Below are 112,070 nucleotides of genomic sequence, written 5' to 3'. Positions count from 1 at the left end.
AGCGCGCGGTTGGCCTCGTCTGGCTGCAACGGATCGGATGTCCCGACCAGGTCGCGGGCCACCTCGCTGATGTCGCGCCCCGCCAGCGCGTGCGCTGTCACGGCCGCGCCCCGGGCGCCGGCCTGTTCGTCTGTGGTGCGGGCGACCGGCAACCCGGTGACGTCCGCGATCATCTGGCGCCACAGCGGGCCCGCCGAGCCACCCCCGGTGAGCCGCAGCTCCGTGGGTTGCGCGGTGCTGGCGACCAGGCAGTCCCGGATGACTTCGCTGATCACCTCGGTGCAGATCGTGGAGCCGAGGATGGTGCAGGCCTGCCCCGGTTCGGTCATGCCCGCGCCGATCGCGGTGGAGATCACGTCGTAGGAACCCACCGGCGAGGCCCGGGCGTCGTTGCAGAGCAGCGCGGGGCGGGTCGGGTGCCCGGCGGCATCGACGAGCCAGCAGCCGTCGCCCTGGGCGGTGACTGTCAGCGCCGCGACGTCGGTGCCGAGACCTGCGACGAGCTCGGCGACGGTGTCCGCGACGGCCGACCAGACCTCGGGCATGTTCTGCCCGGCACAGCCGGGCCGGGGGTGCTCGACCCTGGTCGGACGGCGGGTGACGGCGAGCTCGGTGCCGTCCGCGGAGTAGGCGACGCTGCTCACCACCGAGGTGCCGGCGTCGATACCGATGGTGGTCACGGGGGTTCCCCGCGGATCCCGCCTACCTGGTCGGCCTGGTCGGCTCGACCCGAAAACATCACAGTATTAAGTGTTAAAAATTTCAAAGTTGGTGTTATTTTTGCGACGGGATGTGACACCAAGGTCCCGGTTGCGGACCACGACCGGAAGGACGCGACGTGCCGCATCAACCCCGTTCCGAATCGGGAGCCGACCGCATCGACCTCGTGCTCCTCGACGTCGGCGGCCCCATCTACGACGACAAGGCATACCGTGACGCGTTGCTGCGTGCCGCGCGCGAATTGGCGGCCGAAGACGGCCGGAGCATCGACGAAGCCGAGTTCCAGCAGGTCTACGACGAGCGCCGCCAAGCCCAGGGCGGGTCCTTGCGCACCGCGGTCGCCGAGCGGTTCCTCACCGCGCAGGACCGGCAGCGATTGTCCGACCGCGTCGAGCGCTACTGGGAGTACCCGCCATCGGCGCTGTACCCCGACGTGCTCCCGACGCTGCGGCAGCTCGCCGGGCGTTACAAAATCGCGGTCGTGGCCAACCAGCGGGCGGTCGTCGTGGACGCGTTGCGCCGGGATGGCGTGGCCGACTTCATCGACATTTGGGCGGTTTCGGAGGTCGTCGGCGCGGAGAAGCCGGACCCGCGGATCTTCCAGCACGCCCTGCAGGAAGCCGGCGTCGAGCCGAAGAACGCGGTGCACGTCGGCAACCGCCTCGACACGGATGTGCGCGGCGCGCACCACGTCGGGCTGCGCACGGTGTGGGTGGTGCGCGGCGAAGCTCCGCCGGAACCGACGCCGGAGCAGTTCGCCGAACCCGATGTGGCGGTGTACTCGCTTACCGAGCTGCCCGATGCGTTGGAGAGGTTGCGGGAGGGCACGATGAGCGAACGGATTTCGCCCGCGAGGCCCGCAGGACGGATGGCGCCCTAGTGACCGAACTAGTCGTGGGCGTCGACGTCGCGACCGCCAACGTCCGGGTGCAGGTCCACGATCCGGCGGGCGCGGTGGTGGCCTCGGCGTCCCGGCCGCTGCCGCAGCCGGTGCGGTCGCCCAGTGGACGCTCCGAACAGGACGCGACCACTTGGTGGCCTGCGGTCCGCGACTGCCTCGCCGAATGCACGACGGCATTGGGAGCGCATCGCACCGAGATCCGCTCACTTTCGATCTCGGCGACCTCGGGCACGGTCGTCCCGGTCGATGGCGACGGCCACCCGCTCACCGCTGCGTTGATGTACGACGACCGGCGCGCCGAAGCGGAAGCGCGGATCGCCGCCGAGGCCGGCGCGGACCGCTGGCGGCGCACCGGGATCACCCCGTCGGCGGGCTCCGGGCTGGCCCGGATCGGCTGGCTGGCGCGGCACCTCCCGGACGGCACAGCGCTGGTTTGCCACACCCCGGACCTCATCGCCTGGAAGCTGGTCGGGCACCCCGTCGCCACCGACTCCAGCCACGCGCTGAAGAGCGGCTACGACGCCGTGGCAGGCGAGTGGGCGATCGAGGTCTTCGAGGCATTGAGCGTGCCGGACCTCCTGCTGCCGGAGGTCGTGCGCCCGACGACGGTGCTTGGCGCCGTCGACGCGAGGGGAGCGGCGCAGACCGGCCTGCCCGCCGGCTGCGAGGTGCGCGCCGGGATGACCGACGGCTGCGCCGGTCAGCTGGCGTGCGGAGCGGTCGACGTCGGGCAGTTCGTGACGGTCCTCGGGACAACTTTGGTGCTGAAGGGAGTTGCCGAGGAACTCGTGCACGACCCGGCTGGTGCGGTGTACAGCCACCTGCACCCGGACGGGATGTGGCTGCCCGGCGGCGCGGCGAACATCGGCGGCTCCGCGCTGTCCGATGTGGACACCGCTGAGCTGCCGGGCCTGGACACGGCGGCGACCGAGCGGGGACCGGCCAGCGTGGTCAACTACCCGCTGCGCGGCGAGGGGGAGCGGTTCCCGTTCCTCGCCGCGCACGCCACTCGGTTCGTGCTGGGTGCGCCGGAGGACCGGATCGACGAGTACCGATCCCGCCTCGAAGGCGTCGCCTTCTGCGAGCGGCTCGCCCTGGAGCGGCTGGCCCAGCTCGGTGCCCCCTCGGAAGGCGCCGTGCGCACCGCGGGCGGCGGCGCCCGCAGCATCGCCTGGTGCCGGATCAGGGCGTCGGTCCTGGACGCCCCGGTGCTGCGCGTCCGAGGCGCGGGAACCGCGCTGGGTGCGGCGCTGCTGGCGGCCAGCGGTTCGGTCTACCCGGACCTGAGCACGGCGGCAGCCGCGATGGTGCCCGGGGGCGAACTCGTCGAGCCGGTGCCGGCGGAGGTGTCCCAACTGGACGACAGCTACCGGCGCTTCCTCGACGAGCTCCGCACCCGGGGCTGGATCTCCGCGACCTGATCAGGATTCGGGATTCGGCGAGGGCTTCGGCGCCGGTGAGGCTGTCCTCGTAGACGGCGTAACGCGTGATCAGGCCGTCCTCGACGGTCAGGTGCAGCGCGCATAGTGCGGTGTACGGCCTACCGGTGGCCTCAACCGTTTTGCGGATGTCGTTGAGCACGACCGCCTCGTTGCCGTCCACCAGGATCCGGGGTGTCGATCCGGCCGTCTCCCCGGGCATGTGGAACTCGGCGATCGTACGGAAGTGGTCGGCGACACTGGCCCGGGTCGAGCGGGGCCCAATCCCAGGCACCGCCGGATGACCGCAGGCTGGCCAGTCCAGGACCAGTCGACCCTGCTCGGCGACCTGCTCGGCGACCTGCTCGGCGATCTGGTCCGGATCTCCCGGATCGTCGACCTGCACGTCCTCGACGAGCGCTTCACCCAGCCGCCCGGGTTCGACCTGACCACCCACTGGCAGGCGGGCTTGGCGCAGTTCAACGCGCGACGCCATCGGAGCGAGGCGACCATCAGGGTCTCCCGCGCGTCCTCGACCGGTTGCCCCGCCTGATGGAGCCGATCGTGGCGCAGGCGGCACAGCGAACTGCGGAAGCCCCGACTCCGATGGTTGGACCCGGATGACGATTCCGATCGAGTCCGCCGACCAAGCCCTCACCCAGCTCCTCAAGCTCGGTGCAGACGCCGCAATCCTCGCCCCCGCTGAACTTCGCGAACGGTTCATCGCCACGCTCAACGCCCTGACCGCATCGACGGGACGGCGGGCTGAACGCGGACGGTCAGCCCTCGGCGACCTCCAGCGCCACGCCCGCGGCCCGCAGTTCGTCGCGCACCGGTTTCGGGGTTCCCAGGTCGACCACGACGACGTCGAACTCGTTCAACGGCGCCAACTCGTGTACGGCGCGCCGGTCGAACTTGGAGTGGTCCAGCTGCAGCACCCGCTTGCCGGTGGTCTCCATCAGCGCGCGCTTGACCTGGATCGTCTCCTGCGAGCGGTGCAGGCAATGCCCGTCGACCACCGCGGTGGTCGACATGAACAGCACGTCGGAGCGCATCGTGCGGGCCATGCTGGCGGTGTGCAGCGGAGGAACGCATCGTAGGACGGCTGGTAGTCGCCGCCGAGTCCGATCAGGTGCAGGCCGGGTTCGCCGCTGAGCAGGTTGATCACGGACAGGAAGTTCGTCACGACGGTGAGCGGCCCCAGCGGGGCAAGGCGTTCGGCGACCCCCAGCGCACTGGTGCTGTAGTCGAGCGCAATTACCTGACCAGGCGAAACGAGTCGCACCGCGTGCTTGGCGAGGCGAGCCTTCTCGTCGGCCGCGTCGCCGATCCGGGCCCGAACCGAGCTCTCCAGCAGCGCGGTCGGCGTCGATGTCGCGCCGCCGCGCACCTTGCGCAGCCAACCTTGCTGTTCGAGGACGCCCAGGTCGCGGTGGACGGTCATGCCGCTGACGCCGTGCTTGGCGGCCAGCCCCTCGATGCGGACGAACCCGCTGGCCAGCACTTCCTGGCGGATTTGCGCGCCGGTCCTGCTGGTTGACCGGCAAGCCGCCGTCCTTGGCCACGGCCCCCTCACCGCGCGTGTGCAACCGGAATGATCATCACACGTGAGACGTGATATTCGGGGTGGATGTCACGCGGCGTTCATGGGCCGACGTTGTGGCACGGCCGTTTGCGCAGCTTCTCGACGTAGTCCTCGGGAGCCCCGGCCGCTTCGGCGGCATCGGCCATCACGCCGAGATAACGCGCCGACGGCAGCCCGCCCTCGTAGGCGTCCAGCACGTACAGCCAGGCCAGCACCGATCCGTCCAGCGTCTGCACCCGCAGCCGCAGCTTCTTGTGCATGCCGAGCTCGGCACCCTCCCAGTTGTCGAGCTGCTGCTCGTCCTCCGGGCTGACGTCGTAGAGCACCGTGAAAACCTGGGAGCCCGGCTGCTCGACGATCGTGGCGAGGGCTCCTTCCCAGCCGTAGTCCTCGCCGCCGAAAGTCAGCCGCCAGTCCACCAGCCAGCCCGTTCCCGCCATCGGGGAGTGCGGGGCGCGCTTCATCATCTGGGCCGGATCCATGTTGGACCCGTACGCGGCGTACAGAGGCACGCCCAACAGGGTAGCGATCGACAGCCCGTGCGGCGGAGCGGATTACGTCACGAATGTGGGTAACTGTGATGTCCGGGCCGATCACGTCCTCCCCGCGGGATGACCGCGAGTGGTCTGCGCCACGATGGTCAACTCGGTCGGCACCACCCGAAATGACTGGACTCGTCGCAGCGTACGGTGAGTTCGGCGCCCACAAGGCAGGCGGACCGAGGAGGAGCGCGAAGTGACCCGCATCGTGATCATGGGAGGCGGCCCCGCGGGCTACGAGGCGGCGCTGGTCGCGGCTTCGAACGGGGCGGACGTCACGCTGGTCGAGCCGGAGGGCCTCGGCGGGGCGTGCGTGCTCTACGACTGCGTGCCGTCGAAGACCTTCATCGCGTCCGCAGGCGCCCGCTCCGCGTTCCGGGACGCGCGCGAGCTCGGCATCCGCACCAAGAGCGAGGACCGCGACGTCGACGTCGCGGTCGTGCATGGCCGGGTCAAGGGCCTGGCGCTCGCGCAGTCCGCCGACATCCGCTCCCGGGTCCGCCGCGAGGGCGTGAAGATCCTGCCCGGCCGCGCGCGGTTCACCAACCCCACCAAGGGCATGGCCGTCCACCACATCGGCGTCGACCTCGCCGACGGCGGCTTCGAGGAGCTGGCCGCGGACGTCGTCCTGATCGCCACCGGCGCCACGCCCCGCATCCTCAATGGCGCCGAGCCCGACGGGGAGCGGATCCTGACCTGGCGGCAGCTCTACGACCTGCCCGAACTGCCCGAGCACCTGGCCGTGATCGGCTCCGGTGTGACCGGTGTGGAGTTCGCCTCCGCGTACACCGAGATGGGCGTCAAGGTCACCATGATCTCCAGCCGCGACCGGGTGCTGCCGCACGAGGACGCGGACGCCGCTGCGGTGCTGGAAGAGGTGTTCGCCGAGCGCGGCACCGAGGTCGTCAAGCACGCCCGGGCGCAGAAGGTGGAGCGCACCGACTCGGGGGTGCTGATCCACCTCGCAGACGGGCGGCAGGTCGAGGCCAGCCACGCGCTGATGACGGTCGGCTCGGTGCCGAACACCACCGACATCGGCCTGGAGCGGGTGGGCATTGAGCCCGACCGCGGCGGCTACATCCCCGTCGACCGCGTGTCGCGGACCAACGTGCCCGGCGTCTACGCGGCAGGCGACTGCACCGGTCTGCTGTTGCTGGCTTCGGTGGCCGGCATGCAGGGCCGCATCGCGATGTGGCACTCGCTCGGCGAAGGCGTCACGCCGATCAAGCTAAAAACCGTCGCGGCCAACGTCTTCACGCACCCGGAGATCGCCACGGTCGGGATCAGCCAGCAGGCGATCGACTGCGGGGACGTGCCCGCGCGGACCGTGATGATGCCGCTGGCCACCAACCCGCGGGCGAAGATGGAAGGCCTGCGGCGCGGTTTCCTGAAGGTTTTCTGCCGCCCGCAAACCGGCGTGGTCGTCGGTGGCGTCGTGGTGGCGCCGAACGCCAGCGAGCTGATCCTGCCGATCGCGCTCGCGGTGCAGAACCAGGTGACGGTGGACAACCTGGCGAACACGTTCTCGGTGTACCCGTCGCTGTCCGGCTCGCTGACCGAGGCCGGTCGCTTGCTGATGCGCCACGACGACCTGGACTGAGTGCCTACCGGTCGGCTGAGACTCCCCGGCCGATCGGGTTGATCCGGCGGACTCGCGCTCCGAACGCTAGCGTTGCGCAGCGGAGCTCCGGGCAGCCACGGGTTTTGCTCGACGGGACTCCCGCTTCACCTGGGTGATCACCACTCTGATGCTGCTCGGCAACGCATACCCGCTGTGCTGGAGTCGGCATCGTTTGCGACCGTTGTTGGTGGGGCACCCGCCGCGCCTGGCGGGCCCGGTGGAAAGGGACGCGCGGGGCCATGAGCGAGCTGCCGGTGTTGATCTACGACGGCGACTGCGGGTTCTGCACGCGTAGCGTGCGGCTCGCGGAGCGATTGCCGGTGCGCATGCACATCCAAGCCTGGCAGGAGGCAGATCTCGCGGCGATGCGGACAACCGCGGACCGAGCCCGGCACGAGGTGCTGTGGGTGGCCACGTCCGGTCGGGTGTTCGGCGGGGCGGCGGCGGTCGCGGAACTGCTCAAGGCGTGCCGCGTGCCGTGGCCGGTGCTCGGTTGGGGCATGTCCGCCCCGGTGCTGCGGATGCTGGCCGATCGGGCGTACCGGTGGGTCGCGGCGAACCGCTTCCGGTTGCCCGGTGCCACCCCGGCCTGCCAGCTGCCACCCGACGAACGTCCCGGCCATTCGGATCGTTGCTAACCGACGTCGATCTCGGCCAAAAGTACTAGGAGCGGACGCTTCTTTCCTGGCCGATCGGTTGATCTCCGCTGCCAATTCGGCTGAGCCGCCGGACCCCCGCCGAGCCATAACCTCGATGTCGTTCGGGGGTACGAATAGGCCCGTGCCCTCCGCTCCAGGGGACCGGCGGAGGGCACGGCCGCAATCCAGACTCGGTGCGTCTTGAGCACCAGAGCGGCAGGAATGGCGAGGTGGCTTGAGATGTACGGGAAGGCGTTCGCACCGGAGTACCAGGGGCAGCTCCGGGACATGTCGGTCAACACGGCCTACGAGAACGTGCTGGCGGCGGCGTTGGAACGCGAATCGCAGGCGGTGGACGAGGGTTCCGGGCTGGAGCTCGCGCAGGCGCGGCTGGCGGTTGCGGAGGCGTACCGGCGCCTCGGCCAGCTCGATGAGGCGGACGCGGCCTGGCGCGCGAGCTACCGGGCGGCCCGCGACGCGGGCGAGCAGGGCGCGATGGCGTGGGCGCTGTGGAGCGGCGGCACCCTGGCCCGGCAGCGCGGGCAGATGACCGCCGCGGTGCGCTGGCTCAGCTCCGCGCGGGATCTGGCCAAGCAGGCCGGCGAGCTGATCGCGTACGGCTATTCGGTCGCCGGGATCGCCGAAACGCTGCGGATCCGGGGGGATTACGCGGAGGCCCGCGTGCTCCACGAGGAGCTGCTGGCGGAGGCCCGTCGGCGGGGCGAGTGCCGGCATACGGTGTGGGCGTTGGAAGGCCTGGCGCAGCTCGACCGCAACGCGGGCGACCTGGACTCCGCTTGGCGGCGGTTCGAGGAGGCCGCCGAGATCGCTGAAGCGGGCGGGGATGAGCGGGGCCTCGCCTGGGCGTTGCGGGGGCTGGCGGACGTCATGTCGTTGCGCGGGGAGCACGACGAGGCGCTGCGCCGGCTGTCGCGGGCCGAGCAAATCTGCCGCCGGATGGACCTGACCAGCGCCCTGGCCTACAACCGCAAGATGCGCGGCAATGTCCTCTTCCGCGCTTGCTGGTACGGGGAGGCCGCACGCACCTACCGGGGTGCGCAGAAGATGTTCCGGTCCATCAACGAACCGCGCGGTGCCGCGCTGGCCGAACTGGGCTTGTTGAAGAGCCACGACAAGCTGGGCCGACCACGATCGGCCACTGAAAGGGATCTGCGCGCCCTGCGGGACGCGTTGGACAGCCGGGAACTGCGGCACACCAGGCGAATGGTGGAGGAGGCGATCAGCGAAATGGCAGAGATCGCAGCCTGAGCGCTTTGCCTCGTGCGCGCGAAACACTGGTCTAAGACTGGGCATTCTCCGCTTCTGGCCGCGGGGTTTGGGAACGGAAGCTGTGCCCCAATTCCGGGCCTAGGCCGAAGTAGTGGCGGAAGTTGTAGATCAGTGGGCTCCACTTTGCTGGATCGACGTGGTGGGTGCCGGGAATTACGAGGTGCGGGTCGCAGTGCACCCGCAGCACCGCTGCCTCGATGATGCGGAAGTTCTCCGCGGGCTGAACCGCGCACTCGGCGACGCGGGGCGGGCGCACCAGGTCGGAGGGCTCCGGTCGAAGTCCGGCGGCGCCGAACTTGTCCGGCTCGAAGAGGAACACGCCGCGCTTTTGGTCCGGAACCGGGTTCCGGCCGGTCAGGGGCGCCAGCCGCTCAACGGCGGACCACTGCTCGGGCGTTGGAAAGTTGATCACCAGCTCGGGCCGTGCTTCGAGGTTGGCGGCTGTGTGCGAAGTGCCGCCCAGCCCGAGGACCATCACGTCGCCGAGTGCCCAGGCAGACGACATGGGCGCGAGGTTGGCGGTGCCGTCCGAGTTCTCGGTGGACAACAGCACGACCGGCGTCCCGAAGTACAGAATGCTCGGCGCGATGGTCACGTGGCCGATCGCGGCACTGCCGTTGGTTCGGGTGTCGTTGCCGGGCGACATCGTGTCCATTCCTGCAACTGTAGGGAGGTGTTGTTTCGGTGAAGACCGAACTGTTGTGGGCTACGTCGTGAGTTGTCGCGCCACTGCGGGGAGTTCCGCACCGGCATTGCTGCTGATCGGTGCCCCGTGGCCGAAGCACGCGACCTCGGTGTCGAGTTCGGCGAGGCGGTGGAACGACTCGATTGGTCCGCGCGCGATCCACGTTGAACGTGCCGAGCATCAGCTGGCCGACGTTGGCGATCGTGTCCCCGGTGAAGAGAATTCGGCTCTTTGACAAATAAACAGCGATGCTCCCATCGGTGTGCCCCGGAATGGAAAGCACCCGCGCGCCGCCCGCGAAGTCCAGCACGTCCCCGTCGTCGAGTTCGTGGTCGACCGGGCAGGGCGGCGCAGGCAGGACGTTAGGGTTGAGGCTCTCGAACAGGGGGCGTTCCCAATCCAGCAGCACGGGTTCGGCCTTCTGCCGCTCGCCCCGGACGACCGGCGCGTCGGCCCCGTGGGCCAGCACCGGTGCGCCGGTAGCGCCGCTGAGTTCGGCGGCGGAACCGACGTGGTCCTCGTGCCCGTGGGTGAGGACGATCCGCGCCAGCTCGATGCCCAGTTCGGTCAGCAGCCCGGCGATGGCCGAACCGGAACCGGCGATCCCGGTGTCGATGAGGGTCGCGGAACTGCCGTCGTGCCAGAGGTAGGCCTGTCCGAATTCGAGCCGCAGCAGGTGGAGGTTCGGCACGACCTTGATCACGTCCACGCCAAACGTAACTCGGCGCTCGGCCGGTGCTCGTCGTTTTCGTTGCGGGTGAACGTGTTCGCTGCGTGACCGGCCGCACGGCACGCGCGCTCCGGCGAAATGGACGCGACATCGGGAGGGCTGTCCGTTAGGCTCGAATCATGGCCCAATGGCAGCAGTTCTACCACTGATCAAGCCACCACGAACGCGGCGATATTCAGGCGACTCCACCGTCTGATCCACGGCGCTTCGACGCGCATCCCGTTCCCCGGTCAGGGGATTCGTGCACTCGTGAATTCCCGCGCGCTGACTGCTGGTCTCCGGCTGTCCGCGTGCCGATGTTCGGTGACGAGTGGCTGATGCGCTCGTGCGCTGCGATCCCTGCTACCTTCCGCGCTCCTCGCTGGCCGAGGGCGTTTCTGATCAGGAGTAGAACCAGATGGCCAAGACGGCTCAGAACAGCTTCCGCACCAGGCCCGCGCACATCGCGTTCATGTCCATCCCGGCGCATGGACACGTCAACCCCGGGCTGGGGTTGGTCACCGAACTGGTGGAGCGTGGGCACCGCGTCACGTACGCCACGACCGACGACTTCGCGGCACAGATCGAGGAGGCCGGCGCGACGCCGGTCCGCTACACCTCAACGTTGCCAAGGCCGTCGGCCGCTACGCAGGAGTGGCCGGAAGGGGAGGTCGCGGCCCTGACGATGTTCCTCGACGAGAGCATGGCAGTGGTACCGCAGCTCGAACGTGCGTACGCGGCGGACCGTCCGGATCTCATCGTGTACGACATCGCGGCGTTCCCCGCCCTCGTACTGGCCGAGAAGTGGCAGGTGCCCTGCATCCAGCTATCTCCGACCCACGTCTACTTCGAGGGCATCGAGGAGACCTTCGGCATCGAACCGTCGCCCGAGTCCTCCGCGGTGCACGCCAGGTACGACGAGTACTTCGCCCAGCAGGGTGTTGCGGTGACCTTCCAGGACATGGGGAAGCCGCGCCGCGGCATCGTGACCATTCCCCGGACGTTCCAGTACGGGGAACGGGTTTCAGACTCGTTCGACTTCGTCGGCCCGATGCTCACCGACCGAGCGTTCCAGGGGGCTTGGCAGGCCCCTGATTCCCGTCCGGTGCTGGTGATCTCGCTGGGCTCGGCCTACAACCACCAGTTGGAGTTCTACCGCAAATGCCTGCGGGCGTTCGCCGACCTCGACTGGCACGTGGTGATGTCTGTCGGGCGGTCCACGGACCCGGCGGAACTCGGTGAGCTCCCGCCGAATTTCGAGGTGCGGCAATGGATTCCGCAGCTCCGGGTGCTGTCGCAGGCGAGCGCGTTCGTCACGCACGCGGGCATGGGCGGCACTATGGAGGGCCTGTCCCACGGGGTGCCGCTGATCGCGGTTCCGCAGGCGACCGACCAGTTCATGAACGCGGCCCGGATCGAGGAACTCAACCTGGGCACCCGACTGGACTGCGAAACGGTCACCCCGGAGCAGCTCCGGGCGGCCTTGAAGCAGGTCACCACGAGTGACGTGGTTAGGCTGCGGTTGAAGGAAATGCGGCAGGAGATCCAGGAAGCCGGTGGCTTGCGGCGGGCCGTCAAAATCCTCGAATCCATGCTGTGACGACCGATGTCGAGGTGGGCTGCCGGGCAACCCTGGTGGCCCACCGTTCGGCAACGCGAAGCAACCACGGCTAGCCGAGATGTCCGCTGGCGGCCGCAGCGAGCCGTCCGGCCCGTGCCACGTCCCCGATCAGCCTGCCGTGGCGCTTGGCCACCCGGCCGGCGAGCAGCACCGTGTCGACGTTGCCAGGGTGTGCCGCGAGCACGAACGCCTCGGCGGATGCGGTGACCGGCGAAAGGTTCACGCCATCGGTACTCAGCAGCACGACGTCGGCTTCCTCGCCCGGCGTCAGCGAGCCGGTGCGGTGTGCCACGCCGCAGGCAGCTGCACCATGAGAGGTTGCCCAGCGCAGAACCTCCCTTGTGGACAGTTGCGGTCCTGCGGACGAGCGGTGCGCCGCGAACGTCATCCGCATCGGCATGGGCAGGGGTGTTCTGCATGTGGGCACAGTCCACGAGGGGCGTCACGCCGCTGTCGAGTCCCGTCATGGCTCCGAGCAAGGTGCCCGCGTACATGTCCGCCGGTCGCTTCCGAGGCCGGTGCGGTGGAAGATCTCCCGAAGTAGTCCCGGAACCCCAATCCGCGCCCCGATGCCACACCACGGTCTGCCAAGTGTGGCGACGGATGTCCACGAACCCGGGCAGTGCGAGCATGCCGGTCGCGTCGATGGTCTCCGCGCCGACCGCCGGCATGTCGGGACCGATTTCGGCGATCCTGCCGTGCGCGATGAGCAGGTCGATCGGGCGGTCGGCTGCCCGCCGCTCGGCGGGGACCGACCGGTCGAGGTCGACGACCAGGCCGCCGCGGATCAAAGTCCGTTCGGTCATCGCCCGCTCCGCTGGTGCCAGCTCCGCGAAGACGTCCAGCTTCTCAGCCATGAGGCTGGGCACGCGTCGATCGCGGTCCTCGGCCGGGCAGCCGGGCCTGGTGCTCGAGCAGGACTTCCCGGCGCCGGTCGATGGTGTGCTCGCCGGCCCGCATCAGGTCCAGGTACTCGCGCAGCGTGCGGATGGTCCTCCCGGTCTGCCGCTTCCGGATCACGAACACCACCTGGGCGATTGCCGGTCCGTCGTAGCGCCGCCCCGGCGGCGTCCCGCTCGACGGGGCTGAGCAATCCCACGCGCTCGTAGTAGCGCAACGCGTTCGCCCTCCCGCCGCAATGCTCGGCGGGCCTCGCTCACCTGCACGAAGTCCGCGCCGTCACGGTAGGAGTTCGCGCGCGGGCGAAGTCAACGATCCGTGCCGCCAGGCCGAACCGCACGCGGTGCCCGGAGAACGAGAGATCTTGGAATTCGCGGCGGCGGTAGCTATACCTGAGGGGCACACCCGTTGCCGGGAGGAGCTGACGTGCCTGAAGCGAGGTGGACGTGATGCCAGTGACGATCACCGGCCTGCGGACCTACGACATCCGGTTCCCCACCTCCCGCGAGCTGGACGGCTCGGACGCGATGAACCCGGACCCGGACTACTCGGCGTCCTACGTCGTGATCGGCACCGACGCGACCGACAGCCTGGAGGGGCACGGCTTCGCCTTCACCATCGGCCGCGGAAACGACGTGCAGACCGCCGCGATCAGGGCTCTGGAGCCCGCACTGGTCGGTCGCGCCGTAGCGGAAACCCTGGATGACCTCGGCGGAATGTGGCGGGCGCTGGTGCACGACTCACAGCTGCGCTGGCTGGGGCCGGAAAAGGGCGTGGTGCACATGGCGATCGCGGCCGTGGTCAACGCCCTTTGGGACCTGAAGGCCAAGCGGGCTGGCAAGCCGCTGTGGCAGCTGCTCGCCGAGTTGCCACCGGAGCAGTTGGTGGAGCTTGTCGACTTCCGATACCTCAGCGATGCCCTGACACCGGGCGAGGCATTGGAGATCCTGCAGCGGGCCGAACCGGGGCGGGCGGAGCGCGCGGCGCAGCTCCGGGACGGCGGCTACCCGGCGTACGCCACGAGCCCGGGCTGGCTCGGATATTCCGACGAGAAGTTGCGGCGTCTCTGCCGGGATGCGGTCGGGCAGGGGTTCCGGCAGGTGAAGCTAAAGGTGGGCGTGGACCTGGCGGACGACATCCGGCGGCTGCGGATCGCCCGCGATGCGGTCGGGCCGGACATCCGCATCGCGGTCGACGCCAACCAGCGCTGGGACGTGGGGGCCGCGATCGACTGGATCCGGGAACTCGCCCCGTTCGACCCGTGGTGGGTGGAGGAACCGACCAGCCCGGACGACGTGCTGGGCCACGCCGCCATCGCGCGAGCGATCGCGCCGGTCCGGGTCGCCACCGGCGAGCACGTGGCGAACCGGGTCGTGTTCAAGCAGCTGTTGCAGGCGAACGCCCTGTCCTACCTGCAACTGGACGCCGCGCGGGTGGCCGGGGTCAACGAGAACGTCGCGATCCTGCTGCTCGCCGCGAAGTTCGGGGTGCCCGTGTGCCCGCACGCGGGCGGGGTCGGCCTGTGCGAGCTGGTGCAGCACCTGGCCATGTTCGACTTCGTCGCGGTGTCGGGATCGATGGACGACCGGGTCATCGAGTACGTCGACCACCTGCACGAGCACTTCGTCGATCCGGTGAGGCTCAGCGGCGGCAACTACCTGGCCCCGAACCGCCCCGGGTTCTCCGCGCAGCTGCGACCGGAGGCGATGGTCGACTACGCATACCCCGACGGCCCGGTGTGGAAGCCGATCGCCGGGTGGACGGGCGCATGAGTTTCCTAAGTCAACCCATTCACTTTGTTGATCTTGTTGGTTCCGTGCGGTGCCGGGGCGTAGCGGGTTTTGGTGCGCCAGCAGGCCCAGATCACGCGCAGCCAGGCGGGGGCGAGGATGCGCACCGCGTGGGGGTGGCGTTTGCCGTGGGCTCGGGTGTCGTTGTAGATCACCGTGGCCCACTCGCTGCCGTGACGGCTGGTGTCGGCGACGGTCATCAGGGCTTGCCGAGCATGTCGGTTGACCGCGTGCCGGAAGGTGACCGTGCGGTGTTTGCCGGATTCCGTGGTGACCGGTGCGGCGCAGGTCTCGACGGCCAACTGCACGCGACTGGTGGCGTGTTCGAGCATGGGGCCGATCTCGCCGACGGCCTAGCCGAGGTTGACGGTGCCGATCCGGGGCAGCCCGGCTATCGGCTCGGCCCGGGGGCGGCCTTTGGCGGACTCGGCGATGGCAGCATCCAGCTGTCGGATGGTGGCGCGCTGGGACCGCACCAGCTGAGCCTGGCCGCTGACCAACCACGCGACCGCCTGCTTGCCCAGCCGGGAGGCAGTGGTCGGGGCGGCGCGCAGTCGTTCGATCAGCACGCTGCCGGGGCGTTTTCCGGAGTAGCCCTGGCGTGTGTGGAACGTTTCCAGCCCTGTGGCGGTCAACCCGGCCGCGTCCTGCGGCGTGGGGTATTGAATCGGCCCTCGACCAGGTCGGGGCATGCTCCTAAGGCCGGTCAAGCGGCCTCGGCCCGGTGGGGCTGCCAATACTCATGCCTGCCGTCCAGCGGCTCGCGAATCAGGCCATGCCACCAGCGGGACCGAGTGGTCCTAACCCTATCCGTTCGGGCTGCAACAGGGGTGGTGGCCTAATGAGCGAATTCGCTGGTCGGGCCGCTGTCGCCACCGGAGGTGGTTCGGGCATCGGCTTGGCGGTGGTCACCGAGCTCGCCGTGCGCGGAGCCGCGGTCGCCGCCCTCGACCTCGACCCGTCCGGCGTACCGGCGGACGTGCTTGGACTGCGCTGCGACGTGGTCGACGAGGAGTCGGTGTCCGCGGCGGTCGAGCAGGTCCCGCCAGCCCACCGGGCGGCTCGTGTCGGCGGCCGAAGTCGCCGCGGTCGTCGCCTACCTGGCCGGTCCGGCGGCCGGGTCCACCACCGGCACGGCGCACGCGGTGGACGCCGGGATCCAGGGCCTGCGCCTGCGGAAGAACTGAAGGGAACCTGAGATGCAGCGAATCGCCTTGCACACCAAGCTCAAGCCCGGCAAGGAAGCCGAGTACGAGCGGGTGCACGCGGTAATTCCAGCCGAACTCGACGCAGCGCTGCGAGCTGCGGGCGTGCACAGCTGGCGGATCTGGCGCGACGGCCAAGATCTTTTCCACGTGGTGGAGGTCGAGGACTACCAGGCGATGCGGCGTGCCTTGCGCGACCACCCCGTGAACGTCGCCTGGCAGGCCACGATGTCCGTGCTCCTGGCCGTCGAGGATGACTACTCGGGCACGGACACCGGGTTGAAGCAGGTGTGGGAGTTACCCGGAAGCCACGGCGCATGAAGTCGGCTCGGCTGGGTGGGTCCGAGGTTTCGGTCTCGGCGCTGGGGTTCGGGGGCTCCGTGATCGGCAACCTGTACCGCGCGGTGGACGAGGACACCGCGCTCGGTGCGGTAGATGCGGCGTGGGACGCAGGTATCCGGTACTTCGACAGCGCTCCGCACTACGGGCTGGGACTGGCCGAGCGTCGGCTCGGCCGAGCTCTCGCCGGGCGCGCGCGGGACGAGTTCGCCGTGTCCACCAAGGTCGGCAGGCTGCTGGTGCCCGATCCGCTAGGTGCGGGGCTGCAGGACGACGCGGGTTTCGAGGTTCCCGCCGATCACCGGAGGGTGTGGGACTTCAGTGCCGACGGGGTGCGGCGCTCGTTGGATGACAGCCTGCGGCGGCTCGGCCTGGACCGCATCGACTTGGTGCTGATCCACGACCCGGACGACCACTGGGCGCAGGCTGTCGGCGAGGCGTATCCGGTCTTGCACGAACTGCGGTCGCAGGGCGTGATCGGCGCGATCGGGGTCGGCATGAACCAGTGGCAGATGCTGGAGCGGTTCGCGGCGGAAACCGATGTGGACGCGGTGCTGCTCGCGGGCCGGTACACCTTGCTCGAACAGTCCGCAGTGGACAGCATGTTGCCGACGTGCCTCCGGCGCAATGTGTCGGTCCTCGCCGCCGGTGTCTTCAACGGCGGTGTTCTGGCCACTGACGAGCTGGGGCCAGAAGCCATGTACGACTACGCCCCGGCCGCGCCGGAACTGCGAGCGCGCGTGGCCCGCATGGCGGAGATGATCCACCGCCACGGCGCGAGCGTCCCGCAGGTTGCGATGGCCTTCGCCGCAGAACATCCTGCGGTCGCGAGTGTCGTGGTGGGGGCCCGGTCGGCCGAGGAGGTCCGGGGCAACGCCGAACTGTTCGATCAACCGGTGCCGGCGGAGTTGTGGGGCGACCTGATCGCAGCAGGACTGCTCCGGCCAGGCCTGCCACTACCCACCGGATATCGGACTCGAAGCCGACATCGGGGACGCTCGCTCGATTGACTTCGAGTGCGCTGGAGGTCCTAGCGTGGATGTGATCATCCAGTGAGCTGAGGAGATTCTCCATGACCGTGTTGGTGAGCGGCGCGACCGGGAACGTAGGGCGTTGTGTGGTCGATCGTCTGCTGGCGGCCGGAGCGCCGGTGCGGGCGCTGACCAGGCGGCCGGAAACGGCCGAGCTGCCCGGCGGTGTCGAGGTCGTCGGTGGCGGCCTCACCGAGCCGGATGTGCTGGCGACGGCGCTCGCCGGGGTCGACCGTGTCTTCCTGTTCCCGGTGCCCGAAGGCGTCGGGACGTTCGTCGAGCAGGCGAAAGCGGCCGGCGTCCGACGTATCGTGCTGCTGTCCTCGAAGTCGGTAGAGTTCACCGACAGCAACCCGATCGGCGAGCGACACCGCGTGCTCGAAGAGGCGGTGGCGGCGGGCGGCTTCGAGTGGACCTACCTCCGGCCCGGCCCGTTCTCGACGAACACCTTGGCCTGGGCCGAATCGATCCGCGCCGAAGGCGTCGTCCGAGAGCCGTACTCCGAAGCGCGGCAGACGCCGATCCACGAGGACGACATCGCGGCAGTGGCGGTGACCGCCCTGCTGGAGGAGGGACACGCCGGGGTGGCCTACCCGCTGAACGGGCCGGAATCCATCACGGTGGGCGAGCAGGTGCAGGCGATCGGCGCCGCGATCGGCCGGGAGATCAAGCTTGCGGAGGAGGCTCCTGAGCAAACCCGTGCCCGTTGGGTCGCCGACGGCGTTCCGGCGGGCATCGCAGACTCGCTGCTCTCCTACCGGCAGCGGAGCTTGCAGAACCCGGACGTGCCGGTGCGGACGGTCGAGCAGGTGACCGGGCGTCCCGCGCGCACCTTCACCCAGTGGGCCGTCGACCACGCCGACGACTTCCGTTGATACTGCCCGGAAAACCGGTCGCCGATGTTACCCGAGACCCCTTAATCTCGGGCCATGTCGATTCTTTCGGTGCCTTACCACGTCGATGAGCGACTGCCGGAGCCCGGTCTTCCGCTGCCGCCCGACGGCGACGTGTGGCAGCGCCTCGGCGTCCTGTACCCCGGCGTCGCGGACGAGGTAGCTCGTGCCGTCGACCGAGGTGAGGTTCCGACCGTGGTGTCCGGGGACTGCATGGTTCCTCGCCGTTCTTGCCGGGCTGCAAGCGGATGGGAACCGATGCGTTGATCGTCTGGTTCGACGCGCACGGCGACGTGCAGACCCTGAAGACCACGGAATCCGGTTACGTGGGCGGAATGCCGTTGCGGATCGCGGTCGGCTACCGCCCCGAGCTGATCGCGGACCGGCTCGGGCTCCGCCCGCTGCCGGGAGGCCGGGCACTGCTGGTGGACGCCCGGGACCTCGAACAGTCCGAGGCCGAGTACCTGGCGACCGCTGAGATCGACGCTGATCGTCCGGTGCGAGGTGGCCAGCTCTCCGAGGCGATCCTCCGGGACGGGCCGCTCGTCCTGCACCTAGACCTGGACGTGATCAACGCCGCCGACCTGCCCGGCATGAGCTTCCCGGTCGCGGGAGGGCCGAGCTACTCGGCGGTGCTCGACGCAGTCCGTCGAATCCTGGCCACCGGGAGAGTCCGGGCATTCGACATCGCGTGCACCTGGCACCCCGGTGAGGACAACGGCGAAGCCAGATCACGAGTGCTGGCTGACCTGCTGGCGGTAGCAACGCTCCGCGCTAGTCGAGCTGCCAGGACAGCATCGATTTCGTCCGGCGCGACCGGCGGTGCCCCGCCAAGTCCGGTGATCCTGGAGAACGACCGCCGGACTTCCCGAAGCCGGAAATGCCACACCGCCATGCCGCGACGAGTCGCCCCTCGGCCGGCGCGCGGCGGTGCCATGAGCCGGGTGGTGCGATTCGGCAGGCACCACCCGGCCACAACGTCAAGCCGAGGTACTCGGCCGCTCAGCACTCCTAAATGACGACCGCGAGATGAGTGGTGTCATGGCCGGAATCCAGCGCGAAAACGCTGACCCCGCCGACCACCGTGTCCGGGATCCGGTTGCCCACGGGCAGCGGCTTACTGCTCTGCATGGTGACCGCGACCGGGGTCGACGGGTCCTCGTCGCTGTCGCCGTCGGCCCAGCCGTAGGCGACGCCGCCGTCTCCGCCGGAGACCAGCGGCTGCAGGCCGGGTACCCAGGTGGGCTGGTATTCCCAGCCATCAGTGATATCGGAAGCATGCGGAGCCTCGATCTTCGACTCCGTGGCGATGGCCGCGGGCCCTTCCGCTGGATCGCCTGAGCCGCATGCGGAGACTCCGCCCACGAGGGTTCCCGACAACAACAGCGCAGCAGCCGCTTTCCCGGTCCTCATCCCACTCGCTTTCCACGCGTGCCGATCCGGGCGGAACCCGAACAAGCCGACCCCGCCTCGAATCGGACAAATCATCGGAATCCGGAAGGTTGAAGCAGTCATCCGTAGAAACGGGCCCGAGTTGATCAATCCGAAGGCGCCCTGCCTGCTTTGATCGACGAAAAGTGGCGGCGTTCCCTTCCGTCGATTCGAGAACGGTTTGAGCCAGGGTGCCCGTGGGGGAGCGAACGCGGTTCGGTCACTTCGGGTGCGCGGCCGTGTACTGTGCGAATCCCGCCGTGCGAGTGCTGGGAGTGGCGTTGGTCACTCAATGTCGATTCGATGTTTTTCCCCAGTGCATAAAGGCAACCGAGAGAAACCGCATGTTCCCCCTGGGCTGCCCGCTCGGGCGTGGCGCGACCCGTTCGCGGATCGGGCGCTACATCGGCGTGTGGCATCGCCGGGGATGCAAAGCGATGCGTGAAGGCATGAGGAGAAGATGGGCATCAGGAAAGCGTCGGCGCTCACCGTGGCGGCCCTGGTCGCAGGCGGTGTGCTCGCAAGCGGAGTTGTCACCGCGCAGGCCACGGGTGGCAGTCCGAGTCCGTGCCGGGCGAGAGCCAAGGCGTGCGTGAGCCTGTCGACCAAGCAGGCCTGGCTCCAGGGCAACGGGACCACCAGCTATGGCCCGGTCCCGATCACCAGCGGCAAGCCGGGATCGGAGACCCCGGCCGGTGTCTTCCGGGTGCAGTGGAAGGACGCCGACCACCGCAGCAGCGAGTTCAACAATGCGCCGATGCCGAATTCGGTGTTCTTCACCAACACCGGCGTCGCCTTCCACGAGGGCAGCCTGCGAGCCCAGTCCAACGGCTGCGTGCACCTGTCCACGACGGCGGCGAAGCGGTTCTTCGACACCCTGAACCCAGGCGACGAGGTCCAGGTCGTCCCCTGACGCCGAATGGAACAAGGCGTATCGACGGCGCGAGTCGTGGGGTAGTTCGGGCCAGTTCGTCCGTGCCGCGGGAGTAGCCGGTCGATGACGCGTGGTGGTCGATGCCTTCATTCGCTCGAAGGGGTGGCATAGGCCAAACGGCATTTGGCTGAAACGCAGTCGTGTTTAGAGTGGACGCACGCGAGTGACGTTCGCGTCCCGAAACCCAGTCGCCGATTTCGCAGGTCGATGGCTGGTCCGTGGGCTGCGGCGTTTGGTCAGCACCCCTAGGTTGGCCAGCCGCCGCAGCTCTCCGGGTGCCGAACTCGTCAACGTCGCGCAGTTCGCGGGTGTGGTCTTCGAGGCGCGGGCTGGTCGGCGGGTGCCGCTGGTCTGCCGCAAGAGCACCGACGGTGAAAGGCGGCGCAACCCCTCGAGAATGGTCTGAGACGCGGGTTGCGCCGCCTGCCGGTCGATATCCATGTCCAGTGTGGACGGATGTTTCACTCGACCCGTCGAACGACTGAGTTTCCGAAGGTCCCCCAGCGCCCACCCGGCAGGTGTTGTCGGGCGGGCGCTCGATACGTTCGGAAATGGTCGTCAGACGGAGCGCGACGTGACGTCTTGCTCGATGCGCTCGAAGATGTCGGAGTCAACATCGCGCGTTCTCGGCTGGCAGGTGTGGCTGATCCGCCGCAAGAACGGCGACGGCGAAAGGTGGCGCAGCCCCGCGAGAATGGTTCCAAGATCCGGGTTGCGCCGCCCGCCAGTAGCTCCTGCTGTCCAGTGTGGACGGATACCCTCACTCGACCCAGTCGAAGGTCTTCGTAACGGCTTTCTGCCACTGGTGGTACTGCTTTTCGCGGAGCTCCGTCGGCATCTGCGGATCCCACTGCTTGTCCTTGGCCCAGTTCGAGCGGATGTCCTCCTCACTGGCCCAGAAGCCGACCGCGAGGCCCGCCGCGTAGGCCGCGCCGAGCGCGGTGGTCTCGGCGACCACCGGGCGGATCACTGGGACGCCGAGGATGTCCGCCTGGAACTGCATCAGCAGCTCGTTGACCACCATGCCGCCGTCCACCTTCAGCGACTTCAACGGCACGCCGGAGTCGGCGTTCATGGCCTCGATCACCTCGCGGGTCTGGAACGCCGTGGCCTCCAGCACCGCGCGGGCCAGGTGGCCGCGGTTGACGTACCGGGTCAGGCCGACGATCGCGCCGCGTGCGTCGGAGCGCCAGTGCGGGGCGAACAACCCGGAGAAAGCGGGCACGAAGTACGCGCCACCGTTGTCGTCGACGCTGCGGGCGAGCTGTTCGATCTCCGGGGCGGTGGCGATGATGCCGAGGTTGTCCCGCAGCCACTGCACCAGCGACCCGGTGACCGCGATGGAACCCTCCAGGCAGTACACCGTGTCGTTGCTGCCGATCTTGTAGCCGACCGTGGTCAGCAGCCCGTTCTCACTGATCACCCGCTCGGTCCCGGTGTTGAGCAGCACGAAGTTGCCGGTGCCGTAGGTGTTCTTGGCCTCACCGGGCGACAGGCAGGCCTGCCCGAAGGTGGCGGCCTGCTGGTCGCCGAGGATGCCGGCGATCGGGATTCCCGCGAACACACCGCGTTCCCGGACCTTCCCGTACACCTCCGACGAGGACCGGATCTCCGGCAGCATCGCCGTTGGCACCCCGATCTCGGCGCAGATGCCGGCGTCCCATTCGAGCCGCTCCAGGTCCATCAGCAACGTTCGGGAGGCGTTCGTCGGGTCGGTGATGTGCAGGCCGCCGTCCGGGCCACCGGTGCTGTTCCACAGCACCCAGGTGTCCATGTTGCCGAACAGCAGATCGCCCTTCTCGGCGCGCTCCCGGGCACCGTCCACATTGTCCAGGATCCACTTCACCTTGGGGCCGGAGAAGTAGGTCGCCAGCGGAAGGCCGGTCTTTCTCTGGTACCGGTTCTGGCCGCCTTCGCCCGCCAGCGAGTTGACGATCTCGTCGGTGCGGGTGTCCTGCCAGACGATCGCGTTGTAGACCGGCTTGCCTGTGGCCTTCTCCCAAACCACGGTGGTTTCCCGCTGGTTGGTGATGCCGCAGGCTGCGATGTCCGAGGACGCCAGGTCGGCCTTGGCCAGCGCGCCCGCGCAGACCTGCCGGGTGTTCTGCCAGATCTCGTTCGGATCGTGCTCGACCCAGCCGGCTTTGGGGAAGATCTGCCGGTGCTCCATCTGATCGACGGTCACGACTCGGCCGGAGTGGTCGAAGATCATGCACCGCGTCGACGTGGTGCCCTGATCGATGGCGGCGACGTACGAGGCCATTTTCGTCCTGCCTTCCTGAGTGTGATGTTGGGTCAGTTGATGGGCAGTGCCAGCGCCAGCAGGCCGGCCAGCACGCCACCGATGATCGGGCCGGCGATCGGAATCCAGGAGTAGCCCCAGTCGGCGGAGCCCTTGCCGCGGATCGGCAGGATGGCGTATGCGATGCGCGGCCCGAGGTCGCGTGCGGGGTTGATGGCGTACCCGGTCGGTCCGCCGAGCGAGTTTCCGATGCCGATCACGATGAAGGCGACTGCGGCGTAACCGAGCGCCGCGTTGCCGAACGACGGCACGCCGGGCGTTTCGCCGACACCAGCCTGTGGGCTGAGGATGATCCAGAAGACCAGCAGGAACGTGCCGATGATCTCGGTGATCAGGTTCCACGGCGCGTTCGGCACAGTCGGGCTGGTGGCGAAAACGCCGAGGGTGTTCGCCGGGGCGTCGTGGGTGTCGAACTGGAGCTTGTAGGCGGCCCAGCAGAGAATCGCGCCCAGCGTGCCACCGACGAGCTGCGCGATGATGTAGACGGGAACTTCCGACCACGGGACTTGGCCGTTGACCGCGAGCCCGAGTGTCACCGCCGGGTTGATGTGTGCGTTGGACGGCGCCGCAACGCTCGCGCCCGCGAAAACCGCGAAACCCCAACCGAAGTTGACGAGCAGGAAACCGCCTTCGTAGCCGCGGTTCTTGCGCAGCACGGTGTTCGCTACGACGCCGCAACCTAACAGGGTAAGTATTGCCGTCCCCATCATCTCCCAGAGGAAGACCTCACCAAGACTCATTCTGCCGTTCCCCTCTTGATGCCGCCGTTGGCACAGGCGGGTTTCATGGCTGTCCGAGATGGAGTGAGTCGGGACGGTACTGCCGCATAGCAACACGTGTCCATGCATGCCGCCACTCGTAGGCAACAGGTTGGTCTGTACCGCCTAGTCGCGCGTATCGGCTGGTAGTAGCGGGGCCCGGACCGTGATCGGTGATCTCGATTGGCGGGTGGCGCGGGCCTGGCGAGCAGCCTGCGGTGCGGGCGTACCCCAGGCATCGTTGCGCACGGCAGGGCACACTAAAATTGTGAAAACAAACGTTGCGTGACGATCCTGATGGTGTTTCTATCAGATTAGGTGATGATAACGGGGTGGCTTCGGGCCGCGCCGAACCGTGCGGGAGCCCTCCCAGGCGCGATGACCAGGGATTTGAGGTGGACGACGATGTCCGGTCGACGCCCGTCGGGGAAGCAGCAGGACCGGCGGTGCAAGATCACCGAGCTGGTAATGGCGGAAGGCAACATGCGGATCGACGATCTCGTCGAGACCGTCGGGGCCAGCGCGATGACGGTGTACCGGGATCTCGCCGACCTCGAATCGCAGGGCCTGGTGCACCGCAACCGAGGCTTTGTTTCGGCGGCTTCTTCGCTGCTTTACGAGGCCGCGTCGGAATACCGCTTGCAGCGCAACACCGGGGAGAAGGAAGAAATCGCCCGGGCTGCGGCGGAACTGATCGAGCCGGGGCAGGCGCTGGTGCTCGACGATTCGACGACCGGCGTGTACCTGGCCCGGCTGCTGCCGGAACGCGCGCCGTTGACAGTCGTCACCAACCACCGCGGGGTGTTCGGCGAACTGGCCGGGGTTGCGGGCATCAGCCTGATCTGCGTGGGCGGCGACTACCTGCCGTGGGCCGACGCGTTCGTCGGCGGGATGGCCCTGGACGCGTTGCGGAACCTGCGTGTAGACCTGGCGATCATGTCGGTCTCCGCCGTGACCGACGGAATCTGCTGCTACCCGCAGCAGGAAATGGTGCAGATCAAGAAGGCCATGCTGGCCTCGGCGCGGCGGCGGGTGCTCTACGTCGACCACACCAAGTTCCGCAGGCGAGCGCTGCACGCGGTCGCTCCGGTCGAGGAATTCGACGTCGTGATCGTGGATTCGCAGACGACGCGCGCCGATATCGAGGTCCTGCGCGACCGCGGCGCGCAGGTCGAGCAGGCAGGAAATGCGCTGAGTGCCGAACTGAGCACGAAGGGTGCAGGTCGGGCATGATGTCCACCGCAGTCCGGACTGGCGCCGAGTCCGGGTTCCGCGTCGGCGGGGTGGTCAACGGTGGGACGCGATTCGAGCGAGGAGGACGCCTGGTGTCCAGGGACAAAATCGAAACCGGGAACCGGTTGAAGGGCACGTTGGGGCCTGCCGAGCGGGCGGAGAACTGGCGGCGGCTCGGTTCGGACGAGTTCGACGTCGTGGTGATCGGTGGCGGCGTTGTCGGTGCGGGTGCGGCGCTGGACGCGGCCACCCGGGGGCTGCGGGTGGCGCTGGTGGAGGCCCGTGACCTGGCGGCAGGTACTTCCAGCCGCTCCAGCAAGCTGTTCCACGGCGGACTCCGCTACCTGGAGCAGTTGGAGCTCTCGCTGGTCCGGGAGGCCCTCCGGGAACGCGAGCTGATGCTTACCCGGATCGCCCCGCACCTCGTGAAGCCGGTCCCGTTCCTGTACCCGCTGACCCACCGGTTCTGGGAGCGCCCCTACACCGCCGCGGGCCTGTTCCTCTACGACACGATGGGCGGCGCCCGGTCCGTGCCGGGGCAGAAGCACCTCACGCGCGCTGGCGCGCTGCGGATGGTGCCGGCGCTGAAGCGCAACTCGATGATCGGCGGCATCCGTTACTACGACGCCCAGGCCGACGACGCGCGGCACACCATGATGGTGGGCCGCACCGCCGCCCGCTACGGCGCCGTGATCACGACGTCCACCCAGGTCACCGGTTTCCTGCGGGAGGCCGACCGGATCGCCGGGGTCCGGGTGCGCGACGTGGAGTCCGGCGAAGAGGTCGAGGTCCGCGCGCAGGCCGTGATCAACGCGACCGGGGTGTGGACCGACGAGCTGCAGAAGCTCTCCGGCGGGCGCGGGCGCTTCCGGGTCCGGTCCAGCAAGGGCGTGCACATCGTGGTGCCCCGCGACCGCATCGTGGCCGAGTCGGGCATGATCCTGCGCACCGAGAAGTCGGTGCTGTTCGTCATCCCGTGGGGCAACCACTGGATCGTCGGCACCACCGACACCGACTGGCACCTCGACCTGGCGCATCCGGCGGCCACCAAGAAGGACATCGACTACCTGCTGGAGCACGTCAACTCTGTGTTGGCGACGCCGCTGACCCACAACGACATCGAAGGCGTTTACGCGGGGCTGCGGCCGCTGCTGGCCGGGGAGAGCGAGGAAACCTCGAAGCTGTCCCGGGAACACGCGGTCGCGCGGGTCGCGCCCGGGTTGGTGGCGATCGCTGGCGGCAAGTACACGACGTACCGGGTCATGGCGGCCGATGCCGTGGACGCCGTCGCGCCGGACATCACCGGGCGGATGGCGTCGTCGATCACCGACCGGGTGCCGCTGCTCGGCGCCGACGGGTATCACGCGCTGATCAACCAGGCCGACCAGTTGGCCGCCGCGCACGGGTTGCACCCGTACCGCATCCGGCACCTGCTGGACCGCTACGGCTCGGAGATCCACGACGTGCTCGCCCTCGGCGAGGAGCGGCCCGACCTGCTCAAGCCGATCCCGGCTGCGCCGAACTACCTGCAGGCCGAGGTTGTCTACGCGTGCAGCCACGAAGGCGCGCTGCACCTGGAGGACGTGCTGACCCGGCGCACCCGGATTTCGATCGAGTACGCGCACCGCGGCGTGGAATGCGCCGAACCGGTCGCGCGGTTGATGGCCGAGGTGCTCGGCTGGGACGACGCGCGCGTGGCCCGCGAGGTCGAGGTGTACGCCAAGCGGGTCGAGGCGGAGCGGGATTCGCAGACGCAGCCCGACGACCAGGCGGCCGACGCGAAGCGCTCGGCGGCCCCGGAGGCGCGGGAGCGCATCGTCGAACCGGTCGTGTAGGCATCTTCGGCTCTGCGGCGCGGTCGGTGGCCCCAACAGGCACCGGCCGCGCTTTTGCTTGCGGCGAAAGGCAAAGCAGGCCGTGGGTCACGGCTCCGGGGTCACCTCGGCCAGCAGCTCCTCGAGGTGCCCGATCAGGCGGCGGGTGTTGACCGGTGCGACGGTGCTCCACACGTCGCCGGATGGCGACTCCCGCCGCAGCTGGGCGTACCGGCCGTGCGCGGTGTCGAAGAAGCCGATGACCCGATCGGCGCGGACGCGGCGACCGAACCGGTCGCGGGCGGCGGTGCCGAACTGCCCGCACGCGTCGACTCCGGCGGCCATGTTCATCAGGATCTCGGCGTCGTCCGGGCGGATTCCCCGGCGCTGCAACGCACTTTGCAGCTGCTCGACGTTGTCGCCCGCATCCGCGGCGGCGCCGTCGAGATCGCCGCTGCGCACCGACACCGAACGGCCGGGGCCAGGCGGGCGCGTCGGCAGCACCGAAACCGCTTCTCGCGGCAGCCCGCTCGCCGCTGCTGGCCGCAGGCCGAAGGTGTCCCCGTCCTTCACGACCAGCACCGCGTGTTCGGATTCGGCATCGGAGGCCGCGAGCACCCGAACGCTGCGCCGCAACCAGATCCGCCCGTCGACTTCGCGGGCGGGGCGGGCCAACAGCCGCAGCATCCATTCGAGTTCCGGATCGAGCCAGGTCGGACGGCCGAGTTCGCGGGCGCCCAGCGAGCGCCACGCCGATTCCACCAGCTTCGCGCGTTCGCTGTGGGTGCGTCCGGGTGACGGGACCTTGAGCACCAGCGGCATGGTCTCGAATCCGAGGTGCTCGATGAGGACGTCGAACTCCAGCGCCGAAAGGTGGAGTTGGCCGCCGGTGTCGGTGACCGTCATTGTCCGGGCTCGCCGCCGATCACCGGGCGGGACAACGTCTGCGGCTCGTCGAAGAACCCGCCTTGGCGGCCGACCTTTTCGGTCACCTTCTGGTCCACTACGTCGTCGCGGTCTTTGCGCGCCCACTTGTCCGAAGAGCGGCCGTCACCGCCGCGCGTCGATCCGCCGGCACCCGGCCGTCTCGGTCGCTGCTCCGGGACTCGCGCGGAAAACGTCGTCGGCGTCGAGGGAACTCGCGCCGCGGGCACCGAGGTGGCGCCCCAGCTGATAGTCACGTTCTGCTGCCTGGCGGAGACGCCGGAGCCGCCGCTGATCGGGGCGTCGACCACCACCTGCGGTGGCTGGGTGAACGACGCCAGCGACGTGGTGTTGTCCTGCGTCGAAGCCTCGTACGTGCGCATCACGTCGAAGGCCCGCTGTTCGGCGGCGTGCTGCTTGGCTTCCTGCAGCTCGTAGTCGGTCTGCCCGCCGAAGAGGTGCGTGAGCAGCGTTTCCGCGCTGTTCGGTTCCTCGGTGGTGATCTGCACCGGAGGGGGCATGTCGTGGCGGGCCTTGCTGATGAACTCCGCCTGCTGTTCGGCCCGTTCCCGCATTACGGCGCTGGCCTGCTGGGCCTGGGCCGCCCAGCCGCCCAGCGGGCGCAGCCCGTCGTGGGCGCTGTCCGCGGCGATGCCCTGCCAACCGGCCATCGCCGACGACACGGCAGCGGCCAGCCCGGCGTCGATATCGCTCAGCGCGCGGGTGAGTTCGCCCCACCGCCGGACGCTGTCGATCGAGCCGTCCGGCCCGGGGCCCTCGTTGATCTGCGCGTACAGCTCGGGGTGGCGGTATCCCTGCCAACGGTGATCGCTCATCGGGATCAGCAACCTCCGCCGATGCCCGCAGCGCTGTCGCCGTCTATCCGTTCGTACTGCCGGCTGGCGAGCCGCAGCGACTCGGCGGCCGCTTGCAGTTGGTCGCGGTAACCGCACAGCGCGGTCAGCGCGTTGTCGTCGCCGCCGACGGAGCGCCGGTTGAACTCCTCGGCCGCGTCAGCGCTGATCGGATCGCCGGCCCAGGGCCGGATGCGCAGTTCGGTGATGGCGTGCTCGATCTGCAGGCCGACCGCATCCAGCGATTCCTGCAGCGCGTTCACCAGCCTCGGAATGGAGGCGGGCTCGACTTGCACCGAGCCCCCCGACGTTCCGGGCAGGGCTTCGGTCGAGCTGTCGCCCCACGGAGCAGTGAGCGGCACGTTTTCCCCTCCCACAGGTAAGGGCCCAGGTGACGGGTGCGGGCCCTTGTGCCTGAACGCCCGGGTGGTGCAGGACAGCGTGGCCCTGGCCGGGTGTTCGCGGGCACCCGGCGAATGCGGGGACCCGAGCGCTCAAGCTACTAAACGTACGCCGAACACTGTAGTCAGCAATCATCACGCTGGGGAGTGCTCCATACGCGGTGAGTATCACTCTGGTGGTTGCTCAGCGTGAACGTCAGAGGTCCGGAGCGGCGTCCAGTGTCACTCCGTGGAGTCAATTGCGGCGAAATTATTGGTCCGAGCGGGTCATGGTGTCGTGTGTTACTGCGGCTTGGTGGGCCGGGGTGTGGACGGTTTCGTCGAGGACGGTTCCGGTGCGGCTAGGCTCGCCAGGGCGTCTTCGGCGACCCGCTGGGCCCCGGCGCACAGCTGATTGACCGGCGGTGGCGGCTGGCCCCCGTCGTCGCGGTAGAGGACGTCGAGGTGCTGGCCTTCGGCGACGTCCACCGCGACGTTGCAGGACAGGTCCAGTCCCGGCGTCTTGATCACCAGCGCCGGGAAGTCGCCGATCACCACGGGCGAGGCCTCCACCTGCGCGGTGTCGTCGGTCCACACCCCCATACTCTCGGTGGTGATCAACGCCAACCTGGCACCCACCTTCGCCGTGGTGTTGCGGTAGCTGCAGGTGGCCGCGTCGCTGAAGCCCACCTCGGCGCCAGGCAGCGGCGCCCGGTCGAAACCGAGCTGGCTGCGCTGGTCGGCGGTGAGCAACCCGCACGGGTCCACCCCGTCGAGGGCGAGCTCGAACGGCCGCGGCGGCAGCGGCGGGGGAGCGCTCGTCGTGGGCGGCGGCAGCGGGGCCGCGGTGTCCGATGTGCGCGCCGCCTGCCACAGGCCACACCCGGTGAGGGTGAGCGTGCCGACGGCGAGCAGTGCGCTCAGCCGTCCCGCCCCGGTGATCCGCGAGCTGTGCATGGCCTCACCGTAACGAAACGTGGTCGATCGCGACGGTCGGCGCCGATCAACGGCGCCAGTAGAGCCAGAGGACGGCGATCAGCGGGATCAGCAGGATCGGGGCCAATTGCCGGGCGACCACGACCAGGAAGATGACCATGACCGTGGCGCAGATGGCCAGGACGATCTTCCCGGCGGCCGGGGGCATCGCCGTTCTGGCGGCGGGCGTCTGCTGTGACGGGGCGTTCGGCTGCGGCTCGGGCAGGTCCTCGAACAGCGCGTTCAGTTCAGAGCGGAACCGGGCGGTCGCGACCTGCTGGCAGCGCTCGTCGTACTCGTGGACGTCGAGGCGTCCGGCGGAGAAGTGTTCGCCGAGCAGCCGCATCGCGCTCTCCCGCTCGGGATCGCCGATCCGGAGGTCCTTGCCCCGTCGACCGTTTTCCACACCCCCATCCTACGGTCGGAGGACCTCCGATCGGGGCCCTCGGCACTAGGTTCCGGGGTTCGTGAACCGTCCGCCAATAATGCGAGAACCTGGTGTTCAACGCCGTTGAACACCGGCAGCGTGGGGTTGGGCCTAGACGTCACATTGGATCACGCCTCGAAGGGCTAACCCATGAACATGGCTTACCCGCCGCAGGCGCACTACGTCCCGGCCCGCAGCGGTGCCGGCAGGTAACCGCCTGGGTGAGATCTGCGCGATTCGCGACGAGCGTCGACCAATGCTCGGCAGCCGGCCGGCGCGATCACCTGCCGGGTGGTCGACGTCGACCGCATGGCGGTTCTGATGGTGAGCGTCGGTGCATGGCCGTGCGGTGATGTTCCTGCGGAATCACAGTACGACGAATGCGCCCCGCGCCCGGCGAAACCCGGACATGCGGCCAGATATCGAACCTGCTGGGTAGAGGTGCCGGTTCTAGAGCCGGGTCGTCAGGCGGTGTGCTGCCCTTTGTTGGTGTTGTCGGTCGGATAGCTCGGCGGGGTGTTGCTGCCGTGCAGAACGCGAGTCAGCATCGGCGGCAAATGCGGATCGGCACAATGCAGTAGGGCGTAGACCGTGGCGAGCACGAACGGCACGACGATCTGGCCGGACATTTTTCTTAGACCCTGTACCGGTCACATTGGATCACGCCTCGAAGGGCTAACCCCAGCGGAAATGGAGAGCGCCCGCCCGGTACCAGTTCACTACCGGGCGGGCGCTTTGTTGTGTTCGTCAGCTGCCGAACTGGTCGGGGAGCCTCGCCACCTAATCGGGTTTCTCGCTACGCTCAACATCACCTCTTCGCCGAGGTTGAAGCCCCTGGAGTAGCTCCCCAGGGGCGCGGCGAAGAGAACAACTCGGCGAAGTAGGTCCCATGATTGATGCACTCGGGAAGACACTCCGCGAGATCCGCAAAGCTCGCGGTAAATCCCTCGCAGTGATCGCGGGGTTGGCGGGAATCTCGTCCTCGTACCTCTCGCGCCTCGAATCTGGCGAACGTGCGCTTGACCGGCGTTCGTTGATCGTGGCGCTCGCCCACGCGCTGGAAGTCGCGCCAAGCGGGATCACTGGATCAGCACTGCCGATCCCCCGCGAACCCGATGACAACCGAGCATTGACAGAGATCCGGTTGACGCTGCTTGCTGTGAGCATCGACGAGCCGCGTGGCGCGGTACAGCCGATTGAGCACCTGCAGGCACGTGTCCAGAGTGTTCTGGGGGCGCAAAACGACGCTGCCAACGATGTGGTCGGCGCGGCTTTGCCGTCGCTGATTCGAGATCTGCACACGACGGCGAATGCGCACCGCCACGAGCCGGACGTGCTGCGGTTGCTGACGCTTGCCCATATGCAAGGCACGGAAGCATGGTTGGCGACGATCGGTGCCCCGATGGATCTGTCATGGCAGGCGGCAATGCTGGCTCGGCAAGCCGCCGAGCGACTTGCCGAGCCGGTTTCGCTGGCTGTGGGTGCGTACGGAACGGCGCTCGGACTGCTGTCCGCCGGTGAATTCGACCTCGCCTCGCAGACTCTCGACACGGTTGAATTCCCGCTGATCAGCGTTGAGGACATGCAGCTAGCCGGGTCGCTTGCCCTGGCCTCATCGCTGGTGTCAGCGGCGAGGAAGGATCAAGCGGAACGATTCGCGGCGCTCGAATATGCGGCAGAGTTGGCAGAGCGAACCGGCGAGACGAACATGCTCGGTTTCGGCTTTGGTCCGTCCAATGTGGCCGTGTGGCGAATGCAGGGCGCGTTAGAAGTCGGCGAGCATGCCGAGGCGGCAGCAATCGCCGAGACGGTCAACCCTGCCGCTCTGACTGTGCGGGCGCGACAGGCGGTCTACTGGCGTGAGCGCGGCCGGGCGCTGGCGCGTCTACCGAAGAAGAACGACAACGCGGTAATGATGCTGCGGCGGGCCGAATGCATCTCGCCTGAGCATGTTCATCGGCACCCGTTCACCCGCTCAACGGTCGCTGAGCTGGTCACCAAGGCCAAGCGTGATGCTGTTGGCCGCGAGTTGCGCGGCCTGGCTTATCGGGCAGGAATGCACGTGTAGCCCATACGGGTGTTTGCCACGTAGGCAAAATCTCGCCCGATTCTCGGGCGATCTTGTTGGCATGCCGCAACCGCTGTTGATCCTCGCCGCCGTACTCGTCTGGGCCGTCCTATTCGGCAGCGGCTTCTACCTGTGGTGGCGCGTCAGGAAACCGCGAGTGGCTACCCGATCGGCGTGCCGCGCAATCCCGACACCTGGCGTGGTGCCCGGCACGGCGGGGCCGGTGTCGTGGTGACCTCGGATTTCCGGCAGCTCGGGCAGATGACGCGGGGCGTGATCACCGCGCTGGGCCTTGCCGTCTACGACTTGGAGGCGGGCAGGTACGAGGCCGCCGACCGTGAGCGCCTGGCCGGCTACTTGGACAACCTCGCCGCAGCACTGCGCGCCGACGGCAACCAATGTCGGTTTCATTCTTTACCCCGCGAGTACGCCGAGTTCTGCCACCGGGTCGCTGGGCGGTTCATTCACCACGTGCCCAACGACGCCCCGAACGCGCTACCTGGCAGGGGCACATCCGTCGAAGCTCGCGCCCGTACGGTGAAGGCGATCCAGCGCGCCGGGTTCCCGGTCGATGGCGAGCTGTGGACGGACGCGGCCGCCAAGTGCTCGCCTGGCGACGCCGAGGATGGCTGTTGTGCGGCATCAGGCGTCGACGGCAACGAGAACACCGGGAACCAGACACCGCCGCCAGTTAGGTAAGGAGACGGGCCAACGTGACCACCTGGCATGAACTACCCGAGCACGTACGGGACGCCGTACAGTGGCGCGTTGGCCCCGTCTCGGGGGTCACCGACATCACCGGGGGCCGCAACAGTGACCTCGCTGCGGTGCTGGACACCAGCACCGGGCGGATGTTCGTCAAGGGCGTCGAGGGTGTCAGCCGCCGCATGCGGTTCCTGCGCAACGAAATCACCGCCGGGCAACTGGCGGTCGGGCTCGCGCCCGCGGTGGTGTTCGCCGAGGACATCGGCGAATGGTTGGTGGTCGGATTCGAGTACGTGCCCGGCCGACCGGCCGACCTTTCCCCTGGATCGCCGGACCTCCCGATCGTCGCCAAGGCAGTCGACCGGATTGGCGACTGCCCCGCGACGGGGCTGAGGTCGCTGCTGGACCGGTGGGGCACCACCGACTGGTGGGGATGTCTCGGCGAGCAAGCGCCCGACATGGTGCGCGGATGGGACGTCGCCGACATGCAGCGGTGGGCGGCGCAGCTGTCCGAGCTCGCCCACGGCGACAGGCTCGCGCATACCGACTTGCACGGCGACCAATTCCGCATCGGCACGGACGGCTTAGTGCACGTGATCGACTGGGGCTTTCCTGGCGCCGCTGCCCCGTGGATCGACGGCGCGTATCTGGTGCTGCGGCTGGTCGAAGCGGGTCACCAACCGGGCGCGGCGGAAGCCTGGGCCGCCGACAACCTGGCGGCGTTCGCCGACGTCACCGGCAAGCACCTGACGGCGTTCGCCGCGTACCTGGCGGGGATGTGGTCGCATTGGGCCGTCACGAAGAACGGACCTGGGATGCAGCACCGGGCACGGCTCGCGCGGGACTATGCATCATGGCGTCTGCAACATACGGTCCCCGCAACCCGCTGAGGACGCCCCGAAACGGCAAACGCGCCCCGCACCCGGTGAAGGGTGCAGGGCGCGTCGCTACTGGGTCGGGTACGTGGGTGGCGTGTTGGAGCCGAGCAGAACGCGGGTCGCCCACGGCGGTAGGTGCGGCTCCGCCTTGCGCAGCAGCGCGTAGACCGCGGCGAGCACGACCGGCACGACGAGCGTGTTTCCGGCGTCGCCGAGCGGGTCGGTGAGCCAGTCGGGAGCGCCGACGGTGATCAGCCAGGCGATCAGTGCGGACCAGGCGGCGGGAACCTTGGTGCGCAGCCACGCGGTGAGCTGGTCGGACATCAGGCAGCGTCCTTCCCAGCGATGCGCTGCGCCAGTTCGGTGACGATCGCCTCGGCCTGCTCGGCGTTGTCCTCGCCGAGCGCGGCCCGCACGGACTCAGCCACGACCGACACTGAGGAAACTTGACCCCCGCGACGTTGGTGGAAGTGCGAGCCATGTCCATGATCGGGTCCACCGCGTAGGCGATGGCGATGCCGGTGGCCACCACCTCGGGCGGGAAGCCCAGCGCGGCGACCGTCAGCGTCAGCATGGTGAACCAGCCGGTGACGCCGGCCGTGGCGATCGAGCCGAACACCGGGACGGCGATGATCATCAGGTACTGCACCGGGCCGAGCTGGATGCCGAAGAGGTTCGCGATGAACATCGAGCCGACGGCCGGGTAGATCGCGGCGCAGCCGTCCATCTTGGTGGTGCTGGCCAGCGGCACCGCGAAGTTCGCGTTAGACGGCGGCACGCCGAGGTCCTGGGCGGTCTGCCGGCTCAGCGGGAGGCTGGCGCCGGAGGACCGGGAGACGAACGCGAACTGCAGCGCGTTTCCAGGATTTGGCGGAGAACCGGATCGGGCTGACCTTGGCCACGAGCGCCAGCAGTAGCGGGTACACCGCGAACAGCACCAGCGCGCAGGCCACGTAGGTGGAGCCGATCAGCTTCAGCAGCGGTACGAAGAACTCGTTGCCGTAGCTGGCGACCGCGTTGCCGATCAGGCCGAGGGTGCCCAGCGGGGCGAGCCGGATGATCCAGCCCAGCACGCGCTGGATGACCTCGAAGGCGGCCCTGTGGAAGTAGACGAACGGGGCGGCCTTGTCGCCCAGGCTGTAGGCGGCGGTGCCGATGATCAGCGCGACGAACACCACCTGCAGCGTCTCGCCCTCGGAGAAGGCGCTGATCAGGTTGCTCGGCACCAGGCCGGTGATCAGGTCCAGCCAGGAGCCGCTCGTCTTCTTGCCGATGGACGCGAGCTTGTCCGGTCGGGCTCGATGACCAGGCCGCGGCCGGGCTGGAACAGCCAGCCGATCACCAGGCCGATCACCACGGCGATCCGGCGAAGAGCTTGGGGTTGAAACGCAGGCGTGATCTGCCAGCGGTGGTGGACACAGGGATCTCCCGAGGTGTCGGAGGAAGGTTCGAGGAGGAAGGGTTTCCAGGCTCGTTCTGCGCAGCGGTGCTGGTCGCGGACTCGGACGTGTGGTGCGAGTTGTGCGCGTGGTGAATGGGGGAGCGGATTCGCCGCTCGCCGGGGGGCTGGGGGCAGCCGCTAGCGCGGGGCCGAACGCCCGATCACAGACAGACGGAGCTGGCCTGCAGTCGCAGATCGACGTGCAGGCTCGAAGTCAGGTACAGCCGTCGGAGGGTTCCCATCGCGAATATCTGTAACCACGTGCGCGGGAAAACCCATCCAGGGGTAACTGAATTGTGTTCGTCTTCACTTGGGTGGCGGGAACCGGTGTCACTCGGTGTGCGGTGCGCTCCACAGCGTCACGACGCTGACGCCGACCTCGGCGAGCAGTTTGCGGGTCAGCGGCAGGCTGATCCCGAGCACGCTGGACGGGTCGCCGTCCACGCCTTCGATGAACCAGCCGCCGAAGCCTTCGAGCGTGAAACCGCCTGCCACGTGCAGCGGTTCGCCGGTCTCCAGGTAGGCGTCGAGCTCGGCCTCGGTCGGCTCGCCGAACCGCACGGTGGTGCTCAGGTGTCCCTGGGCTCGCGCGCTGATCTCGCCGTCCCGGAGTCGGACGATGGCGTGTCCGGTCAGCAGTTCCCCGCTGCTCCCGGCGTTCTGCGCCCATCGTTTCGCGGCGGCCTCGCGGGTGCCCGGCTTGCCGACGATCTCCCCGTGCGCCATGAGCAGCATCGAGTCGCAGCCGACGATCACCGCGTTCGGTTCGGCTGCGGCGATGTCGGCGACCACGGCCTCTGCTTTCGCCTGCGCGAGCGCGCTGACCAGCTCGGCCGGGCTGGGATCGGGCAAGGCCGCTGCCACTGCGTCCTCGTCGACGCCGGAGACCTGGACCAGCGGCTCGATCCCGGCGGAGCGCAGCACGGAAAGGCGGGCGGACGAGGCGGAAGCAAGCACGAAGCGCACACCGCCGATGCTAGTGCTTGCTGTTGCCGATGCGGCTGCGGTTCCGCCCCGGAGGCGGAGTCCGCCGAAGGCGAGGGGTGAGCCAGGGTCGAGGCGCCAGCTCACGACCTCTTCTATTTCGGCGGGCTCGTCGTCGCGGTGACCGACAGCGGCGCGGCGGAGGCCGTGCGCGATTCCGGCGCCGACGTCGTGGTGGTGGCCAACGACGAGCGGGAGGTGGTAGCCGCGAACTCCACATTGGACGGCATGGAGGCGTCCGCGCCGCGCCGTCACCGGGGGTAAGTGGACGTGCGGGAGAACGAGGTCGTCGTGCCGGTCGACCGCACGCAGCGCGACGCCGCCACCGAGGACGTCCCGGCGTGGGCACTCGCGACCAGCGATTCGGTGCGGGTGCAATAGGTCTCCGAGTCGCCGCGAACCTGCTGCGACCTGGTCGGCGGGGACGCCTACTACGTGGGCGGCCGCTGCTCGGTGGGCTTCTCGGTGCGCACCGCTTCGGGCACCAGCGGGATGGTTACCGCCGGGCACTTCGGTGCCGCAGGCGCCTCGGGTCGCGCACTCACGACCGTGGCAGGTCCCGGTTGAGGCGGACGTCCGGGCGCGGCGGGAAGCGGTCCGGCCGGACCGTCGGCTTACCGGCCCAGGCCGCCGCCACGGCGGGCAGTCCGCCGACGACCGGCAAGGTCGCCGAGGTCTGCGCCAGGTCCAACCCGATCTGGCCGGGTTGCCGGGGCGAGACGATGAACGCGCTGTCCGTGCCGCCGATGATCAGCGCCAACTGGTGTCCGGCGGGGACGACGTGATCGGTGGTGGCCAGGCGGAACGTCATCGTGTACGGCTTGCCCGGTTCGAGCGGCTTCTCCGCCGTCAGCGACTCGTGGTTGCCCAGGTCTGCCCAGCCGCGGGCGATGATCTCGAAGTCCACGTCGGCGGTGGTGGCCTCGGTGTCCTTGTAGCAGGCGTCGTCGCCCGGACGGCTTTCTCCCCAGCACGATTCCGTTTGCAGCGTGCGGATTCCTTCGCCCTGCTCGAGGTAGTCGCGGATGGTGGCAGGCCCGTAGTCGACGAGCATCGCGGACAGGTGCGCCGTCGGCGTGCTCGGCACCGCCGTCACGGTGACCGACCCCGTCCCGGCCAGGCGCAGGTCGCGGCTCAACGGGGCGGTGCTGAACAGCGCGCGGGCGGGCGACGGCTGGTCGGGCTGGGCGGCCCAGTCGTACTCGTCGAGCGAAGGATCGTCGGTGAAGGACGCGGTCCCGCCGGGTGCGGGCTGCGGGCCGAGTCCGTCCTCGCGCGGGTGCAGGGCCGTGGGTTCCGCCTGTTCACCGGACCAGTCCGGCTCGTCGGCCCAGGTGTCGGGCGCGCGTTCGATGCTGGCGGCCGGTTCCTCGGTGATCCCGTTGTCAACCCCGAGCAGCCAGTGGTCGAACCAGCGGTGCAGGGTATCGACCCACTCGGCGCGGCGGAAGTCGAACGGGTCAACGTGCCCGGTCTGGCTCAGCCACAGCTTGCGCGGCACGTCCCGTGCGGCCAGCGCGTCCCACCACTGCCCGAACTGGATGGTCTTGACGTTCAGGTCTCCCAGGCCGTGCACGGCGAACACGCTCGCGGTCACCCGGTCGGCGTTCGGCACGTAGTCCCGATCGGTCCACAGTGGAGTCACGTCGCCGTTGGCCGGGGCATCGTCGGTCAGATCCTGCTTGACCGGGCCGCAATCCGGGCGGCCACCATCCTCGACGTGCTGGGCCAGGCCGACCGGGTCGAACCCGAACGACACCCCGTCGGAGCGGTAGTAGTCGTACCAGGAGCTGATCGCGCCGATCGGGACGATGGTGCGCAGGCCCTCGACGCCGGTGGCGGCGACGCCGTTGGCGATCGTGCCGTCGTAGGACTTGCCGATCATGCCGACGTCCCCGGTGGACCAGCTGGCGTAGACCGCGTTCCCGCCGGTCGGCGCGTCGAACCCGGAAGCGTGGCCGTGCAGCCAGTCGATGACGGCCTTCGCCGAGGTGATGTCCGACGGGCCGCCGACGTCCACGCAGCCCTCGGAGCGGTTGGTGCCCGCCAGGTCTACGAGCATGGTCGCGTACCCGCGCGGCACGAAGTAGTTGTCGTAGAACAGCGGGAAGCCGAGCGGTCGCCCCTGGTCGTCGTAGGTCTTGAGCTCGCTCTCGTTGCCGCGCCCGCAGCACGAGTAATACGGGCTGGCGTCCATGATCACCGGAACGGGATGGTCGGTGCCCGCCGGTCGGGCGATGTCGGTGGCGACCCGGTCGATTACCCCGTCGCGGTCACCGTCCAGCCCGGTCTCCACCCAAACGGTCTCCCGGACCGGTTCGGCGCCGAAGACCGGCTGGCTCCGCCCGTCCCGCACCTGATCCGCAGCGGCGACCGGGGCCGCACCGGCCAGTACCAGCGCCGCGCACGGCAACGCCCACCAGCGACTTCTCCCCACAGCGCCCACCTCCGAGAAGTTCTCGGAGGTGGAGCCTATGGCCCAAGATCAACGCTGTGCACAGCCGAAAGTGTGCCGAGATCGAAGTACCCGTGGGCGATGCGATTGCGCATGGCGATCATTTGGCGCCATGACACTTGCCGGTGTGCACGCTGGATATCCCGGTCCACGCCACTCGCGGCCTCGCCGAGGTTCTCTATCCAGCGCAGGTCGTTTGGAGAACTACATCAATCATGGTCATTGGCACCGCCTCGGCAAGCAGTTCGTCACGGATGGTGGTTTCAGACCGTTCGGCGTTGCGAATTGGGTGAAGACGCCGAGCAGGTCCTCGTTGTCCGGTGCGAAGCCGGACATGTCCCACAAGGCTGACGCGACGGTGCGGGGCGCGATGACCGAGGTCATGGCGGCTCCTTCCAGCGGTCCGTCGTCCCAGCTGACTGTCCGCCGGCATCCAAGTTCGATGCAGGAGCGGATCAGTCGCGGCATAGGCTGGGGTGGTGGGTGTTCCGGTTTTGCTGAATGGCGAGCGGTTGCGTGCTCGATTGGTCGACAACGGTCCTTTTGCGGTGCTCGACGTGGTGGCCACCACCGGGTCGACGAACACCGATCTGGTGGCCGCCGCCGGGCGGGGTGCCGCCGACCGGACCGTGCTGATCGCCGAGGAGCAGCAGGCCGGGCGCGGGCGGATGCAGCGGCAGTGGGCGTCGCCGCGCGGACACGGCTTGTTCCTGAGCGTGTTGCTGCGGCCGAAGGTGCCGCAGGCCGCGATCGCCTGGTTGCCGCTGATCGCCGGGGTCGCGCTGGCTGAGACCGTCGACCGCGTGACCGGGATCCCCGCCACGCTGAAGTGGCCCAACGATCTGCTGCTCGGCGACGGCGGCGAGTGGTCGAAGGGTGCCGGGATCCTCGCCGAGGCGGTGGCCGGTCCGGACGGCATGGCGATCGTGCTCGGCATGGGGATCAACGTGTTCCAGCAGCGCGAGGACCTGCCGCGAGGCGCCGGCGGCCTGCCCGCGACGTCGTTGGCGGCCGAGGGCGCCGAGGTCGACCGCGAGGAGTTCGCGGTGGCGTTGCTCACGTCGTTCGCCGAGGTCGACGACCGGTGGCGGGGCGCGGCCGGGGACGTAGTGGCCAGCGGTCTGCTGGACCGCTACCGGCGGCTGTGCAGCACCCTCGGGCAGCAGGTGCGCGTCGAACTCGGCGCGGATGACCAGCTGCGCGGCGTCGCGACCGACATCGACGAGACCGGTCGGCTCCTCATCCGCTCCGCCGACGGCGACACCAACGCGGTGTCCGCGGGAGACGTGGTGCACCTGCGACGGGCTTGACCGATGTCCGCGTGATCGGATGAGCCCAGCCGGTAACGTGATCGGTAACCGGCGAAGAGGCTGAGGAGGGATCCGGTGGCCTACCCAGACGGCCTGCTCGGCGCGGACGAGCACGTGGTCGTGCACAAGCACCCGCACTGGAAGATGCTGATCGGTCCGGTGCTGGTGCTGTTCGTGGTCGTCGGCGGCGGGTCCTACCTGGCGGCGCTGGCCGCGCCCACCTCCTGGTACCTGCCCGCCTGGATCGGCCTGGCGGTCGTCGGCGCGGTTCTGATCATCTGGTTCACGCTCGCCCCGCTGGTGCGCTGGCGCACCACGCACTTCGTGGTGACCACGCACCGGCTGATGGTGCGCGAGGGCGTGTTCACCCGCACCGGTATCGACATCCCGATGTCCCGCATCAACTCCGTGCGGTTCCGGCACGGGCTGCTGGACCGCATACTCGGCTGCGGCACCCTGGTCGTCGAATCCGCCTCGGACGAGCCGCTGGAGTTCGACGACATCCCGCAGGTGGAGCGGGTGCACACCTTGCTGTACCGCGAGGTCAACGACGACCCGCGGGACGACTGGGACTACCGCGCCAGGGAGGACGACTGATGGGGCCGCGTGAACTTGGACTGCCGATGCAGGTGGCCTCGCCGGAGCCGGGCGAGCTCCCGACCGAGGTGACGATCTGGGAGGTCGGGGCCCGCGACGGGCTGCAGAACGAGAAGGAAGTCGTCCCGGTCGAGGTCAAGCTGGAGTTCCTGCAGCGGATGGCCGACGCCGGGCTGGGCGTGCTGGAGGCGACCAGCTTCGTCCGCCCGGAGTGGGTGCCGCAGCTGGCGGACGCCGCCGAGCTGCTGGCGGGGCTGGAGCGGGCGCCGGGGGTGCGCTACCCCGTGCTGGTGCCGAACGCGCGGGGCCTGGACCGGGCGCTGGAATCGGGTGTTCGCGACATCGCGATCTTCGCCGCGGCGACCGAGACGTTCACCCAGCGCAACCTCAACCGCAGCCTGGACGAGCAGTTCGTGATGTTCGACCCGGTGGTGCAGCGCGCGGTCGGCGAAGGGCTGGCCGTGCGCGGCTACGTCTCGATGTGCTTCGGCGACCCGTGGGAGGGCGCCGTGCCGGTCGAGCAGGTCGTTTCGGTGGGTAAGCGGCTGCTGGAGATGGGTTGCTGGCAGCTGTCGCTCGGCGACACCATCGGCGTCGCGACTCCCGGGCATGTCGAGGCCCTGGTTCGCGCGTTCGTCGCGGCCGGGGTCGGGGTGGACCGGCTGGCGGTGCACTTCCACGACACCTACGGGCAGGCGCTCGCCAACACCTACGCGGCGGTCCGACTCGGTGTATCCACAGTGGACTCTTCGGCGGGTGGGCTCGGCGGCTGCCCGTACGCGAAGTCGGCCACCGGCAACCTGGCCACCGAGGACCTGGTGTGGATGCTCGACGGGCTGGGGCTCAAGCACGGCGTCGACCTCGGGAAGCTCGTGGAGACCAGCGTGTGGATGGCCGAGCGGCTCGGCCGGCCTAGCCCGTCCCGCGTGGTCAAGGCCCTCGGAACCGCTGAGGCTTCGGGTTCGTGAGCGCGCCGACCGCGGCGCTGCACACGCTGCACGGTCGGCCGCTGCTGGCCTGGCGCTGCGCCCGGCCTGGGCTGGCGATCTCGTCGGCCATCCACGGCGGCGGGATCGGCCCGCGGTCGTGGGTGCTGAACGCCACGGTGGTGACCGACTACGACCATCCCGATCCGGCGGCCCACGTCGCCGAAATGGCCGATGAGCTCGGGATGTCCGGCGACGGCGTCGGGCTGCTCACCGCGGTCGACGTGCGCCACGAGGTGACCTCGGTCGACGGCGGTGTGCAGGCGAGCGTGACAACCGGCGTCAGCCACCCCGTCTGGGCCGCGGCGCGCGAACCGGCGGCGCAGGCCTGGACGCCGGGCACGATCAACGCGGTGTGCTGGTCCCCGGTACGACTCAGCGAGGCCGCGCTGGTGAACGCGGTCGCGACGGTCGCCGAGGCCAAGGCGCAAGCCCTGGTGGAGTCGGGTGTCGCGGGCACCGGCACGGTCACGGACGCGACGGTGGTCCTCTGCCCGCTGGACGGCGAAGCCGAGCCCTACTGCGGCCCCCGCTCCCGCATCGGCGCCGGGCTCGCACGCGCGGTGCACGCGGCGGTCACCGCAGGTCTGCGTGTCCAGCACCCGCGCCACCGCGAAGATCCGGACCGGTAACCACCCGGGAGTCCTGCGGGCGCTGTAGAACCTGTGCGAGAACACCTTGTGCCGCCGAGGCGCACCGGGCGTCACCAGTGTGGAGCGAACGGACTGTTCACGTCGATAGGTGGCGTGAATGGTCCGTTCGCTTCATTCGCTTGGTGCTGGTGGTTCGGTTGTTGGTGTGGAGCGAACGGACTGTTCGGGTCGGTAGGTGGCGTGAATGGTCCGTTCGCTCACACACATCACGGGCTTTGCCCCGGATAGTTCGGGGTGCCTCGGGCCCGCGAGGGCGTGTGAAGACCTTCGGCGCTTCAGGGACACGACAGCCTCAATGGCGCTCCAAAGTGTTCGCGCCTCATGAACAGCTGAAACGCTCAGGGCTGCTCTCGGGTGCCGAACAGCGCGACGAAGGTGAAGCGCATGACTCGTTCTTCGCCGCGATCTGCCGTTCCGGTGATCTCCACCAGCCCGAGGTTCGGCTTGCTCTGCGACCGCCGCTGACTGTTGACCTCCATCTTCAGCTGCAGCACGTCGCCCGGGAACACCGGCGCGAGCCAGGCCAGCTCGTTGCCGCCGGGGGAGCCTTGCGAAGTCGAGTCGGCCACCACGTGGTCGACGTAGCCGCGCATCCACAGCGATGCGGTGAACCAGCCGGAGGCGCAGAGTCCGCCGAGCACCGAGTTCCGGCCCGCCTCCTCGTCGAGGTGGAACGGCTGCGGGTCGAAGCGCTCGGCGAACGCCAGCATCTCCGCCCGGTCGACCTCCACGTCGCCGAGGTCGAAAACCCGCCCCGGCGTGAGGTCTTCGTACGCGATCATGCCCATCGCCTCATCGTCGCAGCGGTTTTCCCGGCCCGCGCTGAGAGGGTGCTCACAGGCTGTGATCGGTGATTTCGGGGCGGATCGGACAATCCGGTTCGGCTGGTCGGCCGGGCGAAAAATCCCCTGACCGGCATGGAACCATCAGCGCAGCGCCGTGCGTCCAAGTCGCGACGTGCAGTCTGCGGTCACCGGCCGCGGACGACCGCTTTGCCGTTGCCGACCGGATGTCGGGCACCGCGCGCCCGCGACGGAGCCGCCAGCGAACAGGGAGGGGAGCGGCCGTGCCGACCGACCACCGTGCCCAGGTAGCGGAGCTGATGGCGGACTACCGGCGAAGTCGGGAACGACTCGCCGAGACGCACCACGACTTGTCCTCGATCGCCGAGACCGCTCGCTCCAAGGACGGCAGCGTGCAGGTCGTGGTCGGGCCGCAGGGTGTGCTGCGCGAGGTGGTCCTCTCCGACGACGTCTACGAGCGGCAGCGCCCGGCGCAGCTCGCCGCGACCATCGTGCAGCTGACAGCGGCGGCGGCGCAGGCGGCGTCCCGCCGGGCAGCCGACGTGCTCGCCGAGGTGCTGCCCGCGGGGACTGATCCGGAGCTGCTGCTGGGCGGACACGCCGAAGGCGCGTCGGATTCGGCACCGCGCAACGAATCGCGGCGCTTCGACGACAATGTCGATGACGATGACTTCTCGGATGCGAGCTGGTTGCGGCAGGGCCCGGCGGGACGGGAGTGGTGACGATGAGCGGCTTCCGAAGTGATCTCGGGCAGCTGACCAAGCACGCCGGGGAACTCGGTGGCCTCGCCGGGCAGGCACAGCGGATCGCCGACACCCTCCGCGAGGCGCTGAACGCCGCTGGTGACTGCTGGGGCGGCGACGAAATCGGCGCGAACTTCGCCCGCACCCATTGCGGGCGCGCCGACCAGGCGCTGGACGATCTCGGTGCGATGTCCGGGCGGCTGCGCGACATGGGCGAGAAGCTCGCCGCGACCGCTGCCACGACCGGGCAGGCCGACGCCGGCAACGCCGACGTGCTCGGCCGACTAGCCGGGCGGGGGTGACCGGCGCATGGGCATCGAACTTCCCGCCGAACTCCAGGATGTCGCGGCGCGGACTGGCGCGAAGTGGCCGGAAGCCGACGAGGACAAGATGCGGGAGTCGGCGTCGGCGTGGCGGGATGCGGCGAAGTCGATCGAGGCGCTCACCAGTGCCGCCGACGGCACTGCGCAGGGCGCGCTCGGTGCGTTCGACGGCGAAGCCGCCCAGGCGGCGCGTCGGGACTGGGACAAGTTAGCCGCTGACGACGGGGTGCTGCCGTCATCGGCCAAGCAGTGCCGAGCCGCTGCGGACCGCCTGGACCACGCGGCCGAGCAGGTCGGCGCGGCGAAAGTGCAGCTGGTGCGGGAACTGGTGACGTTGGCGAAGCAGACAGACGCGGCCGAACAGGCGGCTGCCGCCGGGCATCCGCAGGCGCTGGCCGCGCTGGACTCGGCGTTGAACGGCGCGGCGGCGAACGTGGCGCAGGTCCACAACACGCTGACGTCGGCGGTGGACCGGGACAGCGGCGTGCTGGTGGAACCGCACGGCTCGCAAGGCCCGTTGTCCGCCGCTGGCGGTGCCCTGAGCGCAGCATCGTCCACAGTGGATGCGGCTGTGACCCACGGGGCCGGTGCTGTGTCCGGGGCAGCCGGTGCTGTTGACGAGACTGCGCATGGAGCTGCCGACGGCGTTGGCCGCGTCGCCAACGAGACTGCTGACGGTTTCGGGCGGGTCGCTGACGAGACCGTTGGTGGTGTTGCGGAAGGCGTTGGCCGAGCCGCGCATGACACCGTTGGGGACGTCGGGGGCGCGGTCGAAGGTGTCGGTCGATCTGCGCACGAAACAGTTGGGGGTGTGGCAGCAGGTGCGCACGGCGCTGCCGAAGAAGTTGCACGGACCGCACAGCCCTGGCAGGGCGATGCCGAGCACACCGGCCCGGTCAAGGTCGATCCAGGCGGCTGGGCCCCAGGCCTCGCCGATGCCAGCACCGGCCCGATCCCGATGATCGGCGACTCCGCCCGCTCGGGCTGGACGCCCGAGGGCGGCGACCCCGCCTCCAGCACAGCGCCGCACGCGGTGCACTCCGCCTGGGCTTCGCCGCAGGCTCCGCAGCCGCCGCTGCCGGGCGCGGCTGCGCCGCCGCAGGGCTTCGCTCCGGCGGCTCCGGGCGGCCACTTCGTGGCGCAGCCCGGTGTGCCGGGGGCTCCGTCGGTGTCGGCTGCTCCGCCTCCGGCGGCCGCAGCGCGCCCACCGATGCCGTCGGTCGCTCCGCGCGGCCCGATCGCCTTCGGCTCTCCTGGCCCGCAGGGACCTCAAGCGCCACAACCTCAAGCGCCACAGCCTCAAGCGCACAAGCCTCAAGCGCACAAGCTCCAGGCGCCACAGCCTCAGGCTCACCAGCGGATGCAGCGCGCTCCGCTGCGTCCGCTTCCGGCTCCGTCGCAGCCGCTCGCTCCGGTGGTGCCGGACGCGCCGCAGCGCCCGTTGCGGCAGGGCAGCCGTAACGCGGATGTCGTCGCGTTCGTGCTGCACCAGTTCCCGATCGGCTACATGCCCGTCGCGGCGAGCAAGGCGAGCAGGCAGCTGCCGGTGCCGGAGGCGGTCGAGGAGGACCGGTCCGGGTTGAGCTTCCCGCCGCAGGACCACCCGCAGTCGCACCTGGTGGACGACAGCGATGCGCTGGAGCGCACGCGGTCGGCCGAGGTTTATGCGGCAGCGCAGCGCGATCGGGCCGAGCGGAGCGAGCCCGAGCAGCTGCCTGCGGAGCTCACCGAGGGCCACGAGCCGCTCGGCGAACTCAGTGAGCCGGAGTGGGAGCGCCGGTTCTTGGCGCGCGCCGGCGAGCGGAGCGAGTACGCGTGGCCACCGGCGGCTGAGTTCCCGGAGGGCGGCGTGGAACCGGCGGAGCCGGTGGTGTTGGCGCCGGACGTGGTGCTCGACTGCCTGGGCAGCGGCGACGGCCGCATCTTGTTCGCCGCTGCAACGCCTTTCGCGCAGCGGTCGTTGCCCGCCGCGTATGACGAGCGCGACTACCGGCGGTATCGGGTCATGCGTCCGCTGCCGGTGTGGCAGGCCGTTGCCGCGCCGTGGTTCGCGCAGCCCGGCGGCGGCATGCGCTACCGCGCGACCTATTCGCTGATCGATCTCGTCGGGCTCGGTTACCTGGTGGAACTGACCAAGGCGCGGGAGGTCGCCGAGGCGGCAACCCTGCGCATCGCCCGCGAGGATGTGTCAGACGGAATCGCCGGGTCGGTGGCTTCGGCCGTTCGGCTCACGCGCGATGAGGCCGAGGCGGCGACCTCGGACGAGGATCGGAAGACCGGGAACCCCGCCGTGGCTTCGACCGAGCGGCTCACCAGGGAAGATGTCGAGGTCAAGGCCGCCGAGGCCGGGGTGGCGTCGGCGCTGCGGATCGCGCGCGATGAAGCGGACGGCGGTCCGGCGACAACTGATGGCGGGACGGCGCAGGAGGCCGCGAAGTGAACACCGAATCCGTGCTCGGCTGGCTCGTCGCGATGGGCGTCCCGGAGGACCTGGTGTCCGTGGGGGCCGAGGCCGACGACGCCTGGTGCCTGGTGCGCGATGAGGTCGACGGTGCCCCGGCCTGGGAGGTCTTCTGGCGTGAGCAGGGGAATCGCTACGACTGGGCGCGGTTCACCAGCGAGCAGGTGGCGTGCTTTTACTTGTTCGGCAGGCTCACCTGGACGCAGGCGTTGCGCGGGGCCGTCGGCCCGGTCGACGTCACCAGCACGCCGGTGAAGGGCACCCCCGCGCAGCGCGCGTGAACGAGCGGATTCGCGCGCTCCAGTCCCACGACCAGCGTCGGCGCGCATCCGTACCAACCTGTGATCGCATCTGAGTAGTGCTACCGATGCTCGTGCGCCTGAGCGCGCGCAGACTTCGGGACCATGTCTCAACCACAGCCCGGCGAAGCACTGCAACTGGTCGCAGGTGAGTTGCACGCCATCGGCCAGCGGCTGACGTATCTAGGCAGCATGGTGCAGGCGCAGCTGCAGGCGCCGCATCAGCTCCCGTATCAGCAACAGGTCGCAACGCAGCAGTATCCGGTTCCGCAGCCGCATCAAGCCACGTCCGAGCAGCAATCTGACGTTGCGGAGCATCATCAGGCTCCAGCACCAGAGCATCCGGCGGGATCCGAGCAAGAACCTGCTGCGGCTGAGACTCATACTGCGGCGCAACAACCGGCTGCGTCGCAGCACTATCCGGTTGGCCCTGCGCAGCAAACCGCTGCTACACAGCACTATCAGGCTTATGCGCAACAACCGGCCGCCATGCAGTATCCGGCGGCACCGCGGCCGTATCCGGGGTTGTCGCAGGTCCCAGCTGGGGATGTGCGTCAGCGGTTCGGCGCGGACCTGGAACCGAGCCGCGTCCTGGCCTGGGTCGGTGCCGGGGTGACCTTGCTGGGCGTCGTGTTGTGCAGCAGGAATGGTTGGGGCCGGGCGCGCGGGTCGCTGGTGGCGCGGTGCTCGCCGCGCTGCTGGTCGCGGCCGGGTGGTGGATGCATCGCCGGTCCGCGGCCGACGAGTCGGGCGGGGCGGGTCGAATCGCCGGATTTGCCCTTGCCACAACGGGTTTCGGCGCGTTGTTCCTGGACGTGGTGGCGGCCACCGCACTTTACGGCTACCTGCCGGTGCCAACCGGGCTCGGGGTTGGCCTCGCGGTCAGCGTCGCCGGCCTGGCGCTCGCGGATCGGTGGCGGGCGCAGCCGTTGGCCCTCGGCGTGGTGCTCAGCTCGGCGATTTGTGCGCCGCTGATCACGCAGACGGCGGATTCGCTGCTCGTCGGCTTCGTAGTGCTGTTGCAGGTCGCGGCGACCCCGGTGCAGGTGCGAAGGGGTTGGGCTGGCCTCGCGGTGGCGGCCGGAGTTCCCACCGTGCTGGCTGCGCTGGCAGCGAGCGTGCGGGGGATCTGGATTTACGACACCGCGCTCGTGGTCGCGGTCTTCGCCGCCGCGGTGCTCGGCGTGGCGGTCGCGGCGATCACCGCAGGTGCCCGGCCGGATGCGGATGGGACGGCCATCGGTCTGCTCATCGCCGCACCGACGCCGGCCTTCCTGGCCGGGCCGCTGATGCTGGAGCGTCCGGCGGCGGGCGCGATCGGCACCGCAATGGTCGTGCTGCTGGTGGGAATCTGGGCGGCCGGGCGGTTCACGCCCGCGTTCCGGAACCGGTTGTCGGGAAGGTTCGTCGCTGCGGTCGGTGGGATGGCGGCGGTTGCCGCAGTGCAGGCGACCCTGAGCTTCCTGGACTCGTCGAGTTGGGGAACGGCGCTGCTGTGTGAGGCGCTGCTGCTCGGCGTCGGCGGATTCCTGTTGCGCAGCCGGGGAGTGCTGCTCGGGGCGACGTGCTACGCGACCTTCGGGTTCTTGCTGGCGTTCTTCAACGAGCTGCCGATCACCGCGCTCCTCTGGCACGACGGCGGCACCGGGCTCCGCGGCCTGCTGGCCGGACTGCTGGTCGCGCTGGTGGCGGTGGCCCTGCCGGTCGCGGCGACTCGGATCGGGAAGCTGGCGGAACTGCCGGGGGCGCTGCCGCTGTGGGCGGCATCGGGACTGGCGCTGCTGTACGGAACGGCGAGCGCGACGATGGCGGCGTGCCTGTTGGTGAGCGACGCACGGGCGAGCTTCCTAACCGGCCACATCCTGATCACCCTGAGTTGGGTGGTGGCGGCGATTGCGTTGCTGCTGCGGGGAGTCCGGGTGATGCATCTACGGATCGCGGGCCTAGTGCTGATCGCCGTGTCCCTGGCGAAGCTGCTGCTGTTCGACCTGGCAACCCTGGACGGCTTTGCCCGGGTGATCGCCTTCCTCTGCGCGGGCCTGATCCTCCTGGCGGCAGGCTCCGCCTACGCCCGCCTCCTAACCCGGGCCGCGACGCCGCAGCCACCCGAAACCCAGGAGGCGTGACGGACGCCAGGCTGAGTTGAGGTTCGTGAGTGGTTTGGGGAGCTGTAGAGGCTGTTTGTGAACTCGTTCTGCCTTGAGGTTCCCGTGGCAGCCCCAACGGGAGTGGTCTGGTTCCGCCTCGCCAAGCGGTGTGGAGCGAACGGCCTGTTCGCGTCGATAGGCGGCACGATCGGTCCGTTCACTTCATTCGTCTGACGTAGGCCCCGGGCTGCTGCGAACGGCCTGTTCGCCTCGATAGGCGGCACGATCGGTCCGTTCGCTTCACGCCAGCACCTTCCAAGCCAGCTCCTATGGCGACCCAAAGCACTCGCGAGCCCTGACCCCGCCGAACGCGGTGCCTCATCGGTAGTGGTCGGCCTTGATGGCGGATAAGAAGCTGTGCCAGCGCCGGATATTGAAGGCGAGGATGCCGCCGTCGGGGTCTTTGGAGTCCCGCACGGCCGTCGTCTCCGGCGTCATCGCCACCTCGACGCAGTTGTACTTCTCGGTGTACGTGCTCTTGCGCCAATTGAGTTCATTCATCGTTCAGGGTCTCCGCGATCTTCCGGATCAGCGCAGTGGAGGCGGTCTCATCCAGCGCGCAGTCGTCCAACGATCGACAGGCTGTCACAAAGGAAGCCACTTCAGTAGGCTCCGTGACGAAAAGGCCGAGGCCGCGAACCTCGACGAAGACGTATGGGCTGCCGTTCGCGAGCTCATATAGCGAGAACGAGGTTCCGATCGCTGGCCTCGGTGTCGCCTCGAAGTCGATGACGCGAACACCCACGTTGTCCCGACGTTGCAGGACCAGCAGGTGCTCCAACTGGTCCCGCAGCACGCGTCGACTTCCCAGCGTTCGGTGCAGAGCCCCTTCGTCTATGAGCAGACGCACTTTCGGAGCCCTCGGCCTGCTCAAAATTGCTTGTCGGCCGAGCCTGGTCGCCACCTGGTTCTCCAGATCGATCCCCGGAGCCGTTTCGTCGCCGAGGATCAGCCGGGCGTAGTCCGCGGTGTGTGCGAGGCCTGGGATCAGGGAGATCTGGACGTCGATGATCGCGACCGCTTCGCGTTCGAGGACCATCAGGCTCGCCAACTGGTCGGGAACCCCGTTCGCCAGCCACGCGGCGGTTTCCGCGCTGTCCCCGACCTTTTCGAGGAGCGCTTCCTTGTCTTCTCCAACCACGCCGTAAAGCGCGCAGAGAGCGCTCACCTCTTCTTTGCTCGGTGCGCGGAGGCCGAGTTCGTTGCGGTTGACCGAAGATGGGGACAGTCCGAGGGCTTTCGCCACCGAACGGGTGGACATTCGCGCGTCTTCGCGCAACTTCCGCAGTTGCACGCCCAACCCCAGTTGACGCAGTTTCTCGGACTGCCGCACGGGCCGACCTCCCGTTTCGCCGCTGATCGTGTGTCAGGCGATGACGCAGATGACCCAGCGCTAGCGCTTCTACCTGCGATGTCTCAGATTCGCCGACACTAACGGTATCGATCTAGCTTCTTGCTGTCAGCGCTTTGACCAGCGATTAAGCCAAAGGTGGGGCCATGTTGGCAAATCCGTACCGCAGCGATTTCCAAGAGGTCTACTGGATCGTGGGGATCGGGTTGGATCGGCGACATGCGACGCCGGTTCGGCCGGGGGCTCAGTGCGGCGGCGGGTGGGTTCCTTCGCTGTGCGAGGTGTGGATGCGGGTTCCGTTCGCCACGCTCGCGGGCCGCACTCCCCGCTCTGCGGCCGTGACCGAGCGGTGTCCACAGTGTACCGATGCGGTTGGCGAACGCGGCTTTTCCAGCCGGAACTGGGACTTCTGAGGGGGCACGATGATCGATGACCTCACCTGGACCGCTGTGCAGCACGCCATCGCCGTCGGCGCGGGCACGCTGCTGCTGATCCTCTGCCACATCGTCGCGGGATATGTGCGGAACTGCTCCGGGCAGCACACGGGTGCCGGTGACGGTGCTACGACGGTCTGGCAGATCCAGGATTCGCTTGCCGCAGAGGCGAAACGGCTAGCCACTGCCGAATACGTGGGACGGCACAGGTTGCTGCACCCCCGTTGAGGCCCCTGACCGGATCGGCGCGTTGCCTTCCCCGACTGAGCGCCGGTCCCTCCGGCGGTCGGGCGTTCCTCCCCCCGGCCCGGCCGCCGGAACCCTACTTCTGCAGCAGGTTGAGGGTTTCCGAGTGCAGGTGGCCGTTGGTGGAGAGGGCGCTTCCGCCGTCGTAGCGGGGATTCCCCGACAGGTCGGTGAAGGTGCCGCCCGCTTCCTCCACCAGGACCTGGGCCGCCGCCACGTCCCACGGGTTGACGATCGGCTCCGCGGCGATGTCGATCACGCCCTCCGCGACCAGGCAGTGGTGCCAGAAGTCGCCGAACGCCCGGTTCTCCCAGCAGGCGTCGACCAGCCGTAGGTAGGACTCCCGCGAGTGGTACTCCACCCAGGTGCCCAAGTGGGTCGTCGACACGTACGCGTCGGCGAGGTCCCGCACCGCCGACACCCCGATCCGCTCCGGCTCCGCGTCACCGGTGCGGCACCAAGCACCCGACCCGGCCGCCGCCCACCAGCGCTTGCCGAGCGCCGGGGCGCTGACCACGCCGACGACCGGCCGGCCGCCGTCGACCAGCGCGATGAGCGTCGCCCACACCGGGATGCCGCGCAGGAAGTTCTTCGTGCCGTCGATCGGGTCGAGCACCCACGCCCGGCCCGCCCCGGCGGTGCCGCCGCGCTCCTCGCCCGCCACCACGTCGTCAGGGCGCTGCGCGCCGAGCACCTCACGCACCGCGTCCTCGACCGCGAGGTCCGCGTCGGTGACGGGCGTGCGGTCGGGCTTGCGGTCCACGCTCAGGTCCCGGGCCCGGAAGCGGTGGACGGTGATCCCGTCAGCGACGTCGGCGAGGTGCAGGGCGAGGTCGAGATCGCTGGTCACGCAGGAACCCTAGCCCGCTGCCCCCGATGATCCGCGAAGGGCCCGCAACCAGGCGGGTCCGGCGAATCTCCCAGGACACCGGACGTGATCATCTGCGACCTCTAGTCTGGAAGGCGTGAGCGTGGTGCTGCTGGCAGAAGACGACCCGGCCATCGCTGTGCCGTTGTCCAGAGCGCTGCAGCGTGAGGGCTATTCGGTGCAGGTGATCGGAGACGGCCCATCGACGCTGCGCGCCGCCGCTTCGGGCGGGATCGATCTCCTGGTGCTCGACCTCGGGCTGCCGGAGATGGACGGCCTGGAGGTGTGCCGGCGGCTGCGGGCGCAGGGCCGCGGCCTCCCGGTGTTGATGCTCACCGCGCGCACCGACGAGGTCGACTTCGTCGTCGGCCTCGACGCGGGTGCCGACGACTACGTCGCCAAGCCGTTCCGGCTCGCGGAGCTGATGGCCCGGATCCGCGCCCTGCTGCGCCGCGGCGCCCCGGAGACCTTGGAGGCCTCCGGCGTCCGGCTCGACCTGACCGCCCGCCGGGTGCTGGTCAACGAGCACGAGGTGCAGCTGGCGAACAAGGAGTACGAGCTGCTGCGGGTGCTCATGCAGCACGCCGGCCAGGTGGTGACCCGCGAGGAGATCCTCGAAGAGGTCTGGCCGGAGTCCGACCGCAAAGGCAGCAAGACGCTGGACATGCACATCTCGTGGCTGCGCCGGAAGCTCAGCGACAGCAACGGCCGACTCGACGAGACCCGGATCGCCACGGTGCGCGGCGTCGGGTTCCGCTTCAACGCGGACTGAGCCGCGATGCGCCGCCGGATCCTGCAGGCCACGCTGCTCGCGGTGGCGGTCACCGCGGTCGTGCTCGGCCTGCCGCTGGGGTTCACCGCGCTGAAGCTCGTCCAGGACCTCACCGCCGGTGACCTGACCACCCGCGCGCAGCAGATCGCGACGCTGCTCGACGAGCAGATCGCCTCGCAGCGCTCGATCGACCTCAATGCGGCGCGACTGGCGGTGCCCGACGGAGCCCGGCTGATCGTGCGCACGCAGGCGCACGACTACGTCTACGGCCCGGATCCTGGGCAGGATCCGCTGGTGGAGAGCGTGCCGATGGTGCAGAGCGGCACGGTCACGATCGCCGCGCCGAGTGCCCCGGTGCGCACCCAGCAGCTCCAGGTGGCGGCGTTGGTGTTGATGCTGGTGGTGCTCTCAGCTGGCACCGGGATGATCGTCGCGACGCTCACCGCCCGGCGGCTCTCCGACCCGTTGAAGCACGTCGCGGCGCGCGCGGCCCGGCTCGGTGCCGGCGATTTCCGCGCCGATCCGCAGCGCCACCAGGTCCCGGAACTGGACCGCGTCGCCGATGCGCTGGACGCCTCCGGCGCGGCATTGTCGCAACTGGTGCAGCGCGAGCGCGATCTCGTGGGTGACGTCTCGCACCAGCTGCGCAGTCGGCTCACCGCGCTGCACCTCAGGTTGGAGGCACTCGCCGCGACGGACGACCCGGAGATCGCCGAGGAGGCCAGCGCGGCTCTTGAGCAGGCCGAAAGGCTCTCCGGGGTTCTCGACGACCTGCTTGCGGCGGCCACTGCGGCGCGCGCTCGGGACGCCGAGCCCCTGGACGTGTCCAGCCTGCTCACCGATGTCGCGGGGGAATGGCGGGAGCCGCTGAAGGCTGCGGGGCGGACGCTGCGGCTGAAGGTGTCGGAAGGCCTGCTCGCGCGGGCCACCCCCACGCGCCTGCGGGAGACGATCGGCGTGCTGCTCGACAACGCGCTGCGGCACGGCGAGGGAACCGTGATGCTGGCCGCGAGGCAGGGCGGCGGAACCGTTGTCGTCGAGGTCGGGGACTCCGGACCGGGCGTGCCCGATGCCCTGGTGCCGTACCTCTTCGAACGCGGTTTCTCCGGGAGGGGCTCGACCGGTGTCGGCCTGGCGTTGGCCCGAGCCCTAGTGGAGGCGGACGGCGGGCGCCTGGAACTGAGCCAAGCGCGCCCGGCGATGTTCGAGGTGTTCCTCCCGATCGCCCGAGCAGACGACATCCTCGGCGTCTCCTGGAACCGCGAGTCCACCCCCCGCTGACTCCCGCAGTTTCAATTGAAACTGTGGTGGGGTGAGTACCCGGGTGGGGTTCTGGGGTTCACGGGTTTCAATTGAAACTGTGCCAGCAGTGGGCCAGGTGTTCTCGTTCAGCGGGCCGAGATTCGGTCGCGGGCAGAGGGGCGGCGGTCGGGTTGCTCGGCGGGGAAGACCCACTTGCGGAACGCCCACCAGCGGAACGCCATGCCGACCAGCAGCCCGATGATCTGCCCCGCCGTGAAGTCGGCGATCTCCTCCACCAGCCGACTCGTGAATGGCGTCTGCAGGTGCAATACGTACCGCGAGACCCACAGCGGCGCCGAGTACAACCCGACCCCGATGCCGCTGATCACGAAGTACAGCGTCGCCTCGTAGCGCCGCCGCCGACCGCCGCGGGTGCGGAAGTTCAGCACGTACGACACGATCGTCGCTACCAGCACCGCGATGACCTTCGAGGTGACGGGCTTCGGCGACAGGATCGTCAGCTTCAGCGCGTAGAAGATGCCTGTGTCGATGAAGAACGTGATCGCGCCGACGACCCCGAACTTGAGCAACTCGCGGTGCTGGATCGCGAGAGATCGGTACGGCTGCGGGATGCGCGCGAGTACCGAATCGACAGCGGACACGTCCCCGAGTCTACGGAGCTACCTCAACTGAGCGACTTCAGTCGGCTATTTAACTCGGTTGTGGGCGTGTCGTGGACCCCGTCGTAGAGCTGCTGGGCGGCGCGTTGCTGCTAGGCGGCGCTGCCGTCGTCGGCGTCGTCGAGCTGGTCGGCGTCGTTGTGCTAGTCTGCGGCGTGCTGCTGGGCGGTGTCGTGCTGCTGGGAGGTGTCGACGCGATCGGCGGCGTGGTGGTCGGCGCCGTCGTGTTCGGCGGAGCGGTCGTTGTAGGACTGCTCGACGGCGGGACCGGCTGCGACGGGTATTGCGGCCAAGGCCACCAGCAGTGCGGTGGGGTCCACGGCGGCCGGTCGCCCCAGCTGTGCTCGTCCCACGGCGGCCGGTCGCTCCAACCCGGCGGGGTCCACAGCGGGCGGTTGCCCCAGCCCGGCGACCACCACGGGCACTCCGGCGGCGTGCTCGTGGGCGTCGGGGTCGGCGCGGGAGGTTCCGGTGCCGGCGGTGCGGGCGGCACCCACGGGTACCAGAGCCGCACGGACACCGGGTCGCTGTCGCGGGCCGAACCCAAGGTCCCGGACACCGGGATCGTCACGTCGCGGATGATCCAGCGGTCGTCCGGCTCGGCCCAAGCCTGCGTTGGCTCTGCTAGGTCGGCTTCGACGAGAGAGGCCCCGATCGGTTCCGGCCATGAGAAGCCGGGCAGGGCGGTGACCCAAACTTCGCTGTGGAAGGACTTGCCCGGGGCCAGCTCGGCGGCGCACCGGATCCGGTGCTGGTCCACGGGCTCGGCGGCGCACTTCGGCGACATCCCAACCGCCTGGACGCCCTCGGGCAACTGGGCCACGGCTACGGCGCGCCCGGTGCTGGTCCCGGTGTTGCGCACGTCGATCGTGATCCGGCTGCACAGCCACGGCGCGTGGTCCAAGCTGCCGATGCCGCAAAGCTGCAGCGTTCCCGGGTTCCAGGCGGAAGTCCGGACGTCTACGCCGTCCACCGGTGCCGGTGGGCGGACCACGACCGGAACCGTCGGCAGCCGCAGCTGGATCTCGGTGCCGGCGTTGATGCGCGCCGTGATATCGCCGCCGGTGGCGGACTCGTTGGCCTGCACGCGGTAGTCGAAGACGAACGTCTCGCCGGGCCGGAGGCCGCGATCGGTGGTGCAGGTGATCGAGCTGGTCTGGTTCGTGCAGCTCACCGACGGCGCGTCCGGGGCTTGGCCGCGGACCGGGGACGACGATGCGACCCAGCTCTGCGGGGTGGTCGAGGCAGGCCCGGACCGCACGGCGGTCGGCAGCTGCGCGGACACGCCCGGCGGCAGGTTCAGCGTCGAGATGACCGGCTCGGACGGCCCGGAGCCGCTGTTGCTCACCGTGATCGGCAACGCCGCCGGGGCTCCCCCGGCGACCAGCTGGATCGGCTCGCCCGGGCCCGAGGCGTTCAGGCTCGGCGTCGCCGGCGGCGGCGCGGGCTGCGGAGCCGGTTGCTGCGGCGGCGGAGACTGCGGCGCCGGGGGCTTCGGGGCTGGAGGCTTGGGCACCGGCGGTGTCGGGGGCTGCGGAGCCGGGGGCGGCGGCTGGACCGCGGGTGGCGGAGTCGACGCGACGGGCACGGGCTGTTCCGTGCCGGAGGTCAAGGCGATGGCGATGGCTGCGGCGAGCACTGCGGTCGCCGCTCCGGCAGTGAGCGCCTGGCGGGGCGCACTGCTCGCCGCGCTCGCAACCCCAGAGGCGCTACCGGCGGCGACCGCCGCACCAGCGGCCGGTGGCCGCGACCGCCGCACCAGCGGCCGTTCCTCCGGAGGAGGCGAGTGCGAGGTAACCGGTGACCGAGCCACCGAGCACCAGCGGCGCGATGATGACCCGCAGCGCACCGTTGACGTCGGCGAGCTCGGCGGCCAGCGCGCGGCAGCGGTGGCAGCCGTCGAGGTGCGCTTCGACCTGGGTCGTTTCCCGCTTGGACAGCCCGCCTCGGGTCCAAGCGCCGAGCCGGTCGACGGCGGCCCGGCACTGCTCGACACCGGACTCGGCGTCGTCCAGCTGCCCGAGGTGAACCTGCAGGTAGGCCTGGCGGAGTCCCTCGCGAGCCCGGTAAGCGAGTGCGGAAACCCCGTTGGGGGTCAGGCCGAGCAGCGGCGCCACCTGGGCCGGGGTCTGGCCCTCGACTTCGACGTGCCACAGCACGGTCTGCCAGCGCTCCGGCAGCCGCGCGAACGCCTGCGCGGCGAGCGTGCGCTCCAGGCCGGCGACCGCGGTGTCGGTGAAGGGCACGCTGACGTCGGCGCCGGACACCTCCGCGACGTCGTCGGCGAGCTGCACCTTGCGCTCCCGGCGGGTCCGGTCGTAGGCGGTGTGCCGCAGAGCCGTGAGCAGGTAGGCACGGAATGCGGTGTTCGGCCCGCGACCGTCCCGCAGCGTGTCGAGCACCTTCGCGAAGGCCTCGGACACCAGGTCATCGGCTTCCGCCGGGGACTTCGCGACCTGCCGAGCCATGTTGTAAGCCGCTGCGACGTGTCGCTCGTACAGCTGCGCGTAAGCCGCGGACGAGCCGTCGCGGACCTCTTCCAGCAGTTCACCGTCGCTGGGGCCCTGCACTTCCGCCGGGACTGTCGCCACGCCGCACCTACCTCCCCGCAGGGCGCTCGCCGTTTTCCGTGTGTTCTAGGGAGTCATCCTCGCCAGATGACATGACGCGAAAAAGCTGAAGATTATTGTGATCTAGATCTTAATGCTCGCGCCATCAACTCCACCGTCATGGGCGACCCACTGCTTCGTCCCATCGACGGGTCGTTGAAGAGGAGGAGCGTTAGGCATGAGGGAGTGGCCGCTGTGGTATGACGCAATGACTGACGAGGGGCGCCGCAGGGCGCTTCGGTCGCGCTGGCGCACCGCGAGCCTAACCGCGGGGTGGCCGTTTCCGAGCGACTGGGCGTCGGATGCGGTCGACGCGGTGTGCTCGGCGGTCGTCGCTGAAGAAGACCTCGCGGATCCGCTGGCCGACCTCGGCGCGTCCCGAGCGGAAGCCGGTGTCGGGCTCGCCGGGACGTTGCAGGATCTCGCCGCGTTGCACGCGGTGTCGGACGGCGAGCACGACGGGCTGGTGTCCGCCGACCCGGATGCGGTGCCGACGGCGATGGTTCGCGCCACCGCGCTGGGCTGGTCGGACGTGGTGGCCCGGATGTCGGTCGGCCGCGAGGTGGAGGACCCGCTCACCGGCCTGACCACGGCCGGCTACCTGCGCACCCGGCTGCACGAGGTCTACCGCGCGGCCCGCGTGGCGGGGCGGGCCGCCGGTGATGGGCACGCGTTGGTGACGGTGTCGCTCGCCGTCAACGCCGACGACTACCCCCGGATGATGGCGATGGTGCTGATCGCCGACGCGCTGCGGACCGTGTTCGACGGCGGGGAGACGACGTCGCTGCTGCGGTCCGCAACGGCAGTGGTGCTCGCGTCGCGCGACCGGCTGCTGCAGGCCCGCTGCCTCCAGGCGCGCTGGACCATCCAGCACCGCCTGGCGGCGGACCCGGCTCTGCACGGTTGCGGGCCGTTGCTCCTGCGGGAAGAGCTCCTGCCGGACGACCACGACCAGGCCTGCGAGCTGCTTGCGTCCCTGTGACGACAGTTTCAATTGAAACTGGACAAGTTTCCAGTCGTCGAGGGTCGTCGGCATGTTTTCCAGCCCCAATTGAAACTGTGCAAGTCCCTAGTCGTCGGGGGTCGTTGGCAGGTTCTCCAGTTTCAATTGAAACTGGAGGACCGGCTCCTGCGGACCTCGGTGCTGTGAGGTGGGTCGCGTCGGGGCGGTCCCCGCGCGGGTGCGGGGCGTGCGCGCTTTAGGCTTGCGGGGTGGACCACCGCACCGGAACCCCAGTTGTCGGCATGATCGGTGGTGGCCAGCTCGCGAGGATGACCCACCAGGCTGCGATCCCGTTGGGGCAGTCGCTGAAGGTGTTGGCCGCCTCGGCGGACGACGCCGCCGCGCTCGTCGCGCCGAACGTGGAGATCGGGCACCACACGGACCTCGACGCGCTGAAGAACTTCGCGCAGGGGTGCGATGTGGTCACTTTCGACCATGAGCACGTACCCGGCGAACACCTGCGCGTGCTGGCTGCGGCGGGGGTTTCCGTGCAGCCGGGCCCGGATGCGCTGCTGCACGCGCAGGACAAGCTCGTGATGCGCCGCAAGCTGGCCGAACTCGGTCTCCCGGTGCCGCCGTTCGCGGAGGTCACCGATATCGCCGACGTGCTGGAGTTCGGCGCTGAGCACGGCTGGCCGTGCGTGCTGAAGACCGCGCGCGGCGGTTACGACGGCCGTGGCGTGTGGGTGCTCGACACCCCGGACGGCGCCAAACGCACCGTCGCCGAGCTGCTGGGGAGCGGCTCGCAGCTGCTCGTCGAGCAGCGGGTGCCGCTGCGCCGCGAGCTCGCCGCGCTGGTCGCGCGCTCGCCGTTCGGGCAGGGCGCGGCGTGGCCGCTGGTGGAGACGGTGCAGGAGGACGGCATCTGCGTGCAGGTGCTCGCCCCGGCCCCGAACGCCTCGGCGGAACTCGTCGAGCAGGCCCAGGGCCTCGCGCTGAAGATCGCCGAATCGCTCGACGTCACCGGCGTCCTCGCGGTTGAGCTGTTCGAGACCGACGACGGCCTGGTGATCAACGAGCTGGCGATGCGCCCGCACAACTCCGGGCACTGGTCCATCGAAGGCTCCCGGACTTCGCAGTTCGAGCAGCACCTGCGCGCGGTGCTGGACTACCCGCTGGGTAGCACCGAGCAGACCGCGCCGGCCGTGGTGATGGCCAACCTGCTGGGTTCGCCGATCGAGCTGAAGATGGGCGTGGACGAGCGGCTGCACCACTTGTTCGCCCGCTACCCGCACGCGAAGGTCCACCTGTACGGCAAGAGCGAGCGCCCGGGGCGCAAGCTCGGCCACGTGACCGTCCTCGGGGACCGGATGGACGAGGTGCGGGAGCAGGCGCGGCTGGCCGCGCACTGGCTGTCGCACGCCGAGTGGCTCGACGGCCATCAGATCCACTGACGTAACACGACGCAGCGAAGCGAGAGGTCCGAGCGTGGCAGGCGAGAATCCCCTGGTCGGCGTGATCATGGGCAGCGACTCCGACTGGCCGGTGATGCAGGCCGCCGCGGACGCGCTCACCGAGTTCGACGTGCCGTTCGAGGCGGGCGTCTACTCCGCGCACCGCACGCCGCAGCGGATGCTCGACTACGCGCGCACCGCCGCCGACCGCGGCATCCGGGTGATCATCGCCGGAGCCGGCGGTGCCGCGCACCTGCCGGGCATGGTCGCCTCGGCCACCGTGCTACCGGTGATCGGCGTGCCGGTGCCGCTGAAGTACCTGGATGGGATGGATTCGCTGCTGTCGATCGTGCAGATGCCCGCCGGGGTGCCGGTGGCGACGGTGTCGGTGGGTGGGGCCCGAAACGCGGGTCTGCTCGCGGTCCGGACGCTGGCGGCGGATTCCGGCGAGCTGGGTGCCCGCCTGCGCGTGGACATGGCCAAGTTCCAGTCCGACCTGGAAGAGATGGTCCTCGGCAAGCACACCGCCCTCCAGGAGAAGGCCACCCAGCGCTGACCCCGCCCGGGGTTGCCCGCAATTTCAATGGAAATCGGACCTTCGGGACCTTCGATTTCCATTGAAATTGCGGCGAATTGGGGTGCTCAACCGAGTTGGTTGACCATCACTGCTTCTTGGGCGTTGCCGATCGGGCTGGCCGCGCTGATGCGGTCGGCGAGCGCCGCGACGGGACCGAGCGGGCTCAGCGGCTCGCCGGGCGGCAGCAGGTGCCCGTTGGAGATCCCGTCCGGGCCGGGGAAGGTGCCTTCGCGCCGGGTCCTGGTCCGTCCACACCGGAGTGCCGGAGCAGTTGTGCGACGACGTGCGCGACCACGTTGTCGCCGGCGGTGAGGGTCGCCTCGACACGTGCCGCCGCTTGCCGGACCGAAGTGGACGGACGGAGGCGACGAGTGGGTGTCACGTAATCCCTGATGTTACCCACCGGTAGCCACGGTGGTACTGGTCGTTTGCCACTTTTGTGGCGACTTGTCGCGGGCCTCGTTCCGGATCGCGGGAGAGCTGTGAAGATCTTCTCGGCGGGGGATAGTAATTGAAGCTTCATACATAAGCTTTGGTGGCGTCGCCAGACGTCGAACCCGAAAGGTTCTTCCCATGCAGCACAGTCTTCGTGACGTGACGGCCCTGGTCGCGCGCCTCGTCGTGGGCGCGACGTTCCTCGCGCACGCCTACCAGAAGTTCGTGCTCTACGGAATCGACAACGTCGTCGCTTCGTTCGGCAAGATGGGCCTGCCCCCGGTGGCGGCATGGTTCACCGCGCTGGTCGAACTGCTCGGCGGCCTGGGCCTGATCCTGGGGGTGCTGATGCCGGTCGCCGGCGTTCTGCTCGCGGCGGTCATGGTGGGCGCGATCTTCACCGCGCACCTCAGCGGCGGCTTCTTCTCGGCGGACGGCGGCTTTGAGTACGTGCTGGTGCTCGCGGCAGTCAGCCTGGCGCTCGGCTTCAGCGGCCCGCGCTTCACGCTCGCCGCGCTGCTCAATGGCAAGTCGGCGGCGCCCAGCGAGAAGGCCGCGGCCTGATCGACTGAAGTGTGAAGGGCACCTCCTGCCAACGTGATTTACAGGAGGTGTCCTTCACCTTGAACCGCTCTTGCACCTCTGCGGGTTCTCAGGCGAGGGCAGCCCCGAAGGGGCATGCGTGAAGCGGGGATCCCGCAGCCCAGGCGGCGTCTGGGGTTCCGCTACCCGCACCGCCACGCAGAACGAGCCCGGGGGCAGTCCCTAGTTCAGCTCGACGCTGATGCGTTCGTCGAAGCGGCGTTGGTCCAGCTTCTGCGGGTCCGGGTTGGTGCAGTGCACCAGGGATGCCTGCGCGGCCAGCACCGCGAGGAAGCCGTCCACCACCCCGCCCGGCAGCCACCATTCCAATGTGGACATGACCCGGTCGTCGCGCACGATGTGCAGGGATTCGGCGCGCTGCCGAGCCTCGGCGACAAGTTCGTCGACCGACAGCTCCAGCAGCGCCGGGTCGTCACCGCCGACCGGCGAGAGCGGGCTGAAGTCGTCGCCGTGCACGCGGATGTCCGACGCATAATCGGCGACGTCGCCGGGCAGGTCGCGCATCGGAGCTCCGAGCGCGTCCAGGCCCACGGCGGCGATCGTGTGCGCTCCCTTGCCGCGGTCCAGGTCGGCCGCCGGGACGAACGCCACCTCGGCGCCCTGTGGGTCGTCCGTGATGTGCGCCCCGCACCACCAAGCCCCCAGCAGCACCCCGACGGTCTGCCAATGCGCAGGCAGCGCCACCAGGACCGGCGCGCCCGGCTCTAGGTCGAGCTCGTCGACCAGCCAGTTCGCCGTTTTCGCCGCCCAGTTCGCGGTGGTCGCGCGGGACAGCTCGATGCGCGCACCGGTGGCGTCGTCGTAGTGCGTGATCAGCGGTTTCGGCGCCCCGCTGGCCAGCAGGGGACCGAGCAGTGCCTCGGTAACGCTCATTGTGCGAGCGTAACGGTCACGGGTCCGAGGTTCGAAGTCGCGGAGCTGTCCGCGGCCCGAGATCCCCGAGCTTCGGGAACACCTTGTGCAGGTGGTACCCGACGGTTCGGTGGCTGATGAACGACCGGGCGGCGATCTCGCGGTTACTCAGCCCCTGGGCGCGGCGAGTGCGGCCATTTCGCGTTCCTGCGCGGTCAGCGCCGCTGCGCCGTCGCGGGGCGCCGATCCGCCGCAGGCGCGCAGCTCGCCGCGACCACGGCTGCGCCCATTCCCGCGCCCCCGGGTTGTGGAACAGGTCGATGCTGATGCGCAGCGCGGCGCGGGCTTCCGCAGGCCGCCGGTCGCGGCGCAACCACTGGCCGTGCAGGAGGCAGCCGCGTCCCCGTTCGAAGAGGCAGTCCTCGATCTCTGATGTGGACAGTTGGTGGTGCTTCTCGTCGTTGCGGACGAGCGCCTGGCAGCGGTGCAGAATCGCTTGCAAGCAGAGCGGATTCCGCGGATGGATCGCGGACTTGGCGCCGAGCTGCGCCTCCGCACCACGCGGCGAGCAGCGCGACCCGGGGACAGGAAGTCCGCCTCGTGAGGCCGTTGCCCGGTGTCGCGGGCCAGGTGGAGGCCCTCCGCGGCGTGCTCGCCGGCGTCCGCCCACAACCCAGGCCGGCATTCCAGCTCCACCAGCCACGGCAACGCGATCAGCCGCGCTGCTAGTTGACGCAGGGGATTCCGCCGTCGGAGGTGATCGGCTGCTGGGTGCGCGCCGTGCCGTCCAGGCGCAGCCGCGGCGTCGCGGCCAGCCGCGGCGGTCCCGGGGTGATCAGCTTGCCGAAGAAGGTCTGCGCCGCCGCCGGCTCGACGCTGACGATGTACTGCCCGCGGTCGTCGCGGGCACCGTTGTCGATCACCGGCATCGTCACGAACGTGACCCGCCCCACAGCCAGTTCCTGCATCTGCTGCACGAAGCCCAGCGGATCCCAGCCGTCGTCGAGCACCACCGCGCGGCGGGTGGCCTGCATCAGGTCGTTGATCATCCCCGGGTCGGTGAGCGTGCCGGTGGACAGCACCTTGTTGGCCAGCCCGGCCATGAACGCCTGCTGCCGCACGATCCGGTCCAGGTCGCCGCGCGGCAGGCCGTGCCGCTGCCGCACGAACGCCAGCGCGTCACCGCCGGAGATGGTGTGCCGTCCCGCCGTGAAGTCCGCGCCGGAATCCTTGTCGCTGGTGGCCTGTTGCAGGCAAACGTCGACCCCGCCGACGGCCTCGGTGAGCTCGAAGAACCCGAGCAGGTTGATCTCCGCGTAGTGGTCGATGCGCAACCCGGTGAGGTTCTGCACGGTCTGCACCAGCGCGCGCTGCCCGGCCAGCCGCGCGTTGTGCTCGATCTCCGCCTCCGGCATGCCGTCGGCCCGCAGCTTCGCGGCCGTGGCACCTTTCGTCAGCCCGTAGACGGCGTTGATCTTCTCCGGACGGCTGCCCGGCACGTTGGCGTAGGTGTCGCGCGGAATCGACACGGCGGTCGGCTGCGTGGTGTTGTGCGGGATCCGGATCACCACGAGGCTGTCCGTGTTCAGGCCCCCGACCGCCTCGGTGCGCAGTTGCTTCAGCACGCTCTCCGGCAGCGGGTTGCCCTGCGCGTCGGTGCGGCTGTCGCTGCCGACCAGCAGAACGTCCGTCGCGCCGTCGTCGGCGGGTGGCGTCTGCGGCACGTCGGCGAGGACCTTCGCCGAGCTGACGTCGCTGAGCCGGTCCACCACGATCCAGCCGATGGCGGTGAGGGCGAGCACGACGGCCGAGATCAGCGCGATCGCGCTGCGCCCGGCGATGCGGATCCCAGACCGGTGCGGATGGCTCGATGCCGCAGCTTCCGGTTCCTGTTCCGGTTCGCCCACTTCGTACTCCCCCAACCGTTGTCCGACGAACTAGGTTAACCACCCGGGAAACCCCCTGGCGGCAGCACGGCGGTTAACCGTGGCTGAAACCTTGCGGGGAATACGCGCTCATATCGCTGGGCGTGACGCCGGTCATCGCACGCAGGGCACGCCGTCCGCGGTGATAACCGGCTCCTCTTCGGGTGCCGCCTGAGCCGGCAGCGGCGCGGCCTGGCGCAGCCCGTCGAGCCGAACGGTCTGGTCACCGGCGAAGTTCTGCGTGCCCGGACCCTTGTAGTCCTTGCCCAGGTAGACCTGCAAGCTGCCCGCTTTGACGCTGGAGCGTGCTTCCGTGGGCACGCCCCCGAGAGCGTCCGAGACCTGCTTCGCGGCCGCCTCTTCACCGGCTGCGTAGTAGATGACCGAGCGGTCCAAGGTCTCGGCGTTGGAGCTGCCGCCGGCCTTGAAGCCCTGCCCGGAGATCTCGTCGAGCACCCGCGCGGCCAGGCCGCTGACGCCGGAGGAGTTGAAGACGCTGACCGAGATGTCCGCCCGGGCCTGCACCGCGATCTGCTTCTGCTGCCGTTCCTCCGGCGACAGCAGCAGATCCGCGGCGAACTGCTTGACCTCCGGGATGTTGATCGTGACGTCCTCCGACCCGGAGGAGCCGACCAAGTGCACCGGGGCGGTGAAGAACTGCACGTCGCCGCCCGCGATGCCCTGCATCTGCTGGGCGAATCCCAGCACATCGCTGGCCAGCCCGGGGTCCAGGATCACCGACTTCTGGATGGCGTTGACCAGTTCGGTCAGCTTGGCCGGGTTGGTCAGCGTTCCGGTGGACATGACCTTGCGGACGAGCGCGGACATGAAGACCTGCTGGCGCTTGCCGCGGTCCAGTTCGTTGATCAGGCCGTGCCGCTGGCGGACGAAGGCCAGCGCGTCGGCGCCCTGGATGGTCTGCTGGCCCTTGCGGAAGTTCGCACCGGACATGGGGTCCTTGGTGTCGTCCTCCAGGCAGACCTCGACACCGCCGATGGCGTTGGTCACGTCGTAGAAGCCGAGCAGGTTGACCTCGGCGTAGTGGTCGATGCTGACGCCGGTGATCTTCTCGATGGTGTTCAGCAGCAGCTGCTTCCCGGCCAGCCTCGACTTCTCGTCGAGTTCCGCCTGGTCGGTGATGCCCGCCTTCTTCAGCTTCGCCACTTCGGCCTGCTTGCCACGGTTCATCGTCTCCGTGAGCTTGGTCTTGCCCTCCCCGAGACCGAGGTCGACCAGCGTGTCGCGGGGGAAGGAGATCGCGCTGGCGCTCTGCCCGCCGTTGGGGATGCGGACCAGGATCATCGCGTCGGTGAGGTCGCCGCCGTCGAAGCTGGTGCGCAGTTCCCGCAGGACGTTCTCGGGCAGCGGGTTCCCGTAGGCGTCGGTGCGGCTGTCGTTGCCGATCAGCAGGATGTCGGTGGCGCCGTCCGGGGCGCTGAGGCCCTTGCCGATGACGTCGGCGGTGGAGGTGCTGCCGGCGCCGGGCCGGAACATCGCCCAGCCGAACCCGGTGATGCTCAGCACCAGCACGGACAGCAGCGCGAACAGCATCCGGCCGAAGGTGCGCGGGCCCCGGTGGTTGCGTCGTCGTTGCCAGACGTCGCCTTCCGGGGGAACCTGCGCATTCCCCGAACGGGGGGAAGAACGGCGACGAGCGTCACTCTGGGCGGACCTGCGGCCGGGGCCGCCGGGTGGTGGAGCGGCTCCGCCGCGACGACTGCTCGGCGGGGTGCCGCCGACCCCGGGCCGGCCGTGGGCGCCGGGTCCGCGGGGCGGAACGGGTCTGCCGGGCTGACCCTGCGGGCCGCCTGGCCACCTCGGCCGGTCCTCCACGAATCCTCCTTGGCCTGCCGGCGGGCGTTACAGTTTCGGGAAGTGATTTTGCTCGTGTTCCGAATGCAGGCTAGCGGTGTTCCTGGGGCGGTTGGGCAGGTCCCAGCAACAGTGGTGATATCCCTCATAAGGGCGAAGCGACTTCGTCACGTTGCGTAATGCGGGATCCTGCTTCGTAGCTCGGTGTGTCATGCCAGACTGCGCACGCGGACCTGCAGCGGGCCGCGAAATCCCGGCGAGGAAGGGCGCGATGCGGATTCTGGTCACCGGCGGAGCCGGTTTCATCGGCTCGCACTACGTTCGGCAGTTGCTCGGTGGTGCGTACCCCGCATTCGCCGACGCCGACGTGGTCGTGCTCGACAAGCTCACCTACGCCGGCAACGAGGCGAACCTGGCGCCGGTCGCGGACAACCCCCGGCTGAAGTTCGTCTGCGGCGACATCTGCGACCGCGAACTGGTTGGCGGCCTGATGTCCGGCGTGGACGTGGTGGTGCACTTCGCCGCCGAAACCCACGTCGACCGCTCGATCACCGGCTCGGACGCCTTCGTGATCACCAACGTGGTCGGCACCAACGTGCTGCTGCAGGCCGCGCTCGACGCCGAGATCGGCAAGTTCGTGCACGTTTCCACCGACGAGGTCTACGGCTCCATCGAGGACGGCTCGTGGCCCGAAGACCACGCGCTGGAGCCGAATTCCCCGTACTCGGCGGCGAAAGCGGGCTCGGACCTGCTGGCCCGCGCCTACCACCGCACCCACGGACTGCCGGTGTGCATCACCCGCTGCTCCAACAACTACGGGCCCTACCAGTTCCCGGAGAAGGTGCTGCCGCTGTTCATCACGAACCTGATGGACGGCAGCCAGGTGCCGCTCTACGGCGACGGGCTCAACGTGCGGGACTGGCTGCACGTCAGCGACCACTGCCGGGGCATCCAGCTGGTGGCCGACTCCGGGCGCGCGGGCGAGATCTACAACATCGGCGGCGGCACCGAGCTGACCAACAACGAGCTGACCGAGCGGCTGCTGGCAGAGCTGGGCCTCGACTGGTCGGTGGTGCGGCCGGTCACCGACCGCAAGGGCCACGACCGCCGCTACTCGGTGGACCACAGCAAGATCGTCGAGGAACTGGGGTACGCGCCGCAGGTCGACTTCGAGACCGGGCTGCGCGAGACAATCCGCTGGTACCAGGACAACCGGGACTGGTGGGAGCCGCTGAAGGCCCGATCGGCGGTGGCTCGATGAGTCGCCTCGCCGTGCTGGTGCCCGGCGGCCGCGGCCAGCTGGGCTCGGAGCTGGCCCGGATCCTCGCCGCGCGGACGGGGGCGCTGGTGCACCGGCCGGGTTCCGGGGAACTGGACGTCACCGACGCCGAGGAGGTCGCCGACGCGTTGGGTTCCTTCGCGGAGACGGCGAAGGACGCGGAGCTGCGACCGGTGGTGATCAACGCCGCGGCGTACACGGCGGTGGACGCGGCCGAGTCCGACCCGGACCGCGCGGCCCGGATCAACGCCGAAGGCGCGGCCTCGCTGGCGAAAGCGTGCCGGAGCAGCGGTCTGCCCCTGGTGCACGTGTCGACGGATTACGTGTTCCCCGGTGATGGGGCCCGGCCGTACGAGCCGACGGACCCGACCGGGCCGCGATCGGTCTACGGGCGCACCAAGCTCGAAGGCGAACGGGCCGTGCTGGAGTCCGGCGCGCGGGCCTGGGTGGTGCGCACGGCATGGGTGTACGGCGCGAGCGGCAAGAACTTCCTGAAAACGATGATCCGCCTCTCGGGGGAGCGCGACACGCTGTCCGTTGTGGACGATCAGATCGGCTCGCCGACTTGGGCGGCGGACCTGGCGAGCGGCCTGCTGGAGCTGGCCGAACGGGTCGCCGAACGCCGTGGACCGGAGCAGAAGGTGCTGCACTGCACCAATTCCGGCCAGGTGACCTGGTACGAGTTCGCGCGGGCGATCTTCGCGGAATTCGGCCTGGACGAGAACCGCGTCCACCCGTGCACGACGGCGGACTTCCCCCTCCCGGCGCACCGCCCGGCCTACTCGGTCCTGTCCGACGTGGCGTGGCGAGAGGCGGGCCTGACCCCGATGCGCACCTGGCGGGAAGCCCTGGCGGCGGCCTTCGAGAAAGACGGCGAAACCCTCCGAACCCGCTGACCAGTCACCCGGAGGGCGCGAGTAGCCCCGGCAGGGCCGCTTCGACGCGATATCGGCTGGCGCGGTGCGCACAATGGGTGTCGCCGGGGCGAGGAAGGAAGGCCAGGTGCCCCGGGGGCATGACTGGGAGCCTGGCCTGATGCCTGTCCGGGGCGTTCAGCCTGCGGCGAGGCGGTATGCGTTCAGGGTTGCTTCGGCGCAGGTTCGCCAGGTGAAGGCTTTAGCTTGGGCACGGCCCTTTTCCGCGTCTGGGGGACTGGTCAGGGCTTGGTGCAGGGCTTCGTTGAGGGCCGTCGGGTCGCCGTGGGGGAAGCGGATCGCTTGGCCCGCCGTGACTTCGCGGAGGGCTGGGATGTCCGAGCACACCAACGGCGTGCCGCAGGCGAGTGCTTCCAGGGCCGGCAGGCCGAATCCCTCGTCGCGGGAGGGGACGACGAGGGCGCTGGCTCCGGCGACCAGGCCGCGCAGGTGGTCTTCCGGGAGGTAGCCGGTGCGGATGATCCCGTCGTGGGTTCCCGCTTCGCCGGGGCCCGCGATGACCAGCGGCGGTAGGCCGGACCCGTTGGCTTCCAAGGCTTCCAGCAGCCCCGGGAGTCCCTTGCGAGGGCCCTCGGAGCCGACGAACAGCAGGTACTCCGACGGAAGTCCGTAGTGGACCAGGAGATCGGAGCTCATTGGTGTTGCGGAGAACCACTCCGGATCGACGCCGAGCGGGGTTACCGCGACCTTGCCCCGCGGAACGTCGAGGCGGGAGCTGACGGCATCGGCGACCGCAGCCGTCGGCGTGCACACCACCCGCGCCCGCCGGGCGGAGCTCCGCACGAGCTCGGGCAAGTCGGGCTCGGCCAGCGATGGATCGTCCAGGAACGCAAGGTCGTGCACGGTCACCACACCGCCCGCTCGGATCGACGGTGGCAGCACGAAGTTCGTGCCGTGCACCACCTGCGCCGCCCCGGCGAGCAGCTCCACCGGCGGGAAAGTTCCCCGCTGCCAAAGCTTGCGCAGGACACGCGCCGGGATCGGGGGCCCCACCGCGCGCGTTCCGGCCGGGGCCAGCGAACGCAACTCCCACCAGCCGCGTGTGGTGAGCCCGATCAGCCGAACGTCCACAAGGGACGCGAGCTCGGTCACCAGGGACGCGGTGTAGCGCCCGATGCCGGTGCGCCGACCGAGCAGCGGCGTGCCGTCCAGCAGGACGCGCAGGTCAGCGGCCACGGAACCGCTCGCCGGCGAGCCGCCGGAGCCGACCGGTCGCCCGCTTCGCGACCTCGAAAGGCCCGCCCGCGTCGAGGTATTCGCGCAGCAGCGCGATGTCGCGGCGCACCGTCTCGACCCGGTTGAGCTGCGGGCTGCGCACGAGCGGCGCGCTCGCCTTGAGCCGGTCCGCGGCCGGGCGCGGGTCGCGGCAGAACTCCGTCAGCGGCGGGTGAACCGCTCGCGGACCGGGGCGATGCGGCGTCGGCACTCGGCGGCGAACTCCTCGTCGTAGAGCACCTTCTTCAGCGCCGTGGCCAGCGCGTCCGGATCCTCGGCTGGCACCACGACCCCGATGCCCTCCTCGCGCACCAGGTCGGCGAACGAGTCGCCGTCGGTGGTCACCACCGGCAGCCCGGACCACAGGTAGTCCAGTACGCGGGTCCGGAACGCGAACGTCGTCTCCACGTGCTCGAAGTGAGTGGTGACGCCGCAGTCCGCGTCGAGCAGGTAGTTCTGCCGCTCGCCGTAGGGAACCCAGGTCTCGTTGAAGAACACGAACTTGTCGGTCAGCCCGAGCCGCCGGGCCAGGCCGCGGGTCTGCTCGGCCATGCCCATCTCCGGCACGTCCGGGTTCGGGTGCTTCATGCCGAGGAAGAACAACCGGACGTCGTCGTGCTGCTGGGAAAGCCGGTGCACCGCGTGCAGCAGCGTCAGCGGGTCGAACCAGCTGTAGACGCCGCCGGCCCACAGCACCACCTTGTCCTCGGCCGCGATGCCGGACCGGTTGCCCTTGATCGCCGGGCCGGTGCGGCGCGGCGCCACCGACGGCAGGCCGAACGGCACGACCGAGAGCAGCGAGCGGACTGTCGGGTCGTTGTCGTACAGGCCGGGGGTCAAACGCCCCAGCGAGGCGAGGTGGCCCAGCCAGAAGTGCCGCTGCCGCTCCGAGGCGCAGAGGAAGAAATCGCCGCGCTGCAGTTGGGCGTTGAGCACCTTGGTGACGCCGGCCAGGTCCTTCGCGCGGCGCTCGTCGTCGGTGTCGCGACCTTGTTCCAGCAGTTCCAGGTGCATCGGGTCGTAGACGTCGCACACCACGACCTTGGTGGACCCGACGTGCTTGAGCGCCGGCACCATCTCCAGCACGTGGCCCTGCAGCACCACGATGTCCGCCCAGTCGACGTGCGCGCCGAGCTCGCGCGGTTTCGCCGCGACCACAGCGAAATCCGACTCCGGCGGGCTGACCAGCGCGTTGACGCTGACCAACCGGACTTCGTGCTCGGCGGAGAGGACATCGGCCATGTGCCACGCGCGGATCGCCGGACCGGCCATCCGCTCGGTGACCGCGTCGCCGGTGATCACCACGACCTTCCGCGGGCGACCGAAGACCCCGTCCAGCTCGAACGCCTCGACCAGGGCGTCGTGCGCGGCCAGGTAGCGCGGCAGCGGGTAGGCGGGCTCCATCGCCTTGCGCATCAGCGGCACCAGGTCCGCGTCGGTGCGCACGCGCGCCTGCTGCTCCTCTTCTCGGGACTGCTTCAGCGACGGCAGCATCTCGACGAACTGGTCGATCGCCAGCATCCCGGCCAGCGCGGAGCGGGCGATCGGAACCGGGCTGTCGTCCTCGTGGTCGCCGCGCCGGGTGATCTCCAGCTGCGTCGGGTCGATCTCGCCGCGCGCGGTGGCCCGCCGCACGGACAGCGCCATCGCGGCGGGCAGCGCCCTCGCCAGTGTCTCGTCGGAGACGTTCTTGTAGAGCGCCGCCAGCGCGTTGCGCTCCAGCAGGTAGTACTCCCGGGCCGAGGACACTTCGGCCATCGACGCGTGGTGGCGGTGGAACGTCAGCGAGCGCGGCTCGTAACGGACGCGCCAGCCACGCAGGTTCAACCGCCAGCCGAGGTCGACGTCCTCGTAGAACATGAAGAAGCGCTCGTCGAAGCCGTCGAGGGCGGCGAACAGCTCGGCCCGCACGAACAGTGCCGAACCGGTCCCGAACAGCACGTCCCGCGCCGCATCGTGCGAACCGTCGTCGACCTCGCCCGCGTGGCGCTTGTAGCCCATGCCGAACCAGGTCAGGCCGCCGTCGACGAAGTCGATGTGTCGGCCCTCCCAGTCCAGGACCTTGCTGGCGACCGCGCCCACGGTCGGTTCCGACCGCAGCACCGCGACGGCCGCCCGAACCCAGTCGCGGTCCGGTTTGGCGTCGTTGTTGAGGAAGGCCAGCACCTGGCCGGTAGCGTTGCGCGCCGCGAGGTTGCACCCGCCTGCGAAGCCGCGGTTGGTGTCCGACTCGATCAGCCGCACCTCCGGCGCGGCGGCCCGGATCTGCTCGGAGCTGCCGTCACCGGAAGCGTTGTCGACGCAGATCACCTCCAGCCGATCGGCCGGGTAGTCGAGATCCTCGCGGAGCACTCGCAGGCAGGTGATGGTGTCGTCCGCGCCGCGGTAGTTGACCACGATCACCGACACCACGGGCAGGTTGCTGCGGTCGGACAATTCAGCCACGCCCTAAAGCGTGCACCATCACCCGGCGCAGCCTGCGGGGTGTCGGAGAAATCGCGACCATCCCGACACCTCACAGGCCGCCCGACCGACACGCCGGAGCGTGTGGGTTCGGGTGGGTGTGTTGGGTGGAGCGAACGGACTGTTGAGGTCGTCTAGTGGCACGAGCGGGCCGTTCGCGCCATCCGAAGGCTCGATGGCGCTTGCGCTGTGGGTGATTTGGATCGCGTTCGTTTTGTCTGGTCGGGGTTCGGACTCGCGGAACCCGGGCCGCCCGGCCGATCTGACGCCGGGCGCGGAGCGCCGCGGGCAGCCTCACCACGACCTCGGCCAGTACGCCGAGTCGCAAGGCGACGCGGAAGTTCGCTGCGTCGGGACCGGAACGACCCCCGGTTGCGCGCCGCAACGGCAAGGCGAAGGTGATCGCCGCGAAGCGGGCGAGCTCTCGCGCCGCGACCGCGGCGGGAGCGCAGCGGTGTGGGTTCGGGTGGGTGTGTTGGGTGGAGCGAACGGACTGTTGAGGTCGTCTAGTGGCACGAGCGGGCCGTTCGCGCCATCCGAAGGCTCGATGGCGCTTGCGCTGTGGGTGATTTGGATCGCGTTCGTTTTGTCTGGTCGGGGTTCGGACACGCCCGGGTGTGTGGGTTCGGGTGGGTGTGTTGGGTGGAGCGAACGGACTGTTGACGTCGTCTAGTGGCGCGAACGGGCCGTTCGCGCCATCCACCGACCGGTGAATGCATGCCGCGAGGGGGCTGGATTCAAGCGCCTGCCCACGCCTCCCAGATCTCCTGTCGCGGAACCCGGGCCGCCCGGCCGATCTGACGCCGGGCGCGGAGCGCCGCGGGCAGCCTCACCACGACCTCGGCCAGTACGCCGAGTCGCAAGGCGACGCGGAAGTTCGCTGCGTCGGGACCGGAACGACCCCCGGTTGCGCGCCGCAACGGCAAGGCGAAGGTGATCGCCGCGAAGCGGGCGAGCTCTCGCGCCGCGACCGCGGCGGGAGCGCAGCGAAGCAGCGTGAGCAGGCGGTTCCGCTCGTTCCAGCGGTGGAACAATGCCGAACCCGGCAGCGTTGTCGCGCCGTGCAGGTGCGAGGCGGCGGCGTCGAGCGCCGGGACGATCCGATGCCCGGCTAGGCGGAGCCGCCACGCAGTGTCGGTGTCCTCGTAGTAGCAGAAGAAGTGAGCTGGCACGCCACCGGCGGAACGGAGGTGCGCGGTGCGCAGCAGCGCCGCGCCGCCGCAGAAGCCGAACACACCGCCGGAGGCATCAGGCGCGTCAGCGCCGTGGCCGTCGGCGGTGAGGCGCACGCCGGCGGACTGCACGCGGCCGTCCGGCGTGCGGAGCACGGAGGACGCTGCGGCGGCGGAGCCGTCCGCGTCGAGCGCGCCTTCGAGCGCCGCGAGCCAGCCGGAGGCTGGCGCAGCGTCGTCGTTTAGCCACGCGACGTAAGGAGTGCGGATGCGGTCTAGCGCAGCGGCGATTCCGCCGGCGTAGCCGGTGTTGCGGCGTAGCCGCAGCACTTCCGGCGCCGACGGGTGGGCGGCGATCAGGTCGGCCGTGCCGTCGTCGGAGGCGTTGTCGACCACGAGTGTCCGATGTGGACGGTCTTGGGTCGCCAGTGCGTCCAGGCACGCCTCGATGTGGTCCCGCCCTCGCCAGGTCACCACGACCACGGTGCTGCGCACCCGTTCCGACGCCGTCACGCCCGAAGACGTTACGCACCAGCGCCACCGAGCTGCTCGCAGTCCCCGGTCCTCGATCTCGCACAGCCTTGACCACCTGCGATAACGGCCCGGTCGGCGGCTTCGCGGGGGCCGCGCTGGGCGTTGAGCTCGGCAACCGGCGGTCGCCCCAGCGTGCGGGTGCGGGAAGCTGTGCGGGTGCCCGAGCTCGTAACGATCGCCGACCAGCTGCTCGCCCCGGTTCCCGGCGGAACCGGGCGTTATACACGGGAGCTGCTGCGCGCGATGGCCGAAACCGCGCCTAGCGGGTGGGAGCTGAGCAGCGTCGTCAGCCGCGGCGGCGATCCCAAAGCTGCCCGCGTTCCCGGCGTCCACGGGCCGCGAGTGCTGCCGGTCCCGCGCCGCGCGCTGATCGCTGCTTGGGAGCGGGGGGTCCCGTTCTGGCCGGGCGGCGACTCGGTGCACGCCATGACGCCCCTCGCGCCACCTGCGAAAAGCGGACGCGGTCTGGTAGTGACCGTGCACGACACGGTTCCGTGGACACATCCGGAAACCCTGACGCCGCGCGGAGTTTCCTGGCACCGGCGGGCGATCAGCCGCGCCGCACGGCACGCCGACGCACTGGTCGTGCCGACCGCCGCAGTGGCCGACGATCTCGCGAAGCGCATCCCGATCAAGGCTCGCCTGCAGGTCATCGGCGAAGGCGTCACCCCATCCCTGCTGGTCGAACCCGACCCTGCCACCGTCGCGGAACTGGCGTTGCCCGCGCGGTATGTGCTGGCGATCGGCACGGTCGAGCCGCGCAAGGGCTACGAACACCTGGTGCGGGCGATGTCTGAACCCGCCGCCCCGGACGTGCCGCTGCTGATCGTCGGCCGCCGGGGTTGGGGCGACGTCGACGTGCTGCGGATCGCCGCCGAGTGCGGCGTGCCACATGTGCGCGTGTTGGAGTCGGTTTCCGACGCCGAACTCGCCGCCCTGCTGCGGAACGCGACGGCGCTGGCCGCTCCGAGCCTCGCGGAAGGCTTCGGCCTCCCGCTCGTCGAGGCGATGGCGCTCGGCGTGCCGATCGTGCATTCCGATGCGCCGGCGCTGGTCGAGGTCGCAGGTGGAGCCGGTGTAACTGTCCCGCGTGCCGACCCATCCGCGCTCGCCGCAGCCCTGCGCACCGTCGTCGACGATGCCGTTCGCCGGGACGAACTGATCGCGGCCGGAACCCGGCGGGTCGCGGATTTCACCTGGCAGCAGGCGGCGCGGGAAGTCTGGCGCGGGCACCTCGACATCGCCGGCTGATTTCGCGCAAGCCGGGGACCCGGGCATTGAGGCACCGGGAAACGCAGGGCAGAACACATTTTCGTCTACTCGTCACGGGCTCGGGCATCCGCACCGTAATCTGCTCGGGTGCACAGAGGCGAGCCGCACATTCTCATCGACGCCACCGCAGTCCCCGCGGATCGAGGCGGCGTCGGCCGGTACGTCGACTCCCTGCTGGCGGCCCTGGATGCGGACGGCGCCCGGCTCGCCGTCGCCTGCCAACCGCGTGACGCGGAGCTGTACGCGACCCTCGCGCCGTGCACCGAAGTCGTGCCCGCCACCGAAGCCGTCGCCACCCGGACCGCCCGCCTGACGTGGGAGCAGACCACTCTGCCGCTGCTGGTGCGCCGGCTCGGGATCGACGTCCTGCACTCGCCGACACGACGCCGCTGGCCAACCCGGCCGCGTCGGTGGTCACCCTGCACGATGCGACGTTCTTCACCAACCCGGCGGTCCACTCGCCGGTCAAAGCCAGGTTCTTCCGCGCGTGGACGCGCGCCGCGCTGCGCCGCGCAACGCTGTGCATCGTGCCGAGCAAGGCGACCGCGGCCGAGCTGTCCCGCGCCGTAGGTGCGGACCGCGCCCGCATGCCGGTCATGTACCACGGCGTCGACCCGGACCGGTTCCACCCGCCGACACCGGAGGAGATCCGGGGGGTGCGCGAGCGGCTGAGCCTGCACGACCAGCCGTACGTGGCGTTCCTCGGCGCGCTGGAACCGCGCAAGAACGTGCCGGCGCTGATCCGCGGCTTCATGCTGGCCTGCCAGGGCCGCACCGATTCGCCGGCGCTGGTGCTGGCCGGTCAGCCGGGCTGGGACACCCGCGTCGAACGGGCGCTGGAGGCCGTGCCGCACCGGATCCGGGTGATCCGGGCCGGTTATCTGCCGTTCAAGCAGCTGGCCGGCTTACTCGGCGGCGCCCACCTGGTCGCCTACCCGAGCATCGGCGAGGGCTTCGGCCTGCCCGTGCTGGAGGCGATGGCCTGCGGTGCCGCGGTCCTCACGACGCGGCGGCTGAGCCTCCCGGAGGTCGGCGGCGACGCCGTCGCCTACTGCGGCGTGGGCGCGGGCGACATCGCGGCCGGCCTGACGGAGCTGCTGGACGACCCGGCCCGCCGAGCCGCCCTGTCTACGGCCGCCCAACTCCGTGCGAAGGAGTTCACCTGGGCGGCGTGCGCGACTCAGCACCGCGCGGCCTTCGCGAGAGCCCACCACATCCACACCCGAACCCGCTGACCACGCGCAGCCCCCGCCACGTGATTGCTTTGGGCTGCCCTGGCGACCCCAAACGCACACGAGCCCTGAACAGGTAAAACGGGGCTTTTGTCCGGTGTGCGGGCGATGAATCCCACATGGAACTCCGGTCGGGTGGCTGTCCGGTTGGCAGCGTTCGGCAGAATATGGTGGCGTGACCGACGCGCGCACCTACGGCGACGAACTCGCCGTTGTCTCCGTGACTTACTCCCCGGGCGAGACCCTGGAACGGTTTCTCGACACCCTGAACAAGGCGACGGACCGGTCGGTCCGGGTGATCCTCGCCGACAACGGCTCCGCCGACGGCGTTCCGGAACAGGCCGCCGCAGCACGCGCGAACGTCGACTTCGTGCCCACCGGCGGAAACCTCGGCTACGGCGGCGCGGCCAACCGCGGCGTGGCCGAGCTCGGCGATGAGTACGGCTGGGTCGTGGTCGCCAACCCCGACCTGGAGTGGGGTGCCGGTTCGCTCGACGAACTCCTGGCCGCCGCCAAGCGCTGGCCGCGCGGGGGATCGTTCGGCCCGCTGATCAAGGAACCCAACGGCGACGTCTACCCGTCGGCCCGGCTGCTGCCGTCGATCGGCCGCGGCGCCGGACACGCGCTGCTGGGCAAGATCTGGCCGAAGAACCCGTGGTCCAGCGCCTATCGCCAGTCCGAGGCGACGATCACCGAGCGCCCGGCGGGCTGGCTCTCGGGTTCCTGCCTGCTGCTGCGCCGCGAGGCATTCGACTCCATCGACGGTTTCGACCCGCGCTACTTCATGTACTTCGAGGATGTCGACCTCGGCGACCGGCTGGGCAAGAAGGGCTGGCTGAACGTCTACGTGCCGAGCGCGGAGATCATGCACATCGGCGGGCACTCCACCTCGGGCTCCTCGAAGCGGATGCTGGTCGAACACCACCGCAGCGCCTACCGTTACCTCGCCGACCGCTACCGGGGGCCGGTCTGGGCCCCGCTGCGGTTCGCGTTTCGCGCGGCGCTGACCGCCCGCGCGCGCATCGCGGCGCGCTGAATTCGACTGGCGTCCTGCGCGCGGGCGTTGCCGTCGCAGTCCCGCGCGCTCAAGCGCAGCCTCAGTGGGGGTACTGGTTCGCCTGCGAACCCAGCGGACCGAACTCGTTCGGTCCGCGCTGCGTGTGGTACGGGTTCGGCGGCAGATGTTGTTGGCCCTGCCCGTAATCCTCCGTCGGCCAGCCGTCGTGCTGCGGCTCCAGCCGCTGGCGCAGGGACTGCTGCTGCGGGTGCTGCTGGCCCTGCGGCGGGAGCACCTGTGTGGTGTCTGCGGAGTCGGCCTGGTTGACGACCTCGCGCGGGATGCGAACGGTGCTCGCGGCATCCATCGGCGAGATGGCGTTGTCGGGGGTGACGACGAACGCGCCACGTGCCCGCGCGCGAGCAAGTGCTTCGTCGGCTCGGCGGCGCGGGTCCATGTGGATGCCCTCTCAGTCGTTCGCAGTCGGTGGTTCGTGTGGGCGGGCGTCGCGGTGGGCACGGCCACTGCGCGCCCGGTGTTCATTATGCCGTTCCCCTGCCAGAGTATTCCCCCAATGGGTTTTCGTCACTGAAGTCCATCAGGTAGAGGAGGATCAACGCCGATGTCCGCGGATTCGCAGGACCAGGCCGCGTCGCCGACAGCGGAAGCGGTAGTGCTGGTAGGTGGTCGGGGCGTGCGGCTGCGGCCGCTGACCTTGTCGGCGCCCAAGCCGATGTTGCCCACCGCCGGAGTACCTTTCCTGAGCCACCTGCTGTCCCGGATCCGGGCGGTCGGCATCGAGCACGTGGTGCTCGGCACGTCCTACAAGGCGGAGGTGTTCGCCGAGCACTTCGGCGACGGATCCGAGTTCGGCCTGCGTCTGGAGTACGTCGTCGAGCCGGAGCCGCTGGACACCGCGGGCGCGATCCGCAACGTGGCGGACCGGCTCACCGCCGACGACGTGCTGGTGTTCAACGGCGACATCCTCTCCGGGGTGGACCTGGCGAAGCTGCTGGAAACCCACCGCGGCGCCGCGGCGGACGTGACGATGCACCTGGTCAAGGTCGCCGACCCGCGCCGGTTCGGCTGCGTGCCCACCGACGCCGACGGGCGGGTCACCGCTTTCCTGGAGAAGACCGAGGACCCGCCGGTCGACCAGATCAATGCGGGCTGCTATGTGTTCCGCCGCGAGGTGATCGACACGATCCCGGCGGGGCGGCCGGTGTCGGTAGAGCGCGAGACCTTCCCCCAGCTGCTGGCCTCGGGCGCGCACGTGCAGGGCTACATCGACACCTCGTACTGGCTGGACATGGGAACCCCGGCGGCCTTCGTCCGCGGCTCGGCGGACCTGGTGCTGGGCACGGTGCCGTCGAACGCGGTGCCCGGTGAACGCGGCGAGGCGCTGGTGCTGGACGGCGCGGTGGTCGCCGTCGATGCGGAAGTCTGCGGTGGGACCGCGGTCGGCAAGGGCAGCGTGGTGGAGACCGGGGCGCGCGTCGTCGAATCCGTGCTCTTCGACGGGGTTCGCATCGAGCGGAACGCCGTGATCGAGCGGAGCGTGATCGGCAGCGGCGCGACGATCGGAGCGGGTGCCGTGCTGCGCGACGCGATCATCGGGGACGGCGCGCGGATCGGTGCGGACTGCGAGCTGCTGAACGGGGTGCGGGTGTGGCCGGGCGTTGAGCTGCCCGACCGGGGCGTCCGCTTCTCCGCGGACTGACGGCGTACTTTCGGAGCAGCATGAGCGATGCCCTGACCCGAACCTGGCGCCCGTCGTACCCGTTGGACCTGCCGCGAGTGCTGGCACCGTTGCGCAGGGGGAGCGGTGATCCGACCATGCGGGCGGATGCGTCGGGCGAGGTCTGGTGGGGAACCACAACCCCGACCGGCCCGACCACGCTGCGGTTGCAGAAGGACGGTACGGGAACGGTGACCGCGACGGCGTGGGGGCCGGGCGCGCGTTCCGTGCTGGACAACGTCCCGGATCTGCTCGGGGATTCCGATGACGACACCGGTTTCGTCGCGGTGCACGACGTCGTCGAGCGCGGCCGGCGCGCATCGCGGGGAGTGCGGTTGTGCACTTCGGGGCGGGTTTGGGACGTCCTGGTCGCCGCGGTGCTGGAGCAGAAGGTCACCAACCGGGAGGCGTGGCGGTCCTGGCGGGAGCTCTGCTGGCGCTTCGGCAGCCGTGCCCCGGGGCCGGTGGAGAAGCTCTGGGTGGTGCCTGATCCGGTGCAGCTGCGCCGAATCCGGGACTGGGAGTGGCATCGGGCGGGCATCGACGGAGCCCGCCGCCGCACGCTGATCGCCGCCGCGTCGGTGGCCGGACGCCTGGAGCGAGCGGTCGAGCTGCGCGGCGTCGAGGGCCGGGAGCTGCTGCAGAAGGTGCCGGGCATCGGCCCGTGGACGGCGGCTGAAGTCGCGCAACGGGCCTGGGGTGATCCGGACGCGGTCAGCGTCGGGGACTTCCACCTCCCGACGATCGTCGGCACGGCCCTGGTCGGCCGCCCCCTGGACGACGAAGGAATGCTCGAAGCCCTGGCCCCGTACGAGGGCCAGCGCCACAGAGCGGTCCGCTACCTCGGAGCGGCAGGTGTAAACCGCCCCCGCTACGCCCCGAGAATGCCGATCCGCAACTACCGCACCATGTAAGGTCGGCTTCGGCGCATGCGACGACCTCGCGTCGTGGGTTCAGGCGTCGCGGCTGCGGATCGACCAGGATGAAAAACGGTCGAAATCGTAGGCCCGATCTCCATCGAAATTGTGGCGATCGCCACGACGACGTCGCGGGAGCCCGGGGAAGCGCCCGATCCAAGACCGGTGCGGAGCGTCATGAGTCCGGCATTCCGCGCCGCACGGCCACCTAGCGGCTTCGCTACCCCAACCTGGAATTTGCTCGTGGCCGTTGCCCGGGAAATCGTCGACTACCCGCGGGCTCGGGCCGCGGTGATCAGGGGGCCGAGATCGGTGTCTCCGGGGAGCGCGTTCACCGGCCACCAGCGGAGGTCGAGGGACTCGTCGCTGCGGGCCGGCTCCGCGCCTTCCGGGGCTCGCACGATGAAGCGCACGTCGAAGTGGCGGGTCGGTTTGCCCAGCGAGCAGGTGATCGGGTGCACGTCCAGGTGCACCGGCTCCGGCTCCACGACCAGACCGTCCACACCGGACTCCTCGGTTGCCTCGCGCAACGCGGCACCCGCCAGCGACGTGTCCTCGGGCTCGCAGTGGCCGCCGAGTTGCAACCACATGCCCACCCGTGGGTGCAGCGTGAGCAGCACGTTCTCGCCCGCGGCGTCGAGCAGCACGGCCGAAGCCGTCACGTGGCCCGGCTCGCACGCCCGCAGGCAGGCGTCCTCGCGGGCGTCCAGCAAGGTCAGGAAGGAGTGGCGCAGCGCCTCCTGCTGCGGATCGTCCGCTCGCCACTCGCCGAGCATGCGCAGCGCGTCCGCGTGAAGTCGGCTCACAGCTCCACCAATCCGTCGTCGAGATCCCGCGGCTCCCGGGGGCCGGCGACGGGCTCCGCGGCGTGGCCCACCGCCACCGCGCCCAACGGCTCCCAAGATTCGGGCAGGTCGAGTGCGGCCCGCACGACTTCCGGGCAGAACAGCGTCGAGGACACCCAGCACGACCCGAGCTCCTCGGCCGCCAGCGCGACCAGCAAGCCCTGCACCGCCGCGCCGCCGGCGACGGTGAACATCTGCCGTTCCGCCTCGGTGCGCTTCGGGTCGGGGTAGTCGTGCGAGCCCTCGCGCACCAGGAACGGCAGCACCAGCTCCGGCGCGGCGTAGAGCAGATCGCCGCGCCCGACCCGGCGCTGCGCCGCCTCCTCGGAGCGGCCGTCGGCGCGCAGGTCTTCCAGCCAGGCGGTGCGCATCGCGTCCAGCAGTTTCGTCCGAAGTGGACGATCGCGCAGCCAGACGAACCGGACCGGGCGGGTGTGGTGCGGCGCGGGTGCGGTCAGCGCGGCGCCGACGGCGCGGCGCATCGCGTCGGCGTCCACAGGGGTGTCGGCGAACGAACGCACCGAGCGGCGCAGCAGCACCGCCTCGCGGCGACCCTGCGCCAGCGCTTCCGCCGTGCCCATCCGGAACAGGTCTTCTTCGACGGGACGCACCAGGTCGCGGGCGCTCGACCCGTCGTCGGTGGTGGTCATCCCGCGCACCACGGCGACCGGGACCGCCCCCAGCTTGCCCTTGACCAGGTCGGCCGCCCCGGCGATCTCGTCGGCCACCGCGACCGAGGTAACCGCCAGCTCGTTGCCCTGCGAATCGGTGGCGCCCGCGTAGCGGTGCACCACGCGCAAACCGGCGGCGCCGATCGCCACATCGGTCTGCCCGATCCGCCAGGCGCGGCCCATCGTGTCGGTCACCACGACCGCGACCTGCACGCCGAGGCGCTCGGCGAGCCCGGCCCGCAGCTTGCGCGCGGACGCATCCGGGTCGTCCGGCAGCAGCGCGATCTGGTCCAGCGCGACGTTCGAGGCGTCAACGCCCGAGGCAGCCTGCACGATGCCGAGCTTGTTCTGGGTGATCATGAACCGCTCGCGGCGCGCCACCACGCGGGTTGCCTCGGCCAGCACCAGCTCGCGGCGCAGCTTGTCGCGCAGTTCCGGGTCGCGGGGCGTGGACACCATCCGGCCCTCGACCTTCGACACCACCTTGCTGGTGACCACCACGACGTCGCCGTCGCTGAGCCAGGGGGCGGCGGCCGCGATCGACGCGGCCAGGTCGTCGCCCGGTCCGAACTCGGGCAGCCCGCCCACCGCGAACAGCTGCAACCCACCTGCGGCCGCGTGATCCTTCATCGCCCCTCCTGGGCAAGGTCGAACGCCGCCTGCGCCATCGCGGCGGTGGCGTCCACATCGGACATCAACAGCGGCACCGCGCGAACCCGCACTCCGGGGACGTCGGCCTCGTCGTCGGTGTGCACCAACCAGCCGTCCAGGATGCCCTTTTCGTCCTGCCGGGAGCCGTAGTGCCGACCGACCGCCTCGGCGGTGCTTTCCACCCCCCCGATCGCGGTCAGGCACGCGTCCGCCATGCCCCGCAGCGGCCGACCGCCGATGATCGGCGACAGCCCCACCACCGGCGCGGAGGTCTCTTGCAGCGCGGTGCGGAAGCCCGGCACCGCGAGCAGCGTTCCGATGCTGACCACCGGGTTCGACGGCGCCAGCAGCACGACGTCCGCCTGCGCGATCGCGTCCCGCACGGCCGGCGTCGGCTTCGCCTCGTCCGCCCCCACCGGCACGATCGCGTGCGCTTTCGGCTCCGCGCGGTAGCGCACCCACCACTCCTGGAAGTGCACCGCCCGCTGGCCGCCGTGCTCGGGGGCGTCGATCGCGACGTGCGTCTCGACCCGCTCGTCGGTGACCGGCAGCAACCGGACCCCGGGCCGCCAGCGGTCGCACAGCGCCTCGGTCACCGCCGACAGCGAGTAGCCCGCGCGCAGCATCCGGGACCGCACCAGGTGGGTGGCGATGTCGCGGTCGCCGAGCCCGAACCAGGTCGGCTCGGCGCCGTAGGCCGCCAGCTCCTCCTTGACCGACCAGCTCTCGTCGACCCGGCCCCAGCCCTTCTCGGTGTCGATGCCGTCGCCGAGGGTGTACATGCAGGTGTCGAGGTCCGGGCAGACCCGCAGCCCGTGCATCCACACGTCGTCGCCCACGTTGACCACTGCGGTGACTTCGTGTCCGGACTCCTGTTGTGGTTCGCCGATCGCGGGCAAGCCCAACGCCGCTTTGACCCCGAGCAGGAACCGCGCGCCGCCGACCCCGCCGACCAGAACTACGACCTTCACGGCCCCGATCCTCGCACGTCCGCCGAACCCGGGGGAGAGAACCTCGATGTCTCCGAGGTCACTGCGCGAGCTGTTGCTGATCGCAGCTCTCCGACGCCGATGGTGGCTCCGCCTGGACGGACCGGTGAGTGCTTTTGGGCTCTACGGCACCCGAAAGCTCACGGCCGGTTGGGCGGACGATCACAGGAAACCGAAGATGCTGCGGAAGATCCCTTGGCCGATGAGGGCCTGGAGCGCGTCGCCGCCGGCGAGGCCGAACACGAAGTAGGCGAGCCCGAAGAACGCCCTGCCGACGAACGGCACCCCGATCAGCAGCAGGAACAGCACCAGCGGCGCCCACGGCCGCGCCTTCTCGCCGAACCGGCGGGCCGGACCGGACAGCCACGGCTCGATCGCGCCGTACCCGTCCAGGCCGGGGATCGGCAGGATGTTCAGCACGAACGCGATCACCTGCAGGAAGGCCAGGTAGGACAGGCCCGCCGACAAGGCGGTCGGCATCGTCGGCACGACGGCTACGGCGATCGAGATCAGCATGCCCAGCACCAGGTTCGTCAGCGGCCCGGCCAGCGACACCATCGACTCGGTGCGCCGGGACCGCAGCGCGTGGTGGTTGATCCACACCGCGCCGCCCGGCAGCGGGATGCCACCGAGGGCCACGAACAGCAGCGGCAGCACGATGCTCAGGACCGGGTCGGTGTAGCGCCGGGGGTCCAGCGTCAGGTAGCCCTTCGCACGCACCGACCAGTCGCCGCCGCGGAAGGCGATGATCGCGTGGCCGAATTCGTGCAGGCACAACGACGTTGCCCAGCCGCCGAGCACGATCAGCACTACGCCGCCGACCTGGGCGGCGTTGTTCTCCAGCGTGGCGAGCACGCCGCCGAGCACGGTCAAGCCGACGAGGCCGAGGAACAGGGGGCTTACGCGCACAGCGGGTTTGCTCACGCCTCCAGTGTCCACGAACGGCTCGGTGGCCGTCCGGGCTTGTGCTCCGGCGAAGATGATGTTCGGGTGGTATTCATGATCTCGGGGGCCCTGGCGGTGCTGCACAAGGAGTACCGCCGATGCGCCGAATGAGCTCATCCCCGAGGCGGAGCGGGATGTCCCCCTACGGAAGGTCTCCGCTTGACCGCAAGGAGCTACACGGGTGTAATCACAGCAGTGTCATTCGTCGCTGAAATGATCGTTCCTCGGGTTGAAACCGGTTGGATGGTTGTGGCGGCGGCCGATCGGGTGCGGGAGATCCGGTCGGGCACCGGTCGATCGAGGTACCGCCGGCGGTGAGAGGCAGGCGGTGCGGCCGATCGGCGACGGCACCGCCGCCGTCGAAGCGCGGAGTCCCCACAGCGGGGACCGGCGACCTGCGAGCAGGAGTGCGTCCTGTTCCGGCCCTGGGGAGGGCCGGTGGGAACGGGAGAAATCGGGGGACCGACGATGTGGGAATCAGGAGATAGCCGCCTCGCGGAGCGTGGGGACGCCACCGCGGTGGAACTCGACGTCCTGGCCGAGCTGTTCGAGGCGACGGACGAAGAACAGGAATGGCAGGAGCGCGCGTTGTGCGCGCAAACCGATCCCGAGGCGTTCTTCCCGGAGAAGGGCGGCTCGACCCGGGAGGCCAAGCGCATCTGCGCGGGCTGCGAAGTTCGCTCCGAATGCCTGGAGTACGCGTTGCAGCACGATGAACGCTTCGGCATCTGGGGCGGACTGTCCGAAAGGGAACGCCGGAAGCTCAAGCGCCGCGCGGTCTGACCGGTCGGGCCTTGCCGGCCGCGGTTCCGCTGTGACCACCAGCGAAAGCCCACCGCGTGAACGCTGTTTCATTTGGGGGTTTTCTTCCGCTCTTGGTGCATTACCGTTCAGCGGTAGTGGATCAGTTAGCGGGAGGGCATTTTGGTCGCGCCGGTGCTGGCGGTGTTGGTCTGTCACGACGGGGAGACGTGGCTGCCGGAGGTCTTAGCAGCGCTGGGCGACCTGACGGAACGACCGCGGCACGTGGTGGCCGTCGACACCGGCTCGAACGACCACACCCCGGAACTGCTCGCGCGGGCGCGCACGGATCGCGTCGTCGACGATGTGCTCACGATGCCGCGCGAAACCCGGTCCGGCGCCGCCGTCGCGGAAGCGTTGGCGCACGCGACGAAGAGGTGGGCCGATCCCGGGCGCTGGTTATGGCTGTTGCACGACGATTCCGCACCCGAGCCTGAGTGCCTGGAGCATTTGCTGCGCGCTGCCGAGGAAGATTCGATCGCCGCGCTGCTCGGCCCGCTCGGGTTGGACTGGGCTGATCCCCGGCTGGTGGTGGATGCGGGCCTGAGCACCGATGCGTCCGGACATCGGCAGACCGGCATCGGACGGTCCGAACTGGACCCCGAGCTGGTCGGCGGCGCGCCCCCGGCGTCCGGCGCGCTGGCGGTGGCGACGGCCGGTGCGCTGGTGCGGCGCGATGTCTTCGAGCAGCTCAACGGTTTTGACCTCGATCTCGCCGGCAGCGCGGACATCGACCTGGGTTGGCGGATCAACCTGGACGGGCATGGCGTCCGGTGGGTTCCCGCCGCGCGGATGCGGCATGCGGTCGCGGGACGCAGTCCCCGGGCCGGGGAGCGCGCCGACCAGGTCCGCACGTTTCTGGTCAATGCTCCGATGTGGGCGTTCTTGCTCGGCCTGCCGCGACTGTTCCTCCTGACGTTATCGCGGATGTGCAGTTTCGCGGTTCTGCGGCGGTGGAGCGAGTCGGGCGCCGAACTCGCGGTGTTGCGCGGATTGCTCGGCGGGCGGCTGAACCTGCTGGCAGGAAGGGCTGCGCGCGCCGCGACGATCTCCGTCCGGCACGGCGTCCGCGGCTTGTTCACGAGTCGGTTGGCGCGGCTTCGGAATTGGGCGCGCGCCGCGTTCGAGGATTTGGTCCGCGAACGGGTGCGGCGGGATCTGGCCTTGGGGCGGGAACCGGAATGCTGGCGGATCAAGGCCGTTCCAGAAGCACCCCCGCAGATGGCGAAGCCAGGGCGGTCGCGGCTGGTCGTGGTGCCGGTGCCGGAGACAGGAGCGCCGAAGCCGTCGCCGTCGAAGCGGGACGCGGCGCGGCCGGATCTGCTGCTCGTTCCGGTCGACCGCTGGCGGGTGCTGCGCGAGCTGTTGTTGACGCCGCCCGTGGTGCTCGCGGTCCTGCTGGCGGTATTCGCCTTTTTCACCAATGGATTGCTCGCGGACCGGTTCGGGGCCGGCCTGCAAGGCGGCAGGTTGCTGCCGGTGGCAGATCTGGCGACGACGTGGCGCGACTACCTGGCGGCATGGCATCCGGTCAACGGCGGCACCGGCGCGCCAGCGTCCCCGTCGTTGCTGGTGTTGGCGTTGTTCGGCACCGTCCTACATGGACCGTCGGTGGTGGTGTCGATCCTGCTGCTGTTCGGTGCTCCGCTCGCGGGTTTGACCGCCTACCTGGCGACACGTGCGCTTCCGGTGTCTCGACTGCGGCGAGCCCTCTCCGCCGGTGCTTACGCTTTGCTGCCCGCGGCGTCGCTCTCCGCTGGGCAAGGGCGTTTGGACGTGGTGGTCGCGCACATCCTGGTGCCGTTGCTGCTGGCCGGGATCGCCTCGGTGGTCGGGCGGTCCGGCGGTCATTGGTTGGGGACGGCGTGCCTGACCGCATTGGGCCTCGCGGCGTTGGGTGCGTTCGCACCGCTGCTGCACATCGCGTTGATCGTGTTCGCCCTACTCGCTTTCGTCGTGTTGCCCAGCGAAGGGCAGCGTGATCGACGCCGGGTGGCCGGGCTGGTGGCGGTGACGCTGCTGTCCGTCGCGTGCCTGCTGCCGTGGCCGTCCGTCCTGCTGCGCAACCCGGAGATGGCGTTGCCCGGGATCGGTGCGCGGGTCACCGAAGATCCGGCCGGGGCCTGGCTGTTGGCGTTGAGCCCGGACGGATCACCGACGAGTCTGGTCGGCGCGTTGTTCGTCCTCGCTGCGGTCGTCGCGCTGGTCACGGCCTGGTCCTCGCGGATGCTGCCGGGCGTGGCCGTCGTGATCTTCGGTTGGGCGCTGGCCGCTTTGGTGGACAATGTCCCCACTCAACCGATCACCGGCGGCGTGAGCACGACCGGCTGGACAGGCGGACCGCTGGTGATCGTCGCGGCCGGGTGCGGCTGGATCGTGCTGGTGGCCCGGAAGCCGCGCGTGCCCGACAAGATCCTGCTGCCGGTGCTGGCCGCCGGCCTGCTTGGCCTGGCGACCAGCGCCGCGTTCGCCACGATCGGCGGGCCGCTGCGCGTTCAGCAGAACACCGTCGCGGATTTGCCTGGTTCGCTGCTGATCCTCGATCCCGGGACGCAACCCGCACGGCTCGTGCACGGCAGTGGGCCCCGTTTCGGCGACGACGACCTCGCGTCGGTCGGCACGGCCGTCGACTGGCTCCGCCGGGTCGACGATGACCTGCAGTCCGGCGACGCCGCGCGGGTGCGCGGCGCGCTCGCGGCCACGGCGGCTCGCGGCATCGGGTTCATCGCGGTTCCGGCCGACACCCGGATCCCGGAGCTTTCCGGAGGCCTGGCCACCGAGCACGAGCGGCTACCCGACGGACGACGCGTCCTGCGGTTGCAGGTGCCGAGCAGCCAGGTGGAGCTGCTCGGGCCGGACCTCGCGCGGCGGGCGCGAACCGAGCCTGCCCCGGCACCAGCGGCGAGGCCGTTGCCGGTCGCCGCCGAGCTGCCGCTGTTCACGGTCCGGGTGTCCGAGGGCGGTGCCGGTCGGGCGCTGGTCCTCGGCGCGGAGAACGAGCCCGGCTGGTACGCCCGGATCGACGGTCGGCCGTTCCCGCTGGCCACCGCCTGGGGCCACCAGGTGGTAATCCCGCTGCCGGAGAACGCGGCCGAAGTCCAGGTCGGCTACGCCGAGACCCCCCGCACGGCGCTGCTGGGCGTGCAGTTGGCGTTCATCCTGTTCACCCTCATCGCGGCGCTCCCCGAACGCCGCCGGACTCGATCCGGGAACAGCTGAGGTGCGGAGGACTTCCGTTTTCGCCTGGACTCGGGCGTTCTCGATTCCGCCTGTGCCGCCCGGAGGTTTCGACTCGTGTCAGACGGCGGCTCGCACGTCGGTGCCCGGGATCTTGGCCGTGCTGAGCGCGATTCGGTTCCAGGTGTTGATGGTGAGGATCAGCGCGAGCAGCCGGGCCAGCTCCGGTTCGGTGAAGTGCTCCGCGGCGCGGGCGTAGACCTCGTCCGGCACGCCGTCCCCGGACACCAGCGTGACGGCCTCGGTCAGCCGCTCTCCCCTGCCTTGCGGGCGTCAGAGGTGTGCATGTGCAGGCAGTACGCGCGAGGAGCGGCTGCACATGGTGCAGGTGTGGCGGGAGGCCTCGAACTTCTTCACCGAGCCGGAGCTGGCGGCGTTGGGCCCTGCGCGAGGCGATCCGATCCGGGCGGCTGGCCCCGGGCACCCGCCTGCCGCCGTACCGCTCGCTGGCCGTAGACCGGCGGCCCGCTGGACCCGACGAGGAGAGCCGCCGTCGTTGACTGGGCCAGGTCCCGCGACGGGCTGGTCCTGGAGGACGACTACGACGGCGAGTTCCGTTACGACCGCGAACCGGTGGGCGCGGTGCAGGACCTGGACCCGGACCGGGTGCTCTACCTCGGCTCGGTCAGCAAGAGCTTGTCGCCGGCGGTCCGGCTGGGCTGGACCGTTACGACCGCGAACCGGTGGGCGCGGTGCAGGACCTGGACCCGGACCGGGTGCTCTACCTCGGCTCGGTCAGCAAGAGCTTGTCGCCGGCGGTCCGGCCCGAGCTGCGGAGAGCGCTGGCCGACTATCTGTCGCGGGCCCGTGGCGTGCGGGCTCGGCCGGACCAGATCGTGATCTGCTCCGGATTCGCGCACGCCCTGCGCCTGCTGTTCCCGGGCGTCCTGCGCGGCCCCCTCGCCGTGGAGTCCTACGGCCTCGCCTTCCACCGCGAACTGCTGCACCGGGCGTCGGTCCGGACCGTCCCGCTCGAACTAGACGAACACGGTCCACGGGTCGAGGAACTGGCATCCCGGAAAGAGGTGCGGGCGGTGCTGCTGACGCCCGCGCACCAGTTCCCGACCGGCGGCCCGCTGCACCCGACGAGGAGAGCCGCCGTCGTTGACCGAACCGGTGGGCGCGGTGCAGGACCTGGACCCGGACCGGGTGCTCTACCTCGGCTCGGTCAGCAAGAGCTTGTCGCCGGCGGTCCGGCTGGGCTGGATGGTCCTGCCCGAGCACCTCGTCGACGACGTGCTCGCGGTAAAGGGCGAGCGGGAGAGCTGGGCCAGCGTCCTCGACCAGCTGACCCTCGCCGACTCCGGGCAGCACGACCGCCACGTCCGCCGTATGCGGCAGCGCTACCGCCGCCGCCGCGATCAGCTCGTCGCGAAGCTCCTCGAACGTGCTTCGCACGTCTCTGCGACCGGCGTCGCCGCTGGCTTGCACGCCGTGCTCCGCATGCCGCCGGGCTCCGAGCGCCCCGCTGTCGCTGCCGCGGCGCGGCTGGGTGTCGCCCTCGACGGGCTCGCCGCCTTCCGCCACCCGGACGCCACGATGCCTGCGATGGACGGGCTGGTCGTCGGCTACGCCACGCCACCCGAGCACGCTTACGCCGCAGCGCTGGACGCGCTGGCAGCAGCGTTGAGCGGCAGCTGAGGCCGCCAACGTGCCCCGCTAGGCGCCCTTCACTGCCGGAAGTCGCTGCTCACTGGCCTTCGATGACGTCGGGGTCCAGCCCGAGGTAGGTCGCGACCTGCTCGACGAGCACGTCGTGCAGCAGGTCCGCCATGTCCGTGCCGTCGCGCGCCCGTGCTTCCAGCGGCCGCCGGTACAGCACGATGCGCGCACGGGTCGGCAGCCCGCGCCGGTCGACGCCCGCCGGGACTAGCCGGGCCAGCGGAACGTTGGCGTCCACCACCACATCGTCGTCCCAGACCAGCTTCTCCGGGGTGGTGCTGGTGATCTCGGGCACCTCGTCGACGGCGACGTCGAGCTGGGCCAGCTCGGCGTGCCAGCGCTGCTCGATCGGTTCGAGGGCCTCCAGCACCAGCGCGTCGAACCGCTGCGAGCGGCTGCGCGACACCGGAACCGAGGACGGGTACAGCGGTCCGCGCAGGCCACGGCCCCGCCGGTCCCGGCGGAAGCGGCTTCGACGCCGAGATCCACGTGCGGTCACCACGGGCCGAGGGTACGCCTTCGGCGGTCAAGGTCGGGACAAGCGTCAGGGGGAGTCGGTGCCTGTCTCCCACCTCACTCCGCGCGATGGCCGCGACGGGAGCAGCGGCCGCCCTGTCCAGGCACAACTCGGGATCGAGTGGCGTTACGAAGCCGTTCGCCGGCGGGCCCTTGACCTCCTCCCGCCAGCCCGGAACAACCACCGCGACCCGGACTGTTCGCGCAGAGCAGACAGGTCGGACACAGGTGCTGGAGGCGCCCATCGCGAGCGGTTTCCGCGTGCCTGCGCCGCGCGCCGGAGCGGGGGCGCTATCGTGCGTGTCGTGCGGAGCGTGAGGCGTTGCTCGCGGACCGGGTGTACCAACCCGGCCGTCGCCACGCTCACTTATGCCTACGCGGACTCCACGGCGGTCGTCGGCCCCCTGGCCACCTACGCCGAGCCCCACAGCTACGACCTTTGCGAAGCGCACGCACTGCGGCTCACCGTGCCGAAAGGCTGGGAGGTCGTGCGGCACGAAGGCGAGTTCGCGCCACCAGAGCCCTCCGACGACGACCTGACCGCGCTCGCGGAGGCGGTGCGGGAGGCCGGTCGCCCGGACCGGCCGGTCGAGGCTCAGGGCCTCACCCCAGGCGGGAGCCGTCGCGGACACCTGCGGGCGCTGCCCGATCCGATCGACGAATGAATAGATCGTGACGAACGGCTTGCGCGGGCCAAGCTGACTCCACCGGGTACTCGATCGCCGGTAGGCTTCGGACCACGTCGTCGGACGCGGAACGGGGAGGGTGCAGCGTGCGAGACCTGTCGGGGATCGTCAAGGCATACGACATCCGGGGCGTGGTCGGCGACGGCTTGGACGCCGACGTGGTGCGGGAGATCGGCGCCGCTTTCACCCGGCTCGTAGGTGGCCCGGCGGTGGTCATCGGGTACGACATGCGGGAATCCTCACCGGGGTTGGCCGAGGCGTTCGCCGATGGCGTCACCGGACAGGGCGTCGACGTGATCAACATCGGCCTGGCCAGCACCGACATGCTGTACTTCGCCTCCGGGCGACTGGACCTGCCCGGCGCGATGTTCACCGCCAGCCACAACCCGGCCCGCTACAACGGCATCAAGCTGTGCCGCGCCGGGGCCGCCCCGGTCGGCCAGGACAGCGGCCTGTCCGAGATCCAGGAGCTGGTCGCCCACGGCGTGCCCGAGTTCCTGGGTGCGAAGGGCACCGCCACGCAGCGGAACCTGGTCGACGAATACGCCGCCTTCCTGCGCGAACTCGTCGACATCAGCGGTATCCGCCCACTGAAGGTCGTGGTGGACGCCGGCAACGGGATGGGCGGGCACACGGTCCCGACCGTCTTCGACGGCCTGCCGATCGAGCTCGTGCCGATGTACTTCGAGCTGGACGGAACCTTCCCCAACCACGAGGCCAACCCGCTGGACCCGGCGAACCTGGTCGACCTGCAGGCCAAGGTCCGCGAGGTCGGCGCCGACGCCGGGCTGGCCTTCGACGGCGACGCCGACCGCTGCTTCGTGGTTGACGAGCGCGCCGAACCGGTCCCGCCGAGCGCGATCACCGCGCTGGTCGCCGTCCGGGAACTGGCCAAGGAGCCCGGCGGGACGATCATCCACAACCTGATCACCTCCAAGGTCGTGCCCGAGGTCGTCGCCGAGCACGGCGGCAAGCCGGTGCGGACCCGCGTCGGGCATTCGTTCATCAAGCAGACGATGGCCGAGACCGGGGCGATCTTCGGCGGGGAGCACTCCGCCCACTACTACTTCCGCGACTTCTGGCGCGCCGACTCCGGCATGCTCGCCGCGCTGCACGTGCTCGCCGCGCTCGGCGGCCAGGACAAGCCGCTGTCGGAGCTGATGGCCGAGTACTCGCGGTACGCCGCCTCCGGCGAGATCAACTCCACGGTCGACGACCAGCAGGGCCGGATGCGCGCCGTGGCAGCGGCCTTCGGTGACCGCAATGGTGCTCGTGTGGACGAGCTCGACGGGCTTACTGTGGAGCTGCCGGACGGCTCGTGGTTCAACTTGCGCCCGTCCAACACCGAACCGCTGCTCCGGCTCAACGTCGAGGCGAGGGACACTGACGCGATGACCGCGCTGCGCGATGAGGTGCTGGCGATCGTCCGCGGATGACGTCCTTGCGGTCGGAGTGCGTGCCCGCGAGGTCGGTGCGGGTGAGTTTGGGAGGAAAAGTGGCCGTTGACCTGCAACCGCAGCTGTTGGAGATCCTGGCTTGCCCGTGCCCTGAGCACGCGTCGCTGCGGCCGGGACTGGGGGAGGATGCGCAGGCCGACTACCTGACCTGCACCTCCTGCGGCCGAGGGTTCCCCGTCCGGGACGGGATTCCGGTGCTGCTGCTGGAAGAGGCCGTCGGGGGCCCGGCCCCGGTCGCTGCCGGGGAGGGGTGACGTCCGTGCTGGACGACAGTCTCTTCGACGATCCGGCCAGGCTGGCCGACGTGGACTCCGGGGGCTTGCTGCGGCTCGCCGCCCTATCCGGAGCGCAGGTCCGAGCCGCGCTGGAGACCGCGGTCGAGGCGGGGCTGGACGACCTCGCCGACGGTCGCCCGCGCGCCGTGGTGCTGTTGGCGCGGCCGGGCGTGGGGCCGGCTGTCTGCAGCCTGCTGGTCGCCCTCGCCGGGCCGCGGTGCCCGGTGCCGATGGTGATCGCCGAAGCCGTCCCGGCATGGGTCGGCGCGTTGGACGTCGTCTTCGCGCACACCGACGACGTCGGCGACGCGGTGCTGGCCGAATCGGTCTCGGTGGCCTGCCGCCGCGGCGCGACGGTCGTGCTCGCGGTCCCGGCGGACGGCCCGGTCGCCGCCGCTGGTGCGGGCCGCGCGAAGGTGCTCCCGCCGCGCATCCCGGTGCCGCCGGCGCTGTCGTTCGCACATGTCTTCGCGGCCGGGCTCAGCACGCTCGGCGCCCTCGGGCTGCTGCGCTTCGACGCCGAACAGCTGGCCGACGTGCTCGACCGGGAAGCCGAACGCGCGCACCCTAGCCACGAGTCGTTGATCAACCCCGCGAAGTCGCTGGCGTTGCGCCTAGCCGACCGCACCCCGCTGCTCTGGGGCCTCGACCCGGTGTCCACGGCAGTCGGTGCGCACGGCGCGTTCGCACTCGGCTGCCACGCCGGAGTGCCCTGCGATGTCGCCGACTACCCGCAGGCGGTCACCGAGCGGGCGCTGCACCGAGCCGCTGCGGCGGTCGGATCCGAGGCGGACCTGTTCGCCGACCCCGAAGACACCCCCGGTGCTCTGCTGCGCGTGTTCCTGGTCAGCGCGCGGCACGACGCACACGGAGAGGCCATCGAACGAGCCGCTGTGCGCGACTTGCCCAGCGCGGACCTCGTCACGCCCGGCGAGGCTGTGAGCGACGACGCCGTGCTGCGGTCCGCAGCGCTGGCCGCCAGGTTCGACCTGGCCGCCGTTTACCTGGGGTTGGCCGCCGGAACCCTGAACGGGCCTGGCTGGCCGGCGTTGGCGATGCACTGAGGAAAGTTCAGGGGATGCCCCGATACCGCGCGCCGGTCCGGCGCGGTGTGCTGTGCGGGGCGTCGAGCGCGGGCAGACGTGAGGACGAGGAAGCGAGAAACGACTGTGGAGCTACTGCGGAACGCGGTGCGCCCCTATGCGTGGGGCTCGCGTACCGCTATTGCTGATCTGCTCGGTCGGCCTGTCCCGACACCGCACCCCGAAGCCGAGCTGTGGATGGGCGCCCACCCGGGAGATCCGTCGCGGGTGGTCCGGTCCGACGGGCAAGAGGTGTCGCTGCTGTCCCTGCTGGACAGCGACCCGGCGCACCACCTGGGCCCGGAGTGCGTGGACCGGTGGGGCGGCCGGTTGCCGTTCCTGCTCAAGGTGCTCGCGGCCGACGAGCCGCTGAGCCTGCAGGCGCACCCGTCGGCGGCGCAGGCCGCGGAGGGTTTCCACCGGGAGGAAGAAGCGGGCATCGCCCGCAACGCCCCCAACCGCAATTACCCGGACCCCACCGCGAAACCCGAGCTGATTTGCGCGTTGACCGAGTTCCACGCAATAGCCGGGTTCCGCGACGCGCAACGCACCGTGCGCCTGCTGGACGAACTGGCCGTCCCCAGCCTGCGCGCCCACCGCGAGCTGCTCGCCGCGCAACCCGATGCCGACGGGTTGCGCGCCCTGTTCACGACCTGGATCACGCTCCCCGAGCGCTACCTGCGGGAAGCGCTGCCGGACCTGCTGGACGCCTGCGTGGCGTACGTGCGCGGCCGCGGCGAGTTCACCCTCGAATGCCGGACAGTGCTCGAACTCGGCGAGGCCTACCCGAACGATGCCGGGGTGCTGGCCAGCCTGCTGCTGAACCGGCTCGTGCTCCAGCCGGGCGAGGCGATCTTCCTGCCCGCGGGGAACCTGCACGCCTACCTGCACGGCACCGGCATCGAGATCCTGGCCAACTCCGACAACATCCTGCGCTGCGGCCTGACGCCCAAGCACGTCGACGTCCCGGAGCTGCTGCGGGTGCTGGACTTCGCCAGCGGCAACATGCGGGTGCTCAAGGGCGAGTCGCTGGACGCCAACCTGACCGCCTACCGGACCCCGGCCGCCGAGTTCGAGCTGTCCAGATTGGACTGGACGGCGGCCGAATCCGGCCCGGTCCTGCTGGATTGCGCCGGGCCGCAGATCCTGCTGTGCACCAGGGGAAGCGTCCGGCTGACCAGCGGCGCGCACGGCGGCAACGGGTCGTTGCCGCGCGAACTGGTGCTGGAACGCGGCCACTCGGTTTGGCTGGCGGCGTCCGACCCCGCCGTGCAGGTGCACCTCGTCGAGCTCGACGCCGACGGCAACGCCCAAGTCTTCCGCGCCGCCGCGGGCACGTTCTGAAATCGCGCGTTTCCGTGGACTCGATCCCCCGCGCGGGAACCAGCAGGTAGATTTCTTCCGTCATCGGGCCGGGCACCGGCCGCTTTCGCATACCGAATCGGGAGAAACATCGTGTCAGCAGGAGGCGGGACCAAGGCCATCGTGGCCGCGCTGGCCGCCAACGCGGGCATCGCCGTCGCCAAGTTCGGCGGGTTCCTGTTCACCGGGTCCTCGTCGATGCTGGCGGAATCGGTGCACTCGCTAGCCGACACCTCGAACCAGGGCCTGCTGCTGCTGGGGCAGAGGACCTCGCGGCGCAAACCCACCGAGGAGCACCCCTTCGGGTACGGCCGGGACCGCTACTTCTACTCCTTCGTCGTAGCGCTGCTGCTGTTCAGCCTGGGCTCGGTGTTCGCGCTCTACGAGGGCATCCACAAGGTCCAGCACCCCGAGCCGCTGGAGTCGGCGTGGGTGGCGGTGGTCATCCTGCTGATCGCGATCGGCCTGGAGTCCTTCAGCTTCATCACGGCGATCAAGGAATCTAAGGCGCTCAAGGGTGGGCTGTCCTGGTGGCAGTTCATCCGGCAGGCCAAGACCCCGGAGCTACCGGTGGTGCTGCTGGAGGACTTCGGCGCGCTGATCGGCCTGGTGCTCGCGCTCGGCGGCGTCGGGCTCACCGCGCTGACCGGTAATCCGGTGTGGGACGGCATCGGCACCGTGTGCATCGGCCTCCTGCTGGGGGTGATCGCGATCGTGCTGATCGTCGAGACGAAGAGCCTGCTCATCGGCGAGGGCGCCGCCCGCGACGTGCTCGACGAGATCGTGGCGCAGCTCAAGTCCGAGCACGTCGAGAAGGTCATCCACATCCGCACCCAGTACCTCGGTCCGGACGAGCTGCTGATCGCCGCCAAGATCGGCCTCGCCCCGTCGTTGTCGGTGCGGGAGGTGGCCGCCGAGATCGACGGTGCCGAGGCGAGGATCAGGGCGAAGGTGCCCGCTGCGCGCCTCATCTACCTCGAACCGGACTTGGAACGGGGCCGGGCCACGACCGTGTGACACCCATCTGCATGATGGCGGCGCATCACAATGCGTTAACGAATCGGGTGTGGGACTCAAGTCGGCGAGTACCGATCGAGAGATTCCGGGGTTAAGGTGCGATCCACAATTTGGGATTACTGAGGGAGGCGACAGTGCCAGGCACTGGGCTGTGGCGAACCAAGTCGGTCGAACAATCCATTCTGGATACCGACGAACCGGACACCAAGCTACGAAAGAACCTCGGCACCTGGGACCTGATCGTCTTCGGCGTGTCCGTGGTCATCGGTGCCGGCATCTTCACCCTCGCCGCGAGAACCGCAGGCGATGTCACTGGTCCTTCGGTGTCACTCGCGTTCGTGCTCGCGGCGGTCGCCTGCGGGTTGGCGGCGCTGTGCTACGCCGAGTTCGCCTCCACCGTTCCGGTTGCGGGCAGCGCGTACACGTACTCCTACGCCACGTTCGGCGAGTTCGTCGCCTGGATCATCGGCTGGGACCTGATCCTGGAGTTCGCCGTCGCGGCGGCCGCGGTGGCCAAGGGCTGGTCGATCTACCTGGAGCAGGTGCTCAAGCTGATCGGCCTCGAGATACCCACGGTGCTGCCGCTCGGGCCGCTGCAGTTCGACTGGGGCGCCGTGCTGCTCACGGTGGTGCTGTGCACCCTGCTGGCCCTCGGCACGAAGCTGTCGGCCCGCGTCAGCCTGGTGATCACGCTGATCAAGGTGGCCGTGGTGCTGCTGGTCATCGTGGTCGGCCTGGCCTACATCAACGCGTCGAACTACACCCCGTTCGTCCCGCCGGCGCAGTCCGCCGCCGAGGACAGCCCGAAGCTGGAGCAGTCGCTGCTGTCGTTGATCCTCGGCGGCGAGACCAGCACCTACGGTGTCTTCGGCCTGCTGGCCGCGGCCTCGCTGGTGTTCTTCGCATTTATCGGCTTCGACATCGTGGCCACCACCGCGGAGGAGACCCGCAACCCGCAGAAGATGGCGCCGCGCGGCATCCTCGGCAGCTTGGCGATCGTCACCGTGCTCTACGTCGCGGTCGCGTTGGTGGTCACCGGCATGGTGCCCTACACCGACCTGGCCACCGCTGAGGACGGCACCCGTTCCACGCTGGCCACGGCGTTCGCCCAGCACGGCATCAACTGGGCGGCGGCGATCATCTCGGTCGGCGCCCTGGCCGGTCTGACCACGGTCGTCATGGTGTTGCTGCTGGGGCAGACCCGCGTGCTTTTCGCGATGTCCCGCGACGGACTGGTGCCGCGCGGCCTGGCCAAGACCGACCCGAAGACCGGCACCCCGGTCCGGGCGACCGTGCTGGTCGGTGTGGTCGTGGTCGTCGCGTCCGGGTTCTTCCCGGCCGACAAGCTGGAAGAGATGGTCAACGTTGGCACGCTGTTCGCCTTCGTGCTCGTCTCGCTCGGCGTGATCGTGCTCCGCAGGACCCGGCCCGACCTGCCGCGCGGCTTCCGCGCCCCGCTGGTGCCGTTCGTGCCGATCCTGGCGATCTTCTCCTGCATCTGGCTGATGCTGAACCTGACCGCGCTGACCTGGGTCCGGTTCGTGGTCTGGATGGCCGCTGGCGTGGTGATCTACTTCTTGTACAGCCGCAACCACTCGCGGCTGGGTCAACGCCAGGCAGACCAGGTGGCCGCAGGTGGCGCCGTGCCCCGCGATGCGGAGCCGACCGAGTAGAGCAGCGATGCGCTGATCGATCGAAGCGGCGCCGTCCCCTCGTGGGGTGGCGCCGCTTTTTTTGCATCTTCATTCGAACAAATGTTCACCTGGCTGAGTGATGACCTCCTGGGCTCGGGCCTGGATCATGGGATGCATGACAACGGAATCAGCTTTGACCAGGAACGTTCACCCCGACGCGCGCTCGTTCAGCAGAGCGGAGGGATTTGGGTGGAGGAGAGGTGAAGGAGGATCTGATGGCTACTTCGCGTGCGCCGACTTCACGCGTGCGGCGAGGTCTTCGGGTGGGCCGCCGCCGAGGTGGTCCATGCCTGGCGGAGGCGGCCCTCCGCCAGGCATGGAGCGCGGTGCGCTGTCGTGGCGGCTCCTCGGACCCCCGACGTCCGGTGGTCGGCCGCCCGACGCCGCTCAACGATCGGAGGAGCGCAGCGCCATGCCGCGTTCCCACGGGGCGGTGCGGCCCCGGGGTTCGGTGATCTCCGGTAGTACCGACGGCTCCGGTCGGGGCTTCGCATCCTGCTGCCGCGGCACCGCCGCGGTGGCCCGCTCATCGACCCGAGCCGTCTCCGTCTCCTCGTTGTCGACCGGTTTGCGGACCAATTCCTCGACGGTCTCGCCGAGGGATCCGCCGTCACCGCCCTGCGCCGTCAGGTGAGGTGCCTTCGGCGTGATGGCCGGGGCCTGCGTCGTGGCCGGGACCTGTGCCGGGGTCGGGACCTGTGCCGGGGTCGGGGTCTGCGGTCGCAGCGGCAGAGCGGCCCCACGGACCGGGGTTTCGAGGCCTGCGGCCATCGCGACGGCGCGGTCCCATTCCGGGTCACCGCTGTAGTCGGTGTGCCTGAGCACGCCGGGAACCCAGCGGCGGCAGGAGAACGGGCCGCGCTGCGGGTCCGGGAGCCAGTGGTCGCCGCCGAGCACCAGGGCACCGGTCGGTCCGCGGGTGGCGGCTGGCAGCGGCCCCTCGGTGCCGTCGGCCCGGAGCCCGACCCCGATCAGCATGCCGTCGTATACCTGCCGGTTCCAGGTGGTCACCGCGCCAGCGATCGGGTCGGTGCCGCGGCACAGCGAGCGCCAGCGACCGCCGAGCGCGCGGGCGAGGTCGCGCAGCGACGCGTGCGGCACCACGCCGGGGAACGCGCGCGGGTAAGCCCACTGGAGCTGGGAGCCCGCGGTCACCAGCCCGACCCGTTCGCGGTCGGCCTCGGGCAGCGACTCCAGCAGCCGGGCGGTCGCGACGGCCGCGAGCAGGCTGCCCTGGCTGTGCCCGACGAGCACCACGCGGGTGTTCGGGTCGGCGAGGTGCTCGGTCGCGCGGGCGGCGAGTTCGGGGATCACCTTCAGCGCGTAGCACGGTGGCACCACGGGATGCGCCTCGCGCGGCCAGAACAGGGCCAGATCGCAGAGCACGCCGAGGTAGCGGGCCGTGTCGCGCTTGGTGGCGGCCAGGTACACCATCCGCAGCAACCCGACGGCGAGCGTCGCGAGCACGGCGACCCCCACTCCGACCAGCCAGCCGGACCAAGCGAAGCCCGGCAATTCAGCGACCCGCGCCACCAGGGCCAACGCGGCGCTGACCGCCAGCACCCCAGCGATTACGAGGAGGACGAGATGTGAATAGCGGCGCTGCAGGTCCGCCCATTTCCAGGCATTGGCCGCCGCGCGCTGGTCCGCGGGCCGACCGGCGTGCAGCAGGGCGACCTCGTCGGGGATCGAGTCGTCGGCTCCCAAGGAACCGTCCGGGCCGTCCCCGCCGGGACCGTCGTTGTCGGTGCGCCCCGCGCGCCACCGCTTTACCAGCATCCACGGGGTTCCGATGATCCCGGCGGCCAGGAGCAGCACAGCGGTCGTGCCCCAGAAGATCGTCACGTCGTCGTACGCGGCGGGCAGCAACAGCACCGGGTCGCCGGGCTCCCGCGAGGCGCCGAGCGCCTTGCTCACGCTCAGCCCGAGGCCCGCGCCGAACCCGTTGCCGAGCATGCACGCGACCATCAGCACCGGAGCGGTCATCCAGCCTCCAGCCCACGGGCGGAGCCTAGGCGGGCAAGCCTTCCAGCCAGGCCGTGCCAGCAGTGCGGCGGGCGCGAGCAGGACGGCCACCGCGAGGCAGGTGATCACCAGCGCGCCGGTGATCGCGTCGATCGTGGCGCCCGAGCCCGGCAGCTCGCCCGCCAGCGGTCCGGGGAGGAACGCGACCGAGCACAGCAGCACTACGGCCGTGGAGATCAGTGCGCGGCGCGGAGTGCGACCGAGAACGCTCCGCAGCGCCTTCTCCTTGCCGTCGGGGTGCATTTGGGCCGGGTCGTCGAGCGCGACGGTTCCGATCAAGGCGATGGCGAGCAGTGCTGCGGCGACCAGCCAACGCGGATCGGCGCTGATCACGAACGGCCCACCGAGCGCGACCAAAGCCACTGTGGACAGTGCGGCGACGATGTGCAGTGCGCGCAGTGCGGGGGTGTCCGGGTCTGCGACGACATTCGCGCCGGGCAGCATCGGTGCTCGGGCCGAGTGCTGCTGTTTGTCGGTCTTCGGCGCGGAGACCTGCCAGGACACAGTGGACAAGCGATGCATGAGGAGGATCACGAGCCCAACAGGCAGCAGGGCGGCCGATGCGCGCAGGATGTCGATGCGCCGGACGGTGTCCGGGACGAACTCCATGCACGGCACGCCGGGCTGGAGGCATTGCGCGGCGACTAGGTCCAGGGTGACGACCGTCAGCTGAGCGACGAACAGCATCGTCAGCAGTACGGCGGAAATCCGGAGCAGCGCGCGCAGCGCGGACGAGAGCGCGCTGCTGAGCGGGTTGCCGGTCTTGGCCGGCGGCAGCATCCAGTGGGCCATGTTGGCCAGCGCGAACGGGAACAGCAGGGCCCAGGTCGCCTTGGCCAGGCCACCGGAGGTCATGCGGCCCCAGACGTAGCCTTCGACGATGCGGGGCACCGAGCGGTCCCCGGCCGACAGCATCGGTCCGGGAACGGGACGGCGCAGCCGGTCGGCCGGGCGCATGATGCGACCGATGCCGTCGCCGGCGACGTCCACCGAGGCCACCGAATCGGTCAGCTCGTCGCCCGTGGTGCCGAGGATGCCGTGTACCCGCAGCTCGACGACGCGGGTGTCGGGCCCGGGTATTTGCACTGGATCCTCCCGAGCGGTTGTTGATCGTCGAAATGTCGGTGGCGATTCTCCACCGCTGATCGACATCTGGCGAGCTATGCCCCTCCGATTGTGATCGCCCGGAGTGCCACATGTCCCGGATTCCTCACAGGTTTCCGGGCTGGTTTGGCACGGCGGTGGGATTGTGGCCCGTCGGGAGCAGCTGGTCCCGGCTCGGGTGAGACGGCCGCGGCTTCGCGCAAGGCAATCGGCGGAGCCCGTTGCGCCGCGCGGACCAGCAAGTTTGAACGCTTTCCTGGGACAAGGGCGGGTATTGATGAGGGGAGGACTTAGCGAGCAGCGCCGGTTCCGGTGGTGACCTGCGCCGGGGTCCACAGCCGGTCGGCGGAATTCCCCGGCGAACGTCACTGCGGGGCGGTGATCTCGGGCTCGTGTCGGATCGGGAAGTTGACCGAATTGGCGATGAAGCACATGCTGTGCGCCTGCTCGTGCAGCTTCTCGGCCATCGGCAGCATCGCCGCGTCGGCGATCGTCACCTGTGGGCGGAGTACGACCTCGGTGAAGTGCCCACCCGTGTCGGGGTCTTCAACCATGTCTCCGCGCGCGTCGTCCTGGTAGGCGGTGACGACGACGCCCGAGGTGCTGCACAGCGCGAGGTACCACAGCATGTGGCACTCGGACAAAGCCGTGACCAAGAGGTCTTCCGGCTTGTGGAGTTCGGGATCGCCGCGGAAAGTGGGATCGGCCGACCCCTTCAGCGGCGGCTTGCCGTCGATGTCCACGACGTGTGCGCGGCTGAAGCCGCGGTACGAAGCGGTGCCGTCGCAGGTGTTGCCGGTCCAGGTGACTGCCGCTCGATAGGAATGCGTTAGCGGCATACCCGTTGTATACCGCAGTACGGCTTGTGGAAGAACCGGATTCGTGCAATCGGACGAGTGGTCGAGGGCATCCGGATGGGAGGTTACCGACTCGACTACCGTCGTTGGCGTGGGTCGACTAATCGTCATCGAGGGTCTGGACGGCGCTGGCAAGCGCACGCTCGCCAACGGGATCGCGGCGGAGCTGACCGCTCGCGGCCGCTCCGTGGCCCGCTCGGCTTTTCCGCGCTACGCGGACGACGTCCACGCCGAGCTCTTCGCCGAGGCGCTCCGCGGTCGCCACGGCGACCTCGGCGACTCCGTCCACGGCATGGCCATCCTCAACGCGCTCGACCGCCGCGCCGCGGCGGACTCACTGCGCGCGGACCTCCGCGCGCACGACGTCGTCCTCCTCGACCGTTACGTCGCCTCGAACGCCGCCTACGGCGCCGCTCGGCTCCACCAGGACGGCCACGGCGACTTCGTCGCCTGGGTCCACGAGCTGGAGGTGACGCGCTTCGCGCTGCCGAAACCGGATCTGCAGATCCTGCTGCAGGTGCCGTCGGAGGTGGCGGCCGCCCGCGCCGAGCACCGGGAACGGACCGAAGTGGACCGCCAGCGCGATGCCTTCGAGTCGGATGCGTCGTTGCAGCAGCGTTGCGGCAAGGTTTACGAGCAGTTCGCGGCGGAGAACTGGTGGTCGCCGTGGGTCGTGGTAGACGGTGTGAACCACGTGGACTTCGCAGCTCTCGTCGACGAGCACGTCCTGGCGTGGTGAGCGGCAGGCGGTCCCGCGTGGAACAGTCCTAAGTGCACATTCGCCCGAACATGCAGGCTCACGTCGAGTTCTCGTTGCTACGCGGCGTGATTCGGGCGACACCCGCGGTGGAGTTCTGGAGGTGTGCAAAACCACTGGTGTAAGTACTCCATTCGGCGGTATCGGTCGGGTCGAATCGGTCGCTGTGTCGCGACCTGCGACGACGATCAGCGGGTGGATGCACGGCGGCGGGGTGACAAGTGCAACCATGTTGGCCATGAAGGCACGCGTGCTCGTGGTGGATGACGATCCGGCCCTGGCCGAAATGCTGACCATCGTGCTCCGGGGCGAGGGGTTCGAGACCGCCGTCGTCAGCGATGGCACCAAGGCGTTGCCTGCCTTGCGGGAGCTCAAGCCGGACGTTGTCCTGCTGGACCTGATGCTGCCGGGGATGAACGGCATCGACGTCTGCAAGGCCATCCGCACCGAGTCCGTCGTGCCGATCGTGATGTTGACCGCGAAGAGCGACACAGTCGACGTGGTGCTGGGCCTGGAGTCCGGCGCCGACGACTACGTGGTCAAGCCGTTCAAGCCGAAGGAGCTGGTCGCCCGGCTGCGGGCCCGGCTGCGCCGGACCGATGCGGAGCCGGCCGAGGTGCTGTCCATCGGCGACGTGACCATCGACGTGCCCGGCCACGAGGTGACTCGCGACGGCCAGCCGATCGCGCTGACCCCGCTGGAGTTCGACCTGCTGGTGGCGCTGGCCCGCAAGCCGCGCCAGGTGTTCACCCGCGAGGTCCTGCTGGAGCAGGTGTGGGGTTACCGGCATGCCGCCGACACCCGATTGGTCAACGTCCACGTCCAGCGCCTGCGGTCCAAGGTGGAGCGCGACCCGGAGCGCCCCGAGGTGGTGCTCACGGTCCGTGGCGTCGGTTACAAGGCCGGCCCCCCGTGATGTCGTGATCGAGAGTCGGGGCGCCTGCTCGCGAGTAGGCGCCCCGACTCTTCCAAGCGCAGTTCCGTGGTGGTGTCGCAGCCCCGGAGACCGCACCGTGACCGGCCCGCCCCTGGAGGACGAGGTGGTGCGAGATGCGTGTGGTGGAAGAAGCGGCTTGGGCGGGGCAGACCTCCCACCGAGCGCAGTGGTCGCGCGACCGGTTGCGCGCACCGGTGTAGGTCGTCGGTCGAGCCTTTGACAAAGTTGCTAGCCGGGTCGTAGTCGCGGAGGGCCCGGGGGACGGTTGCCGTGAGCGTATGGACGCGTCGAGGCCGCTTGGTTCAGCGGCTGATCAGCCGTGTCCGTGAAGAGGTCCGCACCCGGTGGCGCCGCTTCGAGGCGCTGTGGCGGCGCTCGATGCAGTTGCGCGTCGTGGTCAGCACCCTCGCCCTGTCGATGGCCGTGGTCTTCGTGCTGGGCATGGTGCTGCAGTGGCAGATCACCTCGCAGCTGTTGACCGCCAAGGAGACCGCCGCGATCTCGCAGGTCGAGGTCAGCCAGCCGATCCTGGAGCGCGAACTGACCGCGGTCGACCCGAACGCGGACAACGTCGCCGAACAGTTGCAGGCCGCGCTGAACCGGCTGACGACGACGTCCTCCGGGCAGTCCACGACCGACACGGTGGCCGGGGCGTTCGAGCCGGTGCTGGTCGACGGTCGCGCGCCGGGTGACCGGCGGCTGCAACCGGCGGCGGGCCCGATCTCCTACGTGCCGGACGACCTGCGCCAGTTCGTCGAGCGCGGCCAGCTGACCACCAAGATCACCACGGTGACTAACGAGACCGGCCCCGTCACGATGCTGGCGGTGGGCACCCCGGTGAGCACCGCGACCCGGCCGCTGCAGGTCTACCTGCTGTTCCCGCTGACCGCCGAGCAGAACACCCTCCGGGTCGTGCAGCAAACCCTGCTGCTCGGCGCGCTCGTGCTGCTGGTGCTGCTGGGTGCCATCACGAACCTGGTGACCCGCCAGGTAGTGCGCCCGGTGCGGCAGGCCGCGCAGATCGCCGAGCAGCTCGCCGAGGGCGATCTGGACAAGCGGATGCGGGTGATCGGCGAGGACGACGTGGCCCGGCTGGCAGAGTCGTTCAACGAAATGGCCGACAGCCTCAAGCACCAGATCACGAAGCTTGAGGAGTTCAGCCAGCTGCAGCGCCGGTTCACCTCGGACGTCTCCCATGAGCTGCGCACCCCGCTCACCACGGTGCGGATGGCCGCTGACGTGCTGCACGCCTCCCGGGAGCAGTTCCCGCCCGGTTTGTCCCGCTCGACCGAGCTGCTGGTGGATGAGCTCGACCGGTTCGAGTCGCTGCTGGCCGACTTGCTGGAGATCTCCCGGCTGGACGCCGGCGTCGCCGACCTGGCCGCCGAGCCGCTGGACCTAACCGAGCTGGCGGAGCGCTCGGTGGAGTCGTTGCGCGCGATCGCCGACACCAGTGGTGTGGCGCTGCGGGTGATCGCGCCGTCCGCCGCAGGCGCCGATCTCACCATCGTCGCCGACGCCCGCCGGGTGGAGCGGATCATGCGGAACCTGGTGGCCAACGCAATCGACCACGCCGAAGGCGGACCGGTGGAGATCCGCTTCGGCGGGAACGAGCATGCCGTCGCGGTGACCGTCCGGGACTACGGCGTCGGGCTGCGCTCGGGCGAGGCCGAGCTGGTGTTCACCCGGTTCTGGCGGGCGGACCCGTCCCGGAACAGGCGCACCGGCGGCACCGGCCTCGGGCTGTCGATCAGCCAGGAAGACGCCCGGTTGCACGGCGGCACGCTGGACGCGTGGGGCGAGCCCGGCGAGGGCTCCTGCTTTCGGCTCACCCTGCCCCGACGGCCGGGGGACTCGTTCGACGAAAGGCCGCTGCAACTGCCCGGCATCCGCCGGATCGCGGCGCCGGAGGCGCTGCTCGCAGCCGGCGTCGGTCCGCCGCAGGACGGCGAGGCAGGGGAGGCCGGTGAGCGGGAGGTCCGCGACCTCGGACCGGCACGGCTGTCCGAGGAGACCTGGGAGGACAAGTGAGGGACGTGCGTCTCGTCCGCCGGGTGGCGGTGCTGTTGGCCCTGCTGCTGTCGGTGTCGGCGTGCGCATCGATCCCGGAGAGCTCGGATCCGAAGGCGGTCCGGGCGGTCGACGAGAGCAACGCGACCGCGCCGGTGCCCCAGCCGCCCAGCGGAACCGACCCGCTCGCCCTGGTCCGCAGCTTCGTCAACTCGTCCGCCGTCCCGGAGAGCAACCACGAGTCGGCGCGGCTGCACCTCACCCCGCCGGCCGGCCGGGCCTGGGCCCCGCCGCCGGGCCTGCTGATCGTGGACAACGTCGACACGATCCCGGCGCAGCCAGCCGTGCCGTTGCCCGACGGTGCGCAGCTGGTCGGCCTGCAGGCCGACAAGGTGGGGCGGCTTCTGCCGGACTCGTCCTTCGTGCCCGAGACCGGTGAGTACCAGACGCAGGTGCGCGTGGAGCGGCAGCCGAACGGCGAGTGGCGCATCGCGACGCCGCCACCCGAATTCGTCACCAGCCGGAGCTCGTTCAACGTCGTGTACCGGGCGGTCCCGATCTACTTCATGGACCACGACTCGACCGGCGTCGTCCCGGATTTGCGGTACGTGGTGTCGCAGCCGGCGAGCACGCTACCCAGGCGGGTCGTCGACCTGCTGACCAGCGGGCCGTCCGAAGGTCTGCAGTCGGCGATGCACACGGCCATCCCCGCCGGGGTGCATCCGAAGACCAACCCCACCGAAACCAGGGACGGTGCCCTGGAGGTCAACCTCAGCGATCTCGGCACTTTGCCGCGTGAAAACCGTCGGCTGATCGCGGCCCAGGTCGTGTTCACCCTGCAAAGCGTCAGCAACGCACGCGTGCGGCTGAAGGTGGAGGGCTCGTCGCTGCTCTCGGACGGAAAGGACCTGTGGCCCACCGACCTCGAGTCCTACGAGACCAACAACATCCCGCGCCAGGACTTGCCCGGGTTGGCCGTGGTCGACGAGCGGCTGGTGGTCCTGAACGAGAACGCTCCGCCGATCCCGGGCCCGGCCGGTTCGGGCGAGTACGACGTGCTCCGGGCCGGGCAGTCGCCCGACGGCGCACAACTCGCGGCTGTCACCCGACGCCCCGGCGGCGTCGGTGTCGAGCTGCGGGTTGGCCGCTATGGCGCGCACCTGCCCGAACTCCCGACGACCGGTGCCGACATGAGCAAACCAACCTGGCGCGGGAAATCCGAGGTGTGGACCGTTGTGGACGGTCGCGACGTGGTCCGCGCGCTGGACAGCGGCAACAGCTGGGTGCCGCGTCAAGTGGATGCCGGGGCGCTCTCCGGTCGCGGGCCGATCAACGATCTGCGGCTGTCCCGCGACGGCACCCGGGTCGCGGCGGTGGTCAACGGGCGGCTCGTGGTGGCCGGGGTGTCCGATCAGGACGATCGGGTGGTGTTGCAGCGGCCGATCGAGCTGCCGTCCCCGGAGGCAGTGCGGATCACCGGCGTCGAGTGGCTGCAGAACGACTCGCTGGTGGCGGTCACCGACAGCAACACCACGCCGGTTTTCGAGGTGTCGGTCGACGGGTTCCGCTGGGCCCCGTTCACCGCGGCGAACCTCGGCCAGCCGTTGAAAGCGGTGACGGTCGCCAGCGGTGGCCGGGTGGTCGTCGGCGACCGCAGCGGGATCTGGGAGTCCCGGGACACCGACGACGTCTGGTCCCTGCTTCCGGTCCCGATCCGCGGTGGCTCCATCCCGTTCTTCCCCGGTTGATCGGACCCGACACGCGTCGGTGAGTCGGGCGAGCGATCTGCGGCACGATCTGCCGATGCGTGTTCCTTGGCTCGGCGCCGGGCTTTCCGGGCTGGTCGATCTGATGCTGCCGCTGCGCTGCGCGGGCTGCGACGTGACGGGCACGGCCTGGTGCCGGGATTGCTCGCGCGAGCTGGGCGGGCTCCGCCGCGTCGAACGACCGCTGCTCGAACCGGGTCCACCCGCGTACGCGCTCGGCAGGTACCGGGGCGCGGCCCGCCGTGCGGTGCTCGCGTACAAGGAGTCCGGTCGCCGCCACCTAGCCGAGCCGCTGGCCCGGCACCTCGCGGTCGGGCTGTGCGCGATCGCTGTGGAGCACCGGCTCGACCAGGCGTGGTGCCTGGTGCCGGCGCCGTCGAGGGCGATCGCATCCCGCCGCCGGGGTGGCGCGCACATGTCCCGCATCGCGCACCGGGCGGCGGCCGCGCTGACCGCCTCCGGTCGACCCTCGGTCGTCGCGGATTGCCTGATCACCGCACGTGCGGCGGCGGACTCGGCTGGTCTGGATGCGGCCGAACGAGTGCGAAACCTGTCCGGCCGAGTGCTCGGCCGGACAGGTCGAATTCCACCGCCGACGGCGCAAGTGGCCCTGATCGACGACGTCATCACCACCGCGGCGACAGCCGCGAGCTGCGTGGCGGTGCTCGGAACCGCAGGTGTCGAAGTCGCTGTGGTGCTCAGCCTGACCGCGACGGCGGGCTGAAGCATTCGGGTGGATTGCGGTTGCCCGAACGGCCTCGGGAACTTCACCTGCCGTCCATACGTTTTCCCGTTGTGAGCAGGCGCAATTCGGCCCTTCGGCAACCCCGGCGTGGAGCTACTATGCGTAGCCTCCGAACGGGTGAAAATTGGGTCCGATGGAGCTCCGTGGATGCGGGTGGATCACCCCCGTGCCTGCTTCGAACGGTGGCATCAATCACTCTCGGTGGCCGCTTGACTTCGCCCGACAAGGGGGGTGTCACAAATCGGTAAACCGAGCTAACGTGCCACTCAATCCAGCCAACCGAGGCGGAGGGAAGGAGCGAAAGTCCATGTCCCTGGCGCCGGAAGTGAGCTGATCGCCTTCTGCGGCGCCCGCCGTGCACACCTCGCCTACGGCACGCAAGGAACGGAGGTCGTGAATGGACATCGTCGTCAAGGGTCGCAACGTCGAGGTTCCCGAGCACTACCGGGAGCACGTCAATGCGAAGCTGACCCGGCTTGAGCGGTACAACAAGAAGGCCATTCGGGCTGATGTGGAACTGTTCCACGAACGGAACCCCCGCCAGGCCAAGAACTGCCAGCGAGTCGAGATCACGCTGATGGGCAAGGGCACGCCCGTTCGTGCCGAGGCCTGCGCCGGCGATTTCTACGCCGCACTCGACGCCGCGACGACCAAGCTGGAGAGCAGGCTCCGGCGCATGCATGACCGTAGAAAGGTGCACTACGGACAGCACAACCCGACTTCTGTGGCAGAGGCGACCGCAGCGATGGCGGACCGGCCCGTGGTGATGGGCCAGGGCGCCGCCGCGGCCGAAGGCCGGACCGCGCTGCTGGAAGCGCCCCGGGAGGTGGACGAGTACGCCGCCGAGGTACCGGAACAGCGGATGGCCGCAGAAAACGGATACGAACCCGGTCGGGTCGTCCGAGAGAAGGAACACCCGGCCAAACCGATGACCGTCGACCAGGCCCTCTACGAGATGGAACTGGTCGGACACGACTTCTACCTCTTCTCCGACGCCGACAGCGGTAGGCCGAGCGTGGTCTACCGGAGGAAGGGATTCGACTACGGAGTGATCAGGTTGGCGGACGCCCTGTAGGGCGAGTCTGTGCCAACGCCGACCCGAACGGCTGTCCCCCGCGTACCGTGGTTCGCGGGGGACAGCTGCGTGTGGGGTCCGCCGGGCCGCACCGTATCGCGGGTTCCCACGACCAGCTCTAATACGATGGCCACAAAGCGTCCGTGACGGACGCGTCACGATCAGCTAGTGAGGTCGACCGGATGGTCCTGTCCCGACTGCTCCGCGCCGGCGAGGGCAAGATGCTCAAGCGTCTGCGCAACATCGCGGCGCACATCAACGAGCTTGAAAAGGACGTCGTCGCACTGTCCGACGCCGAGCTGCGGGGCAAGACCGACGAGTTCAAACGCCGACACGCCGAAGGTGAAGTCCTCGACGAACTGCTGCCCGAAGCCTTCGCGGTGGCTCGGGAGGGCGCCAAGCGCACTCTGGGCCAGCGCCACTTCGACGTGCAGCTGATGGGCGGTGCGTCCCTGCACCTCGGCAACATCGCCGAGATGAAGACCGGTGAGGGCAAGACCCTGACCTGCGTGCTGCCCGCCTACCTCAACGCGATCACCGGCAAGGGTGTGCACGTCGTAACGACCAACGACTACCTGGCACGCCGCGACGCCGAGTGGATGGGCCGCGTGCACCGCTTCCTCGGCCTGGAAGTCGGCGCGATCCTGGCCGACATGACGCCCGAGCAGCGGCGCAAGGCGTACGCGGCGGACATCACTTACGGCACGAACAACGAGTTCGGCTTCGACTACCTGCGCGACAACATGGCCTGGAGCCTGGCCGACTGCGTGCAGCGCGGGCACAACTTCGCCGTCGTCGACGAGGTCGATTCCATCCTGATCGACGAGGCCCGGACGCCGCTGATCATCTCCGGTCCCGCCGACCAGTCCTCGCGCTGGTACCAGGAGTTCGCCCGGCTCGCCCCGATGCTCAAGCGCGACCAGCACTACGAGGTGGACGAGCGCAAGCGCACCGTCGGCGTCACCGAAGACGGCGTCACCCTCATCGAGGACCAGCTCGGCATCGAGAACCTCTACGAGGCGGCCAACACCCCGCTGGTCGGCTACCTCAACAACGCGCTGAAGGCCAAGGAACTTTACAAGCGCGACAAGGACTACATCGTCCGCGACGGCGAGGTGCTGATCGTTGACGAGTTCACCGGCCGCATCCTGGCCGGGCGCCGCTACAACGAGGGCATGCACCAGGCGATCGAGGCCAAGGAAGGCGTCGAGATCAAGGCCGAGAACCAGACTCTGGCCACGATCACGCTGCAGAACTACTTCCGCCTCTACGACAAGCTGGCCGGCATGACCGGTACGGCCGAGACCGAGGCAGCCGAGTTCCACACCACCTACAAGCTCGGTGTGGTGCCGATCCCGACCAACAAGCCAATGGCCCGCGCCGACCAGCCCGACCTGGTCTACAAGACCGAGCCGGCGAAGTTCGAGGCGGTCGCCGAGGACATCGAGGAGCGGCACCAGGCGGGCCAGCCGGTCCTGGTGGGCACCACCAGCGTGGAGCGCTCCGAGTACCTGTCGAAGCTGCTCACGCAAAAGGGCATCCCGCACAACGTGCTGAACGCGAAGAACCACGCGCGGGAAGCCGCGATCATCGCCGAAGCGGGTCGCAAGGGCGCGGTCACGGTCGCCACCAACATGGCCGGTCGCGGTACCGACATCGTGCTCGGCGGCAACATCGACCACCTCGCCGACGCCGAACTGCGCAGCCGCGGCCTCGACCCGGTGGAGAACCGCGAGCAGTACGAAGCCGAATGGCCTGCGGTGGTCGAGAAGATCACCGCGCAGGCCAAGGCCGAGGGCGAGGAGATCCGCGAGGTCGGCGGCCTCTACGTGCTGGGTACCGAGCGGCACGAGTCGCGGCGCATCGACAACCAGCTGCGCGGCCGTTCCGGCCGGCAGGGCGACCCCGGCGAGTCTCGGTTCTACCTGTCGCTGGGCGACGAGCTGATGCGGCGCTTCAACGCCGCGATGGTCGAGACCGTGATGACCCGGCTCAAGGTGCCCGACGACGTGCCGATCGAGCACAAGATGGTCAGCCGCGCCATCCGCAGCGCGCAGACCCAGGTCGAGCAGCAGAACATGGAGATCCGCAAGAACGTCCTCAAGTACGACGAGGTCATGAACCAGCAGCGGACCGTCATCTACGACGAGCGGCACCGTGTGCTGGCCGGTGAGGACCTGCACGAGCAGGTCATGCACATGCTCACCGACGTGGTGATCGCCTACGTCGACGCGGAGACCGCCGAGGGCTACGCCGAGGACTGGGACTTCGAGAAGCTCTGGACCGCGCTGAAGGCCCTCTACCCGGTGTCGATCAGCTGGGAAGCGCTCGTCGAGGACGAGGAGGACCTGTCCAAGGAGCGCCTGCTGGAACTCGTCATGGAGGACGCGCGCGACGCGTACGCGAAGCGCGAGTCCGAGGTCGACGGCAAGGTCGGGCCGGGCGCGATGCGCGAGCTCGAGCGCCGGGTGGTGCTCAGCGTCCTGGACCGCAAGTGGCGCGAACACCTCTACGAGATGGACTACCTCAAGGAGGGCATCGGGCTGCGGGCGATGGCGCAGCGGGATCCATTGATCGAGTACCGCCGCGAGGGCTTCGACATGTTCGGGGCGATGCTGGAGGCGCTCAAGGAGGAGTCCGTCGGATTCCTGTTCAACGTCCAGGTCGAGGCCGCCGAGCCGCAGCCCGCGCCGGAGGCCCCGACGGTGCCGGTGTCGGTCAGCCAGGTCGGCAGCGGCACTCCGGACGTGCCGCAGGCCCCGCAGCCAACGCAACAGGCCCCGCAACCGGCCCCGCAGCAGGCCGCGCAACCGCGGGCCAAGCGGGCCCGGCCCGCGTCCGCCGGCCCCGCGTTGAGCCAGCTCGGGCCGGCAGGTGACGGCGAGCAGGTCCCGTCCGCGCTGCGCGGCAAGGGCCTCGGTTCGCCGCAGCAGCAGAGCCTGAGCTACTCCGGGCCGAACGAGACCGGCGGCGTGGAGACCAGCAGCGAGGCGGACCAGGGCCCGGAGGCGCGCGGCGGCACTCGTCGTGAGCGCCGGGCGGCCGCCCGAGCCGACGCGAAGAAGCAGAAGAAGCGCTGATCAAACCAGGGACAACAGGGTGCAAACCCAGTGCCCGTCGTCCTGTTCGACGCGCATGACCAGGGCCCGGACCCGGTAGCGCGTTCCGACGATCATGCAGGCCTCCACCGCGAACCCGGTGACCAGGCAGGCGTGAACGGAACGCAGCCGGTAGTCCGGGCCTTGTGCCGCGTGCAGCCGGGTCGCCAGCAGCAGCCCGGCCACTTCCCGCGAGACGTGCTCGCGCACCTCGTGCATGGCTCGGCGCCCCGACAGCACTTCGAAGACCTGCTCGCCGATGAACTCGGCGACGGCGAAAGCACTGCTACCGGCCACCGTCTTGGCCAGCGGCGTCTCGATCGTCAACACTGCGGTCATGGCACCTCCGGGCGTTCGGGCGGACTGCCCCCGCTTAACTGAGGAACTTGCGCTGCGGATCCGGTCACCTTCGGCCCCGGAACACTTCGATCGTGTGAGAGCGTGCGGCCGTGGATCTCAAGGGGCTGCTGCTGGACTAC

Annotated in this window: 108 protein-coding genes and 6 pseudogenes (2 of these 114 only partly in view); 62 read left to right on the top strand and 52 right to left on the bottom strand. The window is 69.7% G+C overall.

All coding sequences use genetic code 11. The features are described 5' to 3' along the window. Window positions 1–680: the 5' portion of an FGGY family carbohydrate kinase gene (locus SSPN_RS48100; RefSeq protein ID WP_010315754.1), read on the bottom strand. The gene continues 79 nt to the left of window position 1, outside the view; only the first 680 of its 759 coding nucleotides appear in the window; it begins with the start codon at window positions 678–680; its stop codon lies off the left edge, out of view. Between the two features lie 158 nt (window positions 681–838). On the opposite strand from SSPN_RS48100, the gene SSPN_RS0139190 reads away from it, so the two are divergent. Both SSPN_RS0139190 and SSPN_RS0139185 read left to right on the top strand, forming a co-directional pair. Continuing rightward, window positions 839–1,600: an HAD family hydrolase gene (locus SSPN_RS0139190; RefSeq protein WP_010315753.1), complete on the top strand. Its 762-nt coding sequence runs from the start codon at window positions 839–841 to the stop codon at window positions 1,598–1,600. Beyond that, entirely contained in the window at window positions 1,600–3,042 is a 1,443-nt protein-coding gene (locus SSPN_RS0139185; RefSeq protein ID WP_010315752.1) for an FGGY-family carbohydrate kinase, read from the top strand. The genes SSPN_RS0139190 and SSPN_RS0139185 overlap by 1 nt, the downstream gene beginning before the upstream one ends. Window positions 3,043–3,160: 118 nt before the next feature. On the opposite strand, the pseudogene SSPN_RS61190 reads toward SSPN_RS0139185, so the two are convergent. Then, a pseudogene (locus SSPN_RS61190) lies at window positions 3,161–3,445 on the bottom strand (nuclear transport factor 2-like protein); the annotation flags it as partial. Between SSPN_RS61190 and SSPN_RS61185 the strand changes: the two are divergent. Further along, the gene (locus SSPN_RS61185; protein ID WP_010315751.1) at window positions 3,341–3,592 is read left to right on the top strand and encodes a WYL domain-containing protein; all 252 of its coding nucleotides are present in this window, start codon (window positions 3,341–3,343) and stop codon (window positions 3,590–3,592) included. The pseudogene SSPN_RS61190 and the gene SSPN_RS61185 overlap by 105 nt on opposite strands. After that, window positions 3,534–3,770, top strand: a pseudogene (locus tag SSPN_RS63370) (WYL domain-containing protein); the annotation flags it as partial. The gene SSPN_RS61185 and the pseudogene SSPN_RS63370, both read left to right, overlap by 59 nt. Before the next feature lie 48 nt (window positions 3,771–3,818). On the opposite strand, the gene SSPN_RS61990 reads toward SSPN_RS63370, so the two are convergent. From SSPN_RS61990 to SSPN_RS0139170, 3 genes are all read right to left on the bottom strand, one after another. Further along, window positions 3,819–4,073, bottom strand: coding sequence for a DeoR/GlpR family DNA-binding transcription regulator (locus tag SSPN_RS61990; protein WP_272941802.1), 255 nt, complete (start codon window positions 4,071–4,073; stop codon window positions 3,819–3,821). Then, window positions 3,998–4,543: a DeoR/GlpR family DNA-binding transcription regulator gene (locus SSPN_RS48090; protein ID WP_010315749.1), complete on the bottom strand. Its 546-nt coding sequence runs from the start codon at window positions 4,541–4,543 to the stop codon at window positions 3,998–4,000. The genes SSPN_RS61990 and SSPN_RS48090 overlap by 76 nt, the downstream gene beginning before the upstream one ends. 140 nt (window positions 4,544–4,683) lie before the next feature. After that, complete coding sequence (locus SSPN_RS0139170; protein ID WP_010315748.1) at window positions 4,684–5,136, bottom strand: gamma-glutamylcyclotransferase family protein; 453 nt, start codon at window positions 5,134–5,136, stop codon at window positions 4,684–4,686. 223 nt (window positions 5,137–5,359) lie between these two features. Between SSPN_RS0139170 and SSPN_RS0139165 the strand changes: the two genes are divergently transcribed. The 3 genes from SSPN_RS0139165 (at window position 5,360) to SSPN_RS0139155 (ending at window position 8,691) form a co-directional block, all read left to right on the top strand. Then, complete coding sequence (locus SSPN_RS0139165; RefSeq protein WP_010315747.1) at window positions 5,360–6,763, top strand: NAD(P)H-quinone dehydrogenase; 1,404 nt, start codon at window positions 5,360–5,362, stop codon at window positions 6,761–6,763. A gap of 260 nt (window positions 6,764–7,023) precedes the next feature. Then, window positions 7,024–7,422, top strand: coding sequence for a thiol-disulfide oxidoreductase DCC family protein (locus SSPN_RS0139160; protein WP_010315745.1), 399 nt, complete (start codon window positions 7,024–7,026; stop codon window positions 7,420–7,422). A 240-nt stretch (window positions 7,423–7,662) separates the two neighbouring features. Next, complete coding sequence (locus tag SSPN_RS0139155) at window positions 7,663–8,691, top strand: tetratricopeptide repeat protein (RefSeq protein WP_010315742.1); 1,029 nt, start codon at window positions 7,663–7,665, stop codon at window positions 8,689–8,691. Window positions 8,692–8,722: 31 nt separating this feature from the next. On the opposite strand, the gene SSPN_RS0139150 is transcribed toward SSPN_RS0139155, so the two are convergent. Both SSPN_RS0139150 and SSPN_RS62360 read right to left on the bottom strand, forming a co-directional pair. Continuing rightward, a complete protein-coding gene (locus tag SSPN_RS0139150) occupies window positions 8,723–9,358 on the bottom strand; it encodes a flavin reductase family protein (RefSeq protein ID WP_010315740.1) in 636 nt (211 codons plus the stop codon). A 268-nt stretch (window positions 9,359–9,626) separates the two neighbouring features. After that, window positions 9,627–10,088 (bottom strand): annotated as a pseudogene (locus SSPN_RS62360) (MBL fold metallo-hydrolase); the annotation flags it as partial. 436 nt (window positions 10,089–10,524) lie between these two features. Between SSPN_RS62360 and SSPN_RS0139135 the strand changes: the two are divergent. Then, complete coding sequence (locus SSPN_RS0139135) at window positions 10,525–11,706, top strand: macrolide family glycosyltransferase (RefSeq protein ID WP_010315737.1); 1,182 nt, start codon at window positions 10,525–10,527, stop codon at window positions 11,704–11,706. 70 nt (window positions 11,707–11,776) lie between these two features. Here the strand turns inward: SSPN_RS0139135 and SSPN_RS54090 are convergent, their stop codons facing one another. Beyond that, a complete protein-coding gene (locus tag SSPN_RS54090; RefSeq protein WP_237710974.1) occupies window positions 11,777–12,115 on the bottom strand; it encodes an amidohydrolase family protein in 339 nt (112 codons plus the stop codon). Window positions 12,116–12,576: 461 nt separating this feature from the next. Continuing rightward, complete coding sequence (locus tag SSPN_RS57355; RefSeq protein ID WP_158309718.1) at window positions 12,577–12,747, bottom strand: MerR family transcriptional regulator; 171 nt, start codon at window positions 12,745–12,747, stop codon at window positions 12,577–12,579. 329 nt (window positions 12,748–13,076) lie between these two features. On the opposite strand from SSPN_RS57355, the gene SSPN_RS0139120 reads away from it, so the two are divergent. Further along, the gene (locus SSPN_RS0139120) at window positions 13,077–14,399 is read left to right on the top strand and encodes an L-fuconate dehydratase (protein ID WP_029536164.1); all 1,323 of its coding nucleotides are present in this window, start codon (window positions 13,077–13,079) and stop codon (window positions 14,397–14,399) included. Window positions 14,400–14,404: 5 nt separating this feature from the next. On the opposite strand, the gene SSPN_RS58090 is transcribed toward SSPN_RS0139120, so the two are convergent. The 3 genes from SSPN_RS58090 to SSPN_RS61180 form a co-directional block, all read right to left on the bottom strand. Then, on the bottom strand, window positions 14,405–14,749 hold the full coding sequence (locus SSPN_RS58090) for a hypothetical protein (RefSeq protein ID WP_010315730.1): 345 nt from the start codon (window positions 14,747–14,749) through the stop codon (window positions 14,405–14,407). A 21-nt stretch (window positions 14,750–14,770) separates the two neighbouring features. Beyond that, complete coding sequence (locus SSPN_RS58085) at window positions 14,771–15,052, bottom strand: hypothetical protein (protein WP_010315728.1); 282 nt, start codon at window positions 15,050–15,052, stop codon at window positions 14,771–14,773. A gap of 203 nt (window positions 15,053–15,255) precedes the next feature. Beyond that, the gene (locus SSPN_RS61180; protein ID WP_010315725.1) at window positions 15,256–15,471 is read right to left on the bottom strand and encodes a hypothetical protein; all 216 of its coding nucleotides are present in this window, start codon (window positions 15,469–15,471) and stop codon (window positions 15,256–15,258) included. 10 nt (window positions 15,472–15,481) lie between these two features. Here SSPN_RS61180 and SSPN_RS61175 point away from each other — a divergent pair, with 10 nt between their 5' ends. The 5 genes from SSPN_RS61175 (at window position 15,482) to SSPN_RS0139080 (ending at window position 18,904) form a co-directional block, all read left to right on the top strand. Next, on the top strand, window positions 15,482–15,604 hold the full coding sequence (locus SSPN_RS61175; protein WP_010315724.1) for a hypothetical protein: 123 nt from the start codon (window positions 15,482–15,484) through the stop codon (window positions 15,602–15,604). Window positions 15,605–15,616: 12 nt separating this feature from the next. Next, window positions 15,617–15,943 carry an L-rhamnose mutarotase gene (locus SSPN_RS0139095; RefSeq protein WP_010315722.1) on the top strand — a complete coding sequence of 109 codons (327 nt, stop codon included), beginning with the start codon at window positions 15,617–15,619 and terminating at the stop codon, window positions 15,941–15,943. Further along, window positions 15,940–16,971 (top strand): aldo/keto reductase, encoded by a 1,032-nt coding sequence (locus SSPN_RS0139090; protein WP_010315720.1) that lies wholly within the window; start codon window positions 15,940–15,942, stop codon window positions 16,969–16,971. Before SSPN_RS0139095 ends, SSPN_RS0139090 begins: the two co-directional genes overlap by 4 nt. 62 nt (window positions 16,972–17,033) lie before the next feature. After that, window positions 17,034–17,867 carry an NAD(P)H-binding protein gene (locus tag SSPN_RS0139085; protein ID WP_010315718.1) on the top strand — a complete coding sequence of 278 codons (834 nt, stop codon included), beginning with the start codon at window positions 17,034–17,036 and terminating at the stop codon, window positions 17,865–17,867. A gap of 266 nt (window positions 17,868–18,133) precedes the next feature. Next, window positions 18,134–18,904 carry an arginase family protein gene (locus SSPN_RS0139080; RefSeq protein WP_010315716.1) on the top strand — a complete coding sequence of 257 codons (771 nt, stop codon included), beginning with the start codon at window positions 18,134–18,136 and terminating at the stop codon, window positions 18,902–18,904. Here the strand turns inward: SSPN_RS0139080 and SSPN_RS0139075 are convergent. Beyond that, entirely contained in the window at window positions 18,897–19,298 is a 402-nt protein-coding gene (locus SSPN_RS0139075; protein WP_010315715.1) for a hypothetical protein, read from the bottom strand. The two genes, SSPN_RS0139080 and SSPN_RS0139075, sit on opposite strands and share 8 nt — an antisense overlap. Before the next feature lie 478 nt (window positions 19,299–19,776). Here SSPN_RS0139075 and SSPN_RS0139070 point away from each other — a divergent pair, with 478 nt between their 5' ends. Further along, window positions 19,777–20,229 carry a L,D-transpeptidase gene (locus SSPN_RS0139070; protein WP_010315714.1) on the top strand — a complete coding sequence of 151 codons (453 nt, stop codon included), beginning with the start codon at window positions 19,777–19,779 and terminating at the stop codon, window positions 20,227–20,229. A 781-nt stretch (window positions 20,230–21,010) separates the two neighbouring features. On the opposite strand, the gene glpK is transcribed toward SSPN_RS0139070, so the two are convergent. Both glpK and SSPN_RS0139055 read right to left on the bottom strand, forming a co-directional pair. Continuing rightward, window positions 21,011–22,513 (bottom strand): glycerol kinase GlpK, encoded by a 1,503-nt coding sequence (gene glpK, locus SSPN_RS0139060; protein WP_010315712.1) that lies wholly within the window; start codon window positions 22,511–22,513, stop codon window positions 21,011–21,013. Between the two features lie 32 nt (window positions 22,514–22,545). Next, window positions 22,546–23,292 carry an MIP/aquaporin family protein gene (locus SSPN_RS0139055; RefSeq protein ID WP_029536163.1) on the bottom strand — a complete coding sequence of 249 codons (747 nt, stop codon included), beginning with the start codon at window positions 23,290–23,292 and terminating at the stop codon, window positions 22,546–22,548. Window positions 23,293–23,715: 423 nt separating this feature from the next. Between SSPN_RS0139055 and SSPN_RS0139050 the strand changes: the two genes are divergently transcribed. Continuing rightward, entirely contained in the window at window positions 23,716–24,543 is an 828-nt protein-coding gene (locus SSPN_RS0139050; RefSeq protein WP_010315710.1) for a DeoR/GlpR family DNA-binding transcription regulator, read from the top strand. Next, window positions 24,543–26,378: a glycerol-3-phosphate dehydrogenase gene (gene glpD, locus SSPN_RS0139045; RefSeq protein WP_010315709.1), complete on the top strand. Its 1,836-nt coding sequence runs from the start codon at window positions 24,543–24,545 to the stop codon at window positions 26,376–26,378. Before SSPN_RS0139050 ends, glpD begins: the two co-directional genes overlap by 1 nt. Window positions 26,379–26,465: 87 nt before the next feature. On the opposite strand, the gene SSPN_RS0139040 is transcribed toward glpD, so the two are convergent. The 6 genes from SSPN_RS0139040 to SSPN_RS57345 all read right to left on the bottom strand — a co-directional run bounded on the left by SSPN_RS0139040 (window position 26,466) and on the right by SSPN_RS57345 (window position 30,546). Then, window positions 26,466–27,263: an ESX secretion-associated protein EspG gene (locus tag SSPN_RS0139040; RefSeq protein ID WP_010315708.1), complete on the bottom strand. Its 798-nt coding sequence runs from the start codon at window positions 27,261–27,263 to the stop codon at window positions 26,466–26,468. Continuing rightward, complete coding sequence (locus SSPN_RS0139035; RefSeq protein WP_029536161.1) at window positions 27,260–28,117, bottom strand: PPE domain-containing protein; 858 nt, start codon at window positions 28,115–28,117, stop codon at window positions 27,260–27,262. Before SSPN_RS0139035 ends, SSPN_RS0139040 begins: the two co-directional genes overlap by 4 nt. 5 nt (window positions 28,118–28,122) lie before the next feature. Continuing rightward, complete coding sequence (locus SSPN_RS0139030) at window positions 28,123–28,497, bottom strand: hypothetical protein (protein ID WP_010315704.1); 375 nt, start codon at window positions 28,495–28,497, stop codon at window positions 28,123–28,125. A 321-nt stretch (window positions 28,498–28,818) separates the two neighbouring features. After that, entirely contained in the window at window positions 28,819–29,472 is a 654-nt protein-coding gene (locus SSPN_RS0139025; protein WP_010315703.1) for a DUF3558 domain-containing protein, read from the bottom strand. 46 nt (window positions 29,473–29,518) lie between these two features. Next, window positions 29,519–29,896 (bottom strand): DUF1707 SHOCT-like domain-containing protein, encoded by a 378-nt coding sequence (locus SSPN_RS0139020; protein WP_010315701.1) that lies wholly within the window; start codon window positions 29,894–29,896, stop codon window positions 29,519–29,521. A gap of 485 nt (window positions 29,897–30,381) precedes the next feature. After that, the gene (locus tag SSPN_RS57345) at window positions 30,382–30,546 is read right to left on the bottom strand and encodes a hypothetical protein (RefSeq protein ID WP_010315699.1); all 165 of its coding nucleotides are present in this window, start codon (window positions 30,544–30,546) and stop codon (window positions 30,382–30,384) included. A 260-nt stretch (window positions 30,547–30,806) separates the two neighbouring features. Here SSPN_RS57345 and SSPN_RS0139010 point away from each other — a divergent pair, with 260 nt between their 5' ends. The 3 genes from SSPN_RS0139010 to SSPN_RS0139000 all read left to right on the top strand — a co-directional run bounded on the left by SSPN_RS0139010 (window position 30,807) and on the right by SSPN_RS0139000 (window position 33,580). Then, window positions 30,807–31,985, top strand: coding sequence for a helix-turn-helix domain-containing protein (locus SSPN_RS0139010; protein ID WP_083822364.1), 1,179 nt, complete (start codon window positions 30,807–30,809; stop codon window positions 31,983–31,985). 135 nt (window positions 31,986–32,120) lie between these two features. Beyond that, window positions 32,121–32,684, top strand: coding sequence for a glycine-rich domain-containing protein (locus SSPN_RS49765; protein ID WP_143539415.1), 564 nt, complete (start codon window positions 32,121–32,123; stop codon window positions 32,682–32,684). A 14-nt stretch (window positions 32,685–32,698) separates the two neighbouring features. Beyond that, the gene (locus tag SSPN_RS0139000; RefSeq protein WP_010315694.1) at window positions 32,699–33,580 is read left to right on the top strand and encodes a hypothetical protein; all 882 of its coding nucleotides are present in this window, start codon (window positions 32,699–32,701) and stop codon (window positions 33,578–33,580) included. Window positions 33,581–33,637: 57 nt separating this feature from the next. On the opposite strand, the gene SSPN_RS53220 is transcribed toward SSPN_RS0139000, so the two are convergent. From SSPN_RS53220 to SSPN_RS0138975, 4 genes and pseudogenes are all read right to left on the bottom strand, one after another. Beyond that, window positions 33,638–33,892, bottom strand: a complete 255-nt coding sequence (locus tag SSPN_RS53220) for a hypothetical protein (RefSeq protein ID WP_010315692.1) — start codon at window positions 33,890–33,892, stop codon at window positions 33,638–33,640. Window positions 33,893–34,079: 187 nt separating this feature from the next. Then, window positions 34,080–34,376, bottom strand: a pseudogene (locus tag SSPN_RS61985) (cation:dicarboxylate symporter family transporter); the annotation flags it as partial. Then, a complete protein-coding gene (locus SSPN_RS48070) occupies window positions 34,333–34,815 on the bottom strand; it encodes a dicarboxylate/amino acid:cation symporter (protein ID WP_272941805.1) in 483 nt (160 codons plus the stop codon). The gene SSPN_RS48070 and the pseudogene SSPN_RS61985, both read right to left, overlap by 44 nt. 524 nt (window positions 34,816–35,339) lie before the next feature. Further along, window positions 35,340–35,975, bottom strand: coding sequence for a Maf family protein (locus SSPN_RS0138975; RefSeq protein ID WP_010315684.1), 636 nt, complete (start codon window positions 35,973–35,975; stop codon window positions 35,340–35,342). Between the two features lie 138 nt (window positions 35,976–36,113). On the opposite strand from SSPN_RS0138975, the gene SSPN_RS57340 reads away from it, so the two are divergent. Next, complete coding sequence (locus SSPN_RS57340) at window positions 36,114–36,257, top strand: hypothetical protein (protein WP_010315682.1); 144 nt, start codon at window positions 36,114–36,116, stop codon at window positions 36,255–36,257. A 277-nt stretch (window positions 36,258–36,534) separates the two neighbouring features. Here SSPN_RS57340 and SSPN_RS0138960 read toward each other — a convergent pair whose 3' ends face one another. Continuing rightward, entirely contained in the window at window positions 36,535–38,430 is a 1,896-nt protein-coding gene (locus SSPN_RS0138960) for a Xaa-Pro dipeptidyl-peptidase (RefSeq protein ID WP_049887745.1), read from the bottom strand. Window positions 38,431–38,465: 35 nt separating this feature from the next. Next, window positions 38,466–38,630, bottom strand: a complete 165-nt coding sequence (locus tag SSPN_RS63190; RefSeq protein ID WP_394378948.1) for a HepT-like ribonuclease domain-containing protein — start codon at window positions 38,628–38,630, stop codon at window positions 38,466–38,468. Between the two features lie 294 nt (window positions 38,631–38,924). Here SSPN_RS63190 and SSPN_RS0138950 point away from each other — a divergent pair, with 294 nt between their 5' ends. The 4 genes from SSPN_RS0138950 to SSPN_RS0138935 all read left to right on the top strand — a co-directional run bounded on the left by SSPN_RS0138950 (window position 38,925) and on the right by SSPN_RS0138935 (window position 41,973). Then, window positions 38,925–39,758: a biotin--[acetyl-CoA-carboxylase] ligase gene (locus tag SSPN_RS0138950; protein WP_010315675.1), complete on the top strand. Its 834-nt coding sequence runs from the start codon at window positions 38,925–38,927 to the stop codon at window positions 39,756–39,758. 75 nt (window positions 39,759–39,833) lie between these two features. Further along, window positions 39,834–40,355, top strand: coding sequence for a PH domain-containing protein (locus tag SSPN_RS0138945; RefSeq protein WP_010315673.1), 522 nt, complete (start codon window positions 39,834–39,836; stop codon window positions 40,353–40,355). Next, window positions 40,355–41,323: a hydroxymethylglutaryl-CoA lyase gene (locus SSPN_RS0138940; RefSeq protein WP_010315671.1), complete on the top strand. Its 969-nt coding sequence runs from the start codon at window positions 40,355–40,357 to the stop codon at window positions 41,321–41,323. The genes SSPN_RS0138945 and SSPN_RS0138940 overlap by 1 nt, the downstream gene beginning before the upstream one ends. Then, a complete protein-coding gene (locus tag SSPN_RS0138935; RefSeq protein ID WP_010315669.1) occupies window positions 41,320–41,973 on the top strand; it encodes an adenosylcobinamide amidohydrolase in 654 nt (217 codons plus the stop codon). Before SSPN_RS0138940 ends, SSPN_RS0138935 begins: the two co-directional genes overlap by 4 nt. A gap of 359 nt (window positions 41,974–42,332) precedes the next feature. Here the strand turns inward: SSPN_RS0138935 and SSPN_RS0138930 are convergent, their stop codons facing one another. Further along, on the bottom strand, window positions 42,333–42,782 hold the full coding sequence (locus SSPN_RS0138930; RefSeq protein WP_010315668.1) for a MaoC family dehydratase: 450 nt from the start codon (window positions 42,780–42,782) through the stop codon (window positions 42,333–42,335). Window positions 42,783–43,060: 278 nt separating this feature from the next. On the opposite strand from SSPN_RS0138930, the gene SSPN_RS0138925 reads away from it, so the two are divergent. From SSPN_RS0138925 to SSPN_RS48060, 5 genes are all read left to right on the top strand, one after another. Next, window positions 43,061–43,519 (top strand): YbaB/EbfC family nucleoid-associated protein, encoded by a 459-nt coding sequence (locus SSPN_RS0138925; protein WP_010315666.1) that lies wholly within the window; start codon window positions 43,061–43,063, stop codon window positions 43,517–43,519. 2 nt (window positions 43,520–43,521) lie between these two features. Continuing rightward, on the top strand, window positions 43,522–43,842 hold the full coding sequence (locus SSPN_RS0138920; RefSeq protein ID WP_044577176.1) for a hypothetical protein: 321 nt from the start codon (window positions 43,522–43,524) through the stop codon (window positions 43,840–43,842). Between the two features lie 7 nt (window positions 43,843–43,849). Beyond that, entirely contained in the window at window positions 43,850–46,303 is a 2,454-nt protein-coding gene (locus tag SSPN_RS49760; RefSeq protein WP_010315663.1) for a TNT domain-containing protein, read from the top strand. Continuing rightward, complete coding sequence (locus SSPN_RS0138910) at window positions 46,300–46,605, top strand: hypothetical protein (protein WP_010315662.1); 306 nt, start codon at window positions 46,300–46,302, stop codon at window positions 46,603–46,605. Before SSPN_RS49760 ends, SSPN_RS0138910 begins: the two co-directional genes overlap by 4 nt. A gap of 653 nt (window positions 46,606–47,258) precedes the next feature. Further along, window positions 47,259–48,749 carry a DUF2339 domain-containing protein gene (locus SSPN_RS48060; RefSeq protein ID WP_158309715.1) on the top strand — a complete coding sequence of 497 codons (1,491 nt, stop codon included), beginning with the start codon at window positions 47,259–47,261 and terminating at the stop codon, window positions 48,747–48,749. A 339-nt stretch (window positions 48,750–49,088) separates the two neighbouring features. On the opposite strand, the gene SSPN_RS0138895 is transcribed toward SSPN_RS48060, so the two are convergent. Together SSPN_RS0138895 and SSPN_RS0138890 are read right to left on the bottom strand one after the other, a co-directional pair. Beyond that, window positions 49,089–49,271 (bottom strand): DUF397 domain-containing protein, encoded by a 183-nt coding sequence (locus SSPN_RS0138895; RefSeq protein WP_010315659.1) that lies wholly within the window; start codon window positions 49,269–49,271, stop codon window positions 49,089–49,091. After that, entirely contained in the window at window positions 49,264–50,103 is an 840-nt protein-coding gene (locus tag SSPN_RS0138890) for a helix-turn-helix domain-containing protein (protein ID WP_010315658.1), read from the bottom strand. The genes SSPN_RS0138895 and SSPN_RS0138890 overlap by 8 nt, the downstream gene beginning before the upstream one ends. A gap of 440 nt (window positions 50,104–50,543) precedes the next feature. On the opposite strand from SSPN_RS0138890, the gene SSPN_RS0138885 reads away from it, so the two are divergent. Continuing rightward, complete coding sequence (locus tag SSPN_RS0138885; RefSeq protein ID WP_010315657.1) at window positions 50,544–50,783, top strand: hypothetical protein; 240 nt, start codon at window positions 50,544–50,546, stop codon at window positions 50,781–50,783. A gap of 94 nt (window positions 50,784–50,877) precedes the next feature. Here the strand turns inward: SSPN_RS0138885 and hisN are convergent, their stop codons facing one another. After that, on the bottom strand, window positions 50,878–51,651 hold the full coding sequence (gene hisN / locus SSPN_RS0138880) for a histidinol-phosphatase (RefSeq protein WP_010315656.1): 774 nt from the start codon (window positions 51,649–51,651) through the stop codon (window positions 50,878–50,880). Between the two features lie 115 nt (window positions 51,652–51,766). Here hisN and SSPN_RS0138875 point away from each other — a divergent pair, with 115 nt between their 5' ends. Then, a complete protein-coding gene (locus SSPN_RS0138875; protein ID WP_010315655.1) occupies window positions 51,767–52,441 on the top strand; it encodes a response regulator transcription factor in 675 nt (224 codons plus the stop codon). Window positions 52,442–52,447: 6 nt separating this feature from the next. Beyond that, window positions 52,448–53,722 carry an ATP-binding protein gene (locus tag SSPN_RS0138870; protein ID WP_010315654.1) on the top strand — a complete coding sequence of 425 codons (1,275 nt, stop codon included), beginning with the start codon at window positions 52,448–52,450 and terminating at the stop codon, window positions 53,720–53,722. A gap of 107 nt (window positions 53,723–53,829) precedes the next feature. On the opposite strand, the gene SSPN_RS48055 is transcribed toward SSPN_RS0138870, so the two are convergent. The 3 genes from SSPN_RS48055 to SSPN_RS48045 are packed head-to-tail and all read right to left on the bottom strand — an operon-like array spanning window position 53,830 to window position 56,954. Beyond that, window positions 53,830–54,345, bottom strand: a complete 516-nt coding sequence (locus SSPN_RS48055; RefSeq protein WP_010315652.1) for a GtrA family protein — start codon at window positions 54,343–54,345, stop codon at window positions 53,830–53,832. Between the two features lie 49 nt (window positions 54,346–54,394). Then, entirely contained in the window at window positions 54,395–56,122 is a 1,728-nt protein-coding gene (locus SSPN_RS48050) for a hypothetical protein (RefSeq protein WP_044577172.1), read from the bottom strand. After that, a complete protein-coding gene (locus SSPN_RS48045; protein WP_010315648.1) occupies window positions 56,073–56,954 on the bottom strand; it encodes a sigma-70 family RNA polymerase sigma factor in 882 nt (293 codons plus the stop codon). Before SSPN_RS48045 ends, SSPN_RS48050 begins: the two co-directional genes overlap by 50 nt. Before the next feature lie 196 nt (window positions 56,955–57,150). Here SSPN_RS48045 and SSPN_RS0138855 point away from each other — a divergent pair, with 196 nt between their 5' ends. From SSPN_RS0138855 to SSPN_RS0138840, 4 genes are all read left to right on the top strand, one after another. Continuing rightward, window positions 57,151–57,954 (top strand): hypothetical protein, encoded by an 804-nt coding sequence (locus tag SSPN_RS0138855; RefSeq protein ID WP_010315646.1) that lies wholly within the window; start codon window positions 57,151–57,153, stop codon window positions 57,952–57,954. Window positions 57,955–58,184: 230 nt separating this feature from the next. Beyond that, the gene (locus SSPN_RS0138850) at window positions 58,185–59,369 is read left to right on the top strand and encodes a 5-(carboxyamino)imidazole ribonucleotide synthase (RefSeq protein ID WP_029536158.1); all 1,185 of its coding nucleotides are present in this window, start codon (window positions 58,185–58,187) and stop codon (window positions 59,367–59,369) included. A 67-nt stretch (window positions 59,370–59,436) separates the two neighbouring features. Next, window positions 59,437–59,925, top strand: coding sequence for a 5-(carboxyamino)imidazole ribonucleotide mutase (purE, locus tag SSPN_RS0138845; protein ID WP_044577258.1), 489 nt, complete (start codon window positions 59,437–59,439; stop codon window positions 59,923–59,925). Between the two features lie 594 nt (window positions 59,926–60,519). Continuing rightward, window positions 60,520–60,945 carry a DoxX family protein gene (locus tag SSPN_RS0138840; protein ID WP_010315640.1) on the top strand — a complete coding sequence of 142 codons (426 nt, stop codon included), beginning with the start codon at window positions 60,520–60,522 and terminating at the stop codon, window positions 60,943–60,945. Window positions 60,946–61,146: 201 nt separating this feature from the next. Here the strand turns inward: SSPN_RS0138840 and SSPN_RS0138835 are convergent, their stop codons facing one another. The 4 genes from SSPN_RS0138835 to SSPN_RS0138820 all read right to left on the bottom strand — a co-directional run bounded on the left by SSPN_RS0138835 (window position 61,147) and on the right by SSPN_RS0138820 (window position 65,312). Next, a complete protein-coding gene (locus tag SSPN_RS0138835) occupies window positions 61,147–61,857 on the bottom strand; it encodes a TIGR03089 family protein (RefSeq protein WP_010315637.1) in 711 nt (236 codons plus the stop codon). Between the two features lie 16 nt (window positions 61,858–61,873). Further along, window positions 61,874–62,338: a LuxR C-terminal-related transcriptional regulator gene (locus tag SSPN_RS0138830; RefSeq protein ID WP_010315635.1), complete on the bottom strand. Its 465-nt coding sequence runs from the start codon at window positions 62,336–62,338 to the stop codon at window positions 61,874–61,876. A gap of 223 nt (window positions 62,339–62,561) precedes the next feature. Further along, the gene (locus tag SSPN_RS0138825; RefSeq protein ID WP_010315634.1) at window positions 62,562–63,743 is read right to left on the bottom strand and encodes an LCP family protein; all 1,182 of its coding nucleotides are present in this window, start codon (window positions 63,741–63,743) and stop codon (window positions 62,562–62,564) included. Between the two features lie 132 nt (window positions 63,744–63,875). Continuing rightward, a complete protein-coding gene (locus SSPN_RS0138820; RefSeq protein WP_010315631.1) occupies window positions 63,876–65,312 on the bottom strand; it encodes an LCP family protein in 1,437 nt (478 codons plus the stop codon). A 532-nt stretch (window positions 65,313–65,844) separates the two neighbouring features. Between SSPN_RS0138820 and rfbB the strand changes: the two genes are divergently transcribed. Continuing rightward, on the top strand, window positions 65,845–66,834 hold the full coding sequence (gene rfbB / locus SSPN_RS0138815) for a dTDP-glucose 4,6-dehydratase (protein WP_010315630.1): 990 nt from the start codon (window positions 65,845–65,847) through the stop codon (window positions 66,832–66,834). Continuing rightward, window positions 66,831–67,748, top strand: coding sequence for a dTDP-4-dehydrorhamnose reductase (rfbD, locus tag SSPN_RS0138810; RefSeq protein ID WP_029536157.1), 918 nt, complete (start codon window positions 66,831–66,833; stop codon window positions 67,746–67,748). The genes rfbB and rfbD overlap by 4 nt, the downstream gene beginning before the upstream one ends. 156 nt (window positions 67,749–67,904) lie before the next feature. On the opposite strand, the gene SSPN_RS0138805 is transcribed toward rfbD, so the two are convergent. The 3 genes and pseudogenes from SSPN_RS0138805 to SSPN_RS0138795 all read right to left on the bottom strand — a co-directional run bounded on the left by SSPN_RS0138805 (window position 67,905) and on the right by SSPN_RS0138795 (window position 73,150). Next, on the bottom strand, window positions 67,905–68,963 hold the full coding sequence (locus SSPN_RS0138805) for a glycosyltransferase family 4 protein (RefSeq protein ID WP_010315628.1): 1,059 nt from the start codon (window positions 68,961–68,963) through the stop codon (window positions 67,905–67,907). Continuing rightward, window positions 68,953–71,438 (bottom strand): annotated as a pseudogene (locus tag SSPN_RS48040) (glycosyltransferase). The gene SSPN_RS0138805 and the pseudogene SSPN_RS48040 overlap by 11 nt, the downstream one beginning before the upstream one ends. Before the next feature lie 764 nt (window positions 71,439–72,202). After that, window positions 72,203–73,150 carry a glycosyltransferase family 2 protein gene (locus SSPN_RS0138795; RefSeq protein WP_010315625.1) on the bottom strand — a complete coding sequence of 316 codons (948 nt, stop codon included), beginning with the start codon at window positions 73,148–73,150 and terminating at the stop codon, window positions 72,203–72,205. 177 nt (window positions 73,151–73,327) lie between these two features. On the opposite strand from SSPN_RS0138795, the gene SSPN_RS0138790 reads away from it, so the two are divergent. From SSPN_RS0138790 to SSPN_RS0138780, 3 genes and pseudogenes are all read left to right on the top strand, one after another. Beyond that, the gene (locus SSPN_RS0138790) at window positions 73,328–74,422 is read left to right on the top strand and encodes a glycosyltransferase family 4 protein (RefSeq protein WP_044577256.1); all 1,095 of its coding nucleotides are present in this window, start codon (window positions 73,328–73,330) and stop codon (window positions 74,420–74,422) included. 129 nt (window positions 74,423–74,551) lie between these two features. Then, a pseudogene (locus SSPN_RS48035) lies at window positions 74,552–75,678 on the top strand (glycosyltransferase family 4 protein). A 172-nt stretch (window positions 75,679–75,850) separates the two neighbouring features. Then, a complete protein-coding gene (locus tag SSPN_RS0138780; protein ID WP_010315617.1) occupies window positions 75,851–76,711 on the top strand; it encodes a glycosyltransferase family 2 protein in 861 nt (286 codons plus the stop codon). A 61-nt stretch (window positions 76,712–76,772) separates the two neighbouring features. Here SSPN_RS0138780 and SSPN_RS0138775 read toward each other — a convergent pair whose 3' ends face one another. Further along, on the bottom strand, window positions 76,773–77,129 hold the full coding sequence (locus SSPN_RS0138775) for a hypothetical protein (RefSeq protein WP_010315615.1): 357 nt from the start codon (window positions 77,127–77,129) through the stop codon (window positions 76,773–76,775). Window positions 77,130–77,294: 165 nt separating this feature from the next. Between SSPN_RS0138775 and manB the strand changes: the two genes are divergently transcribed. Beyond that, window positions 77,295–78,392 carry a mannose-1-phosphate guanylyltransferase gene (manB, locus tag SSPN_RS0138770; RefSeq protein ID WP_010315613.1) on the top strand — a complete coding sequence of 366 codons (1,098 nt, stop codon included), beginning with the start codon at window positions 77,295–77,297 and terminating at the stop codon, window positions 78,390–78,392. Window positions 78,393–78,412: 20 nt separating this feature from the next. Beyond that, window positions 78,413–79,324, top strand: a complete 912-nt coding sequence (locus SSPN_RS0138765) for a DNA-3-methyladenine glycosylase family protein (RefSeq protein WP_010315611.1) — start codon at window positions 78,413–78,415, stop codon at window positions 79,322–79,324. Window positions 79,325–79,596: 272 nt separating this feature from the next. Here SSPN_RS0138765 and SSPN_RS0138760 read toward each other — a convergent pair whose 3' ends face one another. The 4 genes from SSPN_RS0138760 to SSPN_RS0138745 form a co-directional block, all read right to left on the bottom strand. Further along, window positions 79,597–80,103 carry an NUDIX hydrolase gene (locus SSPN_RS0138760; RefSeq protein WP_044577251.1) on the bottom strand — a complete coding sequence of 169 codons (507 nt, stop codon included), beginning with the start codon at window positions 80,101–80,103 and terminating at the stop codon, window positions 79,597–79,599. 26 nt (window positions 80,104–80,129) lie between these two features. Further along, window positions 80,130–81,473 carry a coenzyme F420-0:L-glutamate ligase gene (locus SSPN_RS0138755; RefSeq protein ID WP_010315607.1) on the bottom strand — a complete coding sequence of 448 codons (1,344 nt, stop codon included), beginning with the start codon at window positions 81,471–81,473 and terminating at the stop codon, window positions 80,130–80,132. Next, window positions 81,470–82,465 (bottom strand): 2-phospho-L-lactate transferase, encoded by a 996-nt coding sequence (gene cofD, locus SSPN_RS0138750; protein WP_010315605.1) that lies wholly within the window; start codon window positions 82,463–82,465, stop codon window positions 81,470–81,472. Before cofD ends, SSPN_RS0138755 begins: the two co-directional genes overlap by 4 nt. A gap of 180 nt (window positions 82,466–82,645) precedes the next feature. Further along, entirely contained in the window at window positions 82,646–83,407 is a 762-nt protein-coding gene (locus tag SSPN_RS0138745; protein WP_044577248.1) for a site-2 protease family protein, read from the bottom strand. A gap of 489 nt (window positions 83,408–83,896) precedes the next feature. Between SSPN_RS0138745 and SSPN_RS48030 the strand changes: the two genes are divergently transcribed. Beyond that, window positions 83,897–84,211 (top strand): WhiB family transcriptional regulator, encoded by a 315-nt coding sequence (locus SSPN_RS48030; RefSeq protein ID WP_044577168.1) that lies wholly within the window; start codon window positions 83,897–83,899, stop codon window positions 84,209–84,211. 141 nt (window positions 84,212–84,352) lie between these two features. Next, window positions 84,353–87,448, top strand: coding sequence for a glycosyltransferase (locus SSPN_RS0138735; protein ID WP_010315598.1), 3,096 nt, complete (start codon window positions 84,353–84,355; stop codon window positions 87,446–87,448). Between the two features lie 78 nt (window positions 87,449–87,526). Here SSPN_RS0138735 and SSPN_RS48025 read toward each other — a convergent pair whose 3' ends face one another. Beyond that, window positions 87,527–87,694 (bottom strand): carboxymuconolactone decarboxylase family protein, encoded by a 168-nt coding sequence (locus SSPN_RS48025; RefSeq protein ID WP_010315596.1) that lies wholly within the window; start codon window positions 87,692–87,694, stop codon window positions 87,527–87,529. Window positions 87,695–88,077: 383 nt separating this feature from the next. Then, on the bottom strand, window positions 88,078–88,413 hold the full coding sequence (locus SSPN_RS61160) for a hypothetical protein (RefSeq protein WP_010315594.1): 336 nt from the start codon (window positions 88,411–88,413) through the stop codon (window positions 88,078–88,080). A 157-nt stretch (window positions 88,414–88,570) separates the two neighbouring features. Here SSPN_RS61160 and SSPN_RS61155 point away from each other — a divergent pair, with 157 nt between their 5' ends. Next, window positions 88,571–89,107, top strand: a complete 537-nt coding sequence (locus SSPN_RS61155; protein WP_010315590.1) for an aminotransferase class I/II-fold pyridoxal phosphate-dependent enzyme — start codon at window positions 88,571–88,573, stop codon at window positions 89,105–89,107. A 49-nt stretch (window positions 89,108–89,156) separates the two neighbouring features. On the opposite strand, the gene SSPN_RS0138720 is transcribed toward SSPN_RS61155, so the two are convergent. Further along, a complete protein-coding gene (locus SSPN_RS0138720; RefSeq protein WP_187764722.1) occupies window positions 89,157–89,630 on the bottom strand; it encodes a metallopeptidase family protein in 474 nt (157 codons plus the stop codon). Between the two features lie 319 nt (window positions 89,631–89,949). On the opposite strand from SSPN_RS0138720, the gene SSPN_RS0138715 reads away from it, so the two are divergent. The 7 genes from SSPN_RS0138715 to SSPN_RS0138685 all read left to right on the top strand — a co-directional run bounded on the left by SSPN_RS0138715 (window position 89,950) and on the right by SSPN_RS0138685 (window position 97,196). Then, entirely contained in the window at window positions 89,950–90,309 is a 360-nt protein-coding gene (locus SSPN_RS0138715) for a DUF3499 domain-containing protein (protein WP_083822372.1), read from the top strand. A gap of 107 nt (window positions 90,310–90,416) precedes the next feature. Continuing rightward, window positions 90,417–91,766, top strand: a complete 1,350-nt coding sequence (locus tag SSPN_RS0138710; RefSeq protein ID WP_010315585.1) for a phosphomannomutase/phosphoglucomutase — start codon at window positions 90,417–90,419, stop codon at window positions 91,764–91,766. A gap of 59 nt (window positions 91,767–91,825) precedes the next feature. After that, window positions 91,826–92,041, top strand: coding sequence for a Trm112 family protein (locus tag SSPN_RS0138705; RefSeq protein ID WP_010315584.1), 216 nt, complete (start codon window positions 91,826–91,828; stop codon window positions 92,039–92,041). Window positions 92,042–92,046: 5 nt separating this feature from the next. Then, window positions 92,047–93,126: an SIS domain-containing protein gene (locus SSPN_RS0138700; protein WP_029536154.1), complete on the top strand. Its 1,080-nt coding sequence runs from the start codon at window positions 92,047–92,049 to the stop codon at window positions 93,124–93,126. Between the two features lie 105 nt (window positions 93,127–93,231). Further along, window positions 93,232–94,488: a mannose-6-phosphate isomerase, class I gene (gene manA, locus SSPN_RS0138695; RefSeq protein ID WP_010315582.1), complete on the top strand. Its 1,257-nt coding sequence runs from the start codon at window positions 93,232–93,234 to the stop codon at window positions 94,486–94,488. 111 nt (window positions 94,489–94,599) lie between these two features. Next, window positions 94,600–95,523 carry a cation diffusion facilitator family transporter gene (locus SSPN_RS0138690; protein WP_029536153.1) on the top strand — a complete coding sequence of 308 codons (924 nt, stop codon included), beginning with the start codon at window positions 94,600–94,602 and terminating at the stop codon, window positions 95,521–95,523. A gap of 134 nt (window positions 95,524–95,657) precedes the next feature. Continuing rightward, on the top strand, window positions 95,658–97,196 hold the full coding sequence (locus SSPN_RS0138685; protein WP_010315580.1) for an amino acid permease: 1,539 nt from the start codon (window positions 95,658–95,660) through the stop codon (window positions 97,194–97,196). Window positions 97,197–97,604: 408 nt separating this feature from the next. On the opposite strand, the gene SSPN_RS0138675 is transcribed toward SSPN_RS0138685, so the two are convergent. Further along, a complete protein-coding gene (locus SSPN_RS0138675) occupies window positions 97,605–100,328 on the bottom strand; it encodes a membrane protein (RefSeq protein WP_010315579.1) in 2,724 nt (907 codons plus the stop codon). A 383-nt stretch (window positions 100,329–100,711) separates the two neighbouring features. Further along, window positions 100,712–101,185 (bottom strand): OsmC family protein, encoded by a 474-nt coding sequence (locus SSPN_RS0138670; RefSeq protein WP_010315578.1) that lies wholly within the window; start codon window positions 101,183–101,185, stop codon window positions 100,712–100,714. 109 nt (window positions 101,186–101,294) lie between these two features. Between SSPN_RS0138670 and SSPN_RS0138665 the strand changes: the two genes are divergently transcribed. The 7 genes from SSPN_RS0138665 to secA all read left to right on the top strand — a co-directional run bounded on the left by SSPN_RS0138665 (window position 101,295) and on the right by secA (window position 111,573). Further along, window positions 101,295–101,942, top strand: coding sequence for a dTMP kinase (locus tag SSPN_RS0138665; RefSeq protein WP_010315576.1), 648 nt, complete (start codon window positions 101,295–101,297; stop codon window positions 101,940–101,942). Between the two features lie 256 nt (window positions 101,943–102,198). Next, complete coding sequence (gene mtrA, locus SSPN_RS0138660; RefSeq protein WP_010315574.1) at window positions 102,199–102,876, top strand: MtrAB system response regulator MtrA; 678 nt, start codon at window positions 102,199–102,201, stop codon at window positions 102,874–102,876. A 291-nt stretch (window positions 102,877–103,167) separates the two neighbouring features. Continuing rightward, window positions 103,168–104,928 (top strand): MtrAB system histidine kinase MtrB, encoded by a 1,761-nt coding sequence (mtrB, locus tag SSPN_RS0138655; protein ID WP_029536152.1) that lies wholly within the window; start codon window positions 103,168–103,170, stop codon window positions 104,926–104,928. Further along, the gene (locus SSPN_RS0138650) at window positions 104,925–106,655 is read left to right on the top strand and encodes an LpqB family beta-propeller domain-containing protein (protein ID WP_010315571.1); all 1,731 of its coding nucleotides are present in this window, start codon (window positions 104,925–104,927) and stop codon (window positions 106,653–106,655) included. Before mtrB ends, SSPN_RS0138650 begins: the two co-directional genes overlap by 4 nt. A gap of 55 nt (window positions 106,656–106,710) precedes the next feature. After that, complete coding sequence (locus SSPN_RS0138645) at window positions 106,711–107,397, top strand: ComF family protein (RefSeq protein ID WP_010315569.1); 687 nt, start codon at window positions 106,711–106,713, stop codon at window positions 107,395–107,397. 418 nt (window positions 107,398–107,815) lie between these two features. Then, the gene (hpf, locus tag SSPN_RS0138640) at window positions 107,816–108,493 is read left to right on the top strand and encodes a ribosome hibernation-promoting factor, HPF/YfiA family (protein WP_010315567.1); all 678 of its coding nucleotides are present in this window, start codon (window positions 107,816–107,818) and stop codon (window positions 108,491–108,493) included. 182 nt (window positions 108,494–108,675) lie between these two features. Next, window positions 108,676–111,573 carry a preprotein translocase subunit SecA gene (secA, locus tag SSPN_RS0138635; RefSeq protein WP_010315564.1) on the top strand — a complete coding sequence of 966 codons (2,898 nt, stop codon included), beginning with the start codon at window positions 108,676–108,678 and terminating at the stop codon, window positions 111,571–111,573. Here the strand turns inward: secA and SSPN_RS0138630 are convergent, their stop codons facing one another. Next, a complete protein-coding gene (locus SSPN_RS0138630; protein WP_010315563.1) occupies window positions 111,574–111,930 on the bottom strand; it encodes an Rv3235 family protein in 357 nt (118 codons plus the stop codon). Between the two features lie 110 nt (window positions 111,931–112,040). Between SSPN_RS0138630 and SSPN_RS0138625 the strand changes: the two genes are divergently transcribed. Beyond that, a protein-coding gene (locus tag SSPN_RS0138625; protein ID WP_010315561.1) for an HAD-IA family hydrolase crosses the window boundary here: on the top strand, window positions 112,041–112,070 show its start. The gene runs 378 nt beyond the window's last position; only the first 30 of its 408 coding nucleotides appear in the window; its start codon is at window positions 112,041–112,043; its stop codon lies off the right edge, out of view.

This window comes from Saccharopolyspora spinosa NRRL 18395, from assembly GCF_000194155.1.
GTDB lineage: Bacteria > Actinomycetota > Actinomycetes > Mycobacteriales > Pseudonocardiaceae > Saccharopolyspora > Saccharopolyspora spinosa.
The sequence above is the reverse complement of the archived record's forward strand: the minus strand, read 5'-3'. Positions and strand labels throughout refer to the sequence as shown.

What these genes read in the sequence shown, in the direction of transcription:
- SSPN_RS61185 (WP_010315751.1), top strand. Translation starts at nt 3,341, where the DNA reads ATGACCGCAGGCTGGCCAGTCCAGGACCAGTCGACCCTGCTCGGCGAC.
- SSPN_RS0139050 (WP_010315710.1), top strand. Translation starts at nt 23,716, where the DNA reads ATGTCCGGTCGACGCCCGTCGGGGAAGCAGCAGGACCGGCGGTGCAAG.
- SSPN_RS0139135 (WP_010315737.1), top strand. Translation starts at nt 10,525, where the DNA reads ATGGCCAAGACGGCTCAGAACAGCTTCCGCACCAGGCCCGCGCACATC.
- SSPN_RS0139010 (WP_083822364.1), top strand. Translation starts at nt 30,807, where the DNA reads ATGATTGATGCACTCGGGAAGACACTCCGCGAGATCCGCAAAGCTCGC.
- SSPN_RS0139075 (WP_010315715.1), bottom strand. Translation starts at nt 19,298, where the DNA reads ATGAGGACCGGGAAAGCGGCTGCTGCGCTGTTGTTGTCGGGAACCCTC.
- manB (WP_010315613.1), top strand. Translation starts at nt 77,295, where the DNA reads ATGTCCGCGGATTCGCAGGACCAGGCCGCGTCGCCGACAGCGGAAGCG.
- SSPN_RS54090 (WP_237710974.1), bottom strand. Translation starts at nt 12,115, where the DNA reads ATGACGTTCGCGGCGCACCGCTCGTCCGCAGGACCGCAACTGTCCACA.
- SSPN_RS0139090 (WP_010315720.1), top strand. Translation starts at nt 15,940, where the DNA reads ATGAAGTCGGCTCGGCTGGGTGGGTCCGAGGTTTCGGTCTCGGCGCTG.
- SSPN_RS0138940 (WP_010315671.1), top strand. Translation starts at nt 40,355, where the DNA reads ATGGGGCCGCGTGAACTTGGACTGCCGATGCAGGTGGCCTCGCCGGAG.
- SSPN_RS0139025 (WP_010315703.1), bottom strand. Translation starts at nt 29,472, where the DNA reads ATGCACAGCTCGCGGATCACCGGGGCGGGACGGCTGAGCGCACTGCTC.
- SSPN_RS0138630 (WP_010315563.1), bottom strand. Translation starts at nt 111,930, where the DNA reads ATGACCGCAGTGTTGACGATCGAGACGCCGCTGGCCAAGACGGTGGCC.
- SSPN_RS57345 (WP_010315699.1), bottom strand. Translation starts at nt 30,546, where the DNA reads ATGTCCGGCCAGATCGTCGTGCCGTTCGTGCTCGCCACGGTCTACGCC.
- SSPN_RS0138840 (WP_010315640.1), top strand. Translation starts at nt 60,520, where the DNA reads ATGCAGCACAGTCTTCGTGACGTGACGGCCCTGGTCGCGCGCCTCGTC.
- SSPN_RS0138885 (WP_010315657.1), top strand. Translation starts at nt 50,544, where the DNA reads ATGATCGATGACCTCACCTGGACCGCTGTGCAGCACGCCATCGCCGTC.
- SSPN_RS0139085 (WP_010315718.1), top strand. Translation starts at nt 17,034, where the DNA reads ATGACCGTGTTGGTGAGCGGCGCGACCGGGAACGTAGGGCGTTGTGTG.
- SSPN_RS0138820 (WP_010315631.1), bottom strand. Translation starts at nt 65,312, where the DNA reads ATGCTGTTCGCGCTGCTGTCCGTGCTGGTGCTGAGCATCACCGGGTTC.
- SSPN_RS0138835 (WP_010315637.1), bottom strand. Translation starts at nt 61,857, where the DNA reads ATGAGCGTTACCGAGGCACTGCTCGGTCCCCTGCTGGCCAGCGGGGCG.
- SSPN_RS0139040 (WP_010315708.1), bottom strand. Translation starts at nt 27,263, where the DNA reads ATGACGGTCACCGACACCGGCGGCCAACTCCACCTTTCGGCGCTGGAG.
- SSPN_RS0138755 (WP_010315607.1), bottom strand. Translation starts at nt 81,473, where the DNA reads ATGAAGGATCACGCGGCCGCAGGTGGGTTGCAGCTGTTCGCGGTGGGC.
- SSPN_RS0138870 (WP_010315654.1), top strand. Translation starts at nt 52,448, where the DNA reads ATGCGCCGCCGGATCCTGCAGGCCACGCTGCTCGCGGTGGCGGTCACC.
- SSPN_RS0139120 (WP_029536164.1), top strand. Translation starts at nt 13,077, where the DNA reads ATGCCAGTGACGATCACCGGCCTGCGGACCTACGACATCCGGTTCCCC.
- SSPN_RS0139035 (WP_029536161.1), bottom strand. Translation starts at nt 28,117, where the DNA reads ATGAGCGATCACCGTTGGCAGGGATACCGCCACCCCGAGCTGTACGCG.
- SSPN_RS0138645 (WP_010315569.1), top strand. Translation starts at nt 106,711, where the DNA reads ATGCGTGTTCCTTGGCTCGGCGCCGGGCTTTCCGGGCTGGTCGATCTG.
- glpD (WP_010315709.1), top strand. Translation starts at nt 24,543, where the DNA reads ATGTCCACCGCAGTCCGGACTGGCGCCGAGTCCGGGTTCCGCGTCGGC.
- SSPN_RS0139070 (WP_010315714.1), top strand. Translation starts at nt 19,777, where the DNA reads ATGGGCATCAGGAAAGCGTCGGCGCTCACCGTGGCGGCCCTGGTCGCA.
- SSPN_RS0139055 (WP_029536163.1), bottom strand. Translation starts at nt 23,292, where the DNA reads ATGAGTCTTGGTGAGGTCTTCCTCTGGGAGATGATGGGGACGGCAATA.
- SSPN_RS0138775 (WP_010315615.1), bottom strand. Translation starts at nt 77,129, where the DNA reads ATGGACCCGCGCCGCCGAGCCGACGAAGCACTTGCTCGCGCGCGGGCA.
- SSPN_RS0138760 (WP_044577251.1), bottom strand. Translation starts at nt 80,103, where the DNA reads ATGCTCGGCGAGTGGCGAGCGGACGATCCGCAGCAGGAGGCGCTGCGC.
- rfbD (WP_029536157.1), top strand. Translation starts at nt 66,831, where the DNA reads ATGAGTCGCCTCGCCGTGCTGGTGCCCGGCGGCCGCGGCCAGCTGGGC.
- SSPN_RS0139150 (WP_010315740.1), bottom strand. Translation starts at nt 9,358, where the DNA reads ATGTCGCCCGGCAACGACACCCGAACCAACGGCAGTGCCGCGATCGGC.
- SSPN_RS0138930 (WP_010315668.1), bottom strand. Translation starts at nt 42,782, where the DNA reads ATGGGCATGATCGCGTACGAAGACCTCACGCCGGGGCGGGTTTTCGAC.
- secA (WP_010315564.1), top strand. Translation starts at nt 108,676, where the DNA reads ATGGTCCTGTCCCGACTGCTCCGCGCCGGCGAGGGCAAGATGCTCAAG.
- rfbB (WP_010315630.1), top strand. Translation starts at nt 65,845, where the DNA reads ATGCGGATTCTGGTCACCGGCGGAGCCGGTTTCATCGGCTCGCACTAC.
- SSPN_RS0139080 (WP_010315716.1), top strand. Translation starts at nt 18,134, where the DNA reads ATGGGAACCGATGCGTTGATCGTCTGGTTCGACGCGCACGGCGACGTG.
- hpf (WP_010315567.1), top strand. Translation starts at nt 107,816, where the DNA reads ATGGACATCGTCGTCAAGGGTCGCAACGTCGAGGTTCCCGAGCACTAC.
- SSPN_RS0138895 (WP_010315659.1), bottom strand. Translation starts at nt 49,271, where the DNA reads ATGAATGAACTCAATTGGCGCAAGAGCACGTACACCGAGAAGTACAAC.
- SSPN_RS0139095 (WP_010315722.1), top strand. Translation starts at nt 15,617, where the DNA reads ATGCAGCGAATCGCCTTGCACACCAAGCTCAAGCCCGGCAAGGAAGCC.
- purE (WP_044577258.1), top strand. Translation starts at nt 59,437, where the DNA reads ATGGGCAGCGACTCCGACTGGCCGGTGATGCAGGCCGCCGCGGACGCG.
- SSPN_RS0138855 (WP_010315646.1), top strand. Translation starts at nt 57,151, where the DNA reads ATGAGGGAGTGGCCGCTGTGGTATGACGCAATGACTGACGAGGGGCGC.
- SSPN_RS61990 (WP_272941802.1), bottom strand. Translation starts at nt 4,073, where the DNA reads ATGTCGACCACCGCGGTGGTCGACGGGCATTGCCTGCACCGCTCGCAG.
- SSPN_RS0139160 (WP_010315745.1), top strand. Translation starts at nt 7,024, where the DNA reads ATGAGCGAGCTGCCGGTGTTGATCTACGACGGCGACTGCGGGTTCTGC.
- SSPN_RS0138670 (WP_010315578.1), bottom strand. Translation starts at nt 101,185, where the DNA reads ATGCCGCTAACGCATTCCTATCGAGCGGCAGTCACCTGGACCGGCAAC.
- SSPN_RS48030 (WP_044577168.1), top strand. Translation starts at nt 83,897, where the DNA reads ATGTGGGAATCAGGAGATAGCCGCCTCGCGGAGCGTGGGGACGCCACC.
- SSPN_RS0138765 (WP_010315611.1), top strand. Translation starts at nt 78,413, where the DNA reads ATGAGCGATGCCCTGACCCGAACCTGGCGCCCGTCGTACCCGTTGGAC.
- SSPN_RS0138920 (WP_044577176.1), top strand. Translation starts at nt 43,522, where the DNA reads ATGAGCGGCTTCCGAAGTGATCTCGGGCAGCTGACCAAGCACGCCGGG.
- SSPN_RS0139155 (WP_010315742.1), top strand. Translation starts at nt 7,663, where the DNA reads ATGTACGGGAAGGCGTTCGCACCGGAGTACCAGGGGCAGCTCCGGGAC.
- SSPN_RS58090 (WP_010315730.1), bottom strand. Translation starts at nt 14,749, where the DNA reads ATGCTCGAACACGCCACCAGTCGCGTGCAGTTGGCCGTCGAGACCTGC.
- SSPN_RS53220 (WP_010315692.1), bottom strand. Translation starts at nt 33,892, where the DNA reads ATGTCCGACCAGCTCACCGCGTGGCTGCGCACCAAGGTTCCCGCCGCC.
- SSPN_RS49760 (WP_010315663.1), top strand. Translation starts at nt 43,850, where the DNA reads ATGGGCATCGAACTTCCCGCCGAACTCCAGGATGTCGCGGCGCGGACT.
- mtrA (WP_010315574.1), top strand. Translation starts at nt 102,199, where the DNA reads ATGAAGGCACGCGTGCTCGTGGTGGATGACGATCCGGCCCTGGCCGAA.
- glpK (WP_010315712.1), bottom strand. Translation starts at nt 22,513, where the DNA reads ATGGCCTCGTACGTCGCCGCCATCGATCAGGGCACCACGTCGACGCGG.